This window comes from Winogradskyella sp. HaHa_3_26 (genome assembly GCF_019278425.1).
Taxonomy (GTDB): domain Bacteria; phylum Bacteroidota; class Bacteroidia; order Flavobacteriales; family Flavobacteriaceae; genus Winogradskyella; species Winogradskyella undariae.
In genome coordinates this window covers 1,448,871-1,564,213 of record NZ_CP058981.1, presented here as the reverse complement: position 1 = coordinate 1,564,213, position 115,343 = coordinate 1,448,871, and the positions used below count along the sequence as shown (strand labels likewise).

97 protein-coding genes and 1 riboswitch (2 of these 98 cut by a window edge) are annotated in these 115,343 nt (G+C 32.1%); of the genes, 45 read left to right on the top strand and 52 right to left on the bottom strand.

Annotated elements, in window-relative coordinates; genetic code table 11:
• The 7 genes from H0I32_RS06725 to H0I32_RS06695 form a co-directional block, all read left to right on the top strand.
• A protein-coding gene (locus H0I32_RS06725; RefSeq protein WP_173588266.1) for a patatin-like phospholipase family protein crosses the window boundary here: on the top strand, nucleotides 1–623 show its 3' portion. 145 nt of this gene lie to the left of the window's left edge; 623 of the gene's 768 nt are visible here — the last part of the coding sequence; the start codon falls outside the window, past its left edge; its stop codon occupies nucleotides 621–623.
• A gap of 42 nt (nucleotides 624–665) precedes the next feature.
• Nucleotides 666–1,283 carry a hypothetical protein gene (locus tag H0I32_RS06720; RefSeq protein WP_179312501.1) on the top strand — a complete coding sequence of 206 codons (618 nt, stop codon included), beginning with the start codon at nucleotides 666–668 and terminating at the stop codon, nucleotides 1,281–1,283.
• Between the two features lie 165 nt (nucleotides 1,284–1,448).
• Nucleotides 1,449–3,071 carry a PAS domain-containing sensor histidine kinase gene (locus tag H0I32_RS06715; RefSeq protein ID WP_179312503.1) on the top strand — a complete coding sequence of 541 codons (1,623 nt, stop codon included), beginning with the start codon at nucleotides 1,449–1,451 and terminating at the stop codon, nucleotides 3,069–3,071.
• Nucleotide 3,072: 1 nt separating this feature from the next.
• Nucleotides 3,073–4,149, top strand: a complete 1,077-nt coding sequence (locus H0I32_RS06710) for a response regulator (protein WP_179312505.1) — start codon at nucleotides 3,073–3,075, stop codon at nucleotides 4,147–4,149.
• A 202-nt stretch (nucleotides 4,150–4,351) separates the two neighbouring features.
• Nucleotides 4,352–4,762, top strand: coding sequence for a hypothetical protein (locus H0I32_RS06705; protein ID WP_179312507.1), 411 nt, complete (start codon nucleotides 4,352–4,354; stop codon nucleotides 4,760–4,762).
• An 88-nt stretch (nucleotides 4,763–4,850) separates the two neighbouring features.
• Nucleotides 4,851–5,621 (top strand): RNA polymerase sigma factor, encoded by a 771-nt coding sequence (locus H0I32_RS06700; protein WP_179312509.1) that lies wholly within the window; start codon nucleotides 4,851–4,853, stop codon nucleotides 5,619–5,621.
• A gap of 138 nt (nucleotides 5,622–5,759) precedes the next feature.
• Nucleotides 5,760–6,923 (top strand): MFS transporter, encoded by a 1,164-nt coding sequence (locus H0I32_RS06695; protein ID WP_179312510.1) that lies wholly within the window; start codon nucleotides 5,760–5,762, stop codon nucleotides 6,921–6,923.
• A gap of 10 nt (nucleotides 6,924–6,933) precedes the next feature.
• On the opposite strand, the gene H0I32_RS06690 is transcribed toward H0I32_RS06695, so the two are convergent.
• The 13 genes from H0I32_RS06690 to H0I32_RS06630 all read right to left on the bottom strand — a co-directional run bounded on the left by H0I32_RS06690 (nucleotide 6,934) and on the right by H0I32_RS06630 (nucleotide 18,525).
• The gene (locus H0I32_RS06690) at nucleotides 6,934–8,253 is read right to left on the bottom strand and encodes an APC family permease (protein ID WP_179312512.1); all 1,320 of its coding nucleotides are present in this window, start codon (nucleotides 8,251–8,253) and stop codon (nucleotides 6,934–6,936) included.
• Nucleotides 8,250–8,870 carry a MarC family protein gene (locus H0I32_RS06685; protein WP_179312514.1) on the bottom strand — a complete coding sequence of 207 codons (621 nt, stop codon included), beginning with the start codon at nucleotides 8,868–8,870 and terminating at the stop codon, nucleotides 8,250–8,252. Before H0I32_RS06685 ends, H0I32_RS06690 begins: the two co-directional genes overlap by 4 nt.
• A gap of 193 nt (nucleotides 8,871–9,063) precedes the next feature.
• Nucleotides 9,064–9,960 (bottom strand): 3-hydroxyacyl-CoA dehydrogenase, encoded by an 897-nt coding sequence (locus H0I32_RS06680; RefSeq protein WP_179312516.1) that lies wholly within the window; start codon nucleotides 9,958–9,960, stop codon nucleotides 9,064–9,066.
• A gap of 164 nt (nucleotides 9,961–10,124) precedes the next feature.
• Nucleotides 10,125–10,601, bottom strand: a complete 477-nt coding sequence (locus H0I32_RS06675) for a Dps family protein (protein ID WP_179312518.1) — start codon at nucleotides 10,599–10,601, stop codon at nucleotides 10,125–10,127.
• Between the two features lie 454 nt (nucleotides 10,602–11,055).
• Entirely contained in the window at nucleotides 11,056–12,399 is a 1,344-nt protein-coding gene (locus H0I32_RS06670; RefSeq protein WP_179312520.1) for a ferric reductase-like transmembrane domain-containing protein, read from the bottom strand.
• A 92-nt stretch (nucleotides 12,400–12,491) separates the two neighbouring features.
• Complete coding sequence (locus H0I32_RS06665) at nucleotides 12,492–12,923, bottom strand: DNA starvation/stationary phase protection protein (RefSeq protein ID WP_317618118.1); 432 nt, start codon at nucleotides 12,921–12,923, stop codon at nucleotides 12,492–12,494.
• A gap of 335 nt (nucleotides 12,924–13,258) precedes the next feature.
• Entirely contained in the window at nucleotides 13,259–14,995 is a 1,737-nt protein-coding gene (locus H0I32_RS06660; protein WP_173588277.1) for a thiamine pyrophosphate-dependent enzyme, read from the bottom strand.
• A gap of 148 nt (nucleotides 14,996–15,143) precedes the next feature.
• Entirely contained in the window at nucleotides 15,144–15,854 is a 711-nt protein-coding gene (locus H0I32_RS06655) for a 2,3-bisphosphoglycerate-dependent phosphoglycerate mutase (protein WP_173588278.1), read from the bottom strand.
• 38 nt (nucleotides 15,855–15,892) lie between these two features.
• The gene (locus H0I32_RS06650; RefSeq protein ID WP_173588279.1) at nucleotides 15,893–16,711 is read right to left on the bottom strand and encodes a DUF1269 domain-containing protein; all 819 of its coding nucleotides are present in this window, start codon (nucleotides 16,709–16,711) and stop codon (nucleotides 15,893–15,895) included.
• A gap of 299 nt (nucleotides 16,712–17,010) precedes the next feature.
• Entirely contained in the window at nucleotides 17,011–17,397 is a 387-nt protein-coding gene (locus tag H0I32_RS06645) for a hypothetical protein (protein ID WP_173588280.1), read from the bottom strand.
• A 26-nt stretch (nucleotides 17,398–17,423) separates the two neighbouring features.
• Nucleotides 17,424–17,789: an arsenate reductase family protein gene (locus H0I32_RS06640; RefSeq protein WP_173588281.1), complete on the bottom strand. Its 366-nt coding sequence runs from the start codon at nucleotides 17,787–17,789 to the stop codon at nucleotides 17,424–17,426.
• A gap of 4 nt (nucleotides 17,790–17,793) precedes the next feature.
• Nucleotides 17,794–18,024: a hypothetical protein gene (locus tag H0I32_RS06635; RefSeq protein ID WP_179312522.1), complete on the bottom strand. Its 231-nt coding sequence runs from the start codon at nucleotides 18,022–18,024 to the stop codon at nucleotides 17,794–17,796.
• Nucleotides 18,025–18,051: 27 nt separating this feature from the next.
• Nucleotides 18,052–18,525: a hypothetical protein gene (locus tag H0I32_RS06630; RefSeq protein ID WP_179312524.1), complete on the bottom strand. Its 474-nt coding sequence runs from the start codon at nucleotides 18,523–18,525 to the stop codon at nucleotides 18,052–18,054.
• 377 nt (nucleotides 18,526–18,902) lie between these two features.
• Here H0I32_RS06630 and H0I32_RS06625 point away from each other — a divergent pair, with 377 nt between their 5' ends.
• The 10 genes from H0I32_RS06625 (at nucleotide 18,903) to H0I32_RS06580 (ending at nucleotide 35,556) form a co-directional block, all read left to right on the top strand.
• Nucleotides 18,903–19,829, top strand: a complete 927-nt coding sequence (locus tag H0I32_RS06625; RefSeq protein WP_179312526.1) for a polysaccharide lyase family 7 protein — start codon at nucleotides 18,903–18,905, stop codon at nucleotides 19,827–19,829.
• A gap of 11 nt (nucleotides 19,830–19,840) precedes the next feature.
• Nucleotides 19,841–22,150, top strand: a complete 2,310-nt coding sequence (locus H0I32_RS06620) for a chondroitinase-B domain-containing protein (RefSeq protein ID WP_173588285.1) — start codon at nucleotides 19,841–19,843, stop codon at nucleotides 22,148–22,150.
• Between the two features lie 5 nt (nucleotides 22,151–22,155).
• A complete protein-coding gene (locus H0I32_RS06615; RefSeq protein WP_179312528.1) occupies nucleotides 22,156–24,372 on the top strand; it encodes a heparinase II/III family protein in 2,217 nt (738 codons plus the stop codon).
• Nucleotides 24,373–24,416: 44 nt separating this feature from the next.
• On the top strand, nucleotides 24,417–26,693 hold the full coding sequence (locus H0I32_RS06610; protein WP_179312529.1) for an alginate lyase family protein: 2,277 nt from the start codon (nucleotides 24,417–24,419) through the stop codon (nucleotides 26,691–26,693).
• Nucleotides 26,694–26,940: 247 nt separating this feature from the next.
• Entirely contained in the window at nucleotides 26,941–30,060 is a 3,120-nt protein-coding gene (locus H0I32_RS06605) for a SusC/RagA family TonB-linked outer membrane protein (protein WP_179312531.1), read from the top strand.
• A gap of 30 nt (nucleotides 30,061–30,090) precedes the next feature.
• Nucleotides 30,091–31,533: a RagB/SusD family nutrient uptake outer membrane protein gene (locus H0I32_RS06600; protein WP_179312533.1), complete on the top strand. Its 1,443-nt coding sequence runs from the start codon at nucleotides 30,091–30,093 to the stop codon at nucleotides 31,531–31,533.
• A gap of 24 nt (nucleotides 31,534–31,557) precedes the next feature.
• Nucleotides 31,558–32,472: a PKD domain-containing protein gene (locus H0I32_RS06595; protein WP_179312535.1), complete on the top strand. Its 915-nt coding sequence runs from the start codon at nucleotides 31,558–31,560 to the stop codon at nucleotides 32,470–32,472.
• Nucleotides 32,473–32,567: 95 nt separating this feature from the next.
• Nucleotides 32,568–33,269, top strand: a complete 702-nt coding sequence (locus H0I32_RS06590; protein WP_173588291.1) for a FadR/GntR family transcriptional regulator — start codon at nucleotides 32,568–32,570, stop codon at nucleotides 33,267–33,269.
• Nucleotides 33,270–33,287: 18 nt separating this feature from the next.
• The gene (locus H0I32_RS06585; RefSeq protein ID WP_173588292.1) at nucleotides 33,288–34,754 is read left to right on the top strand and encodes an MFS transporter; all 1,467 of its coding nucleotides are present in this window, start codon (nucleotides 33,288–33,290) and stop codon (nucleotides 34,752–34,754) included.
• Between the two features lie 37 nt (nucleotides 34,755–34,791).
• Nucleotides 34,792–35,556 carry an SDR family NAD(P)-dependent oxidoreductase gene (locus H0I32_RS06580; RefSeq protein ID WP_173588293.1) on the top strand — a complete coding sequence of 255 codons (765 nt, stop codon included), beginning with the start codon at nucleotides 34,792–34,794 and terminating at the stop codon, nucleotides 35,554–35,556.
• Between the two features lie 54 nt (nucleotides 35,557–35,610).
• Here H0I32_RS06580 and H0I32_RS06575 read toward each other — a convergent pair whose 3' ends face one another.
• Nucleotides 35,611–36,627: a LacI family DNA-binding transcriptional regulator gene (locus tag H0I32_RS06575; RefSeq protein ID WP_173588294.1), complete on the bottom strand. Its 1,017-nt coding sequence runs from the start codon at nucleotides 36,625–36,627 to the stop codon at nucleotides 35,611–35,613.
• A 151-nt stretch (nucleotides 36,628–36,778) separates the two neighbouring features.
• Here H0I32_RS06575 and H0I32_RS06570 point away from each other — a divergent pair, with 151 nt between their 5' ends.
• The 5 genes from H0I32_RS06570 (at nucleotide 36,779) to H0I32_RS06550 (ending at nucleotide 44,069) form a co-directional block, all read left to right on the top strand.
• Entirely contained in the window at nucleotides 36,779–37,825 is a 1,047-nt protein-coding gene (locus H0I32_RS06570) for a sugar kinase (RefSeq protein ID WP_173588295.1), read from the top strand.
• Nucleotides 37,826–37,828: 3 nt separating this feature from the next.
• Nucleotides 37,829–38,497, top strand: a complete 669-nt coding sequence (locus H0I32_RS06565) for a bifunctional 4-hydroxy-2-oxoglutarate aldolase/2-dehydro-3-deoxy-phosphogluconate aldolase (RefSeq protein WP_173588296.1) — start codon at nucleotides 37,829–37,831, stop codon at nucleotides 38,495–38,497.
• Between the two features lie 11 nt (nucleotides 38,498–38,508).
• Nucleotides 38,509–39,012 (top strand): LacI family DNA-binding transcriptional regulator, encoded by a 504-nt coding sequence (locus tag H0I32_RS06560; protein WP_179312537.1) that lies wholly within the window; start codon nucleotides 38,509–38,511, stop codon nucleotides 39,010–39,012.
• 407 nt (nucleotides 39,013–39,419) lie between these two features.
• On the top strand, nucleotides 39,420–42,500 hold the full coding sequence (locus tag H0I32_RS06555) for a SusC/RagA family TonB-linked outer membrane protein (RefSeq protein WP_246293555.1): 3,081 nt from the start codon (nucleotides 39,420–39,422) through the stop codon (nucleotides 42,498–42,500).
• Between the two features lie 42 nt (nucleotides 42,501–42,542).
• The gene (locus H0I32_RS06550) at nucleotides 42,543–44,069 is read left to right on the top strand and encodes a RagB/SusD family nutrient uptake outer membrane protein (RefSeq protein ID WP_173588298.1); all 1,527 of its coding nucleotides are present in this window, start codon (nucleotides 42,543–42,545) and stop codon (nucleotides 44,067–44,069) included.
• Between the two features lie 247 nt (nucleotides 44,070–44,316).
• Here the strand turns inward: H0I32_RS06550 and H0I32_RS06545 are convergent, their stop codons facing one another.
• Nucleotides 44,317–45,384 carry a T9SS type A sorting domain-containing protein gene (locus tag H0I32_RS06545; protein WP_179312539.1) on the bottom strand — a complete coding sequence of 356 codons (1,068 nt, stop codon included), beginning with the start codon at nucleotides 45,382–45,384 and terminating at the stop codon, nucleotides 44,317–44,319.
• Nucleotides 45,385–45,854: 470 nt separating this feature from the next.
• Between H0I32_RS06545 and H0I32_RS06540 the strand changes: the two genes are divergently transcribed.
• Complete coding sequence (locus tag H0I32_RS06540; protein ID WP_179312541.1) at nucleotides 45,855–47,057, top strand: T9SS type A sorting domain-containing protein; 1,203 nt, start codon at nucleotides 45,855–45,857, stop codon at nucleotides 47,055–47,057.
• A 446-nt stretch (nucleotides 47,058–47,503) separates the two neighbouring features.
• Here H0I32_RS06540 and H0I32_RS06535 read toward each other — a convergent pair whose 3' ends face one another.
• Nucleotides 47,504–49,894: a polysaccharide lyase 6 family protein gene (locus H0I32_RS06535; protein WP_179312543.1), complete on the bottom strand. Its 2,391-nt coding sequence runs from the start codon at nucleotides 49,892–49,894 to the stop codon at nucleotides 47,504–47,506.
• Nucleotides 49,895–50,076: 182 nt separating this feature from the next.
• On the opposite strand from H0I32_RS06535, the gene H0I32_RS06530 reads away from it, so the two are divergent.
• Nucleotides 50,077–50,913: a DMT family transporter gene (locus tag H0I32_RS06530; RefSeq protein ID WP_411292367.1), complete on the top strand. Its 837-nt coding sequence runs from the start codon at nucleotides 50,077–50,079 to the stop codon at nucleotides 50,911–50,913.
• Nucleotides 50,914–50,916: 3 nt separating this feature from the next.
• Here H0I32_RS06530 and metF read toward each other — a convergent pair whose 3' ends face one another.
• The 4 genes from metF to H0I32_RS06510 form a co-directional block, all read right to left on the bottom strand.
• Nucleotides 50,917–51,870: a methylenetetrahydrofolate reductase [NAD(P)H] gene (gene metF / locus H0I32_RS06525; protein ID WP_173588303.1), complete on the bottom strand. Its 954-nt coding sequence runs from the start codon at nucleotides 51,868–51,870 to the stop codon at nucleotides 50,917–50,919.
• Between the two features lie 303 nt (nucleotides 51,871–52,173).
• A complete protein-coding gene (gene metH / locus H0I32_RS06520) occupies nucleotides 52,174–54,891 on the bottom strand; it encodes a methionine synthase (protein ID WP_179312547.1) in 2,718 nt (905 codons plus the stop codon).
• 27 nt (nucleotides 54,892–54,918) lie between these two features.
• Complete coding sequence (locus H0I32_RS06515) at nucleotides 54,919–55,920, bottom strand: homocysteine S-methyltransferase family protein (protein WP_179312549.1); 1,002 nt, start codon at nucleotides 55,918–55,920, stop codon at nucleotides 54,919–54,921.
• 60 nt (nucleotides 55,921–55,980) lie between these two features.
• Nucleotides 55,981–57,150 (bottom strand): trans-sulfuration enzyme family protein, encoded by a 1,170-nt coding sequence (locus H0I32_RS06510; RefSeq protein ID WP_179312551.1) that lies wholly within the window; start codon nucleotides 57,148–57,150, stop codon nucleotides 55,981–55,983.
• A gap of 106 nt (nucleotides 57,151–57,256) precedes the next feature.
• Nucleotides 57,257–57,380: riboswitch (SAM riboswitch) on the bottom strand.
• 135 nt (nucleotides 57,381–57,515) lie between these two features.
• On the opposite strand from H0I32_RS06510, the gene H0I32_RS06505 reads away from it, so the two are divergent.
• The 3 genes from H0I32_RS06505 (at nucleotide 57,516) to H0I32_RS06495 (ending at nucleotide 60,250) form a co-directional block, all read left to right on the top strand.
• Entirely contained in the window at nucleotides 57,516–58,109 is a 594-nt protein-coding gene (locus H0I32_RS06505) for a HupE/UreJ family protein (protein ID WP_173588307.1), read from the top strand.
• A gap of 99 nt (nucleotides 58,110–58,208) precedes the next feature.
• Nucleotides 58,209–58,640: a deoxycytidylate deaminase gene (locus H0I32_RS06500; RefSeq protein ID WP_179312553.1), complete on the top strand. Its 432-nt coding sequence runs from the start codon at nucleotides 58,209–58,211 to the stop codon at nucleotides 58,638–58,640.
• A complete protein-coding gene (locus H0I32_RS06495; protein ID WP_179312555.1) occupies nucleotides 58,640–60,250 on the top strand; it encodes a S41 family peptidase in 1,611 nt (536 codons plus the stop codon). Before H0I32_RS06500 ends, H0I32_RS06495 begins: the two co-directional genes overlap by 1 nt.
• A gap of 3 nt (nucleotides 60,251–60,253) precedes the next feature.
• Here H0I32_RS06495 and H0I32_RS06490 read toward each other — a convergent pair whose 3' ends face one another.
• The 3 genes from H0I32_RS06490 to H0I32_RS06480 are packed head-to-tail and all read right to left on the bottom strand — an operon-like array spanning nucleotide 60,254 to nucleotide 61,654.
• A complete protein-coding gene (locus H0I32_RS06490) occupies nucleotides 60,254–60,859 on the bottom strand; it encodes an NAD(P)/FAD-dependent oxidoreductase (protein ID WP_179312557.1) in 606 nt (201 codons plus the stop codon).
• Nucleotides 60,859–61,059, bottom strand: a complete 201-nt coding sequence (locus tag H0I32_RS06485) for a hypothetical protein (RefSeq protein ID WP_173588311.1) — start codon at nucleotides 61,057–61,059, stop codon at nucleotides 60,859–60,861. The genes H0I32_RS06490 and H0I32_RS06485 overlap by 1 nt, the downstream gene beginning before the upstream one ends.
• A 13-nt stretch (nucleotides 61,060–61,072) precedes the next feature.
• Nucleotides 61,073–61,654: a MarC family protein gene (locus H0I32_RS06480; protein ID WP_173588312.1), complete on the bottom strand. Its 582-nt coding sequence runs from the start codon at nucleotides 61,652–61,654 to the stop codon at nucleotides 61,073–61,075.
• Nucleotides 61,655–61,930: 276 nt separating this feature from the next.
• On the opposite strand from H0I32_RS06480, the gene H0I32_RS06475 reads away from it, so the two are divergent.
• From H0I32_RS06475 to H0I32_RS06455, 5 genes are all read left to right on the top strand, one after another.
• Entirely contained in the window at nucleotides 61,931–62,497 is a 567-nt protein-coding gene (locus H0I32_RS06475; protein ID WP_179312559.1) for a DUF3109 family protein, read from the top strand.
• A gap of 680 nt (nucleotides 62,498–63,177) precedes the next feature.
• Nucleotides 63,178–64,452, top strand: a complete 1,275-nt coding sequence (locus tag H0I32_RS06470; RefSeq protein WP_173588314.1) for a ribonucleotide-diphosphate reductase subunit beta — start codon at nucleotides 63,178–63,180, stop codon at nucleotides 64,450–64,452.
• A 14-nt stretch (nucleotides 64,453–64,466) separates the two neighbouring features.
• Nucleotides 64,467–66,251, top strand: coding sequence for a ribonucleoside-diphosphate reductase subunit alpha (locus tag H0I32_RS06465; protein ID WP_173588315.1), 1,785 nt, complete (start codon nucleotides 64,467–64,469; stop codon nucleotides 66,249–66,251).
• Between the two features lie 476 nt (nucleotides 66,252–66,727).
• A complete protein-coding gene (locus H0I32_RS06460) occupies nucleotides 66,728–67,654 on the top strand; it encodes a 5'-nucleotidase (protein ID WP_173588316.1) in 927 nt (308 codons plus the stop codon).
• Between the two features lie 84 nt (nucleotides 67,655–67,738).
• On the top strand, nucleotides 67,739–68,422 hold the full coding sequence (locus H0I32_RS06455; protein ID WP_179312561.1) for a hypothetical protein: 684 nt from the start codon (nucleotides 67,739–67,741) through the stop codon (nucleotides 68,420–68,422).
• 17 nt (nucleotides 68,423–68,439) lie between these two features.
• On the opposite strand, the gene H0I32_RS06450 is transcribed toward H0I32_RS06455, so the two are convergent.
• From H0I32_RS06450 to H0I32_RS06435, 4 genes are all read right to left on the bottom strand, one after another.
• Nucleotides 68,440–69,159, bottom strand: a complete 720-nt coding sequence (locus H0I32_RS06450; protein ID WP_179312563.1) for a DUF6503 family protein — start codon at nucleotides 69,157–69,159, stop codon at nucleotides 68,440–68,442.
• A 109-nt stretch (nucleotides 69,160–69,268) separates the two neighbouring features.
• Nucleotides 69,269–70,108: a flagellar motor protein MotB gene (locus H0I32_RS06445; protein ID WP_173588319.1), complete on the bottom strand. Its 840-nt coding sequence runs from the start codon at nucleotides 70,106–70,108 to the stop codon at nucleotides 69,269–69,271.
• Nucleotides 70,109–70,248: 140 nt separating this feature from the next.
• On the bottom strand, nucleotides 70,249–72,534 hold the full coding sequence (locus H0I32_RS06440) for an inorganic phosphate transporter (protein ID WP_173588320.1): 2,286 nt from the start codon (nucleotides 72,532–72,534) through the stop codon (nucleotides 70,249–70,251).
• Nucleotides 72,535–72,652: 118 nt separating this feature from the next.
• Nucleotides 72,653–73,333: a DUF2490 domain-containing protein gene (locus H0I32_RS06435; protein ID WP_179312565.1), complete on the bottom strand. Its 681-nt coding sequence runs from the start codon at nucleotides 73,331–73,333 to the stop codon at nucleotides 72,653–72,655.
• Nucleotides 73,334–73,658: 325 nt separating this feature from the next.
• On the opposite strand from H0I32_RS06435, the gene H0I32_RS06430 reads away from it, so the two are divergent.
• Nucleotides 73,659–74,015, top strand: coding sequence for a toxin-antitoxin system YwqK family antitoxin (locus tag H0I32_RS06430; protein WP_173588321.1), 357 nt, complete (start codon nucleotides 73,659–73,661; stop codon nucleotides 74,013–74,015).
• Between the two features lie 74 nt (nucleotides 74,016–74,089).
• Here H0I32_RS06430 and H0I32_RS06425 read toward each other — a convergent pair whose 3' ends face one another.
• Nucleotides 74,090–76,915: a TonB-dependent receptor gene (locus H0I32_RS06425; RefSeq protein WP_179312567.1), complete on the bottom strand. Its 2,826-nt coding sequence runs from the start codon at nucleotides 76,913–76,915 to the stop codon at nucleotides 74,090–74,092.
• Nucleotides 76,916–76,989: 74 nt separating this feature from the next.
• A complete protein-coding gene (locus H0I32_RS06420; RefSeq protein WP_173588323.1) occupies nucleotides 76,990–78,225 on the bottom strand; it encodes a hypothetical protein in 1,236 nt (411 codons plus the stop codon).
• Between the two features lie 231 nt (nucleotides 78,226–78,456).
• Between H0I32_RS06420 and H0I32_RS06415 the strand changes: the two genes are divergently transcribed.
• Nucleotides 78,457–79,797 (top strand): deoxyguanosinetriphosphate triphosphohydrolase, encoded by a 1,341-nt coding sequence (locus H0I32_RS06415; protein ID WP_179312569.1) that lies wholly within the window; start codon nucleotides 78,457–78,459, stop codon nucleotides 79,795–79,797.
• A 2-nt stretch (nucleotides 79,798–79,799) separates the two neighbouring features.
• On the opposite strand, the gene H0I32_RS06410 is transcribed toward H0I32_RS06415, so the two are convergent.
• Nucleotides 79,800–81,584, bottom strand: coding sequence for a 1-deoxy-D-xylulose-5-phosphate synthase (locus tag H0I32_RS06410; RefSeq protein WP_179312571.1), 1,785 nt, complete (start codon nucleotides 81,582–81,584; stop codon nucleotides 79,800–79,802).
• A gap of 127 nt (nucleotides 81,585–81,711) precedes the next feature.
• Here H0I32_RS06410 and H0I32_RS06405 point away from each other — a divergent pair, with 127 nt between their 5' ends.
• Genes H0I32_RS06405 through H0I32_RS06395 form a run of 3 tightly spaced genes read left to right on the top strand, consistent with a single transcriptional unit; the run spans nucleotide 81,712 to nucleotide 85,285 of the window.
• Nucleotides 81,712–84,336, top strand: a complete 2,625-nt coding sequence (locus H0I32_RS06405; RefSeq protein ID WP_179312573.1) for a T9SS-dependent M36 family metallopeptidase — start codon at nucleotides 81,712–81,714, stop codon at nucleotides 84,334–84,336.
• A gap of 25 nt (nucleotides 84,337–84,361) precedes the next feature.
• Complete coding sequence (locus H0I32_RS06400; RefSeq protein WP_173588327.1) at nucleotides 84,362–84,811, top strand: nucleoside deaminase; 450 nt, start codon at nucleotides 84,362–84,364, stop codon at nucleotides 84,809–84,811.
• Between the two features lie 21 nt (nucleotides 84,812–84,832).
• Nucleotides 84,833–85,285, top strand: coding sequence for a protease complex subunit PrcB family protein (locus tag H0I32_RS06395; protein WP_173588328.1), 453 nt, complete (start codon nucleotides 84,833–84,835; stop codon nucleotides 85,283–85,285).
• A gap of 81 nt (nucleotides 85,286–85,366) precedes the next feature.
• Here H0I32_RS06395 and H0I32_RS06390 read toward each other — a convergent pair whose 3' ends face one another.
• The 8 genes from H0I32_RS06390 to H0I32_RS06355 form a co-directional block, all read right to left on the bottom strand.
• Complete coding sequence (locus H0I32_RS06390) at nucleotides 85,367–85,558, bottom strand: cold-shock protein (RefSeq protein ID WP_092446448.1); 192 nt, start codon at nucleotides 85,556–85,558, stop codon at nucleotides 85,367–85,369.
• Between the two features lie 112 nt (nucleotides 85,559–85,670).
• Complete coding sequence (locus H0I32_RS06385) at nucleotides 85,671–85,916, bottom strand: hypothetical protein (RefSeq protein WP_173588329.1); 246 nt, start codon at nucleotides 85,914–85,916, stop codon at nucleotides 85,671–85,673.
• Nucleotides 85,917–85,962: 46 nt separating this feature from the next.
• On the bottom strand, nucleotides 85,963–87,753 hold the full coding sequence (locus tag H0I32_RS06380; protein ID WP_179312575.1) for a chloride channel protein: 1,791 nt from the start codon (nucleotides 87,751–87,753) through the stop codon (nucleotides 85,963–85,965).
• A 49-nt stretch (nucleotides 87,754–87,802) separates the two neighbouring features.
• On the bottom strand, nucleotides 87,803–89,557 hold the full coding sequence (gene aspS / locus H0I32_RS06375) for an aspartate--tRNA ligase (protein WP_179312577.1): 1,755 nt from the start codon (nucleotides 89,555–89,557) through the stop codon (nucleotides 87,803–87,805).
• Nucleotides 89,558–89,838: 281 nt separating this feature from the next.
• Nucleotides 89,839–93,360 carry an efflux RND transporter permease subunit gene (locus tag H0I32_RS06370; protein WP_179312579.1) on the bottom strand — a complete coding sequence of 1,174 codons (3,522 nt, stop codon included), beginning with the start codon at nucleotides 93,358–93,360 and terminating at the stop codon, nucleotides 89,839–89,841.
• Nucleotides 93,360–94,541: an efflux RND transporter periplasmic adaptor subunit gene (locus H0I32_RS06365; RefSeq protein WP_179312581.1), complete on the bottom strand. Its 1,182-nt coding sequence runs from the start codon at nucleotides 94,539–94,541 to the stop codon at nucleotides 93,360–93,362. The genes H0I32_RS06370 and H0I32_RS06365 overlap by 1 nt, the downstream gene beginning before the upstream one ends.
• Before the next feature lie 14 nt (nucleotides 94,542–94,555).
• Complete coding sequence (locus H0I32_RS06360) at nucleotides 94,556–95,902, bottom strand: TolC family protein (RefSeq protein WP_179312583.1); 1,347 nt, start codon at nucleotides 95,900–95,902, stop codon at nucleotides 94,556–94,558.
• A gap of 3 nt (nucleotides 95,903–95,905) precedes the next feature.
• Nucleotides 95,906–96,508, bottom strand: a complete 603-nt coding sequence (locus tag H0I32_RS06355) for a TetR/AcrR family transcriptional regulator (protein ID WP_179312585.1) — start codon at nucleotides 96,506–96,508, stop codon at nucleotides 95,906–95,908.
• A gap of 180 nt (nucleotides 96,509–96,688) precedes the next feature.
• Between H0I32_RS06355 and H0I32_RS06350 the strand changes: the two genes are divergently transcribed.
• The 7 genes from H0I32_RS06350 (at nucleotide 96,689) to H0I32_RS06320 (ending at nucleotide 102,020) form a co-directional block, all read left to right on the top strand.
• Nucleotides 96,689–97,663: a polyprenyl synthetase family protein gene (locus H0I32_RS06350; RefSeq protein WP_173588336.1), complete on the top strand. Its 975-nt coding sequence runs from the start codon at nucleotides 96,689–96,691 to the stop codon at nucleotides 97,661–97,663.
• On the top strand, nucleotides 97,663–98,013 hold the full coding sequence (locus H0I32_RS06345) for a hypothetical protein (RefSeq protein WP_179312587.1): 351 nt from the start codon (nucleotides 97,663–97,665) through the stop codon (nucleotides 98,011–98,013). Before H0I32_RS06350 ends, H0I32_RS06345 begins: the two co-directional genes overlap by 1 nt.
• Before the next feature lie 71 nt (nucleotides 98,014–98,084).
• Nucleotides 98,085–98,519, top strand: coding sequence for an RrF2 family transcriptional regulator (locus tag H0I32_RS06340; RefSeq protein WP_179312589.1), 435 nt, complete (start codon nucleotides 98,085–98,087; stop codon nucleotides 98,517–98,519).
• A 49-nt stretch (nucleotides 98,520–98,568) separates the two neighbouring features.
• Entirely contained in the window at nucleotides 98,569–99,300 is a 732-nt protein-coding gene (gene ric, locus H0I32_RS06335) for an iron-sulfur cluster repair di-iron protein (RefSeq protein ID WP_179312591.1), read from the top strand.
• 112 nt (nucleotides 99,301–99,412) lie between these two features.
• Nucleotides 99,413–100,612, top strand: coding sequence for a hypothetical protein (locus tag H0I32_RS06330; protein WP_179312593.1), 1,200 nt, complete (start codon nucleotides 99,413–99,415; stop codon nucleotides 100,610–100,612).
• Between the two features lie 102 nt (nucleotides 100,613–100,714).
• Entirely contained in the window at nucleotides 100,715–101,539 is an 825-nt protein-coding gene (locus H0I32_RS06325) for a universal stress protein (protein ID WP_179312595.1), read from the top strand.
• Nucleotides 101,540–101,567: 28 nt separating this feature from the next.
• Nucleotides 101,568–102,020: a pyridoxamine 5'-phosphate oxidase family protein gene (locus tag H0I32_RS06320; protein ID WP_179312597.1), complete on the top strand. Its 453-nt coding sequence runs from the start codon at nucleotides 101,568–101,570 to the stop codon at nucleotides 102,018–102,020.
• Nucleotides 102,021–102,028: 8 nt separating this feature from the next.
• On the opposite strand, the gene H0I32_RS06315 is transcribed toward H0I32_RS06320, so the two are convergent.
• The 14 genes from H0I32_RS06315 to H0I32_RS06250 all read right to left on the bottom strand — a co-directional run bounded on the left by H0I32_RS06315 (nucleotide 102,029) and on the right by H0I32_RS06250 (nucleotide 114,392).
• Nucleotides 102,029–104,029, bottom strand: coding sequence for a TonB-dependent receptor plug domain-containing protein (locus H0I32_RS06315; protein ID WP_179312599.1), 2,001 nt, complete (start codon nucleotides 104,027–104,029; stop codon nucleotides 102,029–102,031).
• Nucleotides 104,030–104,166: 137 nt separating this feature from the next.
• The gene (locus H0I32_RS06310) at nucleotides 104,167–105,009 is read right to left on the bottom strand and encodes a hypothetical protein (RefSeq protein ID WP_179312601.1); all 843 of its coding nucleotides are present in this window, start codon (nucleotides 105,007–105,009) and stop codon (nucleotides 104,167–104,169) included.
• A gap of 98 nt (nucleotides 105,010–105,107) precedes the next feature.
• Nucleotides 105,108–105,449 (bottom strand): hypothetical protein, encoded by a 342-nt coding sequence (locus H0I32_RS06305; RefSeq protein WP_179312603.1) that lies wholly within the window; start codon nucleotides 105,447–105,449, stop codon nucleotides 105,108–105,110.
• 111 nt (nucleotides 105,450–105,560) lie between these two features.
• Nucleotides 105,561–105,983: a hypothetical protein gene (locus H0I32_RS06300; RefSeq protein ID WP_246293556.1), complete on the bottom strand. Its 423-nt coding sequence runs from the start codon at nucleotides 105,981–105,983 to the stop codon at nucleotides 105,561–105,563.
• A 125-nt stretch (nucleotides 105,984–106,108) separates the two neighbouring features.
• On the bottom strand, nucleotides 106,109–106,891 hold the full coding sequence (locus H0I32_RS06295; protein ID WP_173588346.1) for an ABC transporter permease: 783 nt from the start codon (nucleotides 106,889–106,891) through the stop codon (nucleotides 106,109–106,111).
• A complete protein-coding gene (locus H0I32_RS06290) occupies nucleotides 106,884–107,591 on the bottom strand; it encodes an ABC transporter ATP-binding protein (RefSeq protein ID WP_173588347.1) in 708 nt (235 codons plus the stop codon). Before H0I32_RS06290 ends, H0I32_RS06295 begins: the two co-directional genes overlap by 8 nt.
• A complete protein-coding gene (locus H0I32_RS06285) occupies nucleotides 107,585–108,829 on the bottom strand; it encodes a nitrous oxide reductase family maturation protein NosD (RefSeq protein ID WP_179312604.1) in 1,245 nt (414 codons plus the stop codon). The genes H0I32_RS06290 and H0I32_RS06285 overlap by 7 nt, the downstream gene beginning before the upstream one ends.
• Before the next feature lie 3 nt (nucleotides 108,830–108,832).
• Nucleotides 108,833–109,267 carry a CopD family protein gene (locus H0I32_RS06280; RefSeq protein WP_173588349.1) on the bottom strand — a complete coding sequence of 145 codons (435 nt, stop codon included), beginning with the start codon at nucleotides 109,265–109,267 and terminating at the stop codon, nucleotides 108,833–108,835.
• A 3-nt stretch (nucleotides 109,268–109,270) separates the two neighbouring features.
• Complete coding sequence (locus H0I32_RS06275) at nucleotides 109,271–109,708, bottom strand: nitrous oxide reductase accessory protein NosL (RefSeq protein WP_173588350.1); 438 nt, start codon at nucleotides 109,706–109,708, stop codon at nucleotides 109,271–109,273.
• Nucleotides 109,709–109,737: 29 nt separating this feature from the next.
• Nucleotides 109,738–110,352, bottom strand: coding sequence for a hypothetical protein (locus H0I32_RS06270; RefSeq protein ID WP_173588351.1), 615 nt, complete (start codon nucleotides 110,350–110,352; stop codon nucleotides 109,738–109,740).
• 150 nt (nucleotides 110,353–110,502) lie between these two features.
• On the bottom strand, nucleotides 110,503–112,473 hold the full coding sequence (gene nosZ / locus H0I32_RS06265) for a Sec-dependent nitrous-oxide reductase (protein ID WP_179312606.1): 1,971 nt from the start codon (nucleotides 112,471–112,473) through the stop codon (nucleotides 110,503–110,505).
• A 249-nt stretch (nucleotides 112,474–112,722) separates the two neighbouring features.
• Nucleotides 112,723–113,028 (bottom strand): hypothetical protein, encoded by a 306-nt coding sequence (locus H0I32_RS18060; RefSeq protein ID WP_246293557.1) that lies wholly within the window; start codon nucleotides 113,026–113,028, stop codon nucleotides 112,723–112,725.
• Between the two features lie 41 nt (nucleotides 113,029–113,069).
• A complete protein-coding gene (locus H0I32_RS06255; protein WP_173588353.1) occupies nucleotides 113,070–113,552 on the bottom strand; it encodes a c-type cytochrome in 483 nt (160 codons plus the stop codon).
• 294 nt (nucleotides 113,553–113,846) lie between these two features.
• On the bottom strand, nucleotides 113,847–114,392 hold the full coding sequence (locus tag H0I32_RS06250; protein WP_256928792.1) for an alpha-ketoglutarate decarboxylase: 546 nt from the start codon (nucleotides 114,390–114,392) through the stop codon (nucleotides 113,847–113,849).
• 114 nt (nucleotides 114,393–114,506) lie between these two features.
• Between H0I32_RS06250 and H0I32_RS06245 the strand changes: the two genes are divergently transcribed.
• On the top strand, nucleotides 114,507–115,343 hold the 5' end (the start) of the coding sequence (locus H0I32_RS06245) for a 2-oxoglutarate dehydrogenase E1 component (RefSeq protein ID WP_179312608.1). Its footprint extends 1,923 nt past the window's final position; 837 of the gene's 2,760 nt are visible here — the first part of the coding sequence; the start codon lies at nucleotides 114,507–114,509; its stop codon lies beyond the right edge, outside the window.

Below are 115,343 nucleotides of genomic sequence, written 5' to 3'. Positions count from 1 at the left end.
CAGGTGTAAGCTGCTCCGATATTCTAAATTTCTTTAAAACCATACCGCTTTTTAATACTAAAAGATTTGCTATTAAAAAACCAGGACTCATTAATTCTGATAATTTTTACGACGATCTAAAAGCTTATTTTCCTAATGATAGTTTTGAAGATTTACAAAAGCCATTATTCATTCCGGCTGCAAATATTGTAGATGGCACATCAAAAATGTTTAGTAAAGGACAGCTAATAAAACCCATTATCGCATCGGCTTCTTTTCCGGGGGTTTTTACACCTACAGAAATTAATGGGAAATTTTATGTTGATGGAGGGACGTTAAATAATTTTCCGGTAGAGCCCTTAAAATCTAAGTGCGATAAAATTATTGGTGTTTATGTAAATCCATTAAAAAAAGTATCTATGCGAGATTTAAAACACTCTTACTCCGTTGTAGAACGTTCTTATAAAATTATGGTCGCTGCCGAAGCAATGTCTAAATTTTCTGAATGTGATATGGTGATTAGTCCTCAAGAATTAGTGAATTACACCACTTTTGGGATGAATAATGTTGATGCCATCTTTCAGTTAGGTTATGAAACGACAAAAAGAGCTTTAGAAGAAAATAAAATAGTATTTAAAAGTTAGCTTTTAAGTTATTTTGAATCGTAAGTTGGATACAGTTAAAAAATGAAGAATTTTAAACAGAATTTAAAAAATAAACCTACTTTATTTTTAATAATTGGAATTTTTGTACTGTTTATAGGAATTCCTTTTGGGGTTTATGGATTAACGTTGAATGGAGGCGCGAGTTTAGGAGGCGTATTAGTTTTACTCGGAGTTTTTATTTTTTTTCCTTTTTTAGTTATTGATCGAATTTTAGTAAATAAAATAAAACCGATTAAACTTTCAATTTTTGAATTCCTTTTTATAGGAATTGTTTTGATATTTTACTTGTCTAATAATAAAAAACTATATGTAGATTTATCTGAATATAATAGTGAGTATTTTGTTGTGATTTATAACAATGGGGATTTAAAAAACTCTGAATTGAATTGGAGCTTTCCAATTAATAAAAAAATAAAACCAAAGAATAATTCTATAATTATTCCTGAAGTATATAAACGGAAATATCAAATTAAAGTCGAGACACCTATAAAATGGCATGGTTCGAGCATGAATCCTGATAAAGTTAACAATATTAGTTTGAGAATATATACAGATGGAAAAACTAAACTAAATAGATCTGAAAAAGATTCATTAGCAAAACAAGAAATAATGATTATGGGTAATTTCTTATATAATTAATTGTTTTTAAAACTTAAGTACAGAAATTCTATATATCGTGATTGCTTGCTTAGTCGCTTAAGCTACACAGTTAATCATATATAAAACGTTAACTCAATAGTTTGTGATAAAAGATAATCTTCAGTAGAAAAAATAACATACCTTAATGGTCGGAAAATTTATCTCATGAATTTAGATATATCTATCAATAACTTACCAGCTTTGTTTTTCCGAACAAAAAACGACAAAAACTGGACTGCAGAATATATGAGTGAAGCTTGCCTTGAGCTAACAGGGTATACAAGTGCTGATTTTATTGAGAAGCGTATACACTTAGGGCATCTTATTATAGAAGAAAATAGAAGTAGCGTTTGGGATGTTATTCAACAAGCCTTAGCTAATCAACAAACATTTTACCTAGAATACCATATAAAACATAAAAATGGAGGCCTTAGGTTTTTGAGTGAACATGGTCAAGGTATCTATGATAAAAACAATAACCTAATTGCTTTAGAAAGGTTTGTTCAAGATATTTCAGAAGCAGATAAAACAGAGCAACAATTTATTCAAAATACTACTGAAAAACTTTCTAGTTATGCAGAAGAACTCGAAAATACAGTTCAAGAACGTACTAATGAGTTTAAGTATATCGTTCAGAAATTAACAGAATCTAATCTTAATTTAGAGGACCAAATCCAAGAAACCAGAATTGCAGAAAGTAAAGTATTACATAGTAAGTTTTTGTTAGAAAATATGTCTCGTAACTTTCCCAAAGGATTTGTTATTGTTTTTGATTTAAATTTTAAAATTCTTCTTGTAGAAGGGGAAGAAGTCGTTGGGTTGGGATTTAAAGGGATTAAAGATGTAAGAATTATATTAAATGATATTCTAGGACTTACGGAAATAGAAAAGGAAAAAATTAAATTAAATATTGAAAAAACCTTACAAGGAGAGCATTGTTCTTTTGAAATAGAATTTAATAACAGATGTTATTTGGTTAATACTACACCTTTAATGAATCTAGAAAATAAAATTGAACAGATTTTAATGGTGTATAATAATATTACACTTCAAAAAGATGCTGAGCTCGAAGTTGTAAATACACTAAAAAAAGAGCAAGAGTTAAGTGAGTTAAAATCACGATTTATCTCTATGGCTTCTCATGAATTTAGAACGCCTCTTAGTGCTATTTTATCTTCGGCAATTTTAATAGAAAAATTAAATGCCCCAGGTAAAGAAGATAAAAGACTAAAACATGTTTCTAAAATTAGATCTAATGTTAAAAATCTAGTTGTTATTCTCAACGATTTTCTTTCATTGAGTAAACTACAAGAAGGTAAAGTTTTAGCACAACCTTCATCTTTTGATCTTATCGATTTTTCAAAATCGGTTATAGAAGAGATGGAAAGTGTTAAAAAAAGCGGACAAACTTTTCATTTTAAATGCGAAGTGCCTAAAGTTGATGTATTTTTAGATCATAAATTAATGAGACATATACTTTTCAATTTATTATCTAATGCTATTAAGTATTCTGAAGAAGAGAAAACCATAGTTTTTAAAATAAAAATTGAAAATACTCAAATCTTTATCGCTATAATTGATGAAGGGATTGGGATTCCAAAAGAAGAGATAGAACATATGTTTCAACGTTTTTATCGTGCTAATAACACCACTAATATCGAAGGAACTGGTTTAGGATTAAATATCGTAAAGCAATATACTGAACTTATGGGAGGAGCTATAAAATTAGAAAGTAAACTTAATGTCGGTTCAACATTTAATATTCAGCTTCCTTTAAAGATGATATAGAATGAAAAAAATACTTTTAATAGAAGATAATCAGGATGTGAGAGAAAACACAGCTGATATTCTAGAGCTAGAAAACTATGACGTCATTACCGCAGAAAATGGAAAAATAGGTGTAGATAAAGCCTTAATAAATCTTCCGGATCTCATTTTATGTGATATTATGATGCCCGAATTAGATGGTTATGGGGTTTATGAATATTTAAGTCAGAATCATAAAACAGCGAGTATTCCTTTTATTTTTCTTACTGCTAAATCCGAAAAATCAGACTTTAGAAAAGGAATGAATCTTGGTGCTGATGATTATTTAACCAAACCTTTTGAAGAGGATGAGTTAATAGGCGCTATTGAGTGTCGTTTAAATAAGAACAATTTTTTAAAGAAAGAATTTTCTAAAAATATAGACGGTATTAATCAATTCTTTGATGAAGCTTCAGACTATTTAAATCTCCAAGCACTTTCAAAAGACCGTAGCCTTCAAATTTATAAAACCAAGGATCGAATTTTTGATGAAGGTAATGCTGCCCATCATTTATATTTTATACAAAGTGGAAATGTGAAAACTTATAGAACAACAGAAACCGGAAAAGAATTTGTAACAGGAATGTACGGTTCTGGTGATTTTATTGGGCAATTATCTTTGTTAGGAAACACAGGGCTTTACATAGAAACTGCGGGTGTTTTAGAAGATGCTGAGGTTTGTGCAATTCCTAAAGCCGATTTCACAAAACTCTTATACGGAAACAAAGAGGTCTCTAATAAATTTACCGGAATGATCTCTAATAGTTTAATTACGCTACAAGAACATTTAGTAGATATGGCTTTTGCTACCGTTAGACAACGCACTGCTAAAGCACTTTTAGAATTAGATGCTAAAGGAATGATTAAGGATGAAGAACACGCTGGTATCAGCATCCCTAGAGAAGATTTTGCTGGACTTATTGGTACAGCTACAGAAACAGCCATTAGAATGTTAACAGAATTTAAACACGAAGGTTTAATAGGTGTAGAATCTAATAGGAGACTTGTTTTGTTAGATCGAAAAGGCTTAGAGACTATTGCAGAATTCGGATCGCTATAAGTGTAAATCATATGGAGTAATTTTTATAAATATTGAAGAGTGATGTAGGTCATTTCTGTAAATAATTTGTTCTATTACATTTGTTACAGAAACTAGCAATTAGGTTGCTGATATTGAATTATTCATGAACTCTACTACAAAATCTTCGAGAGAAAAAAGGGTACTCTTAAGGTCTTATCCAAAAATTGAGCAAATTAAAAATGTGATAAATAGTATTTATCATACTCCTATTAATGACGTTCAAATTTCTGTTTTAGGTAAATTAGAAGCAGAAAAACCTAACTCTAATTTTTTAAATGCTAAGAAAAAATTACAGCAATACTGTGAGCACAATTTAAAATTGTCTTCAAATTTTGGAATCATCTTAAATGCAGATGTAGGTCCTTTTTTTATTGCAGGATTTCTTACGCCCATGTTTTTACAAGAAATTAATGGTAAAACCATAGGTTCAATGTCAACGGGGCTTTTTGGTATTTTAAGAGGACTTGGTATCAATCAAAATAATGTAAACACTTACTTAAAAGCATTAGAAAAAGGGAATTACATTCTAATTTTGAGAGGTTCAAGCACAGTGTTGAATAAATTAGAGTCTCAATTAAAAATTTTAGCTTAATAAGCTTTATCTTAACGACTGACCTAAGTCATTTCATCTTTTCTAAAAAGTAGAGACCTTTATATTATAATTATTAAATATGTGTCTCATGGAAACTACCGTTTTATATTCTCAAAATAAAAAAGAGTCTCGTGTTTTTGTAACCGAATCATTTTCAGATCTTGTTCAGCTAAAGAAAGAAGGAAATCAAATTTCTTTTGATGCTTTAGCGATGAAGATCATGCCAGAAATTAAAAGGTATGTTAATGATCAGATAAAAACAGCCATAAAAAAAGGAAACTTCTCAAAAAATAAATACAAAGCAAATGATATTATAGATCAACTTTTTATTGAAATTTATGATCATATCGATGAGGTTTCAAATGCAAAAGATTTCTATCTCTGGCTATTTAAAAAAACAAATAATTTGTTAGATGATATTATTGTAGAAGAAGAGTTTGATGATTTCTTTTTTAAAAATATAGATGATTATACCCAGCCAGAATGGGATGCAATGCAAGAAAATTATAGTAAAGATGGTGGTGGTGATTTTCTACTTGTTGAAGAACTAGATGATATATCCTATAATCATAATGATTATACATTAAACCCCATTTTTATTGAGGATGACCAGAAAGCGTTGGTAGAAAAAATAGATAATGATCTAACAGTAGAAGAGATTAACAATCACATTAAAATGGTACTCTATAATTTACCTGTTGCCATGCGAAAAGTTTTTGAGTTATCTGCTGTTCAAAATTTTGAATTAGAGGAAATTGCAAAAATAAATAACAATACACTCAATGAAGTTGAAGAGCTTTTACAAGATGCAAAAAAAGCATTACAAAAAAGTTTCTTTAATAGATATGATGTTAGATAATAAATACAGTTTAAAAGAATAAACTATTCATTACTTATTAATTTGAAAAAGTAGGTTTAAAAGCGATATAAAAATTGCAAGATAGCGGTGAAAAATGATATCATTGCAAGTGAAAACAGCTTTTAGGTTTTAGAAAAAATGAATAAAAAATTATCCAATTCAGTACTGTATTTAATGAGTGTCTCTGCTGGACTTGTGGTGGCTAATCTCTACTATAATCAACCACTTTTACACCAAATGTCTGTTGATTTTGGAGTTGGTGAGTCGGCTATAAGTAACGTGCCATTAGCGACACAGTTGGGGTATGCCTTTGGGTTGTTGTTTATCATTCCATTAGGCGATAAGATCTCTAATAAAAAAATACTACAGTTCGATTTTGCTTTAATGGTAATTTCACTTATTTCGGCAGCGATGTCTAGCTCGTTGTTTCTTCTTATTACGAGTAGTTTTCTTATTGGTTTTTCTTCTGCTATTCCGCAATTATTTGTTCCTATGGCGGCACAATTAGCGGATGATAAAAGTCGTGGGCGTGCTATTGGTATTGTAATGAGTGGTTTGCTTATTGGTATTCTAGGCTCTCGTGTTATAAGTGGTATTGTTGGTGAATGGTTTGGCTGGCGATTTATGTATTTTGCAGCAACCGGTTTAATGGTATTGCTTTTTATTTTACTTCAATTTAAGTTACCAAAAATCAATCCTACTTATAAAGGGAGTTATGGTAGTTTACTAAAATCTATTGGGTTTTATTTTAAAACGGAACCTTCAGTAAGACTCGCTGCATTACGTGGTGGCCTTGGATTTGCGGGTTTAAGTATTTTTTGGACCACCTTTGTTTTTTTGATGGAAGATAACTTTGGTTACGGTAGTGATATTACGGGGGCTTTTGGTCTCTTTGGTGTTATAGGAGCATTAGCTGCAGCCGTTGTAGGAAAGCTAAATGATAAATTCAACAAGAATAAAATCATTCTTTTCTCTGCCGTAATGCTAATTTTCTCTTGGGTTATTTTCTACTTTTCAGCAAACTCTCTTATTGGTTTAGCTGTCGGTGTCATTTTGGTAGATTTAGGATTGCAAATCTTACATATTACAAATCAAAGTATTGTGTTTTCTAAAAATCCAGAAGCTAGAAATCGCGTTAATACCATTTATATGGTCGGTTTTTTTATTGGTGGATCATTAGGGACTACGCTAGGTGCTTTGGCTTGGGAGCATTACGCTTGGCAAGGTGTTTCTGTTTTAGGAATCTTAATATCAGTTGCTATTTTAATCGTTCAATTGTTTTCTAAATCTCGATCTAAATAGTAAGTAACCTTTAATGATTAAGGGTTGTTTTTTTTACTTTTTCTGAATAAATCCAAGCAAAAATAGCGAGAACTAGATACAAGATTATAATGGCTAACATCTGTTTCCATTCATTTTTAAACTCATAATACAGTATCATTAGTCCACCAACGGCAAGTCCTATAATAGAAAGAATGGTTATAAATTTTGAAGAATTTGTTTTGTCTCTTATTTTATAATTGGCAATTGCCATTAGTAATGAGACAAATAAAAAGGTGATACTTCCAAATTCTAAAATTAGTTCTAAGCCTCCCAATAAAATTAAAATACTAGACATTGCTGCCATAGTGATAATGGCATTTTTAGGCGTGTTCTTTTTTCTAATAGATAACCAATGCGGAAAATATCCATCCTTTGCAATTACTGCCATTTGTCTTGAGGAACCAAATACAGTTCCACTAATAGCGCTACTTGTTGCTAAAATAGCACCTAAGATAACGATGTTAGTACCTAAGCTTCCAATTGCATTTCCTGCTCCTGCGGCTAACGCAAATTCTTTATTCTTAATTATTTCTTCTGTAGGTATTGCAAACAATGCCCCCATAGAAAGGACAACATAGATAATAATAGCTAACGTAATGGCAGTATAGATTGCTCTAGGGATGTTTTTATCAGGATTTTTCATTTCGTTGACAGCATTGATAACCAACTGAAAACCTTCATAGGCCACAAAAGTTAATGATGCGACTATTAGAATAGAGAATATGTTTGATTTTTCTGCATCAACAACCATATTGTCTACAAATGTTCCAAAATCAGTAGTACCATGTTGAATAAGTACGACGGATATAATTGTGAGTAAAATGAGTTTGGTATAAACCATGGCGTCTTCAATTTTCCCCATTCCATTAACACTCCAAATATTAATTAATGTGAATAAACCAATAACAGCTATCGCTATACTTTTTCTAATCCAAATATCATTAGCGAAATCGGTGCTACTAATAGCATAAGAAGCAAATGTGTAAGCGTACAATGCTAAGGTACTTATGTATCCAAAAAGAACAAACCAACCGACTACAGAGGCTGAAAATTTTGAAGCAGGATAGGTGCGTTTAAAAAAAGAATATGTAGCACCTTCATCTTTATAATATAATCCTAATTTAACGTAAGAATAGGCTGCTAAGGCAGCGATACAGCCGCCTATAATAATAGCGACAGGCGCCAAATTACCCACAATAGAAACAGCAATACCTAGAACCGTGAAAATTCCACCACCCACCATACCGCCTAAAGCAATGGCAACAAGTTCGGCTAAACCAAGGTTTTTGTTTCTTTTTCTGTGGATCATAGACTTAAATTAAATGAGATTTTAATGCCTTCAATAACCATATTGGTACCGATAATGGCAATAATTAACCCCATTATTTTATTTAAAACACCAATTATATTTTTCCCTATTTTCTCAACAATAAAATCGCTTAAGCGAAATGATAAATATGTTAAAGCACAGATGAAACCAAACATTATGATTACAATTATGATACGTGTTGCATCTACATCGGTTACAAAATTCATTGCAGTTACAATAGCACCTGGGCCAGCAAGTAGAGGAATTGCTAATGGTGAGATTGCTATTTGCTCATCGAAGGCTATATTTTTTAAGTGTTTAACACTCGATTTTACAGATTGAAGCATTTCGAATCCGATATAGAAAATAAGTATTCCCCCAGTTATTTTAAAAGCAGGAATAGTAATACCAAAAATATCAAATACAAACTTACCTAAGACTACAAATGTAGATACAATTAAAAAAGCTGTTAAAGTCGCTTTTTTATTTATTCGTTCTTTGGTTTCTGAATCAGCACCTTCTGTTAAAGAAACAAATAAAGGAATACCAGCGATAGGGTTCATTATAGCAAAAAAACCAGTAAAGACAGTTAAAGCAAATGTAATTAGATCGTCCATTTTTAGTACATTAATAAATTTTAAGGCCAATAGAGCCAAAATAATAGCGTGCAAAATTAGTTTAAATTTTAACAGGTTTTATTATTTTTATTAATGATTCACAGATAAAAAACAGTTGTTTTTTTTATCTGTATTTCGTTATTTCTCTTAATATTACTTCCTTCTTACTAACAGGTTAAATTTTAGTTGATTTTTATTTTAAAAAATCAGGATTTTGATAAGCAGGATTGGGGTATTTATAAAAACCTTCACCGGTAGAAACCCCTAGTCTGTTTTTGTCTATAAAATTATCTTTTAGATATTTTACTGTTTTTATCTTTAAGGGATCTTTTGTTTTTTCTGCAGCTATTTTATTAATATTATAGGCCGTTTTAATACCTACAACATCAAGGATACCTAAAGGTCCTAGTGGTGCACCTGTTCCTTTCATCCAGGTTTTATCAATAGTTTCTAAATCAGCAACATTATTAGCTATTAAGTTTATAGCAGCACTTAATAATGGCACCAATAACGAGTTAAGGATATAGCCAGGCTGTTCTTTGTGCAACGGTAATGTTAGCATTCCTATAGCTTTGGCAAAGGCAATAACATCTGTAAAAACTTTTGGATCTGTTTTAGAATGTCCCATAATTTCAGCAGTATTGTGAAGCCAAATGGTATTTGCAAAATGAAGCGCTAAAAATTTTGAAGGTCTACCTGTGGCTTCAGAAAATTGACTCGGTAATAATGTTGAAGAATTTGTAGCGAAAACAGTTTTTTTAGGAGCAACTTTAGCTAACTTATTATAAAAATCTATTTTTATAGAAGGATTTTCTGGTACTGCTTCAATTAGTAAATCTGCATCCTTTACTGCTTCTGCTAAATCTGAAGTGTAACTTAAATTTTTAAATGTTTCATCAATCTGTTGTTGTGTTGCATTTATATCTTTTTTATATGCTTCACTTAAAGTGTTGAACTTTGTTTTTGTCTTTTCTATTACGTCATCATTAATGTCATAAACGGTAACATTAAATCCATAAAAAGCAGTTTGAAAAGCGATCTGGTATCCTAAAACACCACTTCCTGCTATTGTTATATTTTTATAGTTCATGGTTGTATTTTTTTGTGTTTAACTTTTGATTTTGTTGTTGTAACAAAATTTCAATATAAAATTAGCATAACTTATTGTGCTTGGTAATGACTTAGGTCAGTATAAAAAAAGAGCCGAAATTTAGCGTTATAAATTTCGGCGACTCTCTTTTGTATTGAATGATATTATTTTAAATGTGATCTTAACATCCATGCAGTTTTTTGGTGTTGTTCCATCAATCCCGTAATGTAATCACCGATGCCTTCTGCTTTCCATTTGTCTGATATAGGTTCTATTTCTTCTCTAAGGGATACAATAATACTTTCATGATCTTCTAATAATTCAGCAAATATACTTTGACTGTCATTACCTCCTTTTGTTTCTTCAGTAAGATGTGTTAGATCTAAATAATCTTGTAAAGTAGCGGGAACATAATGGCCTAGCATACGTATTTTTTCAGCTACATTATCAACGATTGTTTGTTGTTCATGGTATAATGTTTCTAAATAAATGTGAACCGTATGAAAATCTGGGCCTTCAATATTCCAATGGAACTTTAAGATTTTTGAATAAAGTACAAATTCATCTGCTAATATTTTTGATAATTGGTTTGCTATCGCTTTTCTGTTTTGGTCTGTAATTCCGATGTTTGGAGTTTTCATTTTTTCTAATATTTAATTATTACTATTCAAAGGTATTAGAATGAAGAGTCTACTGCACTGACCTGAATCAGTCTAAAGGTTTTTGGGTTAACTTTAACATTATGAAATGTTTACAAGTGAAATAAAGAGGAGGTAAAGCTGTTTTTCTTCAGTATTAGGTTGAAATACAAATTCATTGTGTAGGTGGCAATAATTTACTAGTCTTAAATATATTTAGCTAGATTAGTATTAGAAATGACCTGAATGAGACCTTAAAAAAAACATATAAAATAGATAAAGCTTTTTTAGAATATAAGTCAGCAACTTATAACTACAAAACCAAACCTATTTTGTAGCTATAATACTGCTCATTATCATTTATCTATATTTTAACCCCCTTTTTTTAAGTTTAAAAATTTCACAAAAGAGGTAAAGGTTTTATTTAGGCCGTGAAAAATAAGAAAGACCTTCTTATTTACCGCATACTGAAAAGTTCTTGATGGAAATTTTTAGACAATAGCCCTTTTTTTAACAAATCCTTGCGCAACTCTGCTCCAAAACCTTTAGGGCCACAGAACCAAATACTAGCTGATTTCCAATCAGGCACTATTGTACGAAGTTTTTCTCCCGTTAATCGTCCATCACGTTTATCAATTATTACATGTAATTTCACATGGGCAGCGGTAGCATCAGCTGTTAGTTTTTTTAATACTTCAGGTTCCATTTCAGTAGTACTATGAAATAAATCAATAGCCTGAGTATTTGGGTGCTTCGCCAGTTGTTTCATTCGAGCAATAAAAGGAGTTATACCAATCCCTCCACCAATCCAAATCTGACGTTGGGTTGTATCATCAAAAGTAAAACAACCATAGGGTCCTTCAACAATTACTTTGTCTCCAATACTTAACCGCTCAGGAAGAAAATTAGTATAATCTCCTAATCCCTTAGTAATAAACATAATGAGAGGATTGTTAACATCCCAACTTGAGGCAATGGTAAAAGGGTGTTCTCCTTCTTTCTTATCAAAACTAACAAAGGCAAACTGACCACTCTTATGTCCTCTCCAACCTTCTTTTATTCGTATTTCTGTTTCTAGCACTTTCATTTTAGGAAAATAATGCTGTGTTTCTATAATGCCCTCCACCTTTCGTCGTTTACCTACCTGACCTGTTAACACAAGCACAGCAGAGACGGAACCTGAAATTAGCAAGAGAGCCATCACCATTCCTAATGGCTGCGTCCATAAAGAAAAGTTGAACAAAATCACAGCGTGAAATACTAAAACGAGATAAATTACAGCAATTAGTAAATGTGTCTTTTTAAAAATTTTATATGAAAACCTTTTGATTAATGCTAGAGTAATAAGAAGAACTAAGCCATAAAATGCCCACTCCCCAATCCACTTAGCAGGACTGTGTAGTCCTTGAAAAAATCCCTGAATTACACTTAATGAATTTGCTACTGAATGTGATGCACGATGATGACGACCTTCAATTACACCTAGATTAGATAGCCAATGCGGTCCTTTTGATGCAATCCAATGAGTAATCACTGCCACCAGACCAACAATCCCTAACCATTTATGAAGTCTATAAGATTTATCTAATCCGCCAAGTAAAGGTTCGAGCCACACTGGCCGAAGTGTAAGTACCATAGCTACACTCATTACTCCAATGCCAATAACACCTGAATATTGAACACATAAATCCCGAACAGACCACACAGATAGCATATTAGAAAATGGCATATTAGCCACGATCCATAAGCCTGTTAACACAAGCAATACACTTACTAACGAAATTTTAATATTTTTTAGCATCGTTATTTGAATTATGGTTCTAAATTTTAATTTAGATTTCTGATTTTCATGGCAAAAGAAACTTCCCCTTTTACAAGTTAAAATAGCCTATGTTATTTTAAATGCGCACGTAACATCCAAGCTGTTTTTTGGTGTTGTTCCATTAATTCAGTAATGTAATCACTAATACCTTCTGCTTTCCATTTGTCTGATACAGGTTGTATTTCTTCTCTAAGGAATACAATAGTACTTTCATGATCTTCTAATAATTCAGTAAATATGCTTTGACTATTATTACCTCCTTTTGTTTCTTCAGTAAGGTGTGTTAGATCTAAATAGTCTTTTAAAGTAGCAGGTGCATAATGCCCTAGCATTCGTATTTTTTCGGCTACGGTATCCACTATTTCTTGTTGTTCTTTATATAAGGTTTCTAGATAAAAATGAACGGAATGGAAATCTGGACCTTCAATATTCCAATGAAAATTCAAAGTTTTTGAGTAAAGCACAAATTCATCTGCTAATATTTTTGATAATTGGTTTGCTATTGCTTTTCTATTTTCATCTTTAATTCCGATGTTTGGAGTTTTTATTTTATTTTTTAATATTTAATTATTACTATTCAAAGGTATTAGAATCAGAGACCAATTGTACTGATCTAAGTCAGTCTGTTTTTTTTCTTTCTTTTTTTTGTCTGATAACTTTAACAAAAAAATCAAGATTATTAAAGCAGATAAACTTAGAAATAAACGAAGCTGTTTTTTTAATTAATACTATAACGATAAAATTTAAATACCACGAAGACTTCTAAAAATGAAGAAGTAACCGTGGTATGGATAAATATGATATTTAATTGTTTTTTTTTACGGGAAAGATTTCATTTTTATAACACCTCTTTCATGTGTTTATAATTGGTTTTAACCATTTCTAAAACCTCATCCATTCTTCCTCCTAAAATCATTTTACTTATAGACAAAGCATAGCCTTTCATTTGGTCGAATTCCATTTTTGGAGGCATAGCTAAAGCTTGTGGATTGGTAAATACATTGACTAAAACAGGACCGTCATGTATAAATGCTTCTTTTAAGGCTGCTTTTACGCCACTTGGTTCTGATACTGAAATTCCTTTGAATCCCATTGCTTCTGCAATCATTTTAAAATCTGGATTTACCATTTCTGTTTCATGGTTTGGTAAACCTTCAACTTGCATTTCTAATTGCACCATTCCTAAAGAACGATTATTAAATACAATTAACTTTATAGGAAGATTGTATTGTTTTATTGTTGCTAAATCTCCTAATAACATGGAGAGTCCACCGTCTCCACAAAATGCAATGACTTGTCGGTCTGGGTAAGCTAGTTGTGCACCGATAGCCATTGGCATAGCATTAGCCATAGAACCGTGATTGAAAGAACCTAACATAATTCGTTTTCCTGTACCGTCAATATATCTTGCACCCCAAACACAACACATCCCTGTATCTACAGTAAAAACAGTATCGTCATTGGCCATTTCATTAATAGTAGAGGCTACAAATTCTGGACTTATATGTTTTTCAGAACCGGTTTCCTTGACATAAATATTTAAATTTTCTTTTACTTTTTTGTAAAATTCTAATTGTGCTTTTAAGAAGCTGTCGTCTTCTTTTTCTTTAATTAATGGCAGTAATGCTTCAACGGTATCTGTTATTTTTCCGGTTAATCCTATTTCTAATTTGGCACGTCTTCCTAAACGTTCTGGTTTTTCATCTACCTGAATAATTTTATTTTTTACAGGCATAAAATGTTCATAAGGAAAATCGGTTCCTAATAAAATCACCACATCAGACTCGTGCATGGCATGAAAAGCTGAAGGCACACCAAGTAGGCCTGTCATGCCAACTTCATAAGGATTGTTATATTGCATTCCCATTTTTCCACGGAACGAATATCCAATAGGTGCTTTTAATAATTGTGCTAATTTTACAATATCGTCATGCGCTTCTCTTGCTCCAATACCACAATAAATAGAAATTTTTGGGTGTTTATTAACGAGGTCTGCAAATTTCTGCATCTCATGATCTGATGGGCGCAAAATTGTTTCGCTGTGATAATTATACATCGATGTAGCACTTTCTTCAGCAGGCATAGCCGAAACATCTCCAGGTAACCCAAATACGGCTACTCCTTTTTTATGAACCGCATTTTGCATGGCTGCTTGCAGCATACGGGGCACTTGTTTTGGTGTGCTTGCTAATTCATTATAGACACTACAATCATCAAATAATTTGTAGGTATTTGTGGCTTGAAAATAATCGACACCAAATTCGGGTGTGTTTATAGTTGACGCAATTGCAATCATTGGAACTCCAGAACGGTTAGCATCATATAGTCCGTTAATTAAATGTACATGACCAGGGCCGCTGCTTCCTGCGCAACAGGCTAAACCATCTAATTCGGCTTCAGCAGCAGCAGCATAGGCACCAACCTCTTCGTGGCGAACGTGAATCCATTCTATTTTTCCGTTTTTTCTTACAGCATCATTCAATTCATTTAAACTGTCTCCAGTAACGGCATAAATTCTTTTCACGTTATTCTCCACTAACATTTCTACGATTTGGTCTGCTACTTTCATTCCCATAATTTATTGTTTTTCTTAAGTGATTTGATACTTAAAGGTATTGTAATCAAAGCTTAATAGATTACCTTTTGCTTATTTAGACTGTTTTTTTACGAAACTTTAACAAAGCGATAAGTATTGCTAAGTATTGTGTTAATTTTTTTAATACTTAAATCACTATTTTACTCATTTGTTCTAGTTTATGATGCTCTTTTAAGTTCATTGATCTATCAAATTCATACATGTTTAGAACTCCAGTTTGAACTTCTACAGTTGAAATTTCGGATGCTGGAATATCTAAAATTTCGGTCATTAGTGCGCGAATGGAATTACCATGGGCAGAAACCAAAACAGTTTTCCCTTTGACTAATTCTGGAACTATCGCTTCAAAATAATAGGCAACAGCTCTTTCTTTGGTTTGTTCTAGAGATTCTGTTGTAGGTAATTCTTTTTCGGTAAGCTTACTGTATTTAGAATCGAACTTCGGATAACGTTTATCATTTACAGATAGAGCAGGAGCAGAATCACTATAACCTCTTCTTACTTTCCAAAAGAGATCTTCACCTGCTTCTTTTTTCACTTCATCTTTATTTTGTCCTTGCCAAGCGCCATAATGTCTTTCGTTTAATTTCCAGCTTTTAATAAAATCGATGTATGATATATCTGCTGTTTCCATAATTATGGACGCTGTTTTAATCGCTCTTTTTAAGTAAGACGAATAACAAATATCAATATTGATTTTTTGATCTCTGATTAATTCACCTGCAATTTTAGCTTCTTCTAATCCTTCTGGTGCGAGGTTTACATCTGTCCATCCGGTAAATATGTTTTTCATATTCCAGACGCTTTTTCCGTGTCTGACTAATATTAATTTTCCCATTTTTAATTTAATTTTTGGAATTTCTTGTTTCATGATTATTAATCCACAATGTCTTCTCCTAGGGCATCATGCAATTGGTATAATTTTTCTTCTTCTCTTTTAATACGTTTTCTTAATCGGTCTTTACGTGCTTTTTTATAGGTCTTAGAAATGGAATTTTCATAGTTTTCTAAACGAGATTTCAATGTATTAATACGGGCATTAGTTTTGTCTTTAATGCCATATAAAGAAGATTTTCTTTGCGCTTCTAAATCTTCAATTTTAGATTTTCGTTTTGCTTTTAAATTTTTGATTTTAGTTGTGATGCGCTTTTTTTCTTCTGAAGTTGCTTTCTTTAAATTATCGCGTTCATCTTCAATACCTTCTTCTAAGTCTTCAATTTCTTCGTCTACAAAGTCATCATAATCTAACCCCGCTTCGCTTCTTAAAATTTCGGAACTGTAAGGTTTTAATGCTTCGTCAATAAAATCGGGATTGTCTTCACTGACCTCTGCAATGATAGCAATGGTGCCAACAGCCATTTGATTACTGATTTTTTTGATAAAATTATTTTCAAAATTAAAATGACTTACATCCCAAAAAGCTCCAAAAGCGGTTCCTGTGTATAAGCCAATAATAAAACCTATTGGACCAGCAAAAGCGCCTGCAAAACCTCCAAGTGCCATGCCTGTAAATGTTCTCCAGCCTTCAATATCGGTTTGGTTGTTTAACACTTCATATTGATTGTTTTCTCTTTTACGAATTATAATGTGTTCATAGAGTGTAATATCTCCATATTCATCTAATTCTTTAATTTGGTGCAAAGCGTCAATCGCTTTTGCTTCTTCCTTAAAGGGAATCACGATTATATTTGCCATGATATTTATATTTTAAATGTTTTTGTTATGTGTGTAAATAAGTGAATTATTTATACTTCAAAATTAGAGCGTTATGTAAAGAGGGGCACTGACCTGAATCAGTATAAGGTGTTTTATAATAACTTTAACAAAGGCATAAAATCTTGATTGTCCTTTATGAAATTAGAGTAAACTGTTTGAACTAAAACGGGATCTCTTTTTATAGAAAAAAGAGATCCCGTAAACTAAACAACAATTAAAAAACCTATTTTATAAATGAGTTTATGTAGTTTTAGTAAGCGTTAAGCGGAGTTAACTAGCTACATGTACTGATCTAAAAACAAGAAAAAATCTTTTTTGAGTTCTGCATATATTTTTCTTTGCTTTTCTAAACACTTTCTGAATTTAATATGCTTTATGGCTAATTCTGTATCTATGGTATTTTCGTCTATTTTACTTTGTTTGGCTATTTGCGTTTCGTGCTTTTTAATGATTTCCTCTAAATCTTCGATGACACCGCCATGAAGTGCAAATTCATTTTGATAATGTTCTAACTTTAGAACGACATCTTTGTTTGTCCAACGTGTTACAAGTTCACTTAATCTGTTGTTGAACGATTTTAATTCATCTTTCCAGAATGCAAGTTCTGTTTTCCACAATTTGTGTTCGAAGTGCATATTTGGATTGTATAAGACTTCTGTTTTCATAATATAATTTCTTTATAAACTAGTTCTCAAATTTTATTGATATCCGTAGGTGTTTCAATGAGAACGCTTTTGTCTCCACATAATAAGATAGGTTGTTTCATGATTTCAGGGTAATGACGAATCATTTTTAACCAATCGTCGGTAGAGAAATTATGATTCTCAAATTGTTTTTTGTAAACAGGATGATCCTGATTTACCAAGTCAGAAACCTCAAGGCCTATGCGTTCTGCCAATTCTACGATTTGTAAGCCGGTGAGTTTTGTTTTTAAGATGTCTACTTTTTTTATTTTTAAACCTTCAGCTTGTGCATACGCTAAAGTTTGCTTTGCTCTTACAGAATTAGAGCTGTAAAACATAGTGATTTGTCTATTAGATGTTGCTATTTCTCCCATGATATTAGTTTTTTAGTGTGCTTAATCTTATTTTTTCTTCCTTTAGGTAATTCTTCAATACTATTTTTAAGCTCTCTAAATATTCTTCCATAATTACTTTGTCCATATGTGGGTGTGGACTTGTAGGTATGGTTATCGGGTTTTCGTCTAATGATCTATAAAGCTCTGGATATTTAGTTTCAATATTAGAGGTAAGCTCTGTAATCTCTATTAATATACGATGTAGGTTTTTCATTGCTTTTTAGGTTTTTACAAATCGACTTTAACTTTGAAGTTGTGATTTTGAACTTATGTTAAATTGTTTGAGGAGTTCTTCACCTTTAACAATGTGTTCTGTGATTTTAAAAATCTCTTTTCGGTTTTCTCTAAAATCTATTACAAATTGATTTAAGTCGTCTTCTAATTGCTCGTGTTCTTTTCTAAATTCATCAGAATTATAAACCAAAGGATCACCCATTAAATCGGTGAGGTATTGCAGTTGTTTATTAACTCTATTTAATAAAGATTCAGATTGTTTATCTACTTTAAGTAAATTCAGTTCAATTTCTTGGATGACATCAATATTCTCTTTTTTGGATATCCACAAGAAGTATTTGTCAATCAAATGGTGTAAAAATCTTAAGTCATCGGTGTAAAACGAAATATCAGTTTTCCAATGTTCAGTAAGTATGTATAATTTTTGCCAACCTGCTTTTTGAATATAATTATCTTTTGGTCTGTATCTAAAAGTATTCATGATATAGTATTTTACCATGTAAAAGTAGAAATGATATCTTTTATTGGAAATGACCTAGGTCAGTCTCTAAATTTTAACTTCAGAAAATTAGATTTCCAATGTGAGTATTTATCAATTTATTGTGATTTGTACCTTAAAATTGAGCCGAAATATGTTTTAAATCAATATAAATTCTATATAATATTGTTAGTTAGTAGGTTGTGTTTTTAAAAAGTTAAAGCAGGTAAATTCTTTTCTCTAGGCCGTTAATCTCCTATCTTTGTTAAATTACCTTCAATGTGTAGAGAATTATCTCAAATACTTTTTTTAAATAGAAAAATTATTATATTTTTGGTTAACCAATCTGGTTAACCAATTTTATTTATAATAATGCTAGCATGAGGTTTAAATTTGTATACGCGCTCTTTTTCTTTGCCATACTTGTAGCTAATTGCTCTAAGAGTGAGGATGCTTACGAAGAATTTGTGTTTGAGTCTGTAGATAACCCTGATGATGATAGTGGTGAGAATGATGATACAGATGGAACCTTTGCAGATATTGATTTTTCTAATTGGAAAGTAACTTTACCTGTAGATGAAAATAATAATGGAGGTCCAGATGAATATCAACCTTCATCATTAATAAATGGGCGCTATAGAACAAATAGTGCTATTCAACCTTACATGTATGATGACGTTGGAGATGCATCAATAGAATTTTACACATTTCCTAATATTTCTACAACCAACAGTTCTTATTCTAGAACCGAATTAAGAGAATTAATTAATCCATCTGATTCTAAAGAAAATTGGTCTTTATTAGAAGGGGGAACAATTGAAGGGCGTTTAAAAGTTGTTGATATTTCAGAAGACAGCGAAAGTAGTAGGCAATACCACAGAACGATTGTAATGCAAATTCATGGTATCCTATCTATAGAAGATATGTCTGCGCATGGTTTCTCTTCAAACAATGGTCCTCCATTAATAAAAATGACTTGGATAGATGGTGATTTATGGGTTTATAAAAAATCTTTAATAGATGAATCTACAACCGGTGATGCTCTTTTAGATACATCAAGTGATACTTGGTTTGATGAAAAAATTAATATGGGTTATGTTGGTTTTGAAGCATTTGATTTTAAGATTACAGCATCAGACGCACGATTAGAATTACAATTAAATGATGATGAGCCTGTGGTTTATCAAGATGTTAGTTTAGAAAAATGGCCTTTCGAAAATTACTTCAAAGCAGGTAATTATTTGAGCTCTACATCAGAAAGTGCTTTTTCTAAAGTAAAATATTACGAACTAAATGTTACACACTAATGATATATAATATGAAGAATTGTCTTTTATCTTTTGGGTTAATTTTATTGATGTTTTCTTGTAAAGAAGCAGATACAACAACAAAAATAAGTGCTACAATTTCTAGTGAAGAAGCACTAAAAGAAGCTATAAAAAATGCAAAGCCAGGTGATGAGTTAGTTCTTAAAAATGGAGTCTATAAAGACATTCAAATTAAGTTTGTTGCTAATGGTGAAGAAGGTAAACCTATTACTTTAAGGGCAGAAACACCAGGAGAAGTAACTATTGAAGGTAAATCTAACTTACAGTTAGGTGGTGATTATTTGGTTGTGGAGGGGTTGTATTTTAAAAACGGATATACACCAACAAAACAAGTTATTAGGTTTAAAGTCAGCGATGAAAACGTTGCTAATTATTCTAAAGTAACAAATTGTGTTATTGAAAACTTTACACAACCAGACAGGGATGTAAAAGATCATTGGGTAGAGTTTTGGGGTAGACACAATGAGTTAAGTAATAACTATATTACAGGGAAGTCTAACTATGGGCCAACGGTTATGGTGATGCTAAAAGGTGCAGAGCATATAAAAAACTATCACCAGATTGTAAATAACCATTTTGGACCAAGACCAAGAAAAGGTGGCCCTCATGGAGAAACTTTACAAATAGGAGACAGCGGGACGTCTATGATGCCATCGCATGCTAATATTGAAAATAATTTATTTGACCGTTGTAATGGTGAGGTAGAAATCATTTCAAGTAAATCTAATTTTAACACCTTTAAGAATAATGTGTTTTTTGAAAGTGAAGGATCATTAGTATTAAGACATGGTAATTTTGCAACTATAGATGGTAACATCTTTATAGGTAATGATAATTCAAAATTTATTGGTGGTGTTCGTGTTGTAAATGCAGGTCATTGGATTACTAATAACTATTTCTACAAATTAAAAGGAGAAACTTTTAGAGCTCCTATCGCTGTGATGAATGGTATTCCTAAGTCACCACAGAATAGATATAACCAAGTTACTGATGTGGTTATGGCTTATAATTCATTTGTGGATTGTGAAACACCTTTTCAGTTTAGTGTTGGGTCTAATGTTAGTCAAAGTGAATTTTTACCAAAAACAGAAATTCGTTCTGCAAGACCAATTAGAACTACTGTTGCAAATAATGTCATATATAATGAAACTCCTTTCGATTATCCAATTGAAAATTATGATGAGGTAGATGGTGTGCTTTTTGAAAATAACTATACAAACAGTGCTAATAAAAGTGAAGTTAAACCTGAAGGATTAATTACAGCAGAATTGAAAGTTGAAAATGTTTCAGATCAATTAAAAATTGCTTCGGTTACTTCAAAAGATATGTATAATGGTTTTGATTTCGAAAATATAACTACAGATATGTTTGGAACCAAAAGAACCGTAGATAATAATAGAGTAGGTGCGCTAATTAATTCTGCAAACCATAAAGATTTATATGACAGATCTAATTATGGTACAGATTGGTTTTCTACTGATAAAGTTAAAGCAGATGTGAAAACGATAGCTGTTAGTACTAATGCTGAATTTACTAAAGCGTTAGAGGACGCTAATTCTGGTGATACTATTAGTTTAAATCCTGGAGTTTATGAAATTAATAAAACAGTTTCAGTCGTTAAAAATATTACGATTACTTCTAAAGATAAAAATAACAAAGCGCAGTTAAGTTTTACGTCTAGTAATACTGCTTTTGAGATGAATCCTTATGGAATTCTTCATATTGATGATGTAGTCTTAAAAGGTACTAATTCTCAAGCAGCATTTAAAACGTTGGATAAAAACATGAGAAGTGCTTATGGACTTTGGTTAAACAACACAGAGATCAGTAATTTTAGTAGTGTTTTAGAAGTGTCTAAAGGTTCTTTTGCAGATACAGTTTCTGTAAGAAATACAATAATTAAAGATTGTGCTAAAGGTATTGTCTTAAACAAAGAAACAAACGATAAAGGAGATTACAATAGTGAGTTTGTCTATGTTGTAGATAATACTTTTACTAATGTAGGAGAGAATGTTTTAAATTATTATCGAGGAGGTTATGATGAGTCTACAATTGGAGGGAATTTAGTTTTTACAGGAAATACAGTTACAAATTCCGGAAAAAATGATACTGAAAATATATTAATAAAAACACGAGGTATCGTTAATGTAGAATTTGCAAATAATACTTTTAAAAATAACAACGTAAAATATGTTGCTATACTATGGGGAGCAAAAGGTCAGAAACCAGTAAATAATGTTGTGCAAAACTCTGGTTTAATTGAAGTGGTTCAGAATTTAAAATTGAAGTTAGTCTATTAATTAATATGAGCCACTTTAGAGTCTTTTTGATATATTTTTTGTTTTGCGCTACAATAGCTGTAGCGCAAAACATACCATCAGATAAGGTGATTTCTCATGATGAATTAGGTGATTATTTAACTAATTCAGCTAAAAAGAGTATTCAAGTCAATGGTGAAATATCAGAAACAAGACTCGCCTTATATTTTAGAGAAAAATTTTCTGAACGTTACTTTTTTGATTGGCAAGCTGTTGAGGATAGGTTAGAAGATTATACTAAATTATATCCTGAATCTAAAGCTTACCATTCTGAAAGAGCTGAAGATCATTTAACTAAATTTCCTGCAGAAGTACAATGGAAATTGCCTTTTAACTACCAAAACGGAACACCTGTAAATGCTTATGCGGTACGTCATTTAGCTAGGCAGCATAAAATGGTAGATATTGGGTACTATTATTTCTATAATAATAAAGATGTTGAGTATCTTAATTATTTCACCAATCAATTAGCGTCTCTAAATACTGCTTTTTCTGAAAATAAATATGAAACGATTAAGGATGGTAATGGTGTTTTTGAAGCCTTTCGATCTGGATATAGAATATTGAATTGGTTGCATTTGCATAATTTATTCTTAGGTCAAGCGGAATATTCAGATGAAGAGCAATTAACAACAATAGCGACTTTATTACAACATGCACAGCATATGTATGAACATAATAAAGAATTTAAATCAGGGAATCATCAAACAAGAGGATTGTCTGCTTTGGCAATGCTATCAATATTATTAAAAGATTTTAATGGAGCAGATGAATGGTATAATCATTCTATGAAGTTATTGGGTGAGCACTTAGATAAGGAAATTAATGAAGATGGTTTTCAATTTGAGCGCACAATACATTATCATATGAGTGATATTGGTAATTATTTCTACGTGTATCAACTGGCTCAAAAAAGTAATCTAAAAATAGATAAAATTTGGGAAGCTAAATTAGAATCGTTGTTTTCTACGCTAGCTAAAGTTGCTTTTCCAGATAAATCAGCACCTGTGTTATCAGATGATACCGATGCACCTTGGGCTGAAAAAAATGATATTTCTGGTACAATGGCTTTAGGGTATTTGTTATTCGAAAATCCTGAAATAGGTTATTCTGCAAGTAACAAATTAAGTCCTAAGTTTTATTGGAATGCAAGTGAAGCACAGTTAGTAAAACTTAAAAATAAACAGGATATTCTACCTCAATATAAATCTTTGTCATTTAATGATACGGGGTATTATATAATGAGAGAAGGTTGGAGTTCTAATGATAAAATGCTTATTATTTCTGCGGGTTTAGATAAAAACAAGCCAGATCATCAGCATGGAGATATACTTGGTGTCCAAGCTATGGCAAATAACAATGTGATTTTGCCTAACTATCAAGTGCGTTATTCTTTACCCGATTTAGAATTGTTTAAGAATTCTATGACTAAAAATGTAGCTTTAGTTGATGATCAATTACAGGGTAAAGATTATAAATCAAATAAAGGAGGAAGTGGTTTTGGGAAGTTTAAAAAGTTACCAACTCCAAAAGTCTTTGCCTTTGAAGCTCGTGAAAATTTAGATGTTTTTATAGGGAGCCATGATGGTTTTGAAAATGTTGGTGTAAAATACAGTAGACAAGTCATTAATGTAGATAATGATTTTTGGATTGTAAAAGATAATTTTTCATCTAAAGAAAAGCACAATTACAAACAAGTTTGGCAAGGGCATTATAGTTTAGAAAATACTCCAAATTTATTGCGTTCTACTTTTCAAAATGGATCGGGTTTAGATGTTTTTCAATTACAAGCTATTGATACCTTGAAAACTGAAGGAACTCGTGGCAAAGCGTGGTCTATTGCTTCTAAAAATAATGAAACTAATTTTCAATTTATAACAGTATTGTTTCCGTTCAAAACTTACGATGCTCGTGTAGATGAAACTTCTGAAGTTAAGAATTTAAAGGGGTGGAAATTAAACGATTCAAAATGGGAAATTGAAGGTGATAACGCGGTATCTTTAACTAAAGATAATACCTCAATATTTTTTAATGTTAAACAGTTAAAATATAAAGGAACAACTATTCAATTTGAAAATTATTTAGATGTTTGGATCCAAAATGAAAATGATCTTAGCATTATCCCTTTAAGTGAAAAAGAAATTACAGTAACCATAAATAAAGACCATAAAACCAAAATTGTGAAATATTTTGTGGGTACATGATAAAATAAACAATACTCTCTAACTAATAAACGCTAAACAACAAAATGAGAACAATCGCCAAAATAATTCCCTTCTTTTTACTGGTTTTAATATCCTGTAAAGAAGAAACAAATTCAACAATATTGTCCAATTCTAGTGATACTACTGCTAGTCACCCTAATTTAATTTTAACGCAAGAAAGCGTTTTAGAAATAAAATCACAACTCGGTTCTGTTCCTGTTTTCGATGAAACTTTAGCTCTAGTAAAAGAGGAAGTAGATTTAGCTATAGGAGAAGGTATCGATGTGCCAATTCCAAAGGATATGGCTGGTGGTTATACGCATACACAACACAAGGCTAATTATAGTAATATGCAAAAAGCTGGAGTCTTATTTCAGTTGCTTGGAGATGAGAAATATGCTATTTATGTAAGAGATATGTTATTGGCTTACGCAGAATTGTATCCTACATTAGGGCGTCACCCACAAGAGCGTTCATATTCTAGGGGTAAATTTTTCTGGCAATGTCTTAATGATTCTAATTGGTTAGTTTATACAAGTCAGGCATACGATTGTATTTACGATTGGTTACCTGCTGAGCAAACAGATTATTTAAATAAAACATTATTTAGACCGTATGCAGATTTTCTTTCTGTAGATACACCTAAGTTTTTTAATAGAGTTCATAATCACAGTACTTGGGGAAATGTAGCTGTTGGGATGATTGGTTTAGTAATGGATGATGATGAGCTGTTAGAAAGAGCTTTGTATGGTTTAAAAGAAAATAATATTGATCCTAATGAGTTAGATGATGATGGAGGTTTAATAAAAGATAAAGATGGTAAATCTGGATTTTTTGCAAACTTAGATAGTCCATTTTCTCCAGACGGATTCTATACAGAAGGGCCATATTATCAGCGCTATGCTATGTATCCATTTATGATTTTTGCAGAAGCCCTTCATAATAAAAAACCAGAATTAAAGATTTTTGAATATAAAAACGGGGTTTTATTGAAAGCGGTTGATGCTTTATTAAATCTTACAGATGCAGATGGTGAATTTTTTCCACTAAATGATGGTCAAAAAGGAATGTCTTATTATACACCATCATTAGTTTCAGCTGTTGATATCGCCTATTTCTATGGAGGTAAGAAACAAGAATTACTATCAGTTGCTAAATCTCAAAATAAAGTACAATTAGATGCTACAGGTTTATCGGTTTCAATTGGTTTAAGAGATGGATTGGAAGAGCCATTTATAAAAAAATCAATGGAGCTGACAGATGGTAGAAATGGAGATGAAGGTGCCGTTGGTATTTTAAGATACAATAATGAAGCTAATACAATTGGACTTGTAATGAAATACACAGGCCAAGGCTTAAGTCATGGTCATTATGATAAATTGTCTTTTTCATTATACGAAAATGGTGATGAGGTACTACAAGATTACGGACTGTCTCGTTTTGTTAATGTTGAACAAAAAAATGGAGGTGGATATTTAAAGGAAAATAAAACATTTGCCAAACATACAATTGCTCACAATACAGTAATTCAAAATGAGACATCTCACTTTGATTATGATTTTAAAGTTGGAAGTGCTAACCATTCTGAACGTTATCTTTTTGATGTCTCTAATCCAGATGTTCAAATCATGAGTGCTAAAGAACACAATGCTTATCCGGGGACTAGTTTTCATCGTACGATGGTTATGGTTAAGGATGAGACCGAGGCAAAACCTTATATTATTGATGTTTTTAAAGTGAAATCAGATAAAGAAAATCAGTACGATCTACCGTATTACTATTTTGGTCAAATAGTTTCAACAAGTTTTAAAACTGAAGCACCAAAAAGCTTAGTGCCATTAGGGGCTAAAAATGGTTATCAACACCTTTGGAAAGAAGCAGAAAATGTGGTTGAGTCAGAACAGATTCAGTTTACATGGCTTAATAATAACTTGTTCTATAGTATCACTTCAGCTACTAATGTAAAAGATAAGGCTATTTTGGCTAGGTCTGGTGCTAATGATCCTGAGTTTAATTTACGTCGAGATCCTGTGCTTATTTTAAGAAAAGAAAATACAAAATCAACTGTTTTTGCTTCTGTTATTGAGTCTCATGGAGTTTATAACTCGGTAGTTGAGACGGCGGATAATGCTTATAGTAAATTTAACTCTATAACTGTTTTATTAGATAATGATAACTACACAGTATTAGAACTGAAAACTGTATTAAGAGAAACTAAAGTTTTGATTTTATCAAATTTAGATGCTTCAAAAGAAACAAAACATGCATTAGATGTAAATGGTAAAAACTACCAATGGACTGGTGCTTATTATTTTAATTAAATGAAGTTTATACTTATAAAATAAATAATCTATGTTAAATCTTAGTTTAACATAGATTATTTTATGAAAACATTGTGATAACACAATTTTTTACATATATTTGGTTAACCAATCTGGTTAACCAATTTTTTTTACATGTTTTTGAAACAAAATACCCCTTTATTGTATGTTGTATAATGAGGAATTTTAAGTGTATAGTGTTCCAAGAAAAAAAACTAAATAACTCTAAAAAAAAGAACAATTCATTATGAAATTAAAAATTAAATCAACCTTGATTATTTTTGTTTTAATGTGTTTTTCGTTAAGCGCACAAGAAACAATGCCTATTAAAGGTCAAGTGATTTCTACAGCAGATGGTATGCCTGTCCCAGGTGTAAACATTGTTATAGTAGAAACGACCACGGGGACCACAACTGATTTTGATGGTTACTATCAAATTAATGCTAAGAAAGGAGATGTATTACAATTTTCTTATCTTGGTTTTGGGACACAACTTGTAACTGTAAACGGACAGACTACTATTAATATATCTTTAGCTGAAGATGCAAGTGCGTTAGATGAAATAGTGGTTATTGGTTATGGTACACAAAAGAAAAGTCATACTACAGGTTCTATATCTAAAGTCGTAAATGACGATTTAGGACAAATTGCAGTATCTAGAGTAGATGATGCATTAGTTGGTCAGGTTTCAGGTGTTAATATACAAGCAACAGATGGTGAAGCCGGTGCTGCTCCTACAATTACAATTCGTGGTGTAGGTTCTATGGCAGGTGATTCTACTCCATTAATAGTTGTTGATGGTGTTATTGTAGATTCTGACTTTTTAGGGTCGTTAAATATGAATGATGTAGAATCTTTTGAAATTTTAAAAGATGCTGCTTCTGCTTCAATTTACGGTTCAAAAGGATCTAATGGTATTATTATGATTACCATGAAATCTGGTATTGAAGGGAAAACAAAAATTACTTATAGTACTTATACTGGTTTTAAAGAAGCTAGAAAAAGTGAAGCTTACGGAACTACAACACACGAGTGGGCACAGCAACAAATGGATGCTAATGGAGAGGTTTCAATATACACACAGGCGCAATTGCAAACAGGTACGGATCGTGCTTGGCAAGATGTGTTTTTTGATGGTGGAACTATTACAAGTCACGCACTTTCATTTAGAGGAGGTAATAAAGATACCAAGTATTCAGCAAGTTTAAATTATGCTAATGATGAGGGGGTATTGTTAAATGATAATTATGAAAAATTTGGAGCAAGATTAAAAGTTGACAATCAGGTGAATGATAAATTTTCTATTGGAGTTAATTTAAGTCCTTCTTATACTGTAAGAGATCGTTTTTCTGAATCAGTACATAATGTTGCAAGACACCAACCTTGGTTGCCAATATATCATACGGAGCAAACATTACAGATGGTAGATTCTGAAGCATTTCCTCTACAAGTAGGTGATTATGCTAGACAAAACCACTTTACAATATTTGATTTCAATAATGATGGCGTGTATGATGAAGTACTTGAGAATATAGGTAATAGTACAAACCAAAATCCATATGCAAGAGTTAATGAAAGAAGCAGAATGGATAAAAAATTCAAAATGTTTGGTAGTGTTAACGGTAAATATAAAATAGCTAAAGGTTTAAATTTCACAACAACTTTATCTGGATCTTTACAAGATACTAAAAGAACAGATTATTTAGGAACATTAGCTAGAGAGCAAACTACCGATGCTTATATGGTTGAAACAAATCAAAAAGAACAATATTATATTTTTGATAATTTCATCAATTATAATACAAGTTTTGGAAAACATGAATTAGGGATCACTTTAGGAAACTCTATAGAAACAAGAGATTATTTTTTCTCAACGGTTAAAGGGATAGGTTATGAAAATGATATTGTTCAACAAATTTCAGGAGCTACTAATATTGTTGCTGCAGAAACATTTGGTATGGAGTGGCAAAAAAGAGGAATTTCATACATCTCAAGATTAACTTATGCTTATGATGATAAGTATTTAGCATCATTTAGTTTCCGTCGTGATGGTAGTTCTATTTTTGGATCAGATTTTAAATACGGTAATTTTGCGGCTGCATCTGTAGGTTGGAATATTGCTAAAGAGAACTTCTTACGAGATAGTGATATTGTTTCAACTCTTAAATTAAGAGGGAGTTACGGTGTTACAGGTAATGATCGTTTAAATACAGGAAGTGTTAATCCAGATGCTCAAGGTAGTAGTTCTGTATTAAGTTCAGATAATGTTTTACAAGATTATTATCCGCATTTATCTTTATTAGATTTAACGTCTTACGTTTCAGATGGTACTTTATCTACAGGTTATTCTCCTTTAAATATTGCAAATCCTGACTTAAAATGGGAACGTTTGGTTGAGATAAATCCAGGTATCGATTTTGGATTTTTAAATAATAAAATTACAGGTTCTGTAGATTGGTATCAAAGAACAAGTGATCAATTGTTACTAAATAACCCAGTGTCTGTTACAACAGGTTTTAATAGTGCTTTAGTTAACTTAGGTGAAGTAAAAAATCAAGGTTTTGAGTTCGAAATAAGAACAAGAAATATTAATAAAAGAAACTTCTCTTGGCAATCAACAGTTATTGCAACAACAAACGAAAATACTTTAGTTGATTTTGCAGATTCAAACGGACAAATAACAAGTATAGATTCGACTAGACCAGCAGAGTGGATTAATCAAGAAGGGCAGCCAATATCTTCTTTTTACGGTTATGTTGTAGAATCAGAAGTGCCAATAGAATACAGAGACAGACCTTATAGACATGTTGGTGGAGATTTTGGTATGGTTCAAGTAAAAGATTTAAATGGTGATGGTGTTTTAGATGATGAAGATAAAACGATTTTAGGAAATCCTTATCCAGAGTTAATTTGGAGTTTTACAAATGATTTTAAAATCGGAAACTTTGATTTTTCATTCATGTTCCAAGGATCTCATGGTGCAGAAGTACGTAACATTGGTGATCATTATATGTTTAGTCATAATAACAATAGAACATTAAGTGATGAAGCTATAGCTGCAGGTTATGAAACTGAATTCTTAGTTGATAAATATTTTACAAATAGTATAATACAAGATGCATCATACATTGCGTTAAGAAATGTAAACATAGGGTATAGCTTCCCTGAAGAGGTGTTAAAAGATCTAGGTTTTACTAAACTTAGAGTATATGCAACAGGTCAGAATTTAATGTATAAGACAGCAGATAATTATACAGGTTGGAACCCAGAAGCTTTAGATAAAACAAGTCCTACACAATACGGATACCAAAGAGGAGGATCACCAATATATAGAACTATATCTTTTGGATTAGATGTAGATTTTTAATAAAACTTTAATTACTTAATACAATATATTATGAAATTTAAAAAATATATAATTGTCCTTTTAATAGGAGTTTTAGCAACATCGTGTAACGATTTTCTAGAGCCAGAACCGAGTTCTGCAATTACATCAGAAAATTATTATACAACTGTAGCAGAGTTAGAAACCGCTTTGATTGGAGCTTATGATGCTATACAAGGTGCAGGAAATTACGCCAAGGATGAAAATCATGGTGTGCAATATGAGTTTTATGTAACGGAGATGAGAAGTGGAAACACATCAACTAAAATTGCAGATCCAGATGATTTTGCTGACTCTGGACAATTTGAAGCTTTCAACGTGTTACCAACTAATGGTCTTGTTCTAAATTATTATGCTAGTTTTTATGAAGTTATTTTCAGAGCTAACGTAGTCTTAGAAAATTTAGTAAATGTTGATGATGATACTACTGCAATAGAAGCAGAAGCAAAATTTATTAGAGCTTATGCTTATTTCAACTTAGTAAGATTATTTGGTGATATTCCTTTAGTTGATCATGTATTAAGTCCAGAAGAAAAGAATGTTCAATTTACTAGAATTGATACAGAATTAGTTTATGATTTAATTGTTTCAGATTTAATTACAGCAACAGAAGGTTTAGATAATACTTACAGAACTAGAGCTTCAAAAGGAGCAGCACAAGGATTATTAGCTAAGGTATACCTTACGTTAGATGAGCCAGAATATCTTCAAGCACAATTATTATGTGAAGAAATTATTAATAGTGGAGTGTATCAGTTAATTGATTTTAATGATGTGTTTTATACAGAATTAGATAATCAAGAAGTTCTTTTTTCAATAGGTTTCGAATCTATTAACGACAGTCAGACCTTTTCAGCACAATGGATGAATGGAGTTGGTGTTTCAAGTGGTTTAAATTATGCAACTTATGATTTAGTAGATGATTTAAATGAATTTGGAGGCGATATCAGAGTACAGAATTCTTTTAGACAAGATCCTGTTCACTTAACTTCTGTAAGATATCAGTGTGCTAAATATTTCCCTGATGGGGATAATGGAGGTGATACGCCTACACCTGATTTTGATGGTAATCCTGAATTAGCAGGTAATGATTGGATCGTTTTACGTTATGCAGATATTTTATTATTACATGTAGAAGCTATAATGGCTGATGGAAATGAAACTAGTTCAGCGGCAGCATTAGCATCTTTTCAACAAGTTAGAGATAGAGCAGGTTTAACTGATGTTGTTACAAATATAACTTTAGACGATTTATTAATGGAAAGACGTGTAGAATTAGCTTTTGAAAATCATAGACTATTCGATTTAATTCGTTTAGGTAAAGCACAATCAGTATTGTCTGCGTATTCAAACCTTAATGGATTTGGATTTACATCTACTGATTTATTATTACCTATGCCTCAAAATGAAGTGAATTTAAGTGATGGGTTAATGAGTCAAAATCCAGGTTATTAGAATATTAATTTAAAACATTAAAAAATGAAAAATATTAACAGATTAAATAAATATATTTCACATAAACTAATGGCTGTTTCATTACTTGTAACATGCGCTAGTTTAGTAGCCTGTGATCCTTCAATAGATTCATTAGCCTTTGATTTACCTGATGCTAATTCTCAAGAAGACTTAACACCTCCTACAGCTGTCTTTTCAGCTTCAGTTAATGAAGACAATTATTTGACTTATACTTTTGCAAACGAATCTACAAATGCAACAAGTTATTTCTGGGATTATGGAGATGGGAACACTTTTACAGATGATGATGGTGTAGATGGTACTAACACATACCCTGCAGAAGGTACTTATACAATTACACTAACTGCTACAGATAATCTAGGTGTTTTAAGTACATATTCAGAACAAATTGAGGTTATAGAGCCTGAAATTCCAACTACTTTAGTACCTGAAATTCTTGAAGCAGGTTTTGATAATGGAGATTCAGGAGATGCACCTGTAGAGATTGATAGTAGAGACCCATGGAGAAACTCAGATCTTGGAAGTGTGATTCAAATTACATCATCAAATAATTATCATGAAGGTTCTTATGGTGCAAAATTACCAAAAGAAGGCGACAGAGTGGGGTATCAATTAATTGGTGAGTTTACACCTAATAAATTCTATAAATTAAGTTTTAAATATGCATTTAGAGATCAGATAGATACTGAAAATGGAAGCATAAGTGTTGCGATGGTTCAGCCTATGGAATCTATAGATGAGCTAGAAGCTAATACAGTGGGTATAATTACTTATACCGAAGATGTAGCAGGAGTAGGAACTATGGTTAGTGGGGAGTTAACATTTAATTCTGGAGGAAACACATCTCTAGCAATATTCTTTTTCAATGATGCAGATGAAGCTTACATAGATTCGTTCGAGATTGAAGCTTTAGAATAGTCTTTTATTAACATATTTTTACCATAATAATTCACAGGTGAAATTATAGCTGCCTTATTTTTGGGCTGAAAAACTCATCCTTTATTACAAATTATATGAAATTAGATACCCCTACAAAATCGGAAAATACAAAAGTTTTAAATGAGATTATCTCTAGTATTGGAGAGTTAATCAACATGAAAAATTTAGAACCAGGAGATAAGTTACCTTCTGAGCGAACATTGTCCGAGAAATTTGGCGTATCAAGAGGAATTGTAAGAGATGCTATTCAGAAATTAGAACTCTATGGCTTGTTAGCTTCAAAACCTCAAAGTGGAACTTTTGTAGCCAATATAGGAGTTACAGCGATGAATGGAATGATTGAAGATATTTTAAGGCTTGAAGAACAAGATTTTAAAGGCTTAGTTGAAACAAGAATTCTCCTAGAGTTAAAGACAGCTAGGCTAGCTTCTATGAGGAGAACTAAAGCTGATTTAGACAATATGAAATCTGCTTTAACGGCTTATGCAGAAAAAGTAACCCGTGGTGAAAATGCAGTTGAAGAAGATCTTCTGTTTCATTTAGCTGTTGCTAAAGCGTGCGGAAATGCTACCATTAATACGTTTATGTTAATGATAACACCAGAGATTATTACAAACTTTGAAAAACATCATGTTTGTGGTAAAAGTAGAGCTTTATTGGGTATAGAAGAGCATCAGGCTATTTATGATGCCATTGAGCAACAAAATCCACAATTAGCAAAACAAAAAATGAAAGATCACTTTAGTGAGCTATATCATTATTGTTATAACATATAAATTAAATAAACAACAAATATGAAAGTAAAAGGATTAAGGTGGGTAATTATAGGCTTAATTATGCTTATTACCATTATAAATTATCTCGATAGAGGTACTTTAAACTATATGTGGGTCGCTAACATAGAATATGACTTAGTTGATGAGATAAATGTTAGTTTAGAAGAAAATCAAGCTCAATATTTAGCTGAAGATAATACCTATAGGTTAATTTCAAAGCGAGGAGAAGAAATTATTCAAAGAGCAGATCATATTACTTTTAAAAAAGAAGATCCTACAATTGTAGTTAACCGTCAAGGTATGGCTTATGAGTTAGGTATCGTAGATAGCGACGTAAGTGCAGAAGAGGCTTCAAAACAAGCAAAAGATCAATTAGGGATTATTACAATTTTCTTTATGATTGCTTATGGTTTTAGCCAACTGTTTTCTGGTAAATTATATGATAAAATAGGGACGCGTAAAGGTTTTGTTGTTTCGGTATTAATTTGGGGTACAGCAGATGCTCTAACATCTTTAGCTAGAGGTAAAGTTTCATTAACCGGATTTAGAATGATGTTAGGTCTTGGTGAAGCTGGTCCTTGGCCAGGTGCTACTAAAAGTAATGCTGAGTGGTTTCCACAAAAAGAACGTGCATTTGCACAAGGACTTTTTGGTGCAGCTGCATCAATCGGATCTATACTTGCTCCAATAATAATCCTAATGTTGTATATGAGCATTGGTTGGAAAATGACTTTTGTTGTTGTCGGTGGTCTTGGAATCCTATGGTTAATTCCTTGGTTAATTATCAATAAAAAAGGTCCTAAAGAACACAGTTGGATTACAGAAGAAGAAAGAGAATATATATTAAGCGGTCAACCAGAATCTAAAGTAACTAATGAAGTAGGTAAAACTTGGGGACAATTATTATCTAATAAAAAGAATTACTCAGTTATTTTAGGTCGTTTTTTCTTAGATCCAATTTGGTGGATGTTTGTAACATTTTTACCAATGTATTTAGTAGAAGAATTTGGTTTAAATATTAAAGAATTAGCATTCTCAGCATGGATTCCTTATGTAGGAGCAATGATTGGTAGTATTGCTGGTGGTTGGTACTCTGGATTCTTAATAAGAAAAGGAGCAACTGTAGATAAAGCAAGAAAGACAGCAATGTTATTGGGTGGCGCAATTGTGATCCCAGCAATTATAGCATCTGTATTAGTGCCAAATGCTGTTTTAGCAGTTGTTTTAATGGCTTTTGTACTTGGAGGTTTCCAATTTATGATGACTAATATTCAAACATTACCAAGTGATTTACATGGTGGTAAGTCTGTTGGTTCTTTAGCCGGTTTAGGTGGTGCAGCAGCAGTATTAGGTACAATTTTAGCTATTCTTTTCGCAGGATATATTACTAGCTGGCCATTATTATTTGGTTTACTAGGAGCTTTAGTACCATTATCATTAATTTCAATTTACTTGACAGTAGGTAAAATTGAACGGATTGATTAATTTAAAAAATATATAATAATTATAAATTATAAATAAAATGAGCAAAAACGAAGGAAAAGTAGCAGTAGTTACTGGTGCTACAGGAGGTATCGGTTTCGAAGTAGCAAAAAGATTAGGAAAAGATGGTTATACTGTTGTTTTAAATGGTATTGAAGATGAAGTAGGTGCTGAAAGAGTAAAAGAATTGACAGCAGAAGGTGTAACAGCTGAGTACATGGGATTCGATGTTACTAAAGAAGAAGAAGTAACTGCAAACATTACTGCAATTGGTGAGAAATACGGAAGAATTGATGTACTTGTAAACAATGCAGGTGGTTTAGGTGGTCGTTCAAGATTTGAAGAAATGACTACTGATTTCTATAGATTTGTTATGGCACTTAATTTAGATTCTGTATTTTTTGCTTCAAGAGCAGCAATACCTTTCTTAAAAAAAGGAGCACACCCATCTATAATTAATTATACATCTAACGCTGGTTGGACTGCGGGTGGGCCAGGTGCTGGTATTTACGGGACGTCTAAAGCAGGTGTTCATGCAATTACTAGAGCATTAGCAAAAGATTTAGCTGAATATGGAATTAGAGTTAACGCTGTATCACCAGGTACAATTGATACGCCTTTCCATGCTCAAATTAAAGCAACTAAACCAGAGGTTTTTGCTTCATGGGCTAATAACATTATGTTAGGAAGATTAGGTCAACCTGAAGATGTTGCAGGAGTTGTTTCATTCTTAGCGAGTGAAGATGCTTCTTTTGTAACTGCAGAAACAATCCAAATTGGTGGTGGACAAGCTTTAGGTATCTAAGCAAAACATTATATCATTAAAAAGCGTTATTGTAGACATACAATAACGCTTTTTTTATTTAGAAGAATCCCTAATGATCAATTCGGCATCAAGGATTATTTTATTTAAGCTCTGTTTTACTTTTGGTTCTTTAACACGTTTTAGAAAAGTCTCTGCTGCAATTCTTCCAATATCTCTACTATGCTGATCAATACTAGAAATTGAAGGGGTGACTAAAGATGTAAAAGGTTCATTTCCAAAGCCTATTAAACGAATTTCTTCTGGAACTTTTATTTCTTTTTCGTTTAAAACCTGTAAAGCACCTAAGGCAGCGTAATCACTTGCCACATATACAGCATCTGGCTTGTCTTCCAGTTGAAGTAGATGTTCCATTTCTCGCCTTCCATCTTCAAGACTTAGCGAACTCTCAATAATTAAGCTATCATCTATGGGGAGGTTATTCTTTGAAATAGCATCAACATAACCTTTAATTCTATTATTAAAAATTCGAGTTCTTCTGTAACCTCCAATATGAGCAATACGTTTACAGCCTTTAGAAATTAAATGTTCTACAATAACATGGCTACTGTTGTAATCGTCTATACCAACATAATCTACATTCAGATCATTTTCCCCACGATCAAATAATATTAATGGGATACCATTGGCTTTTATTTTTTCGTAATAAGATAAATCAACCGTTTCATTAGCCATTGAAGCAATGATCCCATCTACTTGAGTGTACAGTAATGTGTCTATATTTTTACATTCCTTTTCAAAAGATTCGTTAGACTGTGTAATGATAATATTATAGCCAGCTTTATTAAGTACGGCTTCCATTTGTTCAACTACCGATGAAAAGAAATTACTATTTGTTTTTGGTACTACAACACCCACTAAATTACTTTTTCCTTTCCTTAATGCACTCGCTAGATGATTAGGTTGGTAGTTTAATTCTTTAGCAACACGTTTAACAGCTGCTTTTGTTTTTACGCTGATACGCGAGTCATCATGTAGAGCTTTAGAAACTGCTGCAGGTGAAATATTTAGCACGTTTGCGATGTCTTTTATTGTTGTTCTTTTTTTATTCACCTAGTTTTTATATATTTGCTTAAACGTTTAAGCAAAAGTAGTGCTTTTAACTATAAAAATCAAAATCATACTGTTTTGATTTATTTTTAAAAATAATGGTTAAACGTTTAAGCAAAACAACAAATTATAACTAATTAAACGAATATTTAGAATGAAAAAAGTAGTCACTTTTGGAGAGATTATGCTAAGATTAGCTCCTCAACAATTTTTAAGGTTTTCACAAGCATCAACTTTTGATGTTGTTTACGGTGGAGGAGAATCTAACGTAGCAGTATCATTAGCCAACTACGGTGTGCCAGTAGACTTTGTTACGCGTTTACCAAAAAATGATATTGGAGAATGTGCAATGATGGAGATGCGTAAAAGAGGTGTTGGTGTAGATAAAATTGTTTATGGTGGAGATCGTTTAGGGATTTATTTCTTAGAAACAGGAGCTGTAAGTAGAGGTAGTAAAGTTGTTTATGATAGAGCACATTCTGCAATTTCTGAAATTGAACCAGGAATGGTGGATTGGAAAGCAGCGTTTAAAGATGTTGCTTGGTTTCATTGGACTGGGATCACTCCTGCAATTTCTCAAGGTGCAGCAGATGCATGTTTAGAAGCTGTAAAAGTAGCTAGCGAAATGGGGGTTACAATCTCAACAGATTTAAATTATAGAGCTAAACTTTGGACATATTGTGATGATGCACATAGAGAAAAAGTAATGACAGAATTAACCTCTTACTGTGATGTTGTTTTAGGAAATGAAGAAGATGCAGAAAAGCATTTTGGTATTCATCCAGAAGGTTTAGACGTTCATAAAAATGGACACGATGTAAAAGCCGAAGCATTTTTATCAGTTTGTAAACAAATGATGGCAAAATTCCCAAGAGCTAAAAAAGTTATTACAACTTTAAGAGGTTCTATATCTGCATCACATAATACTTGGGCTGGAGTTTTATACGATGGTACTAAAATGTTCGAAACGCGTCAGTATCAAATTACAGATATCGTTGATAGAGTAGGTGGAGGTGATTCATTTATGGGAGGATTAATTTATGGATTATTAAAATATCCTGAAGACGATCAAAATGCATTAGACTTTGCAGTAGCAGCTTCATGTTTAAAACATACAATTAAAGGTGATGCTAACTTAGTAACAGTTTCTGAAGTAGAAAAATTAATGGGAGGTGATGCCTCTGGACGTGTAGCAAGATAAGTTATGGCAAATTATACAAGAATAGAAGTCGCAAATGTTATGAAAGAAACCGGAATGGTTCCTTTATTCTATAACGCAGATTTAGAAATCGGTAAAAAAGTAATCAAAGCTACTTATGATGGTGGTGCACGTTTATTAGAATTTACTGCAAGAGGTGATTTTGCTCACGAAGTTTTTGGAGAGCTTAACAAATGGGTTCTTAAAGAATTACCAGGAATGATTATGGGTGTCGGATCTGTTACAGATGCAGCTTCTGCTTCTCGTTTTATGGCTTTAGGTGCTAACTTTATTGTAACACCAGTTTTAAGAGAAGATATTGCTATTGTTTGTAATAGACGTAAAGTAGCTTGGTCTCCAGGTTGTGGATCTTTAACAGAGATCTGTAGAGCTGAAGAATTAGGTTGTGAGGTTGTTAAATTATTCCCAGGGGGAATTTACGGTCCTGGTTTTGTTAAAGCAATAAAAGGCCCTCAACCTTGGACTAGTGTTATGCCTACAGGAGGTGTTGCGCCAACTAGAGAAAATTTAGAAGGATGGTTTAAGGCAGGTGTTACTTGTGTTGGTATGGGATCTCAATTGATCGCTAAAAATGCTGATGGTAACTATGATTTAGCTAAAATTGAATCAGATACTAAAAATGCTTTAGAAATTATTAAATCACTACGTAGTTAAAACCTTCAATAGTGACCATTAAGGAACTCTCTATTATTTCAGGCTTCTCCGTTTCAACGGTATCAAAAGCTCTAAATAATAAGTTAGATGTTAGTAAAACAACACGTAAATCTATTCAAGCCATTGCTAAAGAATTGAATTATGTGCCCAATAATTTTGCTGTTGCATTAAGAGTTAAAAAATCACATGCTACAATTGCTGTGGTTTTACCAGAGGTGACTAAAAAATCCTATAACCAAGCACTTTGCCATGTTCAAAAATCGGCAGAAGACTTTGGTTATAGGATTTTATTATTTCAATCTTTTAACTCACCTTCCAATGAAATGGATTACATCAAAAGTTTAAATGATGGGTCTACTGATGGTATTATAGTGATTTCAAAAGAAGATAAGCATAAGTCAGATTATGCATACAATTCTATTCCTATTGAATTATTAAATATAAAAGAGAATCTTTCTCTAGATGAGATAAAAGAACTTTCATATAACAGTCTATTAAATCTGTTAATAGATTAGTATATGTTTGTTTTTGGTCCTTAATTTTATCGATTTATCATTTATATTAATTTCAATTAAATAATTAACTTTTCAAGTATAAATCTGCGTTTATTTTGCTTAAAATGTTAAAATAAATGATTCCTAAACGGCCTAAATATGGCGTTTTTTCTTAAAAATTTTAAAATAAATTAATATTTTAATTTGTAATGATCAGTCTTTTAGATTATTGTGTTCTTGTTGCTTTTGTCTATTTTTTTTATAGATAAATTACGAAAACGTTTTAGTTAACAGGATTTTAACTATATTTGGTATACCAATCTGGTAAACCAATTTTTTATTGAATTTATATTCTATTGTCTCTAACATAATCGATAGAATATTATGAGATAAAAATTTTTAAACAACAATTAACAAAAACTTATCTTATGCAAAAACAACTCAAATTTTTTAAAATGAAATTGATGCCTCTTTTGGTATTTATTTTATTTGGCTTAGCATTGAATGCTCAGCAAACAGTTACAGGTACTGTTATAAGTCAACCTGATGGACGACCTCTTCCAGGAGCAAATATTCTAGTAAAAGGAACAGCTACTGGGGCAACTACAGATTTTGATGGTAATTATACTATTGAAGTTCAGAATTCTAGCGCTATATTAATATTTAGTTACATCGGTTTTACTCCCAAAGAAGTAACTGTAGGTAATAAAGCAGTGATAGATATTACATTAATTGAAGACTCTAGCCAACTTAGCGAAATTGTTGTTGTTGGTTATGGTGCTCGTAGAAAAAGTGATGTTACAGGTTCTGTGTCTTCTGTAAAAGCAGATGAGTTAACTGCTTTTCCTGTGTTAGATGCTGAGCAGGCATTACAAGGACGTGCAGCAGGTGTTGTTGTACAATCTAATAATGGTGGTGAGCCAGGAGCTCCTATTAAGATAAATATTAGAGGTAATACTTCAATCAATGCGAGTAGTGACCCACTTATTGTGGTAGATGGGTTTGTAGGTGCAAATATGCCTCAAGCTGGAGATATTGAATCATTACAGGTTTTAAAAGATGCTTCTGCAACGGCTATTTATGGTTCTCGTGGATCTAATGGTGTTGTTTTAGTAACAACTAAAAAAGGTAGAAGTGGTAAAATGGTAATAGAAATAAACTCTACTTATGCGGTTCAAAGTACAGCTAATAGATTAGATTTATTAAATGCAAATGATTTTGCAGATTATCAAAATCAGGTAAGAGAAAATGTTGCTTTAACAACAGGAGATCCATCTACACCTTATGTTCAAGGAGATTATGATACGGATTGGCAAGATTTAATCTACAGATCAGGTAATACTGCAAATCATCAAATTTCCTTTTCAGGAGGTTCTGATAAAATAAACTTTTATGCTTCTGGTACTTATTTTCAACAAGATGGTATAATAGTTAACTCTGGGTACGAAAGGGTGTCTCTCTTATCTAATATAGATGCGCAATTAACAGATAAATTAAAGGTAGGACTTAATTTAACGGGAGGCTCTAGTAAAAAGAGTGGTGTAACTACTCAGTCTGATGGTTCTGTTACTGTTGGTGGTGATGATGTTGTTTCTTTAGCAATGCGTTTTGCTCCAGATAAAGGCGTATATAATCCTGACGGTACTTTTTCTACAAACGATAAAATAGGAGATAAAGTAGATAATCCTTATGCAGTTGCTACTCAAAGAGATGATGATACAGAGATAGATAATTTTAGAGCTAATTTTTATGCTAATTATGACATTATTGAAGGTCTTACATTTAAAACGACTTTTGGTTTAAGTAGTCAAAATACATTTAGAGGAATATATATGCCAAGAACTTTAGAAGTTACAGCTGGTGGAGGTACTGATGGAAGAGCTATTATGACAGAAGATAAAACTGAATCTCTATTAAGTGAAAATTACTTGACGTATAAAAAAGAAATAGGAAAAGGAGAATTAACATTATTAGCAGGTTATTCTTATCAAAAAACAACTAATAAAGGATTTTATAGCGAAGGTACTGGAACCATTTCAGACTCTTTTTCTTACTATGGTTTATGGACTGCAACTAATTTATTAAATGGTGGTTCTGGAGACATTTATGTAAATGAAACAGAAATTCAATCTCAATTCGGTAGGGTTAATTATGATTATGATGACAAATATTTATTAACTGCTACTGTAAGACGTGATGGTGCTTCTAATTTCGCTGAGAATGAAAAATATGCCATTTTTCCATCAGCAGCATTAGGTTGGAAAGTTTCTAATGAAGATTTTATGAAAAATTACGATAATATTTCTAGCTTAAAATTAAGAGCTAGTTATGGTGTTACCGGTAACCCTTCTATTGGTGCTTACGAGTCGTTAGCAAGTTTAGCGAGTATATATGCTTCTAGTAATGGATTAACTGTACCAGCAATTACACCATACCAAAATGCTAATCCAAATTTAAAATGGGAATCATCTTACCAATCAAACTTTGGTCTTGATGTAGCTTTATTTAATAGTAAAGTGTCAATGTCTTTTGATTATTATAATATTGATACTAAAGATGTACTTATGTTTGATAACAGTATCCCTTGGTATTTTGGTAACTATAATGATGAAATAATTACAAATGTTGGTGAAATTAATAACACAGGGTTTGAATTTTCTGTAAATACAAGAAACATTATTACAGACGATTTTAGTTGGACTACAGATTTAGTATTCTCTAGAAATAAGAACACAGTAGAGAAATTAATATTTGGTGCTGATTATTTTGGTGATGGTGCTCCAAGTTACTTTAGTGTAGATAACAATTATATATTAAGAGAAGGTGAAGAAGTTGGGCTATTTTATGGTTATGAATATGCAGGTGTATACCAAGGTGGTGCAGTGCCAACAGGTACAGCTACTTTACCAGATGGTGTAGCTGGTGATCCATTGTTTTTAGATTTAGATGGTAATGGTGATGTTACTAATGATGACAGAAAAATTATTGGTAACCCTAACCCAGATTATACTTGGGGAATTACAAATAGCTTTACGTATAAAAACTTTGATTTAAATATCTTTTTTCAAGGATCTCAAGGTGGAGATATTTTTAATATGACTAATGTGCAGTTAAATAATGGTGATTCTAATACAACGTATGATTATTATAATAATGCTTGGACACCAGAAAACACAAATACAAATCAACCTAGAGTAGGTAACAATAGTTCTAGAGAAATTTCATCTCGTTTTGTGGAAGATGGTAGTTATATTAGATTAAAAAATATAGCAATAGGCTATTCTTTTTCTTCAGATATGATTGAGAAATTAGGTTTATCAAATCTAAGATTAACTGTTAGTGCACAAAATTTATTAACTATTACTGATTATTCTGGTTTAGATCCTGAGGTTAATTACTACGGAGCTTCTGGAGATAATAATACTTCAAGTAATACGGTTAGAGGATTTGATTTTGGAAATTACCCAACCGTAAAATCGGTTAGTTTTAGTCTAAATGCGAAGTTTTAATTATTGGAGAAGGAAAACAATTTAAATTAAAAAGAAAAAATTATGAATACATATAAAATTATATTGTTATTGATGGGATTGTCAATAATGGGATGCTCAGACTTAGAAGAAGAACCGGTTGGTTTATTGTCTCCGGATGGATTCTTCTCTACTGTAGATGATTTACAATTAGCTATAGATGGTTCACTAACTCACGCTATAAACGAAGAGATATGGGGAAGAAAACTTTCTGTGTCATTAATGTTACGCTCAGATATGGTGAAGCTTCAATCTTCTCAAACGTATAGAGTAGAGATGGATATGCATAATATTACGGGTGAAAATGAAATGGTTTACGATCCATGGACAAGAATTTGGTTAGGTATAAGTGCAGCAAATACAGCTATTGCTGGTGCTGAAAGTGTATCAGCAGATGATGATATTAAAAATCCTGTTGTGGCTCAAGCTTATTTTGCAAGAGCATTTTATTACTTTCATTTGGTAAGATTATTTGGAGATATTCCTTATTTCGATCGTCCAGCTGGTGAGGAAGCAGATTTTTCTGTTGGCCTAACTGCTGAAGAAGAAGTGTATGATAATATCATTGCAGATTTAGAATTTGCTAAAACTTGGTTGCCAGAAACAGTAATATCAAGATCTGTACCATCTAAAGCAGCAGCAAGCTCGTATTTAGCATTGGTTTATTTAACAAGAGCAGGAACTAACGATATGGCTTATTTTCAATTAGCATTTGATGAAGCTAAGGAAGTAATAGATAATAGCGGAACTTATGTTCTAGGTTTAGATCCAGATTTTCAAGCTTTATTTGATGCTAATAGAATTGATGCTTCTATAGAGCCAATTTTTGCATTAGATTATAATGCTAACGAAGCAGCAGATAATTCTTATGACCAAATAGCACCTATGTCTGGCGTTAGAGGTGATGATAATGAAGAGGGTTGGTCTGTTGTAGCTCCTACTATGGCTGTTTATGATTCTTTTGAGCCTGGAGACTATAGAAGAGATGTTAGCTTTCAAACAAAAGCTACAATCGGAGGTGTACCGGTAGATTATACAGAATTTACTATAAGTGGGCATGAGCATGCTGCAAACGTTCCATATATTGCAAAATACACACGTTACCCTGGTGAATATGCTAAAGGAAATAAAAGAGCGACAAGTCATAATTATTCTATGATGCGTTATGCAGAGGTATTATTAATTGCAGCAGAAGCTGGAGTTGAAATAGGAAACCCTTTAGCATTAACTTATCTCAATGAGGTTAGAGGTAGAGCTAGAAATGGTGGTCAATCTACTTCAGGTGGTTATGATGAAGCTACTTTCCCTTCATCTACAATTCCTATGGATCTTAGTAATATTACCGTTGCAGATGTTTTAGAAGAACGTAGAATAGAACTTGCTTTTGAAGGTAAAAGATGGTACGATATTAAGAGAAGAGATTTAGGAAATCAAGTATTTAGTGCTTCTGGTTATGAAGGTGCTAAACCTGATTTTAATCCTAGTGTAGATTATGATACTCCAATACCGCAAGATGAAATAAACAGAAATCCTAATCTTGCAGGATTATAATAGTCGTAAAGATTAATTAAATTGATTACTGTCCTTGTGTTTATTTGATATAAATACAAGGACAGTTTTTTTATTGCAATTGAGTTAACTATAGTATTTTGACTACGCCAAAGTAAGTATAATAGAGCTTTAATGTTATAGTGTATGCGCTTCCTGTCAGATAACCAGTTCGTTGTTTATACAGCTAGTATGTACAATATGGAGTTATTATTTGTAAGCTGTAAGTTGATTGATTTTTGAGTAGAAGTTAATCAACCAAACACTTTAAAACTTTTACAGTTCGTTTAGATTTAATAAAAGCAATATAATAGAGACCTGAATTTAAATCTGAAACATCTAATTTATATTTTTTAAGCCGATTTTCAGTAGAGATAGTCTTTCCTTCAGAAGTGTACAAAGTAATAGCATCATAATCGTCAGCTTTAGCATTTTTAAAAGTTACGATATGTTTTGAAGGATTTGGAGAGAGTACAATTTCTTCAGCTCTAGTTTCAATTTCAGATATTGATAACGGACCAATCTCTTCTATACTAAAATTAGCAAAGCGTACAATTTCATCCTTTAAATCTTCACTATTATTTAGACTTCTGTAAACGCCCCATTTTGGTCGCGCAAACGTAGCCCCATCTTGCCATGTATCCATGGTTTCATTTGTGTAACTTAATATTGAATCACCATTAGACACACGATCAATATTAATGCTATAACTACCTTCGTTTCCAAAAGAAATAATTTCGGTTACTTCTACCCAATTTCCTCTTAGTAAATCGAGATCAGCAGTTTGGATTGTGCTTTGATTATTAGTAGCAGTATATCGTAATTCTATACGATCTGGGTTTGCCTTGCGAAGCGTTAATGTTATCATTGGTATTGATTCATAAGGTCCTCCTACTGCTTTAATTTGATGAATATGTGTAAAACTTGAAGACACCTGAAAATCACTAGGTAATTTAAACTTCCATTTATATTCAACAGTTTCACCCTCTGTAGCTTTTAAATTATTAGGTGATGAGTTGTAAGTCTTAATCTCTACACGTTGTCTATCAAAATTTTGACAACGGTCATTATCAGGTGTTTTATGAGAAATAAATTGAAAGACATTGGTGTTTAATTCCGTGTCAAAAACTTCATCTATATGACGACCAAAATCTGTATGAATACAATCAGGAACCTCTACAGCATTATATCCAGGAGCTAAAACAGCGTTAATATCTTCGTAAGTGTTTCCTGCTCCGTTTGCATTTAAAATGGTTTGAGAGTTTCCTAATAAAGTCCCAAAAAGGGTAATGTTTAAAATTAAAAATGTTTTTTTCATAATCCTGAGTAATTGGTTAACCAATTTTGATTAACTAAGATAGTGTTATTTAACGTGAATTAGAATAACCAAAGGCAAAATTATCAGGACTAAGAGTTGATGATTTTGTATTAATGCAATGTGTTTTTTATGCTTTTATATATTCACTTTATTGATTAGCATTTTTTTTAAACGAAAAAGTGATGGTTGAGTGTGTTTTATGTGTTTAAAAATTAGCTATTTAAGTGTTGTTTTTGTTGAATTTATAGTTTTGGAAACAAGAGTTCTGAATTATGAATTTCTGTATTTACTGATGTAAATATGAATATAAATTAATTTTTTATATAATTTATTAATTATAATGTTTTTACTGATTTTTTTGATTATATTTGGTAAACCAGATTGGTAAACCAATTTTAATACGATTAAAACTCTCTATAATACGTAGTTAGAATTGTGTAAAATGAATAATAACTAAAAAAACAACAATTATGAAACAACAACTACTCTTTGCGTTACTTTTTGTAACAGCTATTGGATTTTCTCAAACATTTGACAATATTCCAACAGGAACCGGCTATTACATTAATAAATTAATTGTAAGTCCAAATGGATCAGATTTAACAAATGAATTAATTGAGGTTAGAGGTCCAGCTAATGAAATTATTCCTGAAGATTTATGGTTACTGGTAATTGATGGTGATGGAAACGCTAGCAATTATGGAAAAGTAACTCAAGAAATTCAATTAGGAGATGGTACAAGAACATTTGGTGCTAATGGCATTTTTGCTATTGTTTGTAATTATACAGATGAAGATACAGCTGTCGTTACAACAAGTCCTTATGCTTCTTTAATGGATTCAGATGCTAGTGTTCTTACTATTGAGTTAACAGGGAATGATGTTACAGGTGGTAGTTCTAGTAATGTTTCTACACAAACACCAGATATAGGTTATAATGGTAATTTTGCAGATGCTTCTGGTTCTTATATGTTAATTCAAGGAGAAGATCCAGATGGTGTGGCTATTGACGGTCCTGAAGCTGGAGATGGTCTAGCTTTCGATGGTGTTATAGATTCTGTAGGTCCACACACTTCATGGATTTTATATGATTCAGTGGCTTATTTAGATGATGATATAGAAAACGATTTTCCAGAAAGAGGTTATGCTCAAATTGTTTTCGCTCAAGATATGGCAACTAATGGAGTAAATCAAACTGTAACTACAAGTGCTACTATGATTGATTTTCCAGGATCAGATCCACATGTTATTATAAGACAAGGAACAAATACAGGTTTTACAACTAATGATTGGGCAATTGGTGATACAAGCGGAGATTCACCTGATTGGGAATTGGATCAAGATGATACATTACCTATGGCTTTTAGAGAATGGGCAGGTATTAATACCGTTTATGGTGCATTAAATCCTACAGCAAACACTTTGTCAACTGAAAGTTTTGAATTAAATAGTTTTAGTATTTATCCTAATCCAGCAGATGTAACTATAACAATTACATCATTAGATCAAACAATTGATTCTGTTGAGTTATTTAATGTGCTTGGAAGAAGTGTATTACAAACTTCAGTTTTAACTAATGATACTGTAAATGTATCTGATTTAGCTTCAGGGATTTATTTACTTAAAATAAAATCTGGAATTAATTCAGTAACTAAAAGAATTATTATTGAGTAGTGTTTTTAATTTTTAGCAATGAAGGGCAACTTAATTTTTAAGTTGCCCTTTTCTTTTTAAATTGAACTCTGAATTTAAGGCCTATTAGTTATAAATGATGAGAACCGAGTGCAGAGTATCTAAGAAGTATCAACGGGAGAATCTTCAAGAGTCTATATAATATTAAAACTTGTTTACTTACTAGAGTAACTTTGCAATTGTAGATTAATGCTTTCTCAGGAATGAATATGAGGATAAGGTTTGGTTTCTTTTTTAGCTATACTATTATGTTTTTAAAAATACAGACGAATGACTTCTTCTTTTTTTTATTATGATTAACTAAATCGCAATATGTATTTATAATTAAGAATGGAAGATAGAATGTCAATAAAAAAAAGCTAAACAATATTATATTGCTTAGCTTTTTTATAGTTGGTTTTAAACCCTTTAAAAAATTTGTGTTTATTTTATTGTTGAATAAGACCTATCAGTTCTTTGTCATTATTTTCCTTAAGTAATGGTGATTTCTTTCCTGGGATATAATTTTCTTTATCGTCCCATTTAGGATTTTTATAAATCAGATCTTCTTCTTTGGCTCCCTTAGTCACTTTAGGGTAGCCATTATCATCGAATAAACAATTAGATATAATATTCTTAAAACCTTTAATATTAACAGGCGTTTCTGATTTATAACTATTAATAAAAACTGAATTTTTAATCGTTACTTCGTTAATACCATTTGTAATAAGAGATCTTCCTTTTTCTTCATTAGCAACTCTATCAAATACACTATTTGTAATTGTTAGTATACCTCCTTCAGCATTTACATCTAATACGTTTCTAGTATAATTTACAGCAAATTCTTCAATATCTTTAAATATACAATTGTCAACTACAATTTCTAAAGCGCTGTACCTTCCATAGTCATCATTTTTATAAGATGAAAGATTTAAACCTCTATAACTATTTATAAATTTAGAGTTTTTGAAAGTTAAATTACGAGCTAAAGTCCCTTCATAAGCTTTATAAATACTTCCTCCATTTTGAGTTGTGAAGTTTTGAAACGTACAATTTTCTGCATTAAGTGCATATGCTTCAGATTCTAATTTGTCTGGTGATACTATAGCGTATTTAGGTGGGCTGCTATGAGTGGCATCAAAAGTTATATTTTTTAATACAAGAGATACGCCTTCATTAATACGGATAAAGTAATTAAAAGGCTTTTCGATATCACCTTGCATTTTAAAAACAGAGCGACCTTCACTTGCTCCAAGTACCGTAATGTTTTTGTTCACTTTAAGGCTTTTATTAAATTCATAAATCCCAGGTTTTAAAGTAATAACATCACCATCTTTCGCTCTACTAAATACTTTAGATAAGGTGCCAATTCCGGGGTCTACAATTAAGTCTCCGGCTTTACTGACTGGAGCTATGATATTTGGTTTCCAACCAGGACCAGTTCTAGCTTTTAAAGCCATTGGAATGTTAGTATTGTTTAAGTTAAATGCTCCTGCAACATAAGGTTCTCTTGTGGTATCTGTAATATCTTTATTAGGGCTTTTATTTGTACTACTTACACTTGTAAGTATTGGGTTATTTTCTGTTGGCATAGGTAAAGACTTTAAGAGAGTCCAATCTATACTTGCTTTTGTAAAGTATTGAGGGTTTACCATAGCCTCACTATCTACAATATTTCCAGAGAATGTAATGCCATCAACAGTATCAACATATTCTGCTATTTTTCCACCGTTGGTATTGGTAATAAGATTATTTGCAAAAACAGTATTAATTGGTGCTAGGCTTAATTCGTCATTTTTACCGCCTCCAAATGTCATGGGGCCACAGTTAATAATAGTGTTGTTTTGTATGTCGACATTTTTAACTTGGTTATAACGGTTTAATGGAGAGTTTGGTACACCATTCATAATAACAATTGGTCCTCTAAAATCATCCCCAGTTAAACCAATTAATAAATTATTTCTTACAATATGACCTTCGTTTATAATTCTAATTCCTCCTGTTTTAGATACGTTATTTCCTAAAAAAACATTGTTTTCTACAAGCGCATTATTACCATGTCTAAGGGTTAGCGTTCCCTTGCTTTCAATAAAAAGGTTGTTTCTAAAAATATTATCTCCAGATTTGTTAGAGATAATTTCTATTTCACCATCACATTGTTTAAATGTATTGCTCTCAATGATGGTTTTTGAAGATTTCATAGAGTTATCACTTGTGCCAATTCTAATCGTTTCTCCTCCATTTTCTCCCAAGTCTGGTCGAGTCCCAAAATAATTATGATCTATTTGGTGGTTGTTTTCAGTATGCTCTTCTCCTTTTAGCCAAACAACCACCGTTGTTCCTGCAGAAGTTTTACCTGTAAAGTTGTTGTGATCTACGCGGTTATTTTTACCCCAAAGATCTACCCAGTGATTTTTTATGCCATCAGCGACATCAAAATAAGAGATAGTAGAATTTGTAAACCTGCAATTATTAGCAAATTCCTTAGAGTTTTTTCTAAATTGTACAACGTGTTTAGAGGTTGAGTTTCCATCTTTAAACCAAAGCCCACTTACAATAACGTGGCTACCATAAATACTTAAACTAGAATCGCCCGATAAAATAACTTCACCAGGGGTTTCAGCTTTAATAATTATAGGGTTTTCTTTAGTTCCATTACCATGGGCTAAAAGGTTTGCGTCTTTCCATTCACCGTTTTTTAATACAATAGTTCCGCCGTTAGAGATTTTTGAAATTGCGGTATTATATTCTGTGAGATTTGAAACTGTAATATCTTGCGCTTTTGTAGAGTTTAAGATAAAAAAAGCGCTAATAAAAAGTAGTAGATGTGTTGTTTTCATTTGTTAAATTAGTTCAGTATTTCTATAACATAAAAATAAGCAAAAACAGTTCTATTTTTTAATTATAGCACTAAAAATCAGTAATAATTACGTTGTTTTTCTAATTAAATTTTATGATTTATTATGTAAATTGCTTCATCTTAAAATAACAGCTAAATTATTAAGCTTAAAATCCTAAATAAATTCTGAAAAAGGCAATACAATACATGGTTATCAGTGCTTTGGCTTTCACATTTTTAAATGTGTTTGTAAAGACCTTAAATGATTTTAGCGTTTATCAAATTGTGTTTTTTAGATCACTAGGATCATTATTTTTTACGTTTCCATATTTATTGAAAAATAAAATTTCAATCTTAGGAAATAAAAGAGGTTTGTTAGTTTTACGAAGCATTTTTGGACTCATTTCTATGACTTTATTTTTTCTGTCTATAAAATATATAGCCATGGGAACAGCAGTTTCAATTCGGTATATAGCCCCGATTTTTGCTGCGTTTTTTTCCTTGTTTTTTTTGAAGGAAAAAGTAAGACCTATGCAATGGTTATTCTTCGGAATTGCTTTTTTAGGCGTCCTTATTTTGAAGGGATTTGATAGTGAAATGCAAGTTGAAGGTGTTGTTTATGCTTTAATATCTGCCTTGTTTTCTGGCTTGATTTTTATAACAATCAGAAAAATTGGGAGTAATGATCATCCTGTAGTAGTTGTCAATTATTTTATGGTAATATCTACTGTAATTGGCGGATTTTTAACGATTAACAGTTGGGTTACTCCAGTTGGGATTGAATGGTTAATATTAATGAGTTTGGGTGTTTTTGGGTATTTTGCTCAGTTATATATGACCAAAGCCATGCAAGTAGGAGAAACTAATCAGGTCGCTCCTTTAAAATATCTCGAAGTTATTTTTACCATGATAATCGGTTTAGTATGGTTTGGTGAAACTTATACGATGTGGAGTTTATTAGGGATTTTACTCATTGTATTTGGTTTAACATTGAATGTTATTACTAAGAAAAAAGCTTAATATTTAGAACAATTCTGAAGCAATAGCTTTTACATTATCACTTTTTCCCATAGAGTAGTAGTGCAATACTGGCACACCTGCCTGTTGCAATTCTTTAGATTGTTGTATCGCCCATTCTACACCTACTTGTCGTACTTGTTCGTTTGATTTACAGCCATCAACAGCATCAATTAAATCTTCCGGTAAATCAATTTTAAAGACTTGTGGTAATAATTGTAAATGGCGTTTTACAGCAAGCGGTTTTATACCTGGAATTATAGGCACATTTATACCTTCTGCTTTTGCCGCTTTTACAAATTCGAAATATTTATTGTTATCAAAAAACATTTGTGTAACCACATAATCTGCGCCAGCATCTACTTTCTCTTTTAAGCGTTTTAAATCTGTTTTTAAAGAAGGAGATTCAAGATGTTTTTCAGGGTAACCAGCAACACCAATACAAAAATCAGATTTATCATCCGCTTCAAGAACATCATGTAAATAGTGTCCATTGTTTAGGTTTTGAATCTGACTCACCAAGCCTTTTGCAAATTGATGTCCACCATCACAAGCTTCAAAATATTGCTGATGTTTCATGGCATCTCCTCGTAATGCCATCACATTATTTAAGCCTAGATAATGACAATCAACCAATAAGTATTCAGTCTCTTCTTTTGTAAAGCCACCACATAACACATGCGGAACCGTGTCTACATCGTACTTGTGTTTTATAGCAGCACAAATACCAACAGTTCCAGGTCGCATACGTGTAATTTTGCGATCTAAAAGCCCTTGTTTTTCTATATAGAGATACTCTTCTCTAGAGGTTGTAACATCTATAAATGGAGGTTTAAATTCCATTAAAGGATCTATATTATTATAGAGTTGTTGTATGCTATTTCCTTTTCTTGGTGGAATAATTTCAAAGGAAAATAACGTTTTTCCGTTAGCGTTTTTTATGTGATCTGTTACTTTCATGTACTTTCAGTTATTGTTTTAATATGGTCACATGTTGTTCGCTAATAATCATTTTGATAAATGATAATGTTTTAAACATGCTCGTTTCATACTATTGCCCACGAAAGTGGGTGTCTTTTTAATGTAATATCTTTTATTTTGGCGTTACCTAAAGGTCGCGCTTTCCGTTATATCTTTTTACTTGTTTTCGATACAATGTTCCTATCGTCACATTACTCAAACTGACGTAAAAAGGATGCCACTTCAACTGCAAAGCAATCACGATTTCTTCCATTATAATTTGGATGAGTAATCGCTAACGCACTAATCTGCAATGTTAGGACTCAACCATTTCGTTGCTTCTTCATTAGAAATAGCTCTTCTTTTAGAGTAATCTTCAACCTGACCTTCTTTTATTTTTCCTAATCCAAAATATTTAGCTTCTGGGTTTGCAAAATAGTAACCACTAACACTTGCTGCTGGCCACATTGCTAAACTTTCTGTAAGCTCAACTCCAATGTTTTCTTCAACATTTAAAAGGTTCCAAATGGTTTTCTTCTCTAAGTGATCTGGGCAAGCAGGATAACCAGGTGCTGGTCGAATTCCTTTATAGCTTTCTTTAATTAAATCAGCATTAGATAGGTTTTCATCATTAGCATAACCCCAATGTTTTGTTCTTACTTCTTTATGTAAATATTCAGCAAAAGCTTCGGCTAATCTATCGGCTAAAGCTTTAATCATAATGGAATTATAATCATCGTGCTCTGCTTCAAATTGTGCTGCTAGTTCTGCAGTTCCAAACCCTGTTGATACACAAAAACAGCCCATGTAATCTTGCTTCCCTGTTGCTTTTGGCGCTATAAAATCTGATAAAGCAATGTTTGGCTTCCCTTCTGATTTTTTAGATTGCTGACGTAGCGTTAAGAATTTGAATTTGTCTGGTCGAGCGGAGTCGAGACCTTCTTGGGATGCTTCGGCAGGCTCAGCATGACAATCCTTAATCTCAATATCATCATCATTAGTCGTATTGGCTTCAAACAAACCAAAAATGGCTTTTGCCTTTAAAAGCTTTTTATCAAAAATACGTTTCAATAATACTTTTGCATCGGCAAATAATTCTGTGGCTTGTTCTCCAACGACATTATCCGTTAAAATTTCTGGATATTTTCCATGTAAATCCCAGCTCCTAAAGAAAGGTGACCAATCGATAAATTCTTCAAGTTTAGTGATGTCAAAATCTTCTATAATTTGAATGCCTAATTCCTTAGGTTTTACAATTTCGGAAGCAGTCCAATCAATTTTAAATTTGTTTTTTCTAGCGTCTTTAATTGTTAGATATTCTTTTTTTCTAGTTCGTTTTAAGAATTGCTCTCTAAAAAAATCATATTCCTCACGAATCTGATTTTTATAAATTTTGCTATCTTTTTTAAGTAAATCACCAACAACGGTTACTGCTCTAGAGGCATCATTGATGTGCACAACAGTATTTGCATAATGTGGAGCGATTTTTACAGCAGAATGTGCTCTAGAGGTTGTTGCTCCACCAATGATTAACGGAATTTTTACATTTTGTTTTTCTAGCTCTTTAGAAACGTAAACCATTTCATCAAGGGATGGTGTAATTAATCCGCTCAAACCAATAATATCGACCTTTTCCCTTATGGCGGTTTCTATAATTTTTTCTGGTGGAACCATAACACCAAGATCAATGATTTCATAGTTATTACAACCTAAAACAACACTTACAATATTCTTTCCAATATCATGCACATCGCCTTTTACGGTGGCCATTAAAATACGACCTGCAAATTCTTGTTTTCCATCTTTTTCGGCTTCAATAAAGGGTTGAAGATAAGCCACTGCTTTTTTCATTACTCGTGCTGATTTCACCACTTGAGGTAAGAACATTTTACCGCTTCCAAATAAATCACCAACCACATTCATACCAATCATTAAATGACCTTCAATAACGTGAATTGGTTTGTCTGAAGCCAAACGTGCTTCTTCCACATCTTCAATAATAAAGGCATCAATACCTTTAACTAAAGCATGCGTAATTCGTTCTTGTAAAGCATCACTTCTCCATTCTAAAACCTTTTCTTCATGTTCTTTTTTCTGTCCTTTTAAAGATTCAGCAAAATCTAAAAGTCGTTCGGTTGCATCATCACGTTTATCAAACAAAACATCTTCTACACGTTCTAGTAAGTCTTTGTCTATTTCGTCATAAATTTCGAGCATGGTTGGATTAACGATTCCCATATTCATACCGTTTTTAATCGCATGATATAAAAAGGCAGAATGCATCGCTTCACGTACAATATTATTTCCTCTAAATGAAAAAGACACATTACTTACACCTCCAGAAACATTAGCATGTGGTAAGTTTTCACGAATCCATTTAGTGGCTTCAAAGAAATCTAATGCATTTCTGCGGTGCTCATCCATACCTGTTGCAACAGGAAAAATATTTGGGTCAAAAATGATATCTTGAGCAGGAAATTTAAGTTCGTTAACTAAAATGTGATACGAGCGTTTACAAATTTCAATACGTCTATTGTAATTATCGGCTTGACCATCTTCATCAAAAGCCATAACAACAACTGCTGCTCCATAACGTTTTATTAGTTTTGCATGGTGTTTAAATTGCGCTTCGCCTTCCTTTAAACTGATAGAATTAACAACACATTTTCCTTGTGCAACTTGCAAACCAGCTTCTATAATTTCCCATTTAGAACTGTCAATCATCAAGGGGATTCTAGAAATATCTGGTTCTGAAGCAATCAGATTTAAGAAGGTTGTCATGGCATAAACTCCATCTAACATCCCTTCATCCATGTTAACATCTAAAATTTGTGCACCTCCATCTACTTGATCTCTGGCAACTTCTAATGCTTCATCGTATTTTTCTTCTTTTATAAGACGAAGAAATTTACGAGAGCCTGTAACATTGGTACGTTCACCAACGTTAATGAAGTTACTTTCTGGTGTTATTATTAAGGGCTCTAAACCAGAGAGCGTAAGATATTTTTTATTTTGAGTCATGTTAGTCTTTTCAAAGTGGATTCCTGCCTACGCAGGAATGACAATTTTTCTTGGTTCGTAATTTTTAGCTACTTCTGCAATGGCTTTAATATGCGCAGGACTTGTGCCACAACAGCCTCCAATAATATTGATGAGGTTATCTTTTAGATAGTCTTCTATATATTGTTGCATTTGCTTCGGTGTTTCTTCATATTCTCCAAAGGCATTTGGTAAACCTGCGTTTGGATGTGCTGAGGTGAAAAATTCCGTTTCGTTAGATAAGCGTTGCAAATAAGGTTTTAATTGTTGGGCTCCAAGCGCACAATTAAAGCCCACACTTAATAGCGGAATATGAGATATTGAGGTTAAAAATGCTTCAACGGTTTGGCCAGATAATGTTCTGCCAGAAGCATCAGTTATAGTGCCAGATACCATTATTGGAATATCAATATGGCGTTCTTCTTTTACTTCTTCAATAGCAAATAATGCTGCTTTTGCGTTCAGCGTATCAAAAATAGTTTCGACTAAAAGGATATCAACACCACCATCAATTAAGGCTTCTACTTGTTGTTTATAGGCGATTCGCAATTCATTAAAAGTTATCGCTCTGTATTCTGGTCGGTTAACATCTGGTGATAAACTTGCGGTTTTGTTTGTTGGGCCAATACTTCCTGCAACAAAACGCGGTTGATCAGGGTTTTCTTTAGTGAACTTGTCTGCAACTTGTTTCGCGATTTTAGCAGATTCAAAATTCAGTTCGTACACCAAATTCTCCATATCGTAATCTGCCATGGCAATTGTAGTCCCAGAAAAGGTGTTGGTTTCTACAATATCTGCACCAGCCTCAAAATATTTTGCATGAATTTCTGCAATCGCTTCTGGTTGTGTTAATGATAATAAATCGTTGTTACCTTGTAAAGGAGACGGGTAATCTTTAAAACGTTCGCCTCTAAAATCTTCTTCTTTAAAACTGTATTGCTGAAGCATAGTTCCCATGGCTCCGTCTAAAACCAAAATTCGTTTTTGTAATTCGTCTTTTATATTGCTCATAATATGTGTTTGTTCTCGATATAATTTTATTTTGATATTATAAAATTACTCGAGCTGACCTTAGTTTTGTAAAGCTTGTTTTAAATCGTTAATGATGTCTTCGGGGTGTTCTAAACCTACTGAAACTCTTATTAACCCTGAAGTGATTCCTGTTTCTAAACGGACATCATCTGGTATTTTAGCATGGGTTGTAGATGCCGGGTGTGTTACAATAGTTCTGGTGTCTCCTAAATTCGCAGAAAGTGATAATAACTTAATGGAGTTAAGGAACTTTCTGCCTGCTTCGATACCTCCTTTGATTTCAAAAGCAACAACATTGCCTCCTAGTTTCATTTGTTTTTTTGCTAATTCGTATTGTGGATGCGATTTTAAAAATGGATATTTTACAAAATTTACATTAGCGTTAGACTCTAAAAAAGTCGCAACTTTTAATGCGTTATCGCAATGTCTATCAACTCTAACAGGTAAGGTTTCTAAACTTTTAGATAAAACCCAAGCATTAAAAGGAGATAGGGCAGGACCTGTATTTCTAGAAAATAAATAGATTTTCTGAATCAAATCAGCACTACCAACAGTAACACCTCCTAAAACACGACCTTGTCCATCCATTAATTTTGTAGCCGAATGGATGACTAAATTGGCGCCAAATTTTATAGGTTGTTGTAAATAAGGAGTGGCAAAACAATTGTCTATGATGAATATAAGGTTGTGCTTTTTTGCAATATCTCCTAAGCGTTGCAAGTCTAAAATATCTACAGCCGGATTTGTTGGGCTTTCGGCATAAATTACTTTTGTATTGGGTTGAATTAGGCTTTCAATTTTATCTAATTCATCAATTTTAAAATAACTTGTTGAGATATTCCACTTTGGTAATATGTTATTAAATAGCGTTTGAGTGGAACCAAAAATACTACGACAAGAAACGATATGATCGCCAGCATCGAGTAATGCTGCAAAAGTTGAAAACACGGCAGACATCCCAGAAGCAAAGGCGTAACCGCGTTCTGCTCCTTCCATTTTGCAAACTTTTTCTACAAATTCTGATGTGTTTGGGTTAGAGTAACGACTGTAAATATTACGTTCTTTTTCATCTGCAAAAGAAGCACGCATGTCTTCGGCATCTTCAAATACGTAGCTAGATGTTAAATACAAAGGGCTAGAATGTTCTAGATATTGAGAACGCTCAATTTGTGTTCTTATAGCTTCTGTTTCAATGTGTTTTGAACTCATTTTTCTTAGTTTTATGATAAACCAAAAATCAAATGCGTCAAAAAAATGACGTGTAAATAGAAAAATGCGACAAGAGTATAAATTACCGTAATGAGGTAATTATGTTGGGTTATCTATCTAAATTATTCGATAAATGAATCGAAAATGAAGTAGAATTTAGCACCTTCTTAATAAGTTTAAGGGTTGCTAAGGTTTCATAGGGTCTATCCCTCCACCTTTCTTGATAACATTTCAATAAGTTATTTGAACTTTGTGAACTACAATATTCAGAAAGAAATTGGAATTAAACAAGTTTTTATTCATAATTTTTTAATTCAGCATATTGCATTTTAATTGTAACTTTGAATTTCCCTAAAATATTATATATGTTAGAAAATTTTTGGTTTAATGTGCAATACGGAATGAATCACGTATTAGATATTAATGGTTACGACCATATTCTTTTTTTAATGGTATTGGCTGTGCCGTATCTTTTTAATGATTGGAAACGTGTCTTGCTTTTAGTAACAACCTTTACTTTGGGGCATACGCTATCATTGGTCTTAGCGGCTTATGGAATTGTAAGCATTAACGGAGAACTTGTAGAATTTTTAATACCCGTAACTATTTTAATAATGGCACTTTATAATGTGTTTACAGCAGGTAAGAAATCAAAAAATAATAAAATTGGATTGTTGTTTTTTACCACCTTATTTTTTGGAATTGTACATGGATTAGGCTTTGCAAGAGAGTTTAAAATGTTCTCAGGGCAATCTGAAAATAAATTAGAATTACTTGTTGAGTTTGCTTTAGGTATTGAACTTGCTCAAGTTATCATTGTTTTTATCGTGTTGTTTATTGGATTTATATGTCAGACTGTATTTAGATTTTCGCGTCGCGATTGGATAATGGTACTTTCATCTATAGTCATAGGATTAGTAATTCCGATGATTTTAGGAAGCGATTTGATGAGGTCATAAAAAGTTTGGTAAAATTTTAACGCCAAGAAAAAGACGAATAAAATACTATCCGTTTATCTTCGTTATTAACAACATACATTAGAATAACAAAATTTATTCATGTCAAAAATAAAACAGCTACGTTACGATAAGGCTTATTTGCGAATTGCTAAAGAATGGGGTAAACTATCTCATTGCGAACGTAAGCAAGTAGGTGCTGTAATAGTAAAAGATCGAATGATCATTTCTGATGGTTATAACGGAACACCAACTGGTTTTGAAAACTACTGTGAAGATGATGAAGGTTATACCAAATGGTACGTATTGCATGCGGAAGCCAATGCCATTTTAAAAGTAGCTTCATCTACACAATCTTGCCAAGGCGCTACGCTGTATATTACACTTTCACCTTGTAAGGAGTGTAGTAAATTAATACATCAAGCAGGTATTGTTAGGGTTGTTTATCATCAGGGTTACAAAGATGATTCGGGAATTAAATTTCTTGAAAAGGCAGGAATTGAATTAGAACTTATAGAAGATTTAAATGCCTAATGGCAACAAAAAATAAATACATTCCACTTTTAATCGGTGTTGCAGTCGCGGCCGGTGTGATTATAGGTGGAAAATTAAATTTTTCAGATACTTCAGATAATCTCTTCACTACAAATAGCAAGAAAAATAAGCTTAACAGATTAATCGATTATATAGATTACGAATATGTAGAAGAGGTAAATACCGATAGTATTGTAGATGTTACGGTTAATGGTATTTTACATAATTTAGATCCACATTCTACATATATTCCTAAAGAAGATTTAGAACAGATTACCGAAAATATGAAAGGTGATTTTGTAGGTATTGGTATTAATTTTTATGCCTATAATGATACTGTCGCTGTTGTAAAACCCACGGAAAATGGTCCTAGTGAAAATGCTGGGATTATAAGTGGAGATCGTATTCTTTTTGCAGACGGAGACACACTTTATGGGTCTAACAAATCTAGTGATGATATAGGTCTAAAATTAAAGGGAGATAAAAACACTAATGTTAAACTTGTTGTTTACAGAAAAGGTGAGGATGGTTTACTAGAGTTTAATGTAAAACGCAAAAATATACCTATCAAAAGTGTTGAAGCATCCTATATGCTTACTGATGATTTAGGTTATATAAAAATGAATCGATTTGCAGAATCTACGTATAAAGAATTTATGCTTGCTTTAGATGAATTAAAAGATCAAGGAGCAACTAAACTTGCATTAGATTTAAGAGATAACCCAGGTGGTTTTTTAGGTATTGCAGAGCAAATTGTAGACGAATTTTTAGAGGACGATAAGCTTATTTTATTTACAAAAGATAAAAGAGGTAAAGAAGAGTATATCTACGCCACGGGAGATGGTGACTTTGAAGAAGGTGAAGTTTATATTCTAATTAATGAAAATTCAGCATCGGCAAGTGAAGTCGTTGCAGGAGCGCTTCAAGATAACGATAAAGGAATTATTGTAGGAAGACGTTCTTACGGAAAAGGATTGGTGCAAAGAGAAATGGCCTTAGGTGATGGTAGTGCTGTGCGTTTAACCGTTTCTAGATATTTTACACCAACGGGACGTTCTATCCAAAAACCTTATACCAATGGTGATAGTGAGAGTTATTATAATGACTATTATAAACGTTTAAGAACAGGAGAATTGGCACACGAAGAAAGTATCGTTGTAGATGATTCTTTAAAGTTTACAACACCTAAGGGAAAAGTTGTTTACGGTGGTGGTGGTATCATTCCAGATGTTTTTGTACCCGTGGATCGTTCGTTTGATAATGAAACAATTAATTACTTGAGAGGAAGGGGGCACTTTGGTTATTTTGTTTTTGAAGAATTAGATAAAGATCGCACATTATATCAAGATATCTCTAAGTACGATTTTATTAATAATTTTGAAGTGAGTGATGATATTGCTGTTCGTTTTCAGGATTATATTAACAGAAAAGAACGAACTAACATTAGCTTCGTTGCTTACAATCCTGAAATAAAACGAATTATTAAAGCAACTTTAGCAAGTCAGCTATTTGATGATAATGCGTTTGAAGAAGTAATAAATAAAGAAGATATTATGGTGCAAGAAGTGATTCTTTTAAGCTCAGAATATCCAAATATTAAACAAGATTAATAATTATACCTTATCATGAATTTTGGTTTGTTTACCATCATTCCAAAGTGTTAAGATATCTGTAGCCACATGAGATCCGCTACCGCAAGCCATTGCAAACTGACTTCTCCAGCCGGCTAAAGAACCCGCAACATATAAGTTTTTTTCTACAAGATGATCTGTATTTTTTAACCAGATTCTGTCTTTTTCTATCGCTGATCTAGGGTGTGGTTCAATGTAGTTTTCAAGTCCTTTTATGGTTATGAAACTTGTGTAGCCAACAGCTATGACTACTATTTTAGATTTGTAAATATGAGCATTGGTGGTTATTGTAAAGTAATCTTCACTTTTTTCAATAGAACTTACTTTTTCGTTTTCAATTTGCTCAATATGAGGATAAAGGTTCTCTAGTTGTATTTTGCCATCTTGAAGAATGTCTTCACCTAAAGTTCCGGGTTGTAGTCCTAAAACATTATTAAACAGAGCGTTTTGAAGATGAGATGTTTTTTGATGAGTGATTATTCCAATACGTTTATCTTGAGCAAAAGGTTTATTTTTTGCTGAACCTAAAACTAGGGCACAAGATAAACCAGCTGCTCCTCCACCAATAATTAAAGTATCAAAACACATTAGCGTTGTTTGTCTAATTTTTCTATTTTTTTAGAAATTCTAAGAATTTGTAAAAGAATAATAGCACAAAGCGCTGCCACAATTGTAATTAATGCAGTTTGACTTTCTCCTGTTAATAATGCATTGAAATTTAATTTCGTAGCATTAAAAATAACAAGCCCAATTCCGATAATTGTTAAAACAAGTGTGAGTATTTTCATATTTAAAATAGTTTTATGCCAATAACTCTTTAATGTTATGGGCAAATAATTTTACAGCAATGGCTAACAAAATTACACCAAAAATCTTTCTTATAATGTTAATTCCATTAGTTCCTATAATACGTTCAATTTTAGCTGATGTTTTTAAAACAATAAAAATAACTAAGACATTACTTATTACTGCAACTATAATATTTTCAATAGCAAATTCTGCACGTAGAGATAGTAAGGTGGTTAAAGTTCCTGGTCCTGCCATAAGCGGAAATGCTAAAGGGAAAACGGAAGCGGTAACAGCGCTATGTTCATCATCTTTATAAAGTGTAATGCCTAAAACCATTTCTAGAGCAATAAAAAAGATAACAAATGCACCTGCTACGGCAAATGAATTAACATCAATACCAATAAGGCTAAGTAAACTTTTACCTACAAAAAGGAAAATAATCATAATTACACCAGCGATAATTGAGGCTTTTCCACTTTGTATATGTCCCACTTTTTTGCGTAGGTCTATAATAATTGGAATGTTTCCAACGATATCAATCACTGCAAAAAGGATCATAAAGGCTGTGACTATTTCTTTAAAATTTAGGTGCATTTCTTCTTAATTTAAATTTTGTGATAACTTGAGTTTGTGTGTATAAGTACTTGTCTTATAATTTGTTAAATCTCATGTTTCACTATTTGGGTTGAAATTTTTTGCAAAGGTGCGATATTATTGCATATTTTCAATAATAAATTATAGTTAAGTTTAAGTATTTTTGTTCTCTGTTTTTTATGCTCAATTTCTACGCTTTAAAAGTGGCTATTAATAGTATATTTGCAGCAGAAAAAGAATTAATAACAGCCATTGTTATGGCTAATTTAATAAATTATGTTTCAACTCGGAAAAACCATTGTCTCTGAAGATATTATAGAGAAAGATTTTGTTTGTAATCTTTCAGCATGTAAAGGTGCTTGTTGTATTGATGGGGATGCTGGAGCACCTGTAGATAAAGAAGAAGTTAAAATTTTAGAAGATATATATCCTAAGGTAAAACCGTTTCTTCGTAAAGAAGGAATAGAGGCTATTGAAGCTCAGGGCACGTCAATTACTACAGAGTTTGGCGATTTTGAAACGCCTTTAATTAATGGAGCAGATTGTGCTTATGTTATTTTTGATGAAAAAAAGACAGCGCTTTGTGCTATTGAGGAGGCTTACAACCAAGGTGAGATTCAGTGGAAAAAACCAGTATCTTGTCATTTATACCCTATTCGTGTAAAAGATTATTCAGAATTTTCTGGTGTTAATTACGATAAATGGGAAATCTGTGATGATGCATGTTCTTTAGGTAAAGAATTACAAGTGCCAGTTTATAAATTTGTAAAGGAAGCACTAATTAGAAAATTTGGTGAAGATTGGTATGCTGAATTAGAAAAAGTAGCAGAAAAACACAAGTAAGATGTGTTAAAAAATAATATTGCTTAGATTTTATTGGTGCTATTTTAATAGCGACAGGTGTTTTAATTTTTTAATTATACTCCTATATAATACTTCTTTAAAATGGCAAATTTTTCTTTAGTGATATTTTAACCGATTTTTTAATTTATTCTTTTTTTATCCTTCAATTTTTTATGATATCTTAATTTTTAAGACTTGTTAGTTGCTCGTCTAAAGAATGTTAAACCCATGCTCTTTTTTGTTTGTAAATTTTTCATGTTTTTTAATATTAAACCCTCAGTAAACACGCTTGCTGACGTTTGATTTAATAAGAAAAAACTTACATTTTTTATTATTAAAAATACAACTTAATGATTTGTATTACAAGTGTTTAATGGTTTTTTTTGGAATAATCATGTTTTACGGGTGTTAAAGCGCTTTGTTAAAAACTTGTTGACAACGTTTATAAAATCAGCTTTCATTTTTGACTACAATTGTCAATCTTTGCATCAGGCATAATGAAATAGATTTTTGTAAATTTTTTATGATACAAAATCGAAAACTCTATTTTAAAAGCAAGCCCCTATATTCCTCTTAAAAAGGAAGAAATTTAAACTCGTTTTACGGAATTACTGATAGAATTTGGAATGATTCAAACTCATTCTAATGGATATCTAGTCTTTAAAATTAAAAGAAAAACTATGGAGATTACCCAGATTATAAAAAGAGATTACGAAACAACTCCGTTTGTTTTAAATAAGATTTCTAACGCTATTGAAAAAGCAATGCTTTCTGTAGGAAATGGAAGTAAAGAGGATGCAAAAGGGATTTCTGTAGATGTATTAGAAACACTTTTAGAAAGAAAAAAAGCAGATCATGATTATTTACCTACAGTAGAAGAGGTGCAAGATCTTGCTGAGGAGAAGTTAATGAAAAGTGCTTTTCATGATGTGGCAAAAGCTTACATTTTATATAGAGACGAGCAAGCGAGAAGTAGAAAAACAAATATTTTTGAAAAGCGTATTAACTTAAAACCTTACGAATATCCAGAACTTAATGAGTATGTAGATGCTATTAGACATTCGTACTGGATTCATTCAGAATTTAACTTTACAAGCGATATTCAAGATTTTAAAACAAGACTGACTGTTGTAGAGCAAAATGCAATTAAAAACACCATGCTTGCTATTTCTCAAATAGAAGTGGCTGTAAAATCATTTTGGGGAGAGATTTATAACAAAATGCCTAAGCCCGAAATAGGATCTGTAGGTGCAACATTTGCAGAAAGTGAAGTGCGTCACCACGATGCTTACTCGCATTTATTAGAAATATTAGGTCTTAATAACGAATTTAAGAACCTTAAGAAAAAGCCGGTAATAATGAGACGTGTTCATTATTTAGAAACCGCTTTAAAGAATGCAAAAAGTGAAGACAATAAAGAATATGCAGAGTCAATTTTATTGTTCTCTTTATTTATTGAGCATGTGTCTTTATTTTCACAATTCTTAATCATCATGGCGTTTAATAAGCATAAAAATATGCTTAAAGGTGTATCTAATGTTGTTGAAGCAACTTCGAAAGAAGAGCAAATTCATGGTGACTTCGGAATTGATATTATAAAAATTATTAAAAATGAAAATCCAACATGGTTTGATGCAGAACACAGCAGTCTAGTAAGAGAATTATGTGTTGAAGCATTTGACTCTGAAAGCAAACTTGTGGATTGGATTTTTGAAGCAGGTGAACTAGAGTTTTTACCTAAAGATGTAATTAATGAATTTATTAAAAACAGATTTAATAATTCATTAGAAAGCATTGGCATCGAAAAAGTATTTGATGTTGATGAGAGCTTATTAGTACAAACCGAATGGTTTGATGATGAAATTATAGGAACAAAACATGGAGATTTCTTTGTAAAACGTTCTATAAACTATGCTAAGAGACAAAAAAGTGTAACAGGAGACGACTTATTTTAAACCACAACGACCATATGAACCAAGACATTAAAAATACAGTGATTCACGAATCAACAAAAACATCTAGCCACGATGAATTAATTAAAGCTAGAAAAGAAGCCATAAAAGAAGCTAAAACAGAACCAGAAATTAAATGGTTAACAGAAAATAGTCGTCAGTTTTTAGCCTCAGGATACTTAACAGGAGATACAACACCTGAAGAACGTATTAGAGAAATTGCTGATAATGCAGAAAAAATATTAGGCATCGATGGTTTTGCCGATAAGTTTTATGGCTACATGGCCGAAGGTTACTATTCATTAGCATCACCAGTTTGGTCTAACTTCGGGAAAAAACGTGGCTTGCCAATCAGTTGTTTTGGTTCGCACATTTCTGATGATATGGGAGATATTCTATATACACAGTCTGAAGTTGGTATGATGTCTAAATTAGGAGGTGGTACTTCTGGTTATTTTGGTAAATTAAGACATAGAGGTGCGCCTGTAAAAAATAATGGTGAATCTTCAGGAGCAGTTCATATTATGCAATTGTTTGAAAAAATGGTCGATGTTGTAAGTCAAGGTTCAGTGAGAAGAGGTCGTTTTTCGCCATACTTACCAATTGAGCATGCAGATATTCACGAGTTTTTAGAAATAGGTACAGAAGGAAATCCAATACAAGAGTTAACCCATGGTGTTACTGTTGGTAACGAGTGGATGCAAGAAATGATTGATGGCGATTCTGATAAAAGAGCCATCTGGGCAAAAGTATTACAACGTAGAGGAGAAATAGGATATCCTTATATCTTCTTTAGAGACAATGCTAATAACGAAGCTCCGGACGTTTATAAAGACAAAAAGCATGAGATTTACGCAAGTAACTTATGTTCAGAAATTATGTTGCCTACAAATGATCGTTGGTCTTTTGTTTGTGTACTATCTTCTATCAACTTATTGCATTATGATAAGTGGAAAGATACCGATGCTGTAGAAACTATGGTATACTTTTTAGATGCGGTTTTAGAAGAATTTATTACCAAATTAGAAGTTTACAGAGATTCTGAAAACCGTGATGATAGACATACATTTATGTTTATGGAAAAAGCATACACGTTTGCTAAAGAAAACAGAGCTTTAGGTTTAGGAGCTTTAGGATGGCACTCTTTATTACAATCTAAAATGGTAAGTTTTGATAGTAAGGAAGCTTTTGATTTAAACAGTGAGATCTTTAAAACAATTAAAGATAAATCTGTTAAAGCATCAGAAGAATTAGCAACATTATTTGGTGAGCCAGAAGTTTTAAAAGGTTACGGAAGACGTAATACAACATTAAATGCTGTAGCGCCAACAACATCTTCTGCGTTTATTTTAGGACAAGTATCTCAAGGTATCGAGCCAATTTGGTCTAACAGTTATGTAAAAGATATTGCTAAAATTAAAACGACGATTAAAAACCCGTATTTAGTAGCGCTTTTAGAAGACAAAGGATTAAACACTAGTGCAATTTGGAAAAGCATCCGTGATTACGATGGTTCTGTACAACATTTAGATGAGCTTACAGAAGAAGAAAAAGACGTATTTAAAACCTATTCTGAAATTGACCAAATGACCATTATTTATCAGGCGGCAAACAGACAAAACCACATAGATCAATCACAGTCATTGAATATTATGGTGCATCCAGATATGCCCGTAAAAGATATTAATAAGCTTTATGTAACAGCATGGCAGTTAGGTGTAAAATCATTGTACTACCAACACAGTATGAATGCTGCACAGAAGTTTAAACAAAAGAAAGATTGTGCTAGTTGTGAAGGCTAGTAAATTGCTGCGAAAGTAGTAATCTCTCTTATTATAAATTTTAAAACCACTCAATAAAAAAAGTTTGGGTGGTTTTTTAAGGCAAAATTTTAAAGTGTTAAAATTAATTTAAGATATTGATATTTAGGTTTTTACAAATTTTTATTTGTAAAAAGCGTCACAATTAAAGATTGATGGGTGTCGCTTAAAAAAGAGATTAAATAATAAGTTTAATTAAATTAAAAATGAAGAGGTGAAAACAAAGATTAACCTTAAAATTTAAAATTAGGGTAAAAAAAAAGGGATGGTTTTGCAGAACCTCCCAATTTTTGTCATAATGTATTAATTGGTTTCGAGGCCAAATAAATAAAAAAGATTGAGGAATACCTCACCTCCTTTTCATGCTTCAAAAGTAATGAAATGAATTCTTCTTGACAAAATTTATCGTTCTGCTAATTATTTTTTTTATTAACAAGTGTTTACAAACAAATAAGGATATGGCATTAAATTTAAATAATGTATTAGTAATAGGAGTCTCATCAAGAGCACTCTTTGATTTAGAAGAAGAAAATTTGATTTTCGAAAACAAAGGAATAGAGGAATATCGTAAACATCAGTTGAAAACTGAAGATGTACCATTAAGACCTGGTTCAGCATTTTATTTAATTAAGAATATTCTTAATTTGAATAAATTGTCTAAGGGCAAAATCGTAGAAGTAGTTGTTATGTCTAAAAATAGCCCTGAAACAGGTATGAGGATATTAAACTCTTTAAATAACTATGAATTAGATATAACGAGAATGGCTTTTACAGGAGGTGAGCCATTGAATCAAAATTTGATTGACGGTTATCGTATCGATCTATTTTTATCTAAAAATGAAATTGATGTTCAAATGGTTATAGATAGTGGTTTGTGTGCAGCAGCAACTATTTTAGAAAATCCTTCAAACTATCAAAATACAGATAATAGGGTTAAAATAGCTTTTGACGCAGATGCAGTATTGTTTTCTGAAGAATCTGAACTGAGATATAAAACAGAAGGAATGGACTCTTTTCATCAATTTGAACAAGAGCATGAAAATGAACCTTTAAGAGAAGGTCCTTTTGCTTCTTTGATAAAAAAATTATCTATAATTCAATCCGAATTTCCTGAAAGCATAGAATTGTCACCACTTAGAATTGCAATAGTAACTGCTAGAAATGCGCCATCTCACTTAAGAGTTATAAAAACTTTGAGAAAATGGGGTGTTTATGTTGATGAAGTTTATTTTTTAGGTGGTTGGCCTAAACATAAGATTCTTCAATCTTTCGGTGCTCAAATTTTCTTTGATGATCAAGTTGTACATTTAAAAGACACTTGTAAATGGATTCCTTCTGGACAAGTTCCATATAATAGTGGTTCTTTACTAAGAAAGATATCTTAATCAAGTGAAAAAGCATCTCAGAAATGAGATGCTTTTTTTATATTAGAGTTTTGCTTCGTGATCTTAAAGTATTATAAATTAAATATGAAAAACATTCTATTCCTATTACTAATCTCAATAAGTACTTCAATGGTGGCGCAATCAGGTCAGGCAGTCCTTATTTTAAAAGACAGTACTCAAATTAAAGGGTATGGTGAAATTAGCGGAATTAGTTCAATTGTTTCTGTTAAATTCAAGAATGATACCTTAAAATATAAAACCTATAAATCAAAAGATCTTATCGGTGTAGATATTCTAGAAAACGATTATTACAGAAAATTCCGTTATAAATATATTGATGGTGATAAGTATCCAGAAATTATGGAAATTGTTGCTATAGATAATTTAAGCCTTTATGTGAGAGTTTATGAAGGCGGTGTTTTATCTAATTCATTTTTAAATGAAGTACCATTTCATACGGTTCCTAATCAAACTGTAATATTAGATAATGGTCAGGAAATAAGTTTAAGTCAAAGTCGTAACATTTATATAGAAATAGATATTCCGAGATATAGTTACTATGTTGGTCTTGGTGATAGTGATCAGGTAGAACATCTCTACACTAAAGGACTACCTTTTGCTAAAAGCTTTAAGAAATCAATGAAAAAATACTTTAAAGATTGTTCTGCTTTGTTAGAGAAAGTTGAGAATAAAGAATTTTCAAAAGATAACTTAATAGACGTATTAGAATTTTATAATCAGAATTGTTTTAAGTCAAATTCTAATTAAAACCATAAGTTGAAAATCTACTCTTCAACCAAAGTATCAGTTCCTAAATACTTATCAGCTTTGTTATAATACCAAGCTCTTGCTTTAGGGATTTTAATACCGTTTAGAAGTGTTTCTTCAGAAAGTAATATATATTCACCACTATCTGGTTTCTCTTTACCATTCTCGTCTGTTTTAAAGAACTGATAGATTTCCATGGCATAAGTCTTGGGGTTAAAATAGAAGTACCAAACATCGCTTCCTACGGCTTCATCATAAGTCACTTTTAAAACCAAATAGTCTTTGCCTTTAAAAGTTTTCTTTTCAACGGTATCATTAAGATTGGTGCCGGCGTCTTTCAACTTCATCGGTAAGCCATATAAATACGAATAGTAGTTTTTGTACAACGCAGCTCTATCGCAAGTCATGTTCTTTTGTTTAGCCGCTGAGCTATCTAAAACCTTTCCGTTATAACTCATGGTACATTTACGCTTGTTTAAAGTGTAAGTGGTGGTAACGGTATCTTTTGTGGCGGTAACGCTAAAATATTCAGCAGGTAAATTAATAGAAATGATACTGGTACGTTTTGCAGATTCTGGTGTCGTCATTTCTACAGTAAAGGTCTCATTAAAAGTGTTCCAATTTCCGTTTGGATCGTGATATGTAATGGCTTTATCTAATAAGGTTTCAGGACTTATATTCTGACCAAAACTTAAAAAAGAGATAAAGAAGAGACTGTATGTAACGAATGATTTCATAGTTTTAATTTTGCTACAAATTACACATTAGGGCATAAAAAAAAGCATCCAATGCCGAATTTTACGGGAGGATGCTTTTTTGTGTTAAAATCTAAAAAAGATTTTTTTCTTATTTTTCTTCCATTAACGCGAAGAACTTATCAATGTTTGGCATTAAGATAATACGTGTTCTACGGTTTTTAGCTCTGTTTTCTTTAGTGTCATTTTCAACTAAAGGTTGGTAGCTACTACGACCAGAGGCGATTAATTGCTCTGGTGCAACTTTAAATTGGTTTTGTAATTTTCTAACCACAGATGTTGCACGTAATACACTTAAATCCCAGTTGTCTGCAATTTTATCTGTATTGATGCTTCTAGCGTCTGTATGACCTTCAACCATAACATCTAAACTTGGCTCAGAGTTAATTACGTCAGCTAATTTTTGTAAAATTTTGTCAGCTTTGTTTCCAACTCTGTAACTTGCTGTGTTAAATAACATATCGTCATCAATAGAGATCATAACAACAGTTTCGTTAATATCTACTACAATATCTTCGTCTTCGTTAAGATCGCTAGTGTTCATAGCTTTGCTTAAGTTGTACTGAATCGCTAAATTCATTGAATCTTTTAAAGTTTTTGCGCCAGCTAATTTTTCAGCATCTACATTTTTCAATGTTTCTTTCATCTTTTCTTTACTAGCTACAGATACTACGGTACCATCTTCAGCTATTTGAAATTTAGACTTACCGCTTTCAACTTCTTCGTTTAAAGATTGTATTTTAGAATTGTAATCGCTAACGCGAGCTTCTATTGCTGCAAATTTATTTTCTAAATCTTCTTTTTCTACTCTTGTTTTAGTCAGTTCACTTGTAATTTCCCCGTTTTGTTGCTCTAAGGCTACGTATTTCTTTTTTGAAACACAAGCTGTTAACATAATGGTTGCTACTAATAGGATTGAAATTTTTTTCATCGTAGGTTTTAATTTTATTAATTTCTAAAATAGATATACGGCGCTAGCCATAATCTGGATGTTAAAAAGCCTTATTTTTTTTAAAAAAATAAGGCTTTTATTTGTAATCTGTTTACTATCAGGTTAATAATGATGGTAATTTATTCTTCTTCTGATGTCTCTAAATCATGAGTTAACCTTGCTGGTTTAACAGAGCTATCGTGTGCGTTATAATATTCTTCTAAAAGATTCATTGTCGCTGTTAATAGATCTTTAGTCTCTAATAATAAACTGAAATATAGCGTTGTGTTTTTAGGACTTGATTCTTCAGTACGTGTACGTTCTACTTGTTTCTGAATTTTTTCAGTCACTAAATTGTAAACTTTAGATCTATCACTTAATATTTCTCCAATTTTTTCGAAAGATCTAGAATTAAAAGCTACTTGAGCATTGTTAAATAAAGCTTCAATTTTCTCATCGACTTCTTTCAGTTCTTTAATCTGAGAGAATTTTAATTTCTTATGATTGTTATTGACGTGCTTATGACTCGTTTTAGAGATGTAATCTAAAGACTGCGTAATATCTTGTAAATAACCTAATATATTAATGTAGAAGTTACTTGCAGAAAGACTTGGTTCTTCTAAGTTTTTAATAAAATAGAAGATGTTATCTCTTAGATCATCAATCTCATCAGAAAGCTTTTCAATTTGTTTTTTATTCTTCTTTAAGACTTTTAAATCTTGAACAGCTAAACCGTTAATAGCTGAAGAATAAATTTTATTACCACGTTTAATAACACTTGCAATGTTAGAAGCACTTTCGTGTATAACCCCTTGTGTAGAGCTACTTTCAGCTTTTTCTAACTGATCTTCTTCTTTCATCATTTTAGAACTCTGACGGTGAGATATAAAACTTCTTAATAATAAAAGGATCGCTAAAACTAATAAGCCTACTAAAGCATAACCTTCTCCGTAATATAATATAAAGGCCATAATTGATGCGGCTGCAAAAGCACTAAAAGCAGTGAAAAACCAACCACCGATAACGTTTAATACACCTGCAACTCTGTAAACAGCACTTTCACTTCCCCAAGCTCTATCGGCTAAAGAGGTTCCCATTGCTACCATAAAGGTTACGTATGTGGTAGATAAAGGAAGTTTCATAGATGTAGCAATAGATATTAATACACTTGCTACCATTAGATTTACAGCTGCCCTTACAAGGTCAAACGCTGGTATATCTTCGGCTTTGGCAATAACTTTAGGCTTTATAAATTGTTTGTCTGCCCATTCCATATAAGGTTTAGGTAATATACTGTTTAAGGTATTAGATATTGTAATTGTAGATCTAACAATCATACGAGATAAGAAGTTAGGTTCAAAACGTTCTTTAACTTCATCTTGTCTCGATAAATCTACAGAGGTTTTAACAACTGAACGAGCTTTACTAGAAAACCATAGTGTTAATACCATAATAAGTCCTGCTATAAGTAATAAAATAGGTTGTGTTTTTACAGGTGCGCTTAAGGCTGTCATTACAAATTCTGTAGGCAAAGCTCCACTGATTGACCATGCTTCGTAAGAATTGTAGGCCGCAATAGGAACACCAATAAAATTCACTAAATCGTTACCAGCAAAAGCTACAGCAAGTGCAAACGTACCTACAACTATAATAATGGTATATATATTGGTTTTAAATGTATGGATAACGAAATAAGATAATAGTGTTAAAACTACAAAGCTAATTCCTATAAGTGCAACAGGGTTAGATGATATTACATTTGTGATATCTGCACTCATAAAACTTGCGTTCTTAATTCCTTTTATTAATATGAAATAAAGAATAGAAGTATTTGCAACACCACTAAAAAGAGCACCATACCAAGATGGTTTTTCTTGAAACTTAAATGTTAATAGTAATCTAGAAGCGTATTGTATAATGGCACCAATAGTGAATGCAACAACTACAGAGAGTAGTATTCCTAGAATAATTTCAATGGCTTTAGAGTTGTTAATGTATGTGCTTAAATCTACTATGGTTTGTGAGCTATCACTGTAGATTTTAATTAAAGCAACAGCTACAGAAGCACCTAAAAGTTCAAAAACAATAGAAACTGTTGTTGAAGTTGGCATGCCTAAGGTATTAAAGAAATCGAGGAGTAGAATATCTGTGAGCATTACAGCCATAAAAATGACCATAATTTCATTAAACATAAATTCACCAGGATTGAAGATACCTTTCCTGGCAACTTCCATCATTCCACTAGAAGTTAAAGCACCGACAGCGACACCAAGACTTGCTACAATCATTATTGTTTTAAAAGATACTGCCTTAGATCCGATAGCCGAATTTAAAAAGTTTACAGCATCATTACTTACACCAACTACTAAGTCTGCTACAGCTAAAAAAGCTAAGGCAGCGAGCATATAGATATAGAGGTTGTCCATTGAATTTAGTATATAAAAATTGAATGCAAAGTACCCGTTTTATGAGGAAGCGAATGTTACCTTAATGTTATTATTTTAAGTAGAGTGTGATTAAAATATATTTTTTACTTATATTTTTTCAGACTTTTATATTACAAGATGTAAGCATATATAATTTTTCATTTCTATTTATATTGTAGTTGTCTAAACGATACTCTATTCCAAATTGAAGTTTTGATTTTTCTGAAATCAACCAACCTATTAATGCCGTTGCTCTTTGGTCTAATGTTGGTTTAATTTTTTTACTAACACTTAGCAAAGCTTCAGTATAGGTCGTAAGATAACTTTCTCCTATATCAAGTTTTTCGCCTTTTAAAGGGAAATCTATGCCATAAAGATATCGCGGCCTTATTATGGTTAAGGTTTTAAAGAAACGTTGTTCAAGTTTTAATTTATGATTAAACCTTAATTGTTTACTAGCTTTTGTGTAATTATATTGTTGTGTTAATCTAAACTCATCGCTTTCTCCATCTATAGCTTCTCTTAAGCGATATTGAATACCTAAGGCTATATGGTTTTTACTATTTATATTGAAAGTTGAAAAATGGATGAAGTCTAGTTGTTTATTTTCGAATGTTATAACTTCATTTTTATATAGATTGTAACGAGATCTTGCTTCAAATTTTATGTTGTATTTACTATCTATTTCATTTTGTATTGAAAGTCGTGTTTCCCCCAAGCCTGTTAAGTGGTTTTGCGAATATATAAGGAGGTTAGCAGATAATGTAAAAAGTATTGTTAAGTGTTTGAGTGGTGTCATGTCTGTTAATCATTGATTTTGTAGAGCTTATTTAGTTTCCGTAAATGGCACTATTATAGTGTTTTAGGTTTGTTTTGATGTGCCTATAAGGTAATGAAAATTGTTTTATTTAGAATAATTTTTATAGTGTTTTTGATGTTATTCTTATTCTATAATAAAAGATTTATTTTTTAGTTTGTGAGTTTATAATGTTGAAATGTAATAGTCACATAATAAGGCTTTTAGTGTTCTAATGTTAACTTAATGTTACGTAAGTGTTGTTTAAATGTAAAATTTGTAGTATATTCGTGATATAATAATTAACAATACAAAAACCCAAGAAATTATGAAAAAGATAGTAACATTATTAGTAATGCTGTGTGTAGGGTTTTCTTTCGCACAAGATAAAATCAATCCAAAATTAGAGAAAAAAGATAATTTAGTAGTAGCTACTTATTACCATGATAATGGAGAAGTACAACAAGTAGGTACATTTGATGCTGATGGTAAATTACAGGGAGAATGGACAAGTTATGATGCTAATGGAAAAAAATTAGCTTCAGCAACTTATGAAGCTGGTAAGAAGGTAGGAAAATGGTTCTTTTGGGGTAACGATTCTTTAAAAGAAGTAGATTATAAAAACAACAGTGTAGTACATGTTGTAGAATGGTCTAATGATAGAACTTTAGTATCAGTTGATTAACTAAATAAACTCTATAAATAAAAAAAGAGCTGTAATTTAATTACAGCTCTTTTTTTGTTTAATAGGTTTTAATATTATAAACTCATACTATATCCAAGGCTAAATGTTGTTCCTGGATTTCTTAATGAAAAATTAGCAGTTGCATCTCCATAAGACTCGTACTGACTTAATTTATCATCGTTAAGAATATTGTCTACCTTTAAGCTCAGCTTAGACCTATTATCCTTACCAAAGCTTTTTGAAAGGTTAAAGTTTAAGCTATTAAAAGATTGTGTGTATACATCTGGGTTTTGGCCAAAACCTACAACCTCTAATGTTTTACCTTGAACATTATAGAAAATACCAGTTTCAAATCCTGAGTCTGTATTGTTATAGTTAAGACCAACGTTTACTAAAAATGGCGATTGTCCTTGTAATTCACGGGTGTCATCTATAGTTTCTCCATCTCTAGCAAATTGTTGTCTAGATTCATATTCTTGGCCCTCTCCTTTAGCCATTTCGATTTTAGAATCTATAATTGAAACATTAACATTTAAACTTAAGTCACTTAACGACTCAGATATAAAACTAAAGTTTTTACGACCTTCAAATTCTAAACCTAAAACTTGTGCTTCTGGTGAGTTTCTAGGTGTAAATTGATTAGGTGCAACAAATGAATATGCAACTAATTCAATAGGGTCTTTAAATCTTTTGTAGAATCCACTAATAGCAAACATTTGCGCCTTTTCTCCAAAAAATTCATATCTGGCATCAAAGTTATTAATGTATGAAGGTTGTAAATCTATATTCCCTAAAAATGTGATTCCTGTAAGTAAATCTGAAATCTGTACTACTGAAGATTCTTTAAAACTAGGTCTAGCTACTGTACGGAAGTAAGATAAACGAATGTTAGATTTTTCGTTTGCTTCATAAATAAAGTTTGCAGATGGAAATAAATCTAACTCTTCAATTGTTTTTTTGTCATTATAGATTTCGGTACCAGAATTATTTTGTCCTGTAAATAAAGTTGTAAAGTACTCTGCACGAACACCAATTATGGATTTTAATTTATCAGTAATCTTAAATTCATTAGAAACATAAACTGCAGCTGTGTTTTGAGTAGACTCGTAAGAGTTAGCAGGCTCAAAATTACCACGAATGTAAGAGCCAGAGTTAGTTTCAGGTGTCCATATATTGCTAGGATCTAAAATAGCATTTGGATCTCCATCAAAACCAGAAGTGTTTACGCTTCTAAAAGCAACTTCATACTTATAGATGTCATAATTACGTTGCTTATAACTTCCTAAAGCTCCAAATTTAAGAGCGGCTTGGTTGTTAAATAAATTATATTTTTTTGTAAAATCAACTTTAGCTGTAGCATTAACTTCTTCTAGGTCTCTCCATAAACGTTGTGGGAAACCAGCATCAGAACTGATACTTGTAGAACCATCATTATTGATGATGAAAGTAGTTAATCTTACATCTTTATCGTAAACGCGACTAATACTTGGAGAAACTTTCCAATCTATAATAAAATCATTTTCAGCAAGGCTATGTTGACCTCCAATTAAAAAGTTAGTTAAACTGCGTTGTGTGTATTCTAAGTTGTCTTTATTAACATCGATATCGTTAGAAATTTCAGTATTTTGGGTAAATAAAGCCGCTCTACTTTCTCCATTTTGTATGTGAAGTATGTTTAAATTGTATTTAGAATTATCAGTTTTAAAAGATAAGCCTACTAAACTGCTTAATAAAACATTGTTTTCTCCTAAATCACCTATTTGTCTACGATCAAATCTTAAATCGTTAACTGAGCGATCTTCATTTTTTTGATAAACTCCATTTTCGAAACCTTCATAAAATTTAGTGTCGTTTTTGTAGTTTATAGATGCTATTAAGCCTAATCTATTGTCTCCAATATCAAATTGGTTACCATAATTAAAACCAAAACTGAAGTTAGGTGCGCTACTTTGACGCTCTGCAGCTAAAGTTCTATTAAAAGAACGTGTTATACCTTCTAAACTTGAGTTATCACTAGATGCAGGATTTGGAACGGTATTAGTAGGTGAAATTGGTAAATCTCTATCTCCACTATCAAAACCTAGAAAATCTGTTCCGCTACCTTCGTAAGTGACATAGTTAGAGTTAAATGTCATATCAGGATTATAGCTTGTAGAAAGCGAAAAGCTTATGGCTTTTTTAGAAGGGAAATCTTTTGTAATGATATCTACAACACCTCCTGTAAAATCTGCAGGTAAATCAGCAGAACCAGACTTTTTAACTATAATATTCTCTAATATGTTAGTTGGAAAAATATCCATCTGAACCGTATTTTTATCAGGGTCTAACCCTGGAATGTCCATACCATTTAAAATAGATTTTGTATAACGATCTCCTAGACCTCTTACATATACAAATTTTCCATCTTGAACAGAAACACCTGGTACACTTTTAATCGCAGAAGCAATATTACTTGCACCTGATTTTTTTATGCTTTCTATAGAAAGACCATCTAGTAAAACAGCCGAATTACGTTGAAGATTTAATACAGATTCTTCTGTGTTTCTTCGTACTGATGTTGTAATTACAACTTCGCTTAATGCGGCAGAAGATGGATTTAAGGTAACGTTAACTTCAGTAACATTATTAGCTGTTATTACAACTTCTGAAATCGCTTTAGTTTCATATCCAACAAATGAATATACTAAAGTGTAAGTTCCAGCATCTAGTGTTAATTTATATTCACCATCAAAATCAGTTGTGGTACCTGTTGAAGAGTTTTGTACTATGACGTTAGCAAAAGGTAGTACATCGTTAAACTCTCCGTCAAAAATTTTTCCTGTTACTGTACCAGTTTCTTGTGCTGATACAAATGAAAAGGATAATAAAATTGCAAAAAATAGAGATACGGATTTAAGCATTTTTGGGTATTATTTAAAATATACAAAATGCCCGAAAGTTATTTCCGGACATTTTGATTATTATGTTTGTTAATTTAGAATGCGTTTTGTGAAGCAGCATAAGTCCAACCAAATACAGATGTATCTGCACCAGTTGTAGCTTCAGTAGCTGTAATTGCTGTAGCATTATCAGTAAAGCTCTCCATGTTAGCATCAGCTTGAAAGATATCAGCAAGAGCAACTCCTGTTGGTAAAACAACTTCCCAGTTAGAAAATGTTATTCTTCCAGCAGCTAGTTCAGTATGTGAGTCATCACCACTAATTCTTACTGTAGATTCAGCTCCGAAGTTATAAACTAAAACATTGTTCATGTTTGCAATTAAACCATCTCTACAATCAGCAATGTAGTTAGATGTAGATGCGTTACCAATTAAAGTAATATCATTGAATGTGTAACCAGCTTCAGTTGCAACAGATCCTTCAGGACCGTCTAATTCTAAAGCACTACCAGACTCACTACCTAAAATAACAACTGCATTAGTTACAGTACCTGACCAAGCTTGGTCAGCATCTAAACCATCATCACCGTCACCCCATGTAATTAAGTTTGTAGCGTTTACAGTTCCACCGAACCATTCAAAACCATCATCTTGGTTAGATACAACTTCTAAGTTATCTAACGTAGTTCCAGAACCAACACCACCTAAAGTAATACCGTTAATTTCGTTATCAGAACCGATAGTGATACCACCATGTCTTACAGAGATATATTTATAAGTACCAGAATTATCAGTAGCATCAGTACCACCATATTGACCGTAATCTTCAGTTGCAGGAATACCTTCAATCTGTGCAGTTTCAACATCTCCACTAACAGAGATAGGAGCACGACCTAAGATGATTAAACCTCCCCAAAGACCTACGTCATTTGAATCTAAGTTAGAACCTGCAGTTTGACCAACAGTGATATTATCTAAAATAGAAGTCATTATAATTGGGTTGCTTGCTGTACCTTCAGCCATAACTTTACCACCTTGATCTACTACTAAAGCAGAAGCTAAAGATTCTTGGCCTTCAGCACCTTTAATAATAGTACCAGCTTCAATAGTTAAAGTAACACCTTCGTTCACAACAACTTTACCACCTAAAACGTAAATGTTTTCTGCAGACCAAGTTTCATCTGAAGTTAAAATTCCTGATTTGTAAACTTCAGTTACAATTCCATCGTCATCTCCACCATCATCAGTTGAAGAATTGTCATCATCACTACTACAGTTAAATGCGAAAAGTGAAAATGTAAGTAAGAAAAATAAATTTTTAATTGTTTTCATTTTGTTTTTGTTCATTAAATGTTATGCTGCAAAGAAAGCTTGTTAATTCGTGTTTTGAGTTATTCAAAAATTACCAATTTGTAATTAAAAGGTTAGTTAAACGTATTCTTAATATTAACTAGTTCCGGATATGGAAACAATTTGATAACATTGGTTTTTACTTAATCTTACCAAGTTTTATGTATCGAATTGTAGGTCAATTTATATATCTTGCAGTCTTAAAATTACATTATGAATTGGGAACAACTACTCTCGTTAAAGCGCTATGGCGACACTAATAAAAGGTTACGAAAAGAACAAGACGAAACACGTTTAGGCTTTGAGGTTGATTATGATCGTATTATATTTTCTTCTGAATTTAGAGGTTTGCAAGATAAAACTCAGGTTGTTCCGTTGTCTAAAACCGATTTTGTTCACACACGTTTAACGCACAGTTTAGAGGTTAGTGTTGTTGGTAGGTCTCTTGGTAGAAGAGTTGGGCAGTTGTTATTAAAAAAACATCCGCATTTAGAAAGTTCTCACGGTTATAAAATGAATGACTTTGGAGCTATTGTAGCGGCAGCAGCTTTAGCTCACGATATTGGAAACCCTCCTTTTGGTCATTCGGGTGAAAAAGCGATTGGTGCTTATTTTAAAGAAGGGAGTGGTGCTAACTTTAAAGACTTATTAACGGCTAAAGAATACCAAGATTTATGTGATTTTGAAGGAAATGCTAATGGTTTTAAAATCTTAACTGAAAGTAGAGAAGGTAGAGAAGGTGGTTTGCGTCTTAGTTATGCAACCTTAGGTGCTTTTATGAAATACCCAAAAGAATCCTTACCTAAGAAACCAAGCAAGCATATTGTAGATAAAAAATATGGCTTTTTTCAAAGTGAAAAGCAAATGTTTAATGATGTTGCTACTGATTTAGGTTTAATTAAAAGACATGATGATTATCTAAGTTTTCAAAGACATCCTTTGGCATATTTAGTTGAAGCTGCTGATGATATCTGTTATACTATAATTGATTTTGAAGATGGAATTAATTTAGGTTTAATACAAGAAGAATATGCTTTAGAGTACCTAATTAATTTGGTTAGAGATAGTATTATAACTAAAAATTATAACACATTAAAAACAACTGAAGATCGCGTAAGTTATTTACGGGCATTAGCTATTGGGCGATTAATAGAAGAAGCTGCTACTTTATTTATGAAGCATGAAGAAGCAATCTTATCCGGTAAATTTGAGACAGGTTTATTAGATGTGAGTCAGTATAAAGCGCAAATCAAGGATATTATAGATATTAGTATCAATAATGTTTACCGATCTAAAGAGGTTATTAATAAGGAGATTGCCGGTTACCAGATTTTGAATCAATTATTGGAATCATTCGGAAAAATGGCTTTTAATTATTATGATGATAATATGTCTAATTATGATAAACTACTATTAAGTACGTTGCCAGAAACAGTAATGCTTAATACGGATTCATTATACAAAAACTTATTAGCTGTGTGTCTTTATATTTCAAAATTATCGGATACTAATGCTATGCTAATGCATAAAAAACTTCAGGGGCAAATACTATAGACTTAATGGTTGTTGATTTCTAAGAATAAATTATCAATTGTTTTTTTTATTGATGATGCATCCAATTTTTGCAAGTGTAATAATTGGTTAACCGTTCCGTGTTCAATAAATTGATCTTCAATTCCGAGCGTTACTATTTTAGGATTGTAATTATGGGTGTTTGCAAAGGCTAAAATAGAACTTCCAAATCCACCAATAATAGTACCTTCTTCAATGGTGATTATGGCTTTTTGGGTTTTAAATATTTCATGCAATAGATTTTCGTCTAATGGTTTTACAAATTGCATGTCGTAATGACTTATCGCTTCTTTTTTATCATAAGTTGAAATTGTATCTTCTACTGTTTTGGCAATCGTACCAATAGAAAGTATGGCAATTTCATTTCCTGATTTTAATTGCTCTCCTTTTCCAATTTCAATCTTTTTAAAAGGTTTTTTCCAATCTAATATATGTCCACGTCCCCTTGGATAACGGATAGCAATAGGAAAATCAATACCCAATTGTGCTGTGTACATTATATTTCTTAGTGCAATAGCATCTCTTGGTGCAAAAATCACCATATTAGGAATACAATTAAGGTAGGCTAAATCAAAAACGCCATGGTGTGTTGCTCCATCTTCACCAACTAATCCAGCACGATCCAAACAAAAAATAACAGGTAAATTCTGTAAAGCTACATCATGTATAATTTGATCATAAGCCCGTTGTAAAAAGGTAGAATAGATATTACAAAATGAAATAAGACCTTGCGTAGCCATACCAGCAGCTAAAGTAACGGCGTGTTGTTCTGCAATACCGACATCAAAAGCACGATTCGGAATAGTTTCCATCATATACTTTAAGGAACTTCCTGTTGGCATTGCTGGTGTAATCCCTACAATTTTATCATTTTTTAATGCTAATTCTACAATGGTCTCACCAAATACATCTTGAAATTTTGGCGGTTTTCTAGAGCCAGATTTAGCAATGAGTTCTCCTGTTTTAGCATCAAATTTTCCTGGCGCGTGATATTTTATTTGGTCTAATTCTGCTTGTCGTAATCCTTTTCCTTTAGTGGTGATAATGTGTAAAAACTTAGGACCTTTTACGGTTTTTAAACGCTTTAATTCAGAAAGTAATAACGGTAAATTATGACCATCAATAGGTCCTGAATAGTTAAAATTTAAAGCTTCAAAAATATTATCCTGCTTTTCGGTTCCTTTCTTTACATTAGTTAGGTATTGTTTTAAAGCACCAACACTTGGGTCAATACCAATAGCATTATCATTTAAGATAACGAGTAGGTTAGCATTTGTAACTCCTGCGTGGTTTAAACCTTCAAAAGCCATTCCGCTTGCTATAGACGCATCACCTATAACGGCAATATGATGTTTGTTTTCTCCTTTTAGTTCTGAAGCAATCGCCATGCCTAAAGCAGCAGAAATAGATGTAGAGGAATGCCCTACACCAAAAGCATCATAATTGCTTTCACTTCGTTTAGGGAAACCACTTATGCCTTTTAATTGCCTGTTGGTTTCAAATACGTCTTTTCTACCCGTTAGTAATTTATGACCATAGGCTTGGTGACCAACATCCCAAATTAATAAATCTTTAGGGGTGTTAAATATATAATGTAGAGCTATGGTTAGTTCTACAACTCCTAAACTGGCACCTAAATGTCCTTCTTTGGTTGCGACGATATTAATTATTAACTCGCGCAATTCTTTAGCAAGTAAAGGTAAATCGTCCGGTTTTAGATTTCGTAAATCTTCAGGAAGGTTAATATGGTCTAAAAATGTCTTGTTCACGGTGTAAAAATACGAGATTTAGTATTTCTTATGTATGCTTTGTGTTCTCTCTTTTTAGTTAAAGAGATAATTAACTGTAAGTAAGCGTCTTTTTATAAGACTTAATTATCAGAATTAATCCCTATTTATGATAAAAACATACATTTGCCTAGTCCTTTTCTTATTGTTATCAGCTTCTTATTCGTTTGGTCAAAGTGATCTGAAATCTTCAAAATACGGAATCACGATACTTGATTATTTAAAGGATAATAAATCAAATTTCAATTTTATAGATAAAGATTTAGAGAATCCTGTAATAAACAACGAGTACTATTCTGAAAATACAGAAGTAACTCATGTTTATTTAAATCAAACCTATCAAGGCATCAGACTTTTTAATGCTATATCTAGTGTAGCGATTAAAGAAGGAAAAATATTATATTATGCTAATAGGTTTTTAAATCATATAGCTTCTAAAGTTAATTCTACAACACCAGCTTTTTCTCCTAATGCTTCAATTATTAAGGTTGCTCAACAATTTGAATTAGGAAATGTGAAAAATATGCAAGAGTTAGAGCATAATGGTAATCAATATGTATTCTCTAATTCTGGGATTTCAACACAAAATATTAAGGTTGAATTGGTTTTTGTAAAACAAGATGAAAATTTAAAGTTAGCATGGGATTTTATTATTTACACTAATGATAATAAGCATTGGTGGAGTGTTAGGGTTAATGCAATTACAAATGAGGTCATAGAATTTAATGATTTAATCTTAACCTGTACTTTTGATGCTGAACACGACCATTCTAAGCATGCGGATCAACAAGATTTTACAAAACTAGCTCCAATAACTAATTCTGTTTTGGTTGATGGTTCTAATTATAACGTATTTCCACTCCCTTTAGAGAGTCCAAATCATGGTTCTAGACAAATTGTTACAGAACCTGCAAGTTCTAATGCTTCCCCATTTGGATGGCACGATAATAACGGGTTTCCTGGTGCTGATTTTACAACGGCTAGAGGTAATAATGTTTGGGCTAAAGATGATATTAGAGGAAATAATTCTAATGATAGTTTTTCTCCAGAAGGTACAGCATTCTTAAATTTCGATTTCCCATTAGATTTTAATTTATCTCCATTAGACTATCAAGAAGCTGCTATTACCAATTTGTTTTATATGAATAACATGATGCATGATATATGGTTTAATCATGGTTTTGATGAGAGTTCGGGGAATTTTCAAACAACAAATTACAGTAATCAAGGTAATGGTGACGATTTTGTTTTTGCAGATGCTCAAGACGGAAGTGGTTTTAATAATGCTAATTTTGGGACGCCTCCAGATGGTGTTAATCCAAGAATGCAAATGTTTTTATGGTCTCCACCAGGTGGTGATACAAGTGAGCGTGTTGTTATAGAAAACGGGAGTTTAATGGGAGAGTATGATGCTTTGGGTGCTTCGTTTGGAGCGCTATTGTCTGCTGTGCCTGTAACATCTAGTTTAATATCAGTAATTGATACTACGGCAGATACTTTAAATGCTTGCGAAACAATTATTAATTCAGCAGAACTTAATGGAAATATAGCAATATTAAGACGTGGAGAATGTGAGTTTGGGGCAAAGGTTTTAGCAGTAGAAAATGCAGGTGCTATTGGTGTGATTGTTGTCAATAATACGGCTGGTGAAAGCATTGAAATGGGACCAGGAGCTGATGGAGATTTAGTAACGATACCTTCAGTAATGGTGACACAAGTTATTGGAGAAGCACTTATTTCTGCATTAAATAATGGAGAAAACATTACAGCGAGTTTAGTAGGGCCAGATTTAACTGATTTTATTGATGGCGGATTTGATAATGGGATCATAGCTCACGAGTACGGTCATGGTATTTCTAATAGATTAGCTGGTGGTCCATCTGCAGCTAATTGCTTACAAAACAATGAGCAGATGGGAGAAGGATGGTCAGATTGGTTTGCTTTGATGGTTACTATGAAAGCATCAGATGTTTCTACTGATGGAAGAGGAATCGGAACATTTGCTACAAGCCAATCTATTACAGGTGGTGGTATTAGACCTGCACGTTATAATACTGATTTTGCAGATAATGGATTTACATATAACGCATCAAATACACTTTCTCAACCCCACGGTATTGGTTTTGTTTGGGCAACCACATTATGGGATTTAACTTGGGCTTATATAGATAAATATGGTTTTGATTCTGATCTATATAATGGAAATGGTGGTAATAATAAAGTGATGAATTTAGTGATTAATGGCTTAAAATTACAACCATGTAATTCTGGATTTGTAGATGGTAGAGATGCTATTTTAGCAGCTGATAGATTAACTACAGGAGGTGTCGATCAGTGTTTAATTTGGGAAGTATTTGCTGCTAGAGGTTTAGGTGTGAATGCAGAACAAGGCGATGTTGATTCTCGTAGTGATCAAATAGAAGATTTTACAATGCCATTAAGTAGTACTCCATCATTAGCTAATTGTTCGGCTTTAAGTGTTAATGAATTTGATAAGGCTAATCTTAGTATTTATCCAAATCCTACGGAAACAGAATTATCAATTACGTCAATTAATACTTTAGGTGATGTTAGTATTAGTATCGTTGATCTTAATGGTAGAATTGTATATAAAACACAAAAAGAATCATTTAATAGTGTTACTATAAATACGAGTCAATTACAAACTGGATTATATATTTTAAGAATTATTGGAGTTAATATTAACTTCAATGAAAAAATAATAAAGAAGTAATGTATCTTTATTTTTTAAATTATATATGATAAACCCATTTGACGATACTTACTTTATGAAAAAAGCACTTCAGGAAGCTGAGGCTGCTTTTGAAAAAGGTGAAATACCTGTTGGCGCAATAATTGTTGTAGAAGATAGAATCATTGCAAGAACACATAATTTAACAGAATTACTCAATGATGTTACTGCGCATGCAGAAATGCAAGCCATTACGTCTGCTGCTAATTTTTTAGGAGGAAAATATTTGACTAACTGTAGGCTTTATGTCACTTTAGAACCTTGTCAAATGTGTGCAGGTGCATTGTATTGGAGTCAGATTTCTAAAATCGTCTATGGTGCTTCTGATACACAAAGAGGTTTTAAAACGATGGGGACACAATTACATCCTAAAACAGAGGTAGTTAGTGGAGTCTTAGCGGAGGAAGCTTCTGCTTTGATGAAACGTTTTTTTGTTGAAAAACGAAATTTAAATTAAGGCTTAAAAAAGACAAGAGATATGAAAGTGAAGTTTATAATATTAATAGCAATCAGTTTATTTAGTTGTAAGGCCAACCAAAATAATGATAAAATGGCAACTATTGAAACGGTGTTAATAGCAAAAGGAAATCTTCATGGTTCAGGATCTGAAGGATTTACTAAACAGAATATGATTATTGATAACCAAAGTGATTGGGAGTCTTTATTGTCTCAAATAAATACAGTTAATAATGTATCTGATCATTTTACAGAAACTAAAATTAATTTTTCTGAGTATACTGTTATTGCGGTATTTGATGATGTTAAGGGAAGTGGTGGACATAAAATAGACCTTGATGTTATAAAGACAAGCAAACAAGTATTGGTAACTGTCGATTTTGTTAGTCCGAGCGGAATGGCTACAACCGTAATGACACAACCTTACTATATAACTAAGATTCTTAAAACGGATTTACCAATTATATTTAAATAGATGTAGAGAACTTTTAGAATAAAAAAAGGCAAAAAAAAACGCCCAACCAAAGGCTGAGCGTTGAAACTTTAAGATATATACTTATAATACCTGCACATTTGCAGCTACTAAACCTTTTCTTCCTTCTTCTTCATCGTACTCTACATTGTCACCTTCGCGTAATTCTACGCCATTAAGGTTTGATACATGTACAAAGATGTCTTTTCCTGTTTCTTCGTTGGTAATGAATCCAAATCCTTTTGAATCATTAAAAAATTTAACTGTTCCAGTCATTATAATATAAATAAAAATTAAAGCACAAAGATAAATAAAAATTAAAACTCAATGTTATTAAATTGTTTAATTTTAAATTATAGCTTAATTATTTGGTTGCCTAAATGACAAATTATGATCTGTAATCTTTTTGGTTTTCTCGCATTTTATCAAGATTTTCTTTAGTTAACATATAATCTTGTACGTCTTTATCTTTCCATCTGTAGTATGAAAATAATGGAAAAACAACGAAAAATAATCCTAATACACCAAAGCCAATAAGTTTTTGATTGTACGCTACATCAAATACCAATCCACTAACAATACTGGTTAAAGAGGCTATAAAAGCAATAAAGGTTATTATTTTGATTGGTTTCATAGTTCTGAGTTAATCTTTTGAATAGAGGTGAATACTTAAATTTAATTTAAGATGTAATATTAATTAATTCACGTCTGTATGCGGTTAATAATTTTGATTTTGAAATAAACCCAACATACATTCCGTCTTTAATAACCGGTAAATTCCAAGCGTTACTATCTTGAAATTTCTTCATAATAACGGTCATCTTATCCTTGTCGATATTGATAATAGCTGGTGGTTTTTGCATCACTTCAATCGCTAAGACTTTATCATATAATTTCTGGTCAAACATTATAGATCTTATATCATCTAATAGAATTACTCCTTTTAAAGTTTTGTCTTTTTCATCTAAAACAGGAAAGATATTCCGATTGGATTTAACAACGGCATTATTAACAATTTCACCCAAGGTCATTTTAGTAGTTACACTTGTAAAGTTTGTTTCAATAACTTTATGGATGTCCATTAATGTTAAAATGGCATGATCTTTATCGTGGGTAATTAAGTCGCCTTTTCTACCTAATTCCATAGTGTAAACAGAATGTGGGGTGTAAAATCTTGTAATACCAAACGAAATCGCTGAGGTGATCATTAAAGGAATAAATAAATCATAGCCACCCGTTAATTCTGCAATTAAAAAAATAGCAGTTAATGGGGCTTGTAATACTCCAGCTAATAAACCAGCCATACCAACAAGGGTAAAGTTACTTTCAGAAACAGGCGAACTAAATAAGCCACAATGGTTAATTATTTTAGCGATACAGTTTCCCATTAAACTTCCCATAAATAGCGTAGGGGCAAAAATACCACCAACACCTCCGGCACCAAATGTTATGGCACTTGCAAAAATTTTAAAAAATACAAGTCCAGCTAAAAGAGCAATGACAACCCAAATGTTAGTAAGATCTAAATTGAAGAAGTTATTTTCTAGCGCTTTTTGAGGATTTCCTGCAATAAGGCTGTTCATTGTTTCGAATCCCTCTCCGTAAAGTGGTGGGATAAAAAACACTAAAACCCCAATGGCAAAACCACCAACAAGAAGTTTTTTTATGGGTGAGTTTAGTTTGTCAAAAAAATCTTGAACTTTCTCGTAAACCTGATTAAAATAGATAGAAACAAAAGCCGTACAAACCCCTAAGAAGGCATAAAATGGAACATCTGATATGATAAAATTATCTTCAATTCTAAAAGGAAGTAACACATCATCTCCAAAGAAAAAATAAGACGTGATAATAGCTGATAGTGATGCTAACAATAAAGGCAGCATAGAAACCATAGTTAAGTCTAAACTAAAGACTTCAATGGCAAAAATAATAGCAGCAATTGGCGCTTTAAAAATAGAAGACAATGCACCAGCAGCAGCACAACCAATAAGTAAAGTTTTGGTCTTCTGGTTCATTCTAAATAACCTAGAAATATTAGAGCTAATTGCTGCACCTGTTGCAACAGAAGGTCCTTCTAATCCTACAGATCCACCAAAACCAACGGTTAAAGGTGCTGTTAAAATAGACCCAAACATTTGAAATTTTCTTATAACGCCTTTACGTTTTGCTATGGCGTATAACGTGGAAGGGATACCATGGTTAACCTTGGCTCTTATGACATATTTTGATACTAAATAGACTAAAATAAATCCTATTAGAGGAAATAAAAAGTAAAAGGCATGATGGTAATACCTTACTAAATTTCCTTCTAATAAATGTTGAATAAAGTGTGTTAAGTTTTTAAGTATTACGGCTCCAATTCCAGAGGTAATACCAACAAGTACACTTAGGAAAAACACAAACTGTTTGTCAGAAATATGTTTAGTTCTCCATATTAGAATTTTTTTAAAGATGGGATGTTTTCTTGGCATGGTCTTAAAGCTAATAAAAAAATCCTGCACGGAGCAGGATTTAATATTTTTAAGCTTTTAAATTTAGTTTTAAACTTAGTTCTTCAAGTTGTTGATCGTCAATTGGTGCAGGTGCATCAATCATTACGTCGCGGCCTGAATTATTTTTTGGGAAAGCAATAAAATCGCGTATAGTTTCTTGTCCGCCTAAAATAGCAACAAGTCTATCTAAACCAAAAGCAAGTCCTCCGTGTGGTGGTGCTCCATATTCAAAGGCATCCATTAAGAAACCAAATTGTGCTTTAGCATCTTCTTCAGAAAACCCTAAATGTTTCAGCATAATAGCTTGTGTTTTCTTATCGTGAATTCTAATAGAACCTCCTCCTATTTCATTACCATTTAAAACTAAATCGTAAGCATTTGCTTTTACTTCTCCTGGTTTAGAATCTAACAATTCTATTTGCCCTGGTTTTGGTGATGTAAAAGGGTGGTGCATGGCATGGTAGTTACCCGTTTCTTCGTCTAGTTCTAATAAAGGGAAATCTATAACCCAAAGCGGTGCAAATACTTTAGGATCTCTTAAACCTAAGCGTGTTGCTAATTCCATACGTAAAGCACTTAATTGCGCTCTTACTTTATTAGTGTCTCCAGATAAAACACAAACTAAATCACCAGCTTTTGCTCCTGTGATTTCTGCCCATTTAGCTAAATCTTCTTGATTGTAAAATTTATCTACTGAAGATTTATAAGTTCCATCATCATTACAACGCGAATAGATCATACCTAAAGCTCCAACTTGTGGACGCTTTACCCAGTCTATTAATTTATCAATTTCTTTTCTTGTATAAGAATTTCCACCTGGTACAGCAATACCAACGACTAATTCGGCATTATTAAAAACACCAAATTCTTTATGTTGTGTAACTTCGTTAAGTTCTCCAAACTCCATTCCAAATCTAATATCTGGTTTGTCATTTCCGTATAAACGCATCGCATCGTCATAAAGCATTCTTGGGAATTTTTCAATTTCAACACCATTCACTTCTTTAAGTAAGTGACGTGTTAACCCTTCAAAAACATTTAAAATATCTTCTTGCTCTACAAATGCCATTTCACAATCTATTTGTGTGAATTCTGGCTGACGGTCTGCACGTAAATCTTCATCTCTAAAACACTTTACAATCTGAAAATATTTATCCATACCACCAACCATCAATAGTTGCTTGAAAGTTTGAGGCGATTGTGGAAGCGCGTAGAATTGTCCTTCATTCATACGAGAAGGCACAACAAAATCACGAGCACCTTCTGGTGTAGATTTTATTAAATAAGGTGTTTCTACTTCGATAAAACCATCGTTAGAAAGAAAGTTTCTTACCGCTTGCGTAACTTTTGCTCTAAAGATTAAGTTATTTTTTACAGGATTACGACGAATATCGATGTAACGGTATTTCATTCGTAAATCATCACCACCATCTGTTTTATCTTCAATAGTAAAAGGAGGTGTTAATGATGTGTTTAAAATGTTTAATTCTGAAACTAAAACTTCAATATCTCCTGTTGGGATATTTGGGTTTTTAGAAGCACGTTCTACAACTTTACCTTTCGCTTGGATAACGAATTCACGTCCTAATTTTGAAGCCTTTTCCATGATGTCTTTTGGAGTGCTTTTCTCATCAAAATAGAGTTGTGTAATTCCATAACGATCTCTAAGATCTAAATAGATCATAAAACCTTTATCTCTAACACCTTGAACCCATCCTGAAAGTGTAACTTCTGTATTGTTGTGTGATGTTCTTAATTCACCACAATTGTGACTTCTGTACATAATGAAATTTTAATTTTGTCCGTCCTTGCTAATGCAATTATGAATGCGGGTGCAAATTTAACTAAGTTTAATTATTATTAGATAAGGAAACAGGATTTTTCGTGATAAGAAGGTCGAATAATTTAAAGAATATATAAATGAACCTTTCATATTAAAAAATATAATCTAAAATTCAGTTTAAATGCTATAAGATGAAACCTTAACAAAATATAAACACGCTGTATAAAAGTCATTTTACGACTATTTATACAGCGTGTTTTTTTCTTAAAATAAGAATCTAGTTAGTTATCTATTTCAATTGGGTCAAAATCTTTAGCTTCATTTGCTCTTAAAGGTTCTGATGTTAATTTTAAGCGCAACCACATTTTAAATTTCACACTTAAGAAAAATAGAATTGGGACTAGAATTAAGGTTAAGAATGTAGCGACTAATAAACCATAAATAACCGTCCATGCTAATGGTCCCCAGAAAACAACGTTATCTCCACCCATGTAAATGTTAGGGTCTAAGTCTGAAAATAAAGTAAAGAAGTTGATATTTAAACCAATTGCTAATGGCACTAATCCTAAAATTGTAGTAATAGCAGTTAATAAAACAGGTCTTAAACGCGCTTTACCTGCTCTAACAATACTTTCAAATAAGTCTTCTGTTGTTAAGTAATCACTTTCAATAAGGTCTAATTCGTTTTTCTTTCTATCAATTAAAAGTTGCGCATAATCTAAAAGAACCACACCGTTATTTACTACAATTCCGGCGAGTGAAATAATACCCACCATGGTCATCATAATAACGAAAGCACTACCTGTAATAACGATACCGCCAAACACACCAATAAAACTTAAGAAAATCGCAATCATAATAATAGTTGGCTTAGAAATAGAGTTGAATTGAAAGATTAGGATAAAGAAAATTAACCCAAGACCTGTAAAAAATGCACCAACTAAGAAGGCCATTTGTTTGTTTTGTTCTTCAATTTGACCAGTGTAATCGATATGAATGTCTTTAGATAAACCTTCATAACTTTTCATTTCATTTTGAACTTGAGTCACAATAGCACCTGCGTCTGTAAATCCTGGTGATAATGCAGAATATACGGTAACCACACGTTTAGAGTCTATGTGTTTTATAGCACTAAAACTAGAAGTGTTTTTCTGCTTTGCTACAGTAGATAAAGGAACTTCCTTAATCTGACCTAAGTTATCTCTAAATGTAATGTTCTGATTAAAAAGAGCACTTTTATCATAACGATTAGCTTCGTTAAAACGCACATATATATCAAAATCATCGCCGTCTTCTTTAAAAATTCCGGCTTTAGAACCAAAGATGGAATTACGTAATTGATCTCCAATTTGCTTTGCCGTAATACCTAATTCACCTGCTTTTTTTCTGTCGATTTCAACTAACATTGAAGGCTTATCTTTATTAACGTCAATTTTTAGCTCATCAATCCCTGGGATGTTTTTAGCGTTAATAAACGTACGCATCTGTTCTGCAGTAGCAATTAATTCATTATAATCATCACCGATAATTTCAATATTAATAGGAGAACCCGCAGGTGGTCCGTTGGTGTCTTTTTCAACAGAAATTAAAACTCCAGGATAAATACCTACTAAGGCTTCTTGTACTTTTTGGCGTAAGATCTCACTATTTTCTCCACGTCTAAATTTATACTCGCGCATAGAGGCTGTAATCTTAGCTTTGTGTGGCATTTCTGCACCAGATCCCATATCTGTTTGTGGGTTGCCTGCACCTTCACCAACCTGAGAAACCGCACTTTCTACTAAGAAGTTTCTGTCTCCATCCATGTATTCATCTGAGTTAATAACAGCATCAATACGTTTTTCTATCTGAGCAGTAATAGCATTGGTTTTTTCAATAGCTGTACCTTGTGGATACTCTATGTAGACAATAATTTGGTTGGGTTTATTATCTGGAAAAAATTCAACTTTTGTACGTTGTGTCTTTAGTGAGATACCAAAGGCAACAAATGCTGCAATTAATAATAAGAATGTGCTAACACTTAATATCGTTGGTGACCAACCAGACAGTGCGTTACGTAATCTTATTTCGTACCAATTTTCGAATTTCACTAAAGCTTTATTCTGAAAATTATTAGCCATTCCTCTAACAATATAACGGTAAACCCATAGCATAACCGCTGTGAAAATCATAATGGTACCTAAACCTTTATAAGCACCACCAAATAATAGAATTAAGATTCCAAATAAAGCAATAATGATAGTGATTTTAATCAGTTGTTTTAACGGCATATCCTTGTCTTCCGTAGTCATGTAACGAGAGACTAATACTGAATTAAAAAAGATAGCTACAATTAAAGAAGAACCTAAAACAACAGATAATGTTATTGGTAATATCTTCATAAACTCACCCATAATACCAGGCCAAAGTCCTAAAGGAACAAAGGCTGCAACGGTTGTTGCTGTAGATATAATAATAGGATAGGCAATTTCTCCAATACCTTTCTTGGCAGCCTCAATGCGGCCCATACCTTCATCTTCCATTAAACGGAATACGTTTTCAACAACCACAATTCCGTTATCTACTAACATTCCGAGTCCCATAATAAGTCCAAATAATACCATAGTATTTAAACTATAGCCTATAAAACTTAAAATCATAAGAGACATAAACATAGACATTGGGATTGCGAAACCAACGAATAATGCATTTTTAAATCCTAAGAAGAACATTAAAACGGTAACAACTAAAATAACACCAAAGATGATGTTGTTTACCAAATCATCAACCTTACCAATGGTTACTGGGGATTGGTCATTGGTAATCGTTACCTCTAAATCTTTAGGGAATACATTGTCTATGGCATTTTGTACAATAGCTTGTGTTTGTTCTGCAGCAGCAACCATGTTTTTACCAGCACGTTTTTTAACGTCTAGCATTACTACAGGTTTTTCAGATTTTCTGGCAAAAGTGGTTTTGTCTTCTTCGTGAAATGAAACGGTGGCAACATCCTTTAAGTAGATAGGATTACCATTGTCTGATTTTACAACGAAGTCTTCAAGTTCAGAAGGATCTTCAATTTCACCAATAATTCTAATAGTACGTCTTTGTCCACTCGCTTTTAAGTTACCAGCAGATTGTGTTACGTTTCCATAACTAATAGCAGCAAGAATATCATTAAAAGTCACTTTAGAAGCCATCATTTTATAGATATCCACTTCTACTTCTACCTCTTTTTCTTGAGCCCCACGGATGTCTGCCTTCTTAATTTCTTGTAAATCTTCAATTTCTTCTTGAAGATATTCAGCATAATCCTTTAATTTTTCAATAGGGTAATCACCAGAAATATTAATGTTAAGAATAGGCATTTCTTCTGAAAGACTCAATTCAAAAACATTAGGTTCTACTTTTGCATCATTAAATGTTGGCCAATCTTCACTTGCGGTTTCAGAATCAATTTCATCTTTAACCTTTTGTTTGGCTTGTTCTACGGTAATGCTTTCGTCAAATTCTACAACGACCATAGAGTAATCTTCTTGTGATGTTGAGGTGATTTCTACAACATTACTTACCGTTTTTAGACGGTCTTCTACAGGGTTTGTAATTAACTTTTCAATATCTTCAGCAGTATTACCAGGATAAATAGTACTGACGTAAATTTTAGTCTCATTGACTTCTGGAAAAGCTTCTCTTGGCATGTCGAAAAAAGCTGAAATTCCTAAATAGAAAAATACAGCAATAAGCACATACATTGTGGTCTTATTGTTAATTGCCCAAGAAGACCAACTAAATTCTTTTTCGGTATTTTTTTTGTTTTCAGCCATTAGTTTTTAGTTTCATAATTAATAACTTCAACAGATTGTCCATCTCTTACACTACGTGCACCTTCTTGAATGATTTCTGCCCCAGAAGAAAGTCCTTGTATAATTTCAATAATGTCACCTTGCGTTTTTCCGGTTTTAATGATAATGCGCTCAGCGGTACCAATACCTTTTTCATTTTTATCGTTTACAACATAAACGTATTGTTCTCCTTCTGCATTTTCTGAAACAACACTTTGAGGAATTAATATCGCTTTTTCGCTAGTGTAGTCGTTGATTTTTAAACGTGCAGATAAATTAGGTTTAATAGCTTTGTCTTTGTTTGGAATTTCTACTTCAATCTTAAAAGTACGGTTTGAAGGATTAATGAAATCTCCAGCTTGACGAATTTTAGTTTCTATTGTTTGTCCTAAAACAGGAATGTTTACACTTACATTTTTTCCTTTAGTAACATTAGAAACATAACTTTCTGGAACTTCTGTTTCAATATACATATTGTCTAAATTTACAATACGCATTAATGGTGATTGACCAGCAGCGACAACACTTCCTTGCTCTGTAATGATATCGTCAATAGTACCAGAAAAAGGAGCTTTTACTGTTGTTTTTGCGATTTGCTGATACAATTGGTTTACAGCTTCTTGTTGCGATTCATAAGTAGATTTTGATTGTAAATATTGAATTTCACTTCCAATGTTTTGTTCCCAAAGTCTTTGTTGACGCTCGTAAGTCGTTTTAGCAAGTTCGGCTTGTATTTTTAATTGAGCCAATTGTTGACTTAATCCTCCGTCATCAATCTTAGCTAACGTTTGCCCTTTTGTAACTTTTTGTCCTTCCTTAACATATACATGGGTTAAAATACCGTTGTACTCAGGTGTTATGGTTAAAAGGTTTTTAGTAGTTACGTTACCTTGAAGTTCTAAAACGTGATTAAAAACTTCAGTTTTGGTTTTAAACGTTGTAATTAAAGGAACATTTTTAGTGGTATCAACTGTTTTTATTTTTTCATCTAAAAGCTTAATCTTATCGTTAATAGCCTGTTGTTCTCCAACAAGTTCGCCACGTTTTTCTCTTAAAGTTTTAAGATTACCATTTTCTATAAGGTATTCTACTGAGTTTTTCTTTTTCTCAGAACACGATACTGATAGCGCAGCAACGATTATTAATAGATATATATATTTCATTTTAATTAGGATTTTTAGTTATTGATTGGTGTATTTAAAACGGTTTCTAAAACAGCTTTAGAGTTAACAACATCTAGCATTGCTTGTAGTAATTCTTGTTGTGCTGCGTACAATTGAGTTTGGGCTTGTCTTAGTTCAAAACTAGAACCAATACCTTCAAAAAACTTAGTTTGATTTTTAGTTTCAATACGTTCTGCAAGCTCTAAATTCTCTTTTTTGTTGTCGTAATCTTCTATAGCGAATTGGTAATCGCTTTTAGCAGATGCAATTTCTAGTTTTATACGTTGTTCGGTTTCTGTAAGTTCCGTTTCTGCTTTTTCTAAATTAATTTGAGCACGTTGGGTAGAAGCATTTCGCATACCTGAGCTAAATATTGGAATATCTAAGCTTACACCAAATAAAGAAGATCCAAACCAATCTTGACTCTTTTTAGTGAAATTAAACTCATCACCATAACCAGAGTAACCACCATTTATAAAAGCATTTAAGGTTGGTAAGGCTTTACTTTTTTCTAACTTCAATAATAAAGATTTAGCTTCTGCATCATTAGATGCTATTAGGTAATCTATAGTACTCTCTGGGTTTTCTTCAATATCTAAAATATTAAGAGAGATATTATTTTCGGTTAATGTTTCTAAATTATCCGTTAAAGCTAATGTATCGTGAACGTCTAGCCCTAAAGTGAAATTAAGCATCTGGTAGGCTAATTTTTTTAATCTATTAGTATTACTTAAACTGCTCTTAACACCAGATAATGTAATTTTAAGTTGTTCTACACTTTCTTCTTCCTCTAAGCCATTTTCAAAAATCTTATTGGTTTCGTAAAGGTTTTTTTCTAAAACTTCTATGTTACGTTCTAAAATAGCAATGCTTTCTTCGGCTAAAAGAACATTACCGTAAGCATCTATAACAGCTTTTCTAACTTCTAAATCTGTTTTTACTTTAGCATTTTTAGATATTTCTAAATATACTTTAGCAGATTGTAATCCTACAATGTACGAACCATCAAATATTTTTTGAGATAAGGTAGCAAAAGCGGTTACACTTTGTTTTGTGCTAAAAACAACCTCTGCAAATTCCCCTTCTTGTCCTCCAAGAAATTCTGCAGGAATAACTGAAACTTGTTGTTTTAAATAATTTTGATAATCTACACTTCCGCTTATTTGTGGTAAGCCAGTAGCAGTAGTTTCCCACTTTTGTTGTTTTGCAGCATCAATATCACGTGTTGCATTTATGGAAGATCTATTGTTTTCCAAAGCATAGTCTATGGCTTCTTGAAGCGAAAGGCTAGAGGGTTGTTCTTGTGAAAACCCTGTTTGGAAAAGTATGAAAGTGACTATAATAGTAAGTGTTTTTTTCATTACTTAATTTTGATTGATGTTTAACTTTGTTAGTGTTTCTAATCCTTTTTGTGAGCAAATACCTCTTAAATGGTATTCTAAATAATTGTTCATTAACATGGTCATTGTAAAATTTTCACGAGGAAAAATATCCTGATCTTTTAATGATAACATGTTATTAAAGTAGAGTCTTGCAATAAAATTAATATCTATTGTTTCTCTATAAAGTCCTGCAGCAACTCCACGGTCTAAATTACGTGTCACGCAGCCTGTCATTTTTTGGTACTGTTTACCTTTTAAAGAAGCAAAAATCTTTGGGTAATATTTCTGAAGCTGATATTGTGGTGATGACTTTTCATCTTTTAGATGTGTCATTACAAACTTTTTTATTTCATAAATTTCTTCAATAGGATTTTTATCAAGTTCACAAATACAGTCTATGCCATAAGAAATGTTATTAAAAACATGCATTGCCGTAGCTTCTACTAATTTAGTTTTATTTTGAAAATGCTGATAAATCGTTTTTTTAGAAATTCCCATTTCATTAGCAATATCATCCATTGTTACACTCTTAAACCCTAGGTTTAAGAATAAATCAACAGATTTATGTATTATTTTGTCTTTCATTTTTAGTGTTTCCACGCTTGGAAATCTTATTTTTAATAAGGTGCAAAACTACAATAGGAAACTTTAAAAACCAAAAAAGTTTCCTAAGTTTAATGTTTTTTTTACCTATCGCATTATATCAGTCAATTTTTTCAAACTAGACAGTCTTTATTATTGAAACAATTGATTTATTTTTGCCTTATGCAACACATTGAACAGTACCAAAAACCATTTCTAAAATATTTAGAAACTTTTACCGTAAATAAAGAACCTCAAAACTTATATCAACCTATAAATTACATTCTTCAATTAGGTGGTAAACGGTTGCGACCTATTTTAACTTTGATGACTGCTGAGGTTTTTGGAGGAACGGCAAAAAATGCAATGGATGCCGCTTTATCTATAGAGGTGTTTCATAATTTTTCGTTAGTTCACGATGATATTATGGATGATGCGCCTTTACGTAGAGGTGAAGCGACCGTGCATGAGAAATGGAATCTTAACACAGGTATTCTATCTGGTGATGCCATGTTGATTATGGCTTATCAACTTTTTGAGAATTATGAGCCCATTATTTTTCAAGCTTTAGCAAAATTATTTAGTAAAACAGCTTTAGAGGTTTGTGAAGGTCAGCAATATGATATCGATTTTGAAACTCGTGACGATGTTACGATTGCTGAGTATCTTAAAATGATAGAGTTTAAAACAGCCGTTTTGGTTGGTGCAGCCATGAAAATGGGTGCTATTGTAGCTAAGGCTTCAGAAGAAGATCAAACTTCTATTTACGAATTTGGTCGTTTATTAGGAATTGCATTTCAACTGCAAGATGATTATTTAGATGCTTTTGGAAACCCTGAAACTTTTGGAAAACAAGTTGGTGGTGATATTCTTGAAAATAAAAAAACCTATTTGTATTTAAAGACTTTAGAATTAGGGACTGCAGATGATAGTTCTAATTTGAAAAAAGCGATTAATAATACAAAGCTTTCTAATGACGATAAAGTTGAAATGGTAAAGCAGCTTTTTGTGAATTCAGGTGCAGCAGAAGCAACTCAGATTGCTGTAAAAGCTTATACAAATAAAGCACTGAATGTTTTAGAAACATTAAATATTGCAGAAGAAAGAAAACAATCACTTAGATTATTTGGAGCGCAATTAATGAATAGACGTGTATAATGACTTTGCCCTCTAATTTTGAAGATTTAATAACAGAAGCAGAAAGTTTAAACCTTTATAAAAAGCTGATTTTGCAACTGAACAAGGATCTGTTGTATGCTAATATTGATTTAGAGTTTCATAAAGATACTTTGCCAACAAGTTTAAAGTTAGTACTACAAGAAACAATTTTTAATCTTATAAATTCTAAATTTTCAGATTACCTTAATTTGTTATATATCGTTGATGTTTCAGAAATAAAAATTAGAAACCTCGATGGTAGTGATGTTTTAAAAATGTCTGAAGACGTTACGTTTATGCTGCTACAACGTGAATGGCAAAAGGTTTGGTATAAGTCTAAATATGTTTAGATTATTTATTTGGGATAAATTTATCTTATTTAAAATAATGTTGTATTTTTGTATTCTAAATTAATTATACAATGTTTTCTAAAGCCTGTGAATACGGAATAAAAGCAGCTATCTTTATTGCTAGTAATTCATTTGAGAATAGACGTGTTAGTCCAAAAGAAATTTCAGAAGAGATTGATTCTCCCCAAGCTTTTACGGCTAAAATTTTACAAGCTTTAGTTAAGAACAATATTGTAAAATCTGTAAGAGGTGCTTATGGTGGTTTTGAAATTGATAAAGATAAAATTGCAACCACTAAACTAGCGCAAATTGTTTATGCTATTGATGGAGATGGTATCTATAAAGGTTGTGGATTAGGTTTGCATACTTGCGATGAAAACCATCCTTGTCCTGTACACGATAAGTTTAAGGTTATTAGAGAAGAACTTCAAGATATGTTAGAAAACACAAGTTTAGAGCAATTAGCATTAGATATAAAATCTGGTGTAACATTTTTAAAGGTCTAAAAAAATTTGAATATAAATAAGATAAAATTATCCGAAATAAAATTATAATATGGAAACACTTCAAAAAAATACCGTAAAAGAAATAGGTCAGTACGTTGCTGATGATTTTAGAACTGCAGCAATTTTTTCTAAATATAAAATTGATTTTTGTTGTAATGGTAATAGAACAGTAGAAGAGGCTTGCGAAAAAAAAGGAATTGATAGTACTAAATTAATAAAAGAGATTCAGCAAGTTTTAGACTCTAAATCTGGTGAAAGTATTGATTATAAATCTTGGCCATTAGATTTGTTGGCAGAGTATATTGAAAAAAAACACCATAGATATGTTGAAGAAAAAACTCCTGTTTTACGTCAGTTTTTAGATAAATTATGTAAAGTACATGGCGAACGTCATCCAGAATTGTTTGAAGTCAATAAATTGTTTACAGCTTCTGCTGGCGAATTAGCATCACATTTAAAGAAAGAAGAACTCATTCTTTTTCCATTTATTAAAAAAATGGTCGCTGCTAAATTAGAAAATGGCGCAGTACAATCTCCGCAATTTGGTACGGTTGAAAACCCTATTACAATGATGATGGAAGAACATGATAACGAAGGACAACGCTTTAGAGATATTGCAGAATTGACAAATAATTACAATCCTCCAGCAGACGCATGTAATACTTATAGAGTGACTTACGCTATGCTAGAAGAATTTGAAAAAGATTTGCACCTACATATTCATTTAGAAAATAATATATTGTTTCCTGAAGCTATAAAATTAGAACAACAATTTGGTTAATATCAGATTCCTTAATTGTTTTCTTACTTTAGAAAATCCTAAGATGTTATTCACTGACATCTTGGGGTTTTCATTTTTGTAATGAGTATATTTCTAAATCGTAATCTAAACGATGCCCAAAAAATTAGTTGTCATATGTTTAATTAATTTTCTAATTGCTGCCTTAATGGGGTTAGCGCTACGCTTCTCATTTTTACAATCCATTGGTTTAAATTATAGATTTTTAACGCATGCGCATTCTCATGTTGCTATGTTAGGGTGGGTATATTTAATGTTATTTACACTTTTTGTGCATTATTTTATTCCAGATCAACCTAAACGTTTTACACGTTTGTTTTGGGTAACAGAATTTGCTGTTGTTGGGATGATGATAAGCTTTCCGCTTCAAGGGTATGCTGCTATTTCTATATCGTTTTCAACACTACATATTTTTTGTAGCTACTATTTTATGTATCTCATTTGGAAATATCAAAAAGTAAATAGTAGAGTAAGCCAAAAACTATTAAAAACAGCACTCATTTTTATGGTGGTTTCTACGATAGGTGTTTGGTGTTTGGGACCTGTGATTTCTATACTTGGTTCTGATTCCGCGTTTTACAATATTGCGATTCAATTCTTTTTACATTTTCAGTTTAATGGTTGGTTTTTAATTGGAGTTATTGCAATTTTCTTTCATCTTTTAAGAGTTGAAGATTCAAAAATATTTAGACAGTTTTATGTCTTATTAATCCTATCAACTATATTAACGTTTGCATTGCCAATTCAATGGTTTTTACCTCACAAGAGTTTACTATGGATTAATGGCGTTGGTATAATTCTTCAGGTGGTAACACTCTATTTATGCTTTCAAATACTAAAATCAAAACAACTTATTTTAATCAAAAAGGAGCATACGCTTGTGTTATATATGTATGGTTTTGCTCTGGTTTGTTTTTTGTTAAAAGTCGTGTTTCAAACCTTTTCAGTTTTACCTCAATTTTCTGAAGTTGTTTTTAATCATCATAATTTTGTGATTGGTTTTATTCATTTATTAATGTTAGGTGTGATTTCAGGATTTCTGTTTGCTTTTATTCTAAAAAGTAAATTGGTAACCAATTCTAAAAGCTTAACTATTGGTTTTTATAGCTTTGTTTTGGGTTTTCTTTTAACAGAAATATTACTCTTAATTCAAGGTGTGATGTTTTACTTTGAAATAGGCTTGCTTTCAAATTATTATCTATTACTATTTATGTTTAGCATTTTATTGCCCTTAGGAATTAGTTTTATTTTATTCAATATTATTAGAAAAAGTAGACAATACAGAGATTTATAGGCTATAAAAAAGACGTGTTTTTTGAAGTTAATATTTTAAACTGATTTATGTCATAGTTTTATATTCAGGGATATAATAGTTTTAGTAATAAGTTCTAGAGTTATGAAGAATATACTTCTACTTACTGATTTTTCTGAAAATGCGACTAATGCCATTAGGTATGCTATGCATTTTTTTGAATCTAAAAAGTGTACGTTTTATTTTATGTACGTGCATAAAGTTGGGAATTATATTTCTGATGATTTATTAATATCTCCCAAAAATAGTATCTACGATTCTATAACAAAGAAACCAAAGGCAAAATTAGAAACCTTAATAACCATACTTAAAAATGATTTTAAAACTGAAGATTATCATTTTGAAACTGTTGTAGATTATGATGTTTTTACTGATGCCATCAATCAATCTATTACTAAATTTTTGATAGATTTTGTAATTATGGGAAGTAATGGTACTTCTAATGTTAAAGAAGTTCTTTTTGGTAGTAATACAATGAATGTGATTAAAAAAGTAAAATGTAAAACCATTGTAGTACCCAAGGATTATAGATTTAAACCTCTTAATCAATTTCTTGTGTCTTTAGAATTAGATAGTGCGTTAAATACCGAGTTGATTGAAAATATTATAGATTTTACAGAAGACTTTCATTTAAAGCTTCACGTACTTAGAATTATTTTAGGGAATAATGATTCTAATATTATCCTTAGAGATAAGGAAAGGTTATCGCTTTTAGATGCTAAATATCAGTATATCGAAGATGTACCTATAGATTATGCGGTGTCCAGTTATCTTCAAACTAATGATATTAATATAACCGCTTTTATTGCACAAGATAAGTCATTTTTAAAACGATTATTTAATGCTTCTCCAAGTAAAGAATTAAAGTCTAGAATGAAATTACCATTATTAGTGCTGCATAGTCAATAAAGTAGATGTCGAATTTAAATCGTGAAATATGATTAAGTCATTAAGTCATGAAGATTGTAAAAGAATACTTCATAAAAATTACATAGGTCACTTAGCATATGTGTATCATAATAAGCCCTTTGTTGTACCTATTACTTACTATTACGATGATAATAGAATTATTTGTTACTCTAATGAGGGGCATAAAATATCTGCTTTGCGTAAATACAATAGAGTAGCGATTGAAGTTTTAGATATAAGATCCATAACAAAGTGGAAGTCTGTTACTGTTCATGGTGAATTTGAAGAGTTAGAAGGAAGCGGTGCAAAAGCGGTGCTTCATGAGTTTTCTTTGGGAATTAAAAATGTTGTGATGAGAACAGAGTTACGCGACTTAGACTACATCAGTGAATTTTCTGCTAAAATTAGCAGTGATAAAACCGCTATAGTTTTTGTTATTAAGATTGAAGAAATGATAGGGAAGATGACAATAGATTTATAATTCTGTTTTTATTTAAAAATATAAGATAAATTCACATAGAAATTACGTCCTTGTCTAGGGAAGTTATTCCAATCTGCGAACGTAGAATAATTAGTGTCTAATATGTTTTCAATACCATATTTTAATACCGTTTTACCGAGTTTATTATAAAACACATTTCCTAAATTCAGGTTTAAAATAGCATAGTCAGCCGTTTCATTTTCACCATATTTAATACTGTAATTACTTTGGTTGCCATTACCATCTAACTGCAATGCTACATTAAATTTTGGTCTATTATAATTGAATTCAGCAAAATAAGAAAACGGTTTAATGAGTGGTAAATTTTCACCATTATTACCTTTTCCGTAGTTGTAGCCTATTGTGCCGTTTATGGTAAAACGCTCTGATATTTTATAACTACTATTTAAATATGAACTAAAAATAGACGCATGGTCTAAGGCAGAATATACACGCACTCCATTAGCACCAATAGTCATAGAACTAACATTTGATGACAATTCACCAATGATATAATCCATGATATAGAAGTATGAAGTTTCTAAACCTATTTCGAAATCATTATAGTTTTGTTCGAAGTTAAAATTTACTTCAAGTGCTTTTTCGTCTTTTAAATTTGGGTTTCCGATGTAATCGTAGTTATCAAAACTATTGAATAAATAAAAGCCATAACCTTCGCTAACTGAAGGTGCTCGTTCGCCATAACCTAAGCCTAAAGACATGTTGTAATTCTCTTTTTTAAGTTGATAGGTTGAAGATAAACTAACCAAGAATCGGTCTTTTTGTTCGTCTACATTGCCATGAAAAATCTCAAGACTTTGTACACCAACTTCTTTTGCAATTTTGTTATTATGATAACCCAACCTTATAGAAGACGCAATAGTTTCATGTTCGTTAAAGTGAAAATCATCTTTTAAGAATATACCAGAGTATAAGGTTCTAATATCTGGCCATGTGTACATAAACATATCTGGTTCTTCGGGATTATTAGAAAACATGGTCATTTCTGCTAAAGACTTATTATAAAATCCGTTGACGTTAAAAGTAAGATGGTGTTTGTTTTTTAGCATTTCTGCTTTACTATAAAACCCGTAAGTATCGCTCCAACCAGGCATGTCCATTCTTATGGCTACAACTGGTCGTTTAGTATCATCCATAATATGTGTTATGGTATTAAAATACAATTTGGTTTCTAAAGATTTTAAGGCTTTATCTTCAGGTTTGTAATAGTGCGTTAGAGATGTAATTAAAGCTTCAGCTAAAGAAACATCCATTGGTAAAGCAGGATAACCTACATCTGTAGCTTTATCATAAATAACGTTGGCATCTATGCTTTGTGTTTCCGAAAATTTGTAACCAGATTGTAGTGAAATGTTATACTTTTCGAACTGAGAATATAGGATTTCTTTATTGTTGCCAGCATCATAATTATCGGATTTTCTGTAAATACCGTCAGCGCTAATAAAGAATTTATTGCCTGTATATTCTACATCTAATCCTGTTGCTTTATAATTTCCGTTAGTTTCATAACCTAAGTCTAAACCGGTTTTAAAACCTGAACCATTAAATTTAGAGGATGGTAGTTTTAAATCGATTCCTCCACCAATTGAATGACCGTTTTCTGTACCTTCTTGTCCCGAGCCAATGCTCACTTTTTCTAGATTAGAAACATCAATATAAGAGGTTATTGGGTCCATTTTATCTGTACAAGCACCAAAAATCTGCATGCCATCAATAGTGACTACCAATCGCTCACTTGCCATATTATTAATAGTGGCTTCCCAAGCGTAATTGCCACGTTTTATCATGGTGACTTTGTTCGATTTTTCTAAGAAGTCATCAATGCTAGACAGTGTTTTTTCTTGTCTGTGATTACTTAATTTTCGCCTAGAAAGTACGAGGACTTCTTCTAATTTTGTAGTGTCTTTTTTAATCTCTTTATTGTTGTCTTGGGCAAATCCCAAAGAAGACAATAGCAGACATAGAATGACTGTTATTAGCATTTTCATGGCTAAAAATTTTAGTGTTTTAAATGAATTGGTAAAAATGTGTCTTAGAAGTTAGAGGCGAAACTGAAGAATCACAACCACTATTAAAGTTGAGATTCTTCACTTCGTGCCTCATTCTTAATGACAGTAAGGATAAATTAAAATTCCAGTTCTAAATACAAGCTACTCGCTTCGTTTTCATCGGTAACGTCTTCTCCTTTTAAAACACTATCGTCTGCATTCATTAACTTTAGGTTTAGTTTCCAGTAACCAGTCATTGTTAATGATAAATCGCCATAATAGAAATTATCTGCATTATTATAAGTTAAATCTGTATTGTTAGGTGACGTATGATTTCCCATGCCTGGCATACGTGGGTCTAAAGCTATGGTATAGTCTTCTACAACTGGAAACGTCATCATGTTTTCCATTTTAAACAAACCAACTTTCATTGTATTTACAGCAATACTTGGGTCTTTTGGTTCAATAAGTGCCAAGATATATTTGGTGTCATCACTTCCCATAAAACTCGCTGTGTTTTGGTTTTCATATTGAAATACAGATATCGTTTCTGTAACCGAATAATCAGTGCCATCAATAGTGTAATTTAAGGTTAGTGACCAACCAGAAGCATCTGTGTTTGTCATTTGGTAGATTATAAAACCTTCATAAACGGTATCTTTTCCTAAAGCTTTAGTAATTGTAGATTTAGGCGAAGAATGTTCCATAGTTGGCATTTGCATCATTGGCATCCAAGAAAGGGTAGCATCTTCAATATAGCTATCTGTGGTGTTGTCTTTAATTCTAAGACTAACTAAATTATAGCCAGTTTCAAACATACCTTTCTCGTTGTAAAGTTCTATGGTTTGGTTGTTGTTAATAATAGTTTGAATAAGTTCTAGGCCTTCAGTTTCATTAACTATGGCATCATCATCGTTGTCTGTTGAACATGAAAAGAATAGTGCAATAAATGCGATTGGTAATAAATATTTAAGTTTCATTTTAAAATGTTTAAGTTATTTTTTAATGTAAGAATCCTGTTTGAAGCCGATTTGGTTTCAAAAAAATGGAAGTTGCTCTGAGTAGAGCTTAAAAAAAATTAACTTAAATCTGGTGGTGGTGTATGGATATCATAATACCCAGAAACAGGTTGTTTTATTCTGTAATAAAAAGTGTTTTTAAGATTTGAAATTTTAGAAAAATCATTAAAAGTATATTCTATAGTTGTATTAATAACATAGATGTCTAAGCGTGTTCTGTCAACTAAATTTAGCGGTGTATCTGAATTAGAATCTGTGTTGTTTTGTACCAGCTGTTTTGTTAAATAACATTTACCATTACAGCCTTTTTGGTCATCTTTTTGAATACAAAGTGTTTTGGTAATAAAATCTTGGTTAATTATAAAATCGGTTACAATAGCCACATTATTTATAGTGTTCATGAGTAAAACGAACGTTAAAAACAATGCCGTAGCTTTATATATGATTTTTAATATCATAAGGCTAAATTCAGACTAATTTGTCTTTTATTATATGATTTATGTCAGCTAACCTTAAATTTTAAAATATTGAAAATAGGTGGCCGTTAAACGTTTTAGAGTTGTGACTTTTTTCTCAACGTCTAAAGAGTTTTCTACATCTTTTATATCTGTAATCTCTTCTAAAATAGGAACGAGTACCACATGAAGTTGGTCGTGAGCTTCTCCTTCCATATCGCAGCTTTTAATAATATAGCTGGTTTGTTTTGAAAGGGCTTCACCTAATAGTTTTCCATTTGTTGAAGTGTTATTTTTTAAAATAGAATCAATACGTTTCATGCCAATATGCGTTTCTTTATTGGCAATCCATTTTTCGTTATTATTTAAGGTTAAACCTTCAAGTTGAATGGCTGAATGTTTTTCAGGCTTAGCAGTTTCGTTTTTACAACCAAAAGTTAATGCTAATAGCAACGCGATTATTACATGTTTTATTGTCATGATTTTTATAAGTTTAAAAAGATACGAGATGTCACCTTGAGCGCAGTCGAAAGGTCTTTAATATTAAAAGAAAAGGTTTCGACTGCGCTCAACCAGATAACAATTGATAATTATTGAGATCACAACTAAAAATCTTTTTTCTTTGATTTGAATACAATGCGTAAAACAGGCATCACAACCCAAACGGTGAGCATCACAAAAGATACAATTAAACCAAAGCTTGTTCCGAAAAATTGTTTGAAAACAGCACCTGTGTAACCTAATAATGCTGAGATGTCTAATTTTAAAAGAATTAGCGTTCTTGATAAATCTATAGGATTTAGCATGGTGCCAAAAAGTGATACTTTGTCTAGTGGATAATCTTCAAACATAATTAAGGTCATTAAAAAGAGGCCGTCATAAATAACAGCCAAGAACAACCAAAGTAAAATGGCGTAACCAAATCCTTTAATCTTATTCTCGTTAGATAACGCAATATTGAAGGCAAGAGCGGTAAATATTAAGGTTAAAAATGTACCAGTAATAAGTAGAAGAGAAAAGTCCCAAATGGCACTACTTTCAAATAATCCGTAAAACACAAATGGAATCCCTAATCCTAAAATTAAACTCATAGATAAGGATAGCGCAACACCTAAATATTGACCTAAGAATATGGAAGAACGTTTAATGGGTTGTGCTAAAAGTAGCTCCGTAAATTCTTGCGAATTATAATAATACATGACGCCAAAAATGGTTCCTATTAATGGTACTAAAACGATGATGACGTTCATTAAAGTAATCACTGCTTTAGATAAATCGTTATTTAAAAATAATAACACAACTCCAAGCAATAAATAAAATGCGAAATACACATAACTCCAGCGACTACGCATAAGGTCGTAAAAACTATATTTTAATATCTTAAGCATGATTATCTGTTAATATAGACGCAATCGCATGTTCAAAATCGGGTTGATTGGTCTTGGTTTTTAATTTTTGAATAGAGCCTTTAAAGTAAATTTTGCCTTCTAGGATAAATACAATTTCGTCTGAAATTTCTTCAACAAAACTCATAATGTGTGAGGTAATGAGCACTGTTTTTCCTTTGTTTTTTTCAGCTTTAATTAAATCTTTTAATCTAATAAGGGAAATGGGGTCTAAACCTGTGGTTGGTTCGTCTAAAATAATTAATGGACTATCAAACATAAAGGTTAAAACGAGATTTACTTTTTGTTTTGTTCCTCCAGAAAGATTTCCTAATTTTTTATCTAAAAAAGGTTCAAGTTTGAATAGGTCAATTAAACGCTCATCTTCATTGGTTGGCTTACGTAAATCCTTAATCATTTTAATTAATTCTTTAACTTTAAGATTGCTCGGAAAGTTGGCGATTTGTGGTAAATAGTCTATTTTATGTCTGTATTCTGAATTCTTTTTAATGTTTTCACCAAGTACAGAAATATCTCCTTTATCTGGAATCACCATACCCAAAACTGATTTTATCAACGTGGTTTTACCTGAGCCATTTGGACCAAGAACAGCAAAAATTCCACCTTCACTTATAGATAAATCAACACCACTAAGGACTTGGTTTTTTCCGAACGTTTTATGTAGATTTTGAATGGTTACCATGTTATTTTTTTTATTATTGGGTTATTGTCTAGTAAATTGTCTGGCGTAAATACTGGCGACACTTTTTCTGAAAAATCAATGATATCTATAAACATACTACGCAGTAAAATGATAGTTTCTGGTGTGCGATTCACGATATAAGAAAACAGTTTTACAGGTCTGTAAGGAACGTCTCCAACACCATTTTTGTCTAAGTCATAACCGGTGTAATTACTCCAGTAATTTTTATCAAAAACATTATCGTTAACATTACTGTTGTAAGCAATATCAAAGGAATTGTATAAAAAATTGTTTTCCGTAAATGTATTAGTATAACAGGCGCCTTTTACTTTGATGGCCCATCCGTTATTTGAAAAATTATTGTGTTTATAAATAATACGGTTAGAACCTTCTATGTTGATTCCGATGGTATTGTCTTCAAAAGTATTACCTATGATTTCGGCATCATTTATTTCTTTTAAAAGCATTCCGTAAGAAGCTGTTCCCCAGTTTTCTTTAAAAAGATTATTGTACATTTTTATGCGCTTTGAAAACATAACAGCAACACCAGCTCCATTGTTTTCAAAAGTATTGTCTTCGTATAAATCGTCGTTAGAAAACATGAAGTGTAAGCCATAGCGTACGTTTAATGCGCTGACATTGTTTTTAATAGTGCAAAAGTCAGAAAATTCTAGATAAATACCGTCTCTAACATGCTGAACAAAATTATGTTCAATCTGAATATTTTTACTGTACCAAAGTTGAATGCCGTTTCCTGAATTATATTCTTCATTCGCCTCTCCAATTATTTTATTATGAATGACTTTACCATCTCTTGATTTTTCGATATAAATACCGAAGAATAATTTTTCTAAAACCAAATTTTGAATTAAGAAATTTTTACTGTTTTTAACACGTATGGCTGCATAATCTGCAGTATAACTATTGCCAACATTAATAATAAATAAACCATCAACAGTAACATTATCTGAAATAATCGTAATAATTTCACCTTTCAATTCACCATCAATAATGGGATAATTCTCACCAATAATGGTTAAGGGCTTGTTCACAATAACATTATGTTCCTTATACGTCCCTTTTTTAACTACAATGGTATCAAAATCCTTTGCTTGAGCAATACCATCGCTTAATGTTGAAATAGGACAAGTTTTGCAAACTTCAATTTGGTGTGCAAAGCTGTTGCGACTTGCAAGGAATAGAACTAATAGTAATAATATGATTTTAATGTTTTTCATAAGCTATAATAATCCTCCTGATCTTAAACTAAATCCTACAAAAACGAACAACACAGCGATCAGCGTAACCAAACCTATGTGGTAAGCGAGTGGCTTTAATTTTTTCTTTGGAATTAAAAAAAAGCGCGCATGTACGGCAAGTAGAACAGTGCATAACAATAAGATTAATTTAATGTATATATGCTTGTTTTGATGATTTGAAAAGTCGAACTTAAAAAAATCTGTGGTGTAAATACTGGCCATATAAATACCAGTTATTACTAAAATAAGTAATGCAGGAATGCCAATACGTTCAAACTTTGATTCAAATTGCTCTATGATGCTAAAGTCATTTTTTGATAATGCTTTAGGCAAAAAGCCTAATGCTAGAATTAAGTGACCGCCAGTCCAGATCGTTGCACAAATAATGTGTAAGAATATGATGAGTTTTAAAAGCATGACCTAATTATTTAACTTTGAAAGAAGTTGATTCCATGTATATAATTGCCCTCCATTATCTGCTTGAAATTTTTCAGCATCAGACTTATTTTTAAAGGCTGAAAGAAACGCTCCCATGGGGCTAGGAATCTGCTCACTAATTAAAAATGTGGCTTTTGTAGCGTCAATTAAAATTTCGGGTTCTGTGTAATTATTAGATAAGTAGAGTTGAATTTCAGACGTGTTAAATTCTTTTGTGAAATTAATCATACATTCTGTTGCATCAAATTTATAGACTTTACCTTTTTGAGTTACAATTTGAGCGGCATGTACTTTATCTACAATAGTCATTGTACAAAATTGACAACTATCGCTTCCATAGTTTATGGGTGCTGGGCCAACATTACAACTTGTAAAAATAAGAAGTAATAAGACTGGTAAATAGTGTTTTAGTGTTTGCATGGGTATAGTGTTTTTTTAGAGCGTTACTGTTATACCTTTTTAAGGCTTGCTTTTCGGCCTAACCAAAAAGCAACAAGTGTTAATGCCATACCAATAAACATGAGATAACCTCCTGTGTGTGGTAATGACGTAACATCAAAATTTAATAGTTTTTGAAATCCTAATAATGGTGGTTTATAAGACATAGGTGTCCCATCCGGATTGGTTACCTTAATAATAGCATGCGGATCTAAATTACTACCATAGTCTATGAGCCAATTATTAAAATCATACATACCTAATATGCCTAATACTGACATTAATAGAAACCATCCTATAAAGTATTTATAGCCTAGTTTTTCAAAATATCCTAATAAGCCAATAACAGCACCTAAAATGGCCATACCTAAAATAACTTTGGGAAAAACTGAAAACTCCCACATCTCTTCGGCTTTTGGGATTGTTTTCATGCCAATGTAGTGGTTTAGACCATCAATATTTTGTAGATCAAATTCTTCAACACCTTTAATACCTTCAATGTAGATATTCATTCCTAATGGATCAGGATATTGTGGTGCACCTAGCATAATGTTCCATAGAGGGAATTTAAAAAGTCCTAATAATAGTAATGAACCTATAATCATTATAATGCTAGCCTTTTTCATGATAAGTTGTATTTAATGTGGTAATCAGTGAGGTTTCTGTGTAAACAGAATAAAGTGTTTTAAAAAAGAAAGGCGAGAGCGAAAATTCAACTCTCGCCTTAATTAGAGAAATAAACACTAAAACAAAATCTCTCTAATTTTTAATATTAGTTATTCGATATCTTCACCTAGAGACCACTTAATTGGTGTGTCTGAATCAGCTGCAGAGACTCTTATGTAACCTTGCATTTCTTGGTGTAATGCAGAGCAGAAATCTGTACAGTAAAATGGCCATACACCAACTTGTTTTGGTTCCCAAACAGATGTTTTTGTTTGTCCTGGCATTACTAGTAACTCTGAATTATTTTGTCCTATTACCGCAAATCCATGAGGTACATCAAAATCTTGCTCTAAGTTAGTAACGTGGAAATATACTTTGTCGCCTACTTTTACACCTTCAATATTATCTGGTGAGAAGTGACTTCTAATAGTTGTCATATAAATATGTACTTCTTTTCCGTCTCTTACCACTTTGGTGTCTGCATCAGATTTTGCAGCATATGGATGCTTGTTATCTGCTAGTTTATAGATTTTTTGAGATTGCTCCTTTATAATACTTGCTTCCATTGCAGCAGCGTAATGTGGCTCTCCATGCGTTGGGAAATCTAATAATAGCTCCATTTTGTCTCCAGAGATATCATATAATTGTGCTGAGTGTTCCATCTCTGGACCCGTTGGTAAGTATCTGTCTTTGGTTATTTTATTCATTGCAAACATGTATTTACCTTGTGGTTTTCCAGAGTTTCCTCCAGGAATTGTTAAGTGACCAACAGAATAATAAGTAGGTTTTCTGTCGATAACTTCCCATGTTCCTAGTTTCCATTTTACAACTTCAGAAGAAATAAAGAATGTCGTATATGCATTTCCTTTCCCGTCAAATTCAGTGTGTAATGGTCCTAATCCTGCTTGGTTTACAACACCTGCTAACACATCTTCAAAGTTTAAAATAGGTATTCCGTAAGCTTCACCTGCAAATTTTTCATTTTTAATAGCATCTAACATTTTTGTAAATGAATGCACTGTTACGTTTGCTGATAATTTACCATTACCTACAATGTATTCTCCAGAAGGATCTACAGCACAACCATGAGGTGATTTTGGTGTTGGAATAAAATAAACAGCTCCAGGAACATCAATTGGGTTTACAACACGAACTTCTTTTTTCATAGTAGAGGTTGCTGTATGTGTGTCCTCATTATATACATTATGTGCATAATTAGCAGGCATCATTGTTCCACCACCATTATTTACATACTCTTCAATTTTTTTCCAGTTAATAGCTGCAATAAAATCTTTATCATTTTGTGACGCATTAACTTCTAAAAGGGTATTAGCCTCTTCTGTATTATATGTTGTAAAGAAAAACCAACCATGAGATTTTCCACGTCCAGGGTGCGATAAATCATAGTTAAAACCTGGCATTAGGATTTGGAATTTAATATCCATGTTACCAGTTTCAGGCGCTACGCTAATAAAAGATAAGGATCCTTTGAAGTTTCCTTTGTAGTCCTTAATTGGCATATCACGTTGTGGAATTGGCACAGAAAAACGTGTTCCTGCAACAACATATTCTGTGTTTTCTGTTACAAAAGAAGAACTGTGATTACCTGCACTATTAGGTACTTCAATAATTTCTTCGGTTTCAAATGTGGTAAGACTTAGTCTTGCAATACGAGGCGTGTTGTTTTCATTTATAAATAACCAACGACCATCTAATTCCCCTTTTGATTGAGAGATATCTGGATGATGCGCATCTCCCCAAGGGATAAATCCGTGAGAGGTGTTTAACATTGGTTTTGTTTCTTCAGAATACCCATAACCAGAGGTTGGAAATTGAGAAAAGACAGGGATTTCTTTAAACATTCTACCAGAAGGTAAACCGTACACTGTTACGTTACCGCTGTATCCACCTGATAGGAAGGCATAATGCGAGTCGTACTCTCCAGGAGCTACATAAACTTTTTCAGCGATATTACTTCCTAAGGCACCAGACTTACCGCCTGACTTTCCTGAATTATTACAACTAGTAAATGTTGTTAAAGCAATTACAATTGCAAATGTTGATATTATTATATTCTTCATTGTTAATTAGTTTTGGTTATTGTTTTATTCCGTAGGTGGTAATAATACCTTATCGATAACATGTACAATACCGTTTCCAGTCTTATAACTTGCCAATATTTTTGCACCACTAATAAGTGGTTATCCATTCATAACTTCTATCTTAACGTATTCATTGTTAGCTTGATCTACTTTTTTGAATTTTCAAGAAATTCCTTAGAATAGTTTCCAGGCCTTACATGATATTTTAAAATTTTTGCTAAGGCATCTTTATTTTTCTGGGTTTAGTAAATTTTCAACAGTACCTTTAGATAAAGCTTCAAATGCCTCGTTTGTTAGTGTAAAAACCATTAATGGTGCTGCATTTACTAAAGTATTTTCTAATTGAGCTCTTGTAAAGTAGCGACTAAAAGCACGGTTCTTAAAGCTAATAGCAATGCTTAAAACGGTGATACTATCATCATCTTCAATTAAAGCTTGACTAGTTCGTTCTGTAGATTGTGTTTCTGTTTTTACTTTTGAAGACACTGTAGAGGCATCATCATTTGTGTATTCACAAGAAAAAAAGAGTTGCAATTATAAAAAAGAAACACGTGCTTAATTTGGTTTATAGATTATTATAAGGTTCTAAAATATTCTAATACAGCTCTAGCTTCTTCTTCAGTAAGATGCTGATTTGCCATAGGGGCACCATTAAATTCCATTAATAAGTCTTTAGCTAATGGATCTTCTTTAACCATTTGTTCTGGGTTTAGAATCATATTCATAACCCATTCAGGAGTTCTTCGTTCTAAAATACCTGTTGGTGCAGGTCCAATAAATTTTTTGTCTGCTTTATGGCAAGCGGTACACATTTTTGCGTAAACGTCCTTTCCGTGTTTAGCCATATCTTGGTCTATCTCTTCACCTAAGGTTACAGAGGTTACTGAACCAACACCTTTATTTGAGAGTTCTATACGTTGTGAAGCAGGTACTTTTTTTTCTACTTTGGCTGGTGCTTTTTTACCGTAACCTGTTTCTTCTTTCTTTTTGTCGCTTTCACCACAACTTACTAAAGTTGCAATAGCGATAATAGCTAATAGTTTTAGAGATTTTTTCATCGAATTAGATTTAATTTTAGGCAAATTTAAAAAGGAGTCATTAGAAAATACATGACATTTGTCATGATTAGGATGTTTTTATCCGATTTAAATTTTCACCTATATTTAATACCCTTTTAAAAGGTGTGATTGAGTATTCTTTAATTGAATTAAAAACTTAGGGTGTCGTAAAGATTATAGTCTGTTATGATCAATAAATAAAAACCCCACAAATTAATTGTGAGGTTTAATTTAATGCAAATAGAGCGTTTTTAAAGCTGTGTTTTTTTAATAAAATAGGATAATTAATTCTTATTAAAACGTAAACCTTACAAAAGGCATCCAGGCTTCATTGTAAATGCTTTTGTCTTTATTATAAAGTACGTCGTATCTAATACCAATGGTAACATTTCCGCTAGAGTAACCAGCGCCTAAAAATAAAGCAGGGTACCAATAATCTTCATCGAGATTTGTTACAAAGTTGCTGTCAAAATTTCGACTAACATGTAATTGTTCAAATTCTGCAGAAATCTGAACTTCTCTGTAAGGATTAACAAGACCAATAATACTTCCTCCTAAAACAGTAGATTTAAAAATATCTTTTTGGCTGCTGTACGAATAATTTAAACCAATACCTGTTGCTAAATAGGGATTAAACCTGTAAAGTGCATTAGGTGCTATAGATCCGCTAAAAAAACCATCGCCAAAATTAAGGCCTAAGCCACCACCGAATTCTACGTGATTCCAAAAATCACTTTTATTAGAGGTTGAATTTTGAGCGAATGAAAATAATGTAAAGAAAGACATTATTAGGCTACATAATAATATTTTAGGGCTTAGTAGGTGTTTCAAATTTGTCATTGTTTTAATAGTTCTAATCAATATGTTATAAATATAATAAATCCTTATCTATATTTACTAAAAGTTGTATTTTTGACTAAATTATGTTGAAACGACAACGTCTCAAAAAGTAAAATGGATAAATATTCCTTTCTCAACGCGGCACATACGGCATATTTTGCTGACTTATATGACCAATACCTCAAAAACCCAGATTCTGTAGAGCCAAGTTGGCGCGCCTTTTTTCAAGGTTACGACTTCGGATCTGAAAATTTCGGTTTAGATGGTGAAAATATTGAAAGTGTTTCTTCGGAAATACCAGAACAAATTCAAAAAGAATTCCAAGTTTTAAACCTTATTCAAGGTTATAGAAGTAGAGGGCATTTGTTTACCAAAACAAATCCTGTACGAGCAAGACGTAAATACGCGCCAACCTTAGAGGTTGAAAACTTCGGATTGTCTAAGAATGATTTACAAACCGTTTTCTCTGCTGGAGAAGTATTAGGTTTAGGATCTTCAGCGACTTTGCAAGTTATTATTGATCACTTAGAAAAAGTGTATTGCGAATCTATTGGTGTAGAATATATGTACATCAGAAAACCTGAAGAAATTCATTGGATTCAGCAGAAACTTAATGTTAATGATAATCATCCAAATTTTTCTGGTGATGAGAAGAAAACAATATTAAGAAAATTAAACGAAGCTGTTTCTTTCGAAAACTTTTTACATACAAAATATGTAGGTCAAAAGCGTTTTTCTTTAGAAGGTGGTGAAGCTTTAATTCCTGCTTTAGATGCCTTAATAGAACATGCTTCTGGTTATGATGTAAAAGAATTTGTAATGGGAATGGCCCATCGTGGTCGCCTTAGTACATTAACAAACATCTTTGGTAAATCTGCAAAAGATATTTTTAGCGAGTTTGATGGTAAAGATTACGAGCAAACAGTCTTTGATGGTGATGTAAAATACCAT

Excerpts from the sequence above, each read along its gene's own strand:
- H0I32_RS06565 (WP_173588296.1), top strand. The coding sequence starts at position 37,829 with ATGGCAAATTATACAAGAATAGAAGTCGCAAATGTTATGAAAGAAACC.
- H0I32_RS06465 (WP_173588315.1), top strand. The coding sequence starts at position 64,467 with ATGAACCAAGACATTAAAAATACAGTGATTCACGAATCAACAAAAACA.
- H0I32_RS06540 (WP_179312541.1), top strand. The coding sequence starts at position 45,855 with ATGAAACAACAACTACTCTTTGCGTTACTTTTTGTAACAGCTATTGGA.
- H0I32_RS06430 (WP_173588321.1), top strand. The coding sequence starts at position 73,659 with ATGAAAAAGATAGTAACATTATTAGTAATGCTGTGTGTAGGGTTTTCT.
- H0I32_RS06355 (WP_179312585.1), bottom strand. The coding sequence starts at position 96,508 with ATGAAAGACAAAATAATACATAAATCTGTTGATTTATTCTTAAACCTA.
- H0I32_RS06365 (WP_179312581.1), bottom strand. The coding sequence starts at position 94,541 with ATGAAATATATATATCTATTAATAATCGTTGCTGCGCTATCAGTATCG.
- H0I32_RS06255 (WP_173588353.1), bottom strand. The coding sequence starts at position 113,552 with ATGAAAAAATCTCTAAAACTATTAGCTATTATCGCTATTGCAACTTTA.
- H0I32_RS06635 (WP_179312522.1), bottom strand. The coding sequence starts at position 18,024 with ATGAAAAACCTACATCGTATATTAATAGAGATTACAGAGCTTACCTCT.
- H0I32_RS06675 (WP_179312518.1), bottom strand. The coding sequence starts at position 10,601 with ATGAAAACTCCAAACATCGGAATTACAGACCAAAACAGAAAAGCGATA.
- H0I32_RS06425 (WP_179312567.1), bottom strand. The coding sequence starts at position 76,915 with ATGCTTAAATCCGTATCTCTATTTTTTGCAATTTTATTATCCTTTTCA.
- H0I32_RS06350 (WP_173588336.1), top strand. The coding sequence starts at position 96,689 with ATGCAACACATTGAACAGTACCAAAAACCATTTCTAAAATATTTAGAA.
- H0I32_RS06310 (WP_179312601.1), bottom strand. The coding sequence starts at position 105,009 with ATGAAACTTAAATATTTATTACCAATCGCATTTATTGCACTATTCTTT.
- H0I32_RS06615 (WP_179312528.1), top strand. The coding sequence starts at position 22,156 with ATGAGCCACTTTAGAGTCTTTTTGATATATTTTTTGTTTTGCGCTACA.
- H0I32_RS06545 (WP_179312539.1), bottom strand. The coding sequence starts at position 45,384 with ATGAAAAAAACATTTTTAATTTTAAACATTACCCTTTTTGGGACTTTA.
- H0I32_RS06595 (WP_179312535.1), top strand. The coding sequence starts at position 31,558 with ATGAAAAATATTAACAGATTAAATAAATATATTTCACATAAACTAATG.
- H0I32_RS06495 (WP_179312555.1), top strand. The coding sequence starts at position 58,640 with ATGGCAACAAAAAATAAATACATTCCACTTTTAATCGGTGTTGCAGTC.
- H0I32_RS06515 (WP_179312549.1), bottom strand. The coding sequence starts at position 55,920 with ATGAGCAATATAAAAGACGAATTACAAAAACGAATTTTGGTTTTAGAC.
- H0I32_RS06435 (WP_179312565.1), bottom strand. The coding sequence starts at position 73,333 with ATGACACCACTCAAACACTTAACAATACTTTTTACATTATCTGCTAAC.
- H0I32_RS06510 (WP_179312551.1), bottom strand. The coding sequence starts at position 57,150 with ATGAGTTCAAAACACATTGAAACAGAAGCTATAAGAACACAAATTGAG.
- H0I32_RS06660 (WP_173588277.1), bottom strand. The coding sequence starts at position 14,995 with ATGGGAATGAAAGTAGCAGACCAAATCGTAGAAATGTTAGTGGAGAAT.
- aspS (WP_179312577.1), bottom strand. The coding sequence starts at position 89,557 with ATGTACAGAAGTCACAATTGTGGTGAATTAAGAACATCACACAACAAT.
- H0I32_RS06325 (WP_179312595.1), top strand. The coding sequence starts at position 100,715 with ATGAAGAATATACTTCTACTTACTGATTTTTCTGAAAATGCGACTAAT.
- H0I32_RS06320 (WP_179312597.1), top strand. The coding sequence starts at position 101,568 with ATGATTAAGTCATTAAGTCATGAAGATTGTAAAAGAATACTTCATAAA.
- H0I32_RS06630 (WP_179312524.1), bottom strand. The coding sequence starts at position 18,525 with ATGAATACTTTTAGATACAGACCAAAAGATAATTATATTCAAAAAGCA.
- H0I32_RS06670 (WP_179312520.1), bottom strand. The coding sequence starts at position 12,399 with ATGCTAAAAAATATTAAAATTTCGTTAGTAAGTGTATTGCTTGTGTTA.
- H0I32_RS06370 (WP_179312579.1), bottom strand. The coding sequence starts at position 93,360 with ATGGCTGAAAACAAAAAAAATACCGAAAAAGAATTTAGTTGGTCTTCT.
- H0I32_RS06400 (WP_173588327.1), top strand. The coding sequence starts at position 84,362 with ATGATAAACCCATTTGACGATACTTACTTTATGAAAAAAGCACTTCAG.
- H0I32_RS06460 (WP_173588316.1), top strand. The coding sequence starts at position 66,728 with ATGGCATTAAATTTAAATAATGTATTAGTAATAGGAGTCTCATCAAGA.
- H0I32_RS06555 (WP_246293555.1), top strand. The coding sequence starts at position 39,420 with ATGCAAAAACAACTCAAATTTTTTAAAATGAAATTGATGCCTCTTTTG.
- H0I32_RS06505 (WP_173588307.1), top strand. The coding sequence starts at position 57,516 with ATGTTAGAAAATTTTTGGTTTAATGTGCAATACGGAATGAATCACGTA.
- H0I32_RS06585 (WP_173588292.1), top strand. The coding sequence starts at position 33,288 with ATGAAAGTAAAAGGATTAAGGTGGGTAATTATAGGCTTAATTATGCTT.
- ric (WP_179312591.1), top strand. The coding sequence starts at position 98,569 with ATGGAAACACTTCAAAAAAATACCGTAAAAGAAATAGGTCAGTACGTT.
- H0I32_RS06345 (WP_179312587.1), top strand. The coding sequence starts at position 97,663 with ATGACTTTGCCCTCTAATTTTGAAGATTTAATAACAGAAGCAGAAAGT.
- H0I32_RS06600 (WP_179312533.1), top strand. The coding sequence starts at position 30,091 with ATGAAATTTAAAAAATATATAATTGTCCTTTTAATAGGAGTTTTAGCA.
- H0I32_RS06455 (WP_179312561.1), top strand. The coding sequence starts at position 67,739 with ATGAAAAACATTCTATTCCTATTACTAATCTCAATAAGTACTTCAATG.
- H0I32_RS06715 (WP_179312503.1), top strand. The coding sequence starts at position 1,449 with ATGAATTTAGATATATCTATCAATAACTTACCAGCTTTGTTTTTCCGA.
- H0I32_RS06295 (WP_173588346.1), bottom strand. The coding sequence starts at position 106,891 with ATGCTTAAGATATTAAAATATAGTTTTTACGACCTTATGCGTAGTCGC.
- H0I32_RS06290 (WP_173588347.1), bottom strand. The coding sequence starts at position 107,591 with ATGGTAACCATTCAAAATCTACATAAAACGTTCGGAAAAAACCAAGTC.
- H0I32_RS06360 (WP_179312583.1), bottom strand. The coding sequence starts at position 95,902 with ATGAAAAAAACACTTACTATTATAGTCACTTTCATACTTTTCCAAACA.
- H0I32_RS06535 (WP_179312543.1), bottom strand. The coding sequence starts at position 49,894 with ATGAAAACAACACATCTACTACTTTTTATTAGCGCTTTTTTTATCTTA.
- H0I32_RS06650 (WP_173588279.1), bottom strand. The coding sequence starts at position 16,711 with ATGGCAAATATAATCGTGATTCCCTTTAAGGAAGAAGCAAAAGCGATT.
- H0I32_RS06605 (WP_179312531.1), top strand. The coding sequence starts at position 26,941 with ATGAAATTAAAAATTAAATCAACCTTGATTATTTTTGTTTTAATGTGT.
- nosZ (WP_179312606.1), bottom strand. The coding sequence starts at position 112,473 with ATGAAGAATATAATAATATCAACATTTGCAATTGTAATTGCTTTAACA.
- H0I32_RS06680 (WP_179312516.1), bottom strand. The coding sequence starts at position 9,960 with ATGAACTATAAAAATATAACAATAGCAGGAAGTGGTGTTTTAGGATAC.
- H0I32_RS06270 (WP_173588351.1), bottom strand. The coding sequence starts at position 110,352 with ATGAAAAAGGCTAGCATTATAATGATTATAGGTTCATTACTATTATTA.
- H0I32_RS06550 (WP_173588298.1), top strand. The coding sequence starts at position 42,543 with ATGAATACATATAAAATTATATTGTTATTGATGGGATTGTCAATAATG.
- H0I32_RS06250 (WP_256928792.1), bottom strand. The coding sequence starts at position 114,392 with ATGACAAATTTGAAACACCTACTAAGCCCTAAAATATTATTATGTAGC.
- H0I32_RS06440 (WP_173588320.1), bottom strand. The coding sequence starts at position 72,534 with ATGGACAACCTCTATATCTATATGCTCGCTGCCTTAGCTTTTTTAGCT.
- H0I32_RS06280 (WP_173588349.1), bottom strand. The coding sequence starts at position 109,267 with ATGCTTTTAAAACTCATCATATTCTTACACATTATTTGTGCAACGATC.
- H0I32_RS06640 (WP_173588281.1), bottom strand. The coding sequence starts at position 17,789 with ATGGGAGAAATAGCAACATCTAATAGACAAATCACTATGTTTTACAGC.
- H0I32_RS06625 (WP_179312526.1), top strand. The coding sequence starts at position 18,903 with ATGAGGTTTAAATTTGTATACGCGCTCTTTTTCTTTGCCATACTTGTA.
- H0I32_RS06395 (WP_173588328.1), top strand. The coding sequence starts at position 84,833 with ATGAAAGTGAAGTTTATAATATTAATAGCAATCAGTTTATTTAGTTGT.
- metH (WP_179312547.1), bottom strand. The coding sequence starts at position 54,891 with ATGACTCAAAATAAAAAATATCTTACGCTCTCTGGTTTAGAGCCCTTA.
- H0I32_RS06580 (WP_173588293.1), top strand. The coding sequence starts at position 34,792 with ATGAGCAAAAACGAAGGAAAAGTAGCAGTAGTTACTGGTGCTACAGGA.
- H0I32_RS06285 (WP_179312604.1), bottom strand. The coding sequence starts at position 108,829 with ATGAAAAACATTAAAATCATATTATTACTATTAGTTCTATTCCTTGCA.
- H0I32_RS06390 (WP_092446448.1), bottom strand. The coding sequence starts at position 85,558 with ATGACTGGAACAGTTAAATTTTTTAATGATTCAAAAGGATTTGGATTC.
- H0I32_RS06330 (WP_179312593.1), top strand. The coding sequence starts at position 99,413 with ATGCCCAAAAAATTAGTTGTCATATGTTTAATTAATTTTCTAATTGCT.
- H0I32_RS06315 (WP_179312599.1), bottom strand. The coding sequence starts at position 104,029 with ATGAAAATGCTAATAACAGTCATTCTATGTCTGCTATTGTCTTCTTTG.
- H0I32_RS06685 (WP_179312514.1), bottom strand. The coding sequence starts at position 8,870 with ATGGACGATCTAATTACATTTGCTTTAACTGTCTTTACTGGTTTTTTT.
- H0I32_RS06700 (WP_179312509.1), top strand. The coding sequence starts at position 4,851 with ATGGAAACTACCGTTTTATATTCTCAAAATAAAAAAGAGTCTCGTGTT.
- metF (WP_173588303.1), bottom strand. The coding sequence starts at position 51,870 with ATGAAAGTAACAGATCACATAAAAAACGCTAACGGAAAAACGTTATTT.
- H0I32_RS06420 (WP_173588323.1), bottom strand. The coding sequence starts at position 78,225 with ATGAAAACAATTAAAAATTTATTTTTCTTACTTACATTTTCACTTTTC.
- H0I32_RS06275 (WP_173588350.1), bottom strand. The coding sequence starts at position 109,708 with ATGCAAACACTAAAACACTATTTACCAGTCTTATTACTTCTTATTTTT.
- H0I32_RS06645 (WP_173588280.1), bottom strand. The coding sequence starts at position 17,397 with ATGAAAACAGAAGTCTTATACAATCCAAATATGCACTTCGAACACAAA.
- H0I32_RS06380 (WP_179312575.1), bottom strand. The coding sequence starts at position 87,753 with ATGCCAAGAAAACATCCCATCTTTAAAAAAATTCTAATATGGAGAACT.
- H0I32_RS06485 (WP_173588311.1), bottom strand. The coding sequence starts at position 61,059 with ATGAAAATACTCACACTTGTTTTAACAATTATCGGAATTGGGCTTGTT.
- H0I32_RS06500 (WP_179312553.1), top strand. The coding sequence starts at position 58,209 with ATGTCAAAAATAAAACAGCTACGTTACGATAAGGCTTATTTGCGAATT.
- H0I32_RS06710 (WP_179312505.1), top strand. The coding sequence starts at position 3,073 with ATGAAAAAAATACTTTTAATAGAAGATAATCAGGATGTGAGAGAAAAC.
- H0I32_RS06340 (WP_179312589.1), top strand. The coding sequence starts at position 98,085 with ATGTTTTCTAAAGCCTGTGAATACGGAATAAAAGCAGCTATCTTTATT.
- H0I32_RS06415 (WP_179312569.1), top strand. The coding sequence starts at position 78,457 with ATGAATTGGGAACAACTACTCTCGTTAAAGCGCTATGGCGACACTAAT.
- H0I32_RS06570 (WP_173588295.1), top strand. The coding sequence starts at position 36,779 with ATGAAAAAAGTAGTCACTTTTGGAGAGATTATGCTAAGATTAGCTCCT.
- H0I32_RS06450 (WP_179312563.1), bottom strand. The coding sequence starts at position 69,159 with ATGAAATCATTCGTTACATACAGTCTCTTCTTTATCTCTTTTTTAAGT.
- H0I32_RS06610 (WP_179312529.1), top strand. The coding sequence starts at position 24,417 with ATGAGAACAATCGCCAAAATAATTCCCTTCTTTTTACTGGTTTTAATA.
- H0I32_RS06690 (WP_179312512.1), bottom strand. The coding sequence starts at position 8,253 with ATGATCCACAGAAAAAGAAACAAAAACCTTGGTTTAGCCGAACTTGTT.
- H0I32_RS06475 (WP_179312559.1), top strand. The coding sequence starts at position 61,931 with ATGTTTCAACTCGGAAAAACCATTGTCTCTGAAGATATTATAGAGAAA.
- H0I32_RS06480 (WP_173588312.1), bottom strand. The coding sequence starts at position 61,654 with ATGCACCTAAATTTTAAAGAAATAGTCACAGCCTTTATGATCCTTTTT.
- H0I32_RS06445 (WP_173588319.1), bottom strand. The coding sequence starts at position 70,108 with ATGAAAAAAATTTCAATCCTATTAGTAGCAACCATTATGTTAACAGCT.
- H0I32_RS06695 (WP_179312510.1), top strand. The coding sequence starts at position 5,760 with ATGAATAAAAAATTATCCAATTCAGTACTGTATTTAATGAGTGTCTCT.
- H0I32_RS06655 (WP_173588278.1), bottom strand. The coding sequence starts at position 15,854 with ATGGGAAAATTAATATTAGTCAGACACGGAAAAAGCGTCTGGAATATG.
- H0I32_RS06385 (WP_173588329.1), bottom strand. The coding sequence starts at position 85,916 with ATGAAACCAATCAAAATAATAACCTTTATTGCTTTTATAGCCTCTTTA.
- H0I32_RS06305 (WP_179312603.1), bottom strand. The coding sequence starts at position 105,449 with ATGAACACTATAAATAATGTGGCTATTGTAACCGATTTTATAATTAAC.
- H0I32_RS06405 (WP_179312573.1), top strand. The coding sequence starts at position 81,712 with ATGATAAAAACATACATTTGCCTAGTCCTTTTCTTATTGTTATCAGCT.
- H0I32_RS06300 (WP_246293556.1), bottom strand. The coding sequence starts at position 105,983 with ATGACAATAAAACATGTAATAATCGCGTTGCTATTAGCATTAACTTTT.
- H0I32_RS06590 (WP_173588291.1), top strand. The coding sequence starts at position 32,568 with ATGAAATTAGATACCCCTACAAAATCGGAAAATACAAAAGTTTTAAAT.
- H0I32_RS06470 (WP_173588314.1), top strand. The coding sequence starts at position 63,178 with ATGGAGATTACCCAGATTATAAAAAGAGATTACGAAACAACTCCGTTT.
- H0I32_RS06490 (WP_179312557.1), bottom strand. The coding sequence starts at position 60,859 with ATGTGTTTTGATACTTTAATTATTGGTGGAGGAGCAGCTGGTTTATCT.
- H0I32_RS06620 (WP_173588285.1), top strand. The coding sequence starts at position 19,841 with ATGAAGAATTGTCTTTTATCTTTTGGGTTAATTTTATTGATGTTTTCT.
- H0I32_RS06720 (WP_179312501.1), top strand. The coding sequence starts at position 666 with ATGAAGAATTTTAAACAGAATTTAAAAAATAAACCTACTTTATTTTTA.